Genomic DNA, 114,414 nt, shown 5'->3' with positions numbered 1-114,414 from the left:
CCCGAGCACCTCAAGCCGCGGTTCGCCGAGCACCTGACCCGCGCCACCCGGCGGATGGTCCGCAGCGGGGATGCGCGGCTGACCGAGTTCCGGCTGGAGGGGCAGGTGGTCGCGGCCACCGTGACGCTCTTGTCACCGGGGCTGAGCGGCGGCTATCTGTACGGCGCCGACCCCGGTCTGCGGGTGAAGAAGGTGGACGTGGCCACGATGCTGCTGCGCCACGAAGCACAGCACGCCCAGGCCGAGGGCCGGGGCGTGCTGAGCCTGCTGCGGGGCAACGAGCCGTACAAGCACCACTGGCGTCCCGACACCGTGGTCAACCGGCGCTTCCTGCTGGCCCGGTCCTCGCACCTGGCGCTGCTGCGGCTGCACGAGTCGCAGGTGACCGGGCGCGAGCGGGCGGTCAGCGCCCTCCGGGAGGCGCTGCCCGCCGCGCGCGACTGGCGGAACCGGATCAACGAGTGGCGTGCGGACGGTGCGAAGCTCTGATGGGTCACACCGTGCCGCGGGCCGCGTCGGCCGCCCTAGAAGGGCCAGTAGGTGTCTTCGTTCCAGTCGAACGTGACGCACACCTGCTTGCCGACGAGCTTGGACAGCCAGTCCCCGAGGTCCAGGGGGACGCACCATTCCCGCTGGTTCACGGGCGGCTGCGGCTGAGGCTGCGTCGGCGGCACGGACGGCTCGGGCGGCTCGGTCGGCTCGATCACGGGCGGCACGACCACCGGGGGCGTGACCACGGGAGGTGTGACCGCGGGGGGCGTCGGGGCGACGGGGCTGGGCGCGACCGGGCTCGGGGCCACCGGGCTCGGGACCGGCGGGAGGACCGGCGGCACCGAGACGCCCGGGCTGGGCGCCACCGGACTCGGGACCACCGGGCTCGGCTCGGGCCGGGGTCCGGGACGTACCGAGAGGGCGTCCCGGAACACCTTCGAGGACTGCGGGTTCTGCCCGCACTGCCACACGCCGTGCGGGCAGTAGTCCGTGATCGTGTGGTAGAGCGGCTTGTGCTCGTCGATCCAGGCGAGCATGCGCCGCATGTACTCGGGGTTGTCCCCGTGCCGGAACAGCCCCCACTCCGGGTACGAGATCCGCTTGCCGTGCGCCTTGGCGAAGTCCACGTGGAACCGGAGGCCGTACGGCTGGCTCACCTGCTCGTCGAAGGTCCGGCCGGGCGCCTGGTCGTACGAGTCCATCCCGATGATGTCGACCACGTCGTCGCCGGGGTAGCACGCGCTCCAGCCGATGGCGTCCGTACCGCGGTTCGGCGCGAAGTCGAACCGGAACTTCTGGCCGGGCACCGAGCGCATCGTCGTGACGATCCGCTTCCAGTACACCTTCCAGTTCTCCGGGTCGGGCGCGCACCGGTGGGTGTAGGTGATGCCGTTCATCTCCCAGCCCAGGACGATCACGGTGTCCGGGACGCCCAGGGAGACGAGCCGCTCGGCGAGCTTCTTGAAGTGCCGGTCGTACTGGCCCTGCGCGCCCTCCTTGATCAGCTGGGCCACCCGGTAGTCGGGGACGCCGGCCTCGTTGCGCTCCTGCATGGGCACGTTCAGCACGAACAGCCGGTCGTCCTCTGCCTTGCGCCACTCGGCCCACGCGTCGAGGAAGTCGGCCTTGCCCTCGATGTTCGACCAGAGGTCGCCGGGCAAGTACGTGTGCCCGACGCGCAGTTCGCGGCCCCCGAGCCAGCCGGACAGCTCCCTCATGCGGGCGACGCCGGGAGAGCCGTAGTGCAGATAGGCGCCCATGGCGACGTCCGAAGACCTGGTGGAACCGTCTTCGGGTGCCGCGAGCGCGGCGCCCGTGGCGAGCAGGCCGGCGGTCACTGCGCCGATGCAGGTGCCCGCCAGTCTGCGGCGTGGATTGGACATGGCGTCTCCTGAGCTTCCTGAATCGGTGCGCTTGGCAACGACGTTAGGCCGCAAATCCGACTAATGGCCTGTCCGGTGGTCTCGAGGTAGGCCATTCGCGACTTCGCTCCCCCTCCGCTTGGTCCGACTAGGTGAAAGACACCGTTTCCATGCACGTGTTTGCCACGGATGTGCCCGTCCTTCTGATCAGACTCGACCGGAATCCCTTTCACCACGGAACCCTCGGCGCCGTCAGGTCCCTTGGGCGCGCGGGCGTGGAGGTCCACGCCGTGGTCGAGGACGACGGCGGTCCGGTGGCCCGGTCGAGGTACCTGCGGGCGGCACACCGGGGCCCGGCGGGCGAGCCCACCCCCGAGGCGCTGACGGCCTGTCTCACGGGGATCTCCGAGCGGATCGGGCGGCCCGCCGTGCTCATCGCCATGGACGACCTGAGCGCGATCACCGTGGCCCGGATCGCCCCGCTCCTGACGGGCCGGTACCTGTGCCCGGATCAGGCGCCCGACCTGCCCGTGCTCGTGGCCGACAAGGCGGAACTCGCCGCGCTGTGCGCCCGGTGGGACATCGGGCACCCCGAGACCGTGGTCCCGTCGAGCGGAGCCGAGGCCGCCGGGGCCGCCTGGCGGCTGGGCCTGCCCGTGGTGGCCAAGTGGAGCCGGCCGTGGCTGCTGCCCGCCGGCAGCGGGCTGCGCAGCACCACCCTGATCGGCACGGCCGCCGAGGCGCGGGGGCTCTACGAGCGCAGCGCGGAGGCCGGCAGCAGGCTGCTGCTCCAGCAGTACCTGCCGGGCGGGCCGGACACCGACTGGTTCTTCCACGGCTGCTTCACCGGGCCGGGCCGGCCGCTGCTCGCCGGGTCCGGGCGCAAGGAGCTGTCCTGGCCCGTGCGCACCGGGCTGACCGCGGTGGGCCGCTGGCTGCCCGACCCGGCCGTCGAGCGGGCCGGGCTGCGGCTCGCCGAACGCCTCGCCTACCGCGGCATCCTCGACCTGGACTTCCGCCGCGACCCGCAGGGCACCCTGCGGCTGCTGGACTTCAACCCGCGTCCCGGAGCGCAGTTCCGGCTGTTCACCGACGCCGCCGGGCTGGATCTCGTACGGGCCCTCTACCTGGACCTGACGGGGCAGCAGGTGCCGTCGCCGGACGGCGGGCCGGGAAGGGTCTTCGTCGCCGAGAACTACGCCCTGCTGGCCGCGCTGAGCGCACCGCGGACGGTGGCGCGCCGGGGGCGGGGGCAGGTGGAGCCCGCGTGGTTCTCGCTGCGCGACCCGCTGCCGTTCCTCAGCATGGGCCTCGCCTTCGCGGGCCGGGGCGTCCACAAGGCGACGGCCCGGCTGTGGCGGTCGGTGCGCGGGTTTCCGGCGCAGGGCCGCCGCACGGCGCGGGCCGTCGTCCGCGCGCCCCGGCAGCGGGAGCGGGACCTGATGCCCTCCGCCTCCTCCGCCTCCTCCGCCCCCTCCGACCTCGGCCGGGAGAGCCCCGAGCGCGCCCCGGCCGCCCGGTGACCGCACCGAGCCCGATGCCCGACAGAGAGGGACGCGCATGACGTACATGGACGATCTCGTGGTGATCGGAGCGGGACCGTACGGGCTGTCGATCGGCGCGCACGCCGCCGGGGCCGGACTCTCCGTCAGGGTCCTCGGCCGTCCGATGGCCTCCTGGCGCGACCACATGCCCGAGGGCATGTACCTGAAGTCCGAGCCGTGGTCCTCGAACCTCTCCGACCCGCACGGGCAGCACACCCTCGCCGCGTACTGCGCCACCCGAGGGCTGGCCGCCGAACACGGGCGGCCGCTGCCGATCGGGACGTACGGCGAATACGGCATGTGGTTCGCCCGGCAGGCCGGCCCTGCGGTGGAGGAGCGTACGGTAACCGCGGTGAGCCCGCACGGCAACGGCTTCCGGACCACCACCGCCGAGGGGGACGTCCTGTTGTCCCGTACGGTCGCGCTGGCGGTCGGCGTGATGCCGTTCGTGCACTACCCGCAGGCCCTGCGGGGGCTCCCGCCCGGGCACGTATCGCACAGCAGCGGGCACCGCGACCTCGGCCGCTTCCGGGACCAGGACGTGACCGTGATCGGGGCCGGGCAGGCTGCGCTGGAGACGGCGTCCCTGCTCGCCGAGCTGGGGGCCCGGCCGCAGCTCGTGGCCCGCGCCGGGCGGATCGACTGGAACACCGTCCCGCAGCCCCTGGAGCGGCCGCTGCGGCGCGCCCTGCGCGAGCCGCACTCCGGGCTGGGCACCGGCTGGCGCAGCTGGGTCTGGTCCGAGCTGCCCTGGGCGGTGCGGCGGCTGCCCGCCCGGACCCGGGGGCGGATCGCCGCGACCGCGCTGGGCCCCGCGGGCGCCTGGTGGCTGCGGGAGCGGTTCGAGCGGCAGGTGCCGGTGCTCCTCGGGCACCGGCTGCACCGGGCGTTCCCGGTGGGCTCCCGGACCCGGCTGGGCCTGACCGCGACCGACGGCGAGACGGTCGTCCTCGACACCGCGCACGTCATCGCGGCCACCGGCTTCGTGCCGGACCTGGACCGGCTGGACCTGCTGGACGCCGGGCTGCGGGCCGCGCTGCGCCGGGTCGGGGACAGCCGGTCGCCCGAGCTGTCCGCGGGATTCGAGTCGTCGTACCCGGGCCTGTTCTTCGCAGGGCTGCTGACCGCTCCCTCATTCGGCCCTTCCATGCGATTCGTGCACGGTGCGGGCTTCGCGGCGGGGAGACTGGTGAGAGGAGTCCGTCGGCGTCTCGGTGCCGGCGGGCCGCTGCCGGGCCCTGCCGGCGCCGGCGACGGCACCGGCAGGACGGGGCTCGGCACCGGCTACCCGAAGTCGTCCATGCGGTGAGAGGGGTCGGCGATGAACCCGGAGCGGGCACAGGGCCGGGGGTGGGTGCGCATTCCCGCGAGCCGCGGGGAGCAGCGGCCCGCTTCCGTGCCGTACAGCGAACAGCAGGACCATTCCGCGATCTATCTGTCCCTCGTCAAGCGCTGGCGGGAGGCCGGGCGGACCCTTCCCGGGCATCCTGACGAGGAATGGGAGCGGCTGATCTCCCAGCCGTGCTGGCCCGGCCACTGAGAGAAGACCCTGCCGTCGGATCGGAGGTGTCCCATGAGCGAGGCGGAGCACGGGATCGGGCCGGGTGAACGGCTGGCCCTGAACCGCATGGGCAGTTTCGTCTGGGACCTGGACCGGGGGACGCTGGAGCTGGACGCCGGCGGGATGTCCGTGTTCGACCTGGCGGAGGGCGAGTTCGACGGGACCCCGGAAGGGCTCGGCCTGCGGGTCCCGGAGGACGACGGGCAGCGGCTCGCCGCGTCGGTCGAGGCGGCGCTGCAGGCGGGGGAGGGCTCGTACGGCTCGTACTTCACCGTGCAGCGGCGGGACGGCGAGGAGCAGTGGACGCACACGCAGGGGCGGATCCTGCGGGAGGCGGACGGGACGGCGCACCGCATCGTGGGCATCGTGCGCGACGCGACCGCCGAGCTGGCCCACTCCACGCTGCTGCGGAAGCTGGAGGCGGCGCGGGCCAAGCAGACCACGATCGTGCAGCGGACCACGGAAGCGCTGTCGCGGGCGGTGACCGTCGACGACGTGACGGCCACGCTGACCGGGGCGGGCGCCCTGGAGCGGCTGGGCGCGGACGGGCTCGCGCTGGGGCTGGTCGAGAACGGCACCATCAAGATCATCGCGCTGAGCGGTGAGACGCTGGAGGTCCTCAACGAGCGCAGGTTCACCCGGCTGGACGGCCAGCTGCCGCTGTCCCAGGCGGTCCTGACCCGGCAGGCACGTTTCGCCACCTCGCTCACCGCGCTCGGCGCGGAGTTCCCGCTGATCGGCCCGTACCTGGAGCGGATCCAGTACGACGCGGCCGCGTACCTGCCGCTGATCGCCCAGGCCAAGGCCATCGGCGGACTGGTGCTCTTCTACCGGCGGCGCAGCGAGTTCAGCCCGGAGGAGCGCAACCTCTGCCTGGGCCTCGCGGGCATCGTCGCGCAGTCCCTTCAGCGCGCCCTGCTCTTCGACCAGGAACGGGAGTTCGCGACCGGCCTCCAGGCCGCGATGCTGCCGCGCCGGATCCCCGAGATCACCGGCGGCGAGATCGCCGTGCGCTACCACTCGGCGTGGAGCGGACGGGAGGTGGGCGGAGACTGGTACGACGTCATCTCGCTGCCCCGGGACCGGGTCGGCATCGTCGTCGGCGACGTCCAGGGCCACGACACCCACGCCGCCGCGATCATGGGCCAGCTGCGGATCGCGCTGCGCGCCTACGCCGGCGAGGGCCACCCGCCCTCCACCGTCCTGGCCCGCGCCTCCCGCTTCCTGGCCGAACTGGACACCGAACGCTTCGCCACCTGCACGTACGCCCAAGTGGACCTGGAGACGGGCGGGGTGCGGGCCGTACGCGCCGGGCACCTGGGGCCCCTGATCCGGCACACGGACGGGCGTACCGGCTGGCCCAACCTGCGCGGCGGCCTGCCGCTCGGCCTCGCCTCGGTCTTCGAGCAGGAGGAGTTCCCCGAGACCCGGCTGGACCTGGTCCCCGGCGAGACGCTCGTGCTCTGCACGGACGGGCTGGTCGAGGAGCCGGGCACCGCCATCACGGCGGGCATGGACGCCCTCGCCCACGCGGTCCGCAGCGGCCCGCAGGGCGCCGGAGCGCTCGCCGACCACCTCTCCGACCGGCTCTGGGAGCGCTGGGGCTCCGGTGACGACGTGGCCCTGCTGGTGCTGCGGCGGGCCCCCGACCCGGGCACCCACCGGGCGCCGCGCATCCACCAGTACGTGCACCAGGCCGACCCCGAGGGGCTCTCGGAGGCCCGGTACGCCCTGCGCCAGGCGCTGCGCGACTGGGGGATGCACGCGCTCGCCGACGACGTGGAGCTGGCGGCGGGGGAGCTGCTGGTCAACGCGCTGCTGCACACGGACGGGGGAGCGGTGCTCACCATGGAGGTGCTGCCGGAGCCCGTCCGCCGGATCCGGCTGTGGGTCAAGGACCGCTCCAGCGTCTGGCCGCGGCGCCGGACGCCCGGCGAGGCGGCGACCACGGGGCGCGGGCTGCTGCTGGTGGACGCGCTGGCGGCGCACTGGGGCGTGGAGTCGCGGGGAGACGGCAAGGCCGTCTGGTGCGAGTTCGAGGCGCCCGTCGAGCCGTGAGCGGGTGCCCGGGGGTGACCGGACGGCTACGCCGAGTTGTGGCATCGCGCAGGCGGAGTGACCATCGGCCCATGGAAGAGAGCATGCGATGAGGTGGCTGGGCAAGGGGGCCGTGAAGGGGCTGGTGCTGTTCCTGCTGCTGGTCGCCGGGCTCCCCACGCTGGCCGCCTACACGGCGGGCCGGGCCCTGGGCGGACCCGGCTGCCGGTCGGTGGCCTACCTGTCGGTGGTCAGCGTCGCGCCCGAGTGCCGGTAGCGCGAGGGGACCAGACGGGACTTTGACGACACGACCTAGTGGCGGTCGTCGACGAGCAGGACGGCCTCCTCGCCGCCCGCCAGTGCGAGTGGCATGGGCAGGCCGCCGTCGACCTCCAGGGTCATCAGGCGGGCGTCGACCGCCGCCGGGCCGTCGTGGAAGCCGAGCCGCATCAGGCCGTCGACCGGCCCGCTGCTCGTCCACGCGTGCTCCTGCCCGTCGCACACCGCGTCCGTGCTGCCGAAGCCGAGCCGCTTCCCGTCCTGCTCCAGGCTGCTCGACACGAAGACCCTCCGAGAGGGTGACGGTTCGCTGCACCGGTAGGTCCCGGAAAGGGTGAGAGTTCCGTTCGGGGAGATGTACGCCTCCTCCTGTACGGAAATATCTCCGGTGAAGCCGTCGGCGGCTGCGGACGGGGTGAATGCGGCAGCCGCGGCGAGTGCGGCAAGGGCGAGGGCGGGAATGCGCATGTGATTCTCCGGTGTGTTCGCGATGGGGCGTCGGGGGTGCCGGGTGCGGCAGAGCGGCGGTTGAAACCGTCGAACCGAATTCTGCTGATCGCGCGGGCAGAACTCACTCGCAGTCACTCGTGTCGTTATGCGCATTTGCCCGTGCGGCCGCGTGAGGATGGCCGCACCACGCCCCGAAGGGACCCTCATGCGACCCCCCACGCGCCCCCTCATGCGTCACGCCGCCCCCCTCTCCCTCTCCCTGACCGTGCTGCCGCTGCTGCTGTTCGGCGCCGCCGGCTGCCAGAGCGCCGGCCCGGCGCACGACGACCGGCCCGCAGCCCCCGCACCCGCTCTCGCGTCCGCCGCCCCGCCCCGGGGCGACCGGGCGGCGGGCGCGGTGGACGCCGAGCAGCCCCCCGCCCCCGACGAGAAGCCGGGCAAGGCCGCGCGCCTCGGCGAGCCGGTCAGCCTGCACGGACGCGGGGTGGGCCGGCACCTGCAGGCCGTACTCGACGCGTACGTGGACCCCGCGGTCAGCGCCGACGCGGCCCACAAGCCCGCCGAGGGCAAACGGTGGGTGGGCGCCGCCATGGCGTTCGTCAACGTCGGCGGAGCGTCGTACGGGAAGCTCGGCCGGATGTGGGCCGTCGACGGCGAAGGCCGCCGTCACCCTGCGGTCCAGACCGGTTCGCTGACCACCGGAAAGCCGATCGTCTTCGGAACTCTGGACGTCGGGGAGCGGGTCGAGGGGTGGGTCGTGTTCGAAATTCCGGAGAACGTCCGCATCGTGCATCTCCAGTACCGGGACGGGAACATGCAGGCGAATTCCGGAGAGGGGTACTGGCACATCTAGAACGGTCTAGCCCGACCAGGTGAACGGCCGCGAAAGGCGCCCGGAAAAGAGCACTAGGGTGCGGCGCATGACATCGACTCACACCGAATCCTCCGCGTCGCGCGCCGCCCGGCTGGGCACCCTTTCCGTCCTCGCGTGGATCGGCGACCCCGAAGAGGGCCACGACGTCCCTTACCTGCTCGCGTACACCCTCGGCGACGGCGTGGGCGGGCCCGCAGGAAGCGAGGAGGCCGCCCGCGAGCTGCTCCAGGAGATCGGGCTGCCCATCGGCGACGAGGTGCTCGACGGCACCACGGGCACCGGGCTGCCGATCAGCGTGATCGTCGAGGCCGAGCAGGCGGCGCTGACCATGCCCGGCCTCAGCGCCCAGTGCTCCGCCCCGCCGGAGTGGGTCTCGGCGGCCGGCGAATCCGGGCAGGTGTACTTCCTGTTCGCCACCCGCCCGTGGCCCGAGGCCCAGCCGGGCCGGCCGGTGACCGCCGACATGCTCCAGGCCTTCGCGGGCAACGAGGCCAACCTGACCAGCAGCGCGCACATCGTGCTGCCGGTCACGCGGCTGCGCAAGTGAGGCCGTGACCGGGTGGCGGTGTTACCGGGTGACCGTATTACTGCGTGACCCGGGCCGCCGCGGCCCTGCACGACCGCGCCGTCCAGCGCCCCGTACCACCGGTCGCCGCCGGGCCCCCAGCCTGCCCGGCGGCGACCGGTCACGTGGTGAAGGTGAACTTCAGCGAGCGGACCCGGTTGTCGAAGTTCGAGCCCGCCAGATCGGGCAGGCCTACCGCCCGCAGGTCCCGGGGCCGGGTGAGCAGCTCCCGGAACAGCGCCTTCATCTCCTGCCGGGCCAGGTGCGCGCCCAGGCAGAAGTGCGGACCGCCACCCCCGAACCCGAGGTGGGGGTTGGGGCTCCGGGTGATGTCGAAGGCATCGGGGTCGGGCCCGAAGACCGCCTCGTCGCGGTTGGCGGAGGCGTAGTAGAGCACGACCTTCTCGCCGGGCCGGTACGTGTGCCCGCCGAGGGTGTGCTCGCAGGTCACCGTCCGCCGGAACTGGATGATCGGCGTCGAGTGGCGGATCATCTCGTCGACCGCGCCGTCCGCGTACTTCTCGAAGTCTCCGGCCAGCAGCTCGCGCTGGTCCGGATGGTCGGTGAGCAGGGCCAGCCCGTGGGTGATGGCGTTGCGGGTGGTCTCGACCCCCGCGACCATCAGGAGCGAGAAGAACGCGCCCAGTTGGCGGGCGCCGAGGGCCTGGCCGTCCACGTTGGCGCACACCAGAGCCGAGATGAGGTCGTCGGACGGGTTGCGGCGGCGCTCGCGTCCGATGCCCGCGACCATCCGCTGCATCCGGGCCAGCGCGCGCAGCCCGCGGCCGGGCATCCGCAGCCGGGCGGCGAGACCGCGCTCGACACCGATGTTCTCGGAGGCGTGGTTGACCCGGTCGGCGATCTCGGGGCGGTACCGCTCGGGGATCCCCATCATGTTGCAGATGACCTCCAGCGGCAGCCGGGAGGAGACGGCCGCGACGAACTCGTCCGGGCGCTGCGCCAGCATGTCGTCGACGATCCGGGCGGCCACCGCGTCGATGTCCCGCTCGGCCTCGGCGAGCAGCCGCGGTGTGAATGCGCGCTGCACGATCCGGCGCAGCTGGGCGTGGTCGGCGCCGTCCAGGTTCACCATCGAGTCGCCGAACAGGGCCCGGACCCAGCGGGCGGGCTCGGGGGTGGTCACGCCCGGGGCGCTGGCGAACACCTTGGGGAGGCGGCTGGCCTCCTGTACGTCCGCGTGCCGGACCAGGGCCCAGTGGCCTCGGCCGCGGCCCTCGTTCACGTACACGGGGGAGTCGAGGGCGCGCAGGCGGGCGAACGCGGCCAGCCGGTCGGCGGGGGGCAGCTGCCAGAACGCCGGGTCGGCCAGATCCGCCGTCCCGCCCGCCGCCGGGTCCTGCGCGGGGTCGTGTTCCCGTCCGTCTTGCCCCGGTTCCTGTGCCGGTCCTTGTGCCGGGATCCTCATGGCCGCACCTCTTCCTGTCGCCGGGCGTCATCCTCAGCGCTAGAACGCCGCCGGAAGGGGTGCGGCGGACCCGGGCGGCGAAGGTTCCCGCCATCGAGTGACAGGGCGGCGGTTTGCGGTTGACGTCCGGTGCGCCGCGTGCCGCGTGCCGCGTCCGGGGCGGGGGCGGGTCCTGCGCGGGGCGTCAGTGGACGGTGCCGCCGGAGCGGTGCACCAGCGTGACGCCCACCACGACCGTGAGTGCGGCCACCAGACCCGTCCACAGGACGGCGTACGACCCCGTGAACGTGCACGCCAGGACGGCGACGGCCGAGAGCGGGAGCACCAGCTGCTGCGCGAGGCCGCGCTTGAAGTGCCGCGAGTGGAGCAGCCACACGGTCAGCAGGAAGAGGGCGGCCGGGACGGTGACGGCGGCGTTCGCGGCCGTCGTGGAGATGTGGGCCTTGCCGATCGCCTGCTCGACGGCCACCTCGATGCCCGCCCCGATCGCCGCCGCGGAGCCGAAGACCAGGAAGTGCCCGTAACCCCAGGGGATGGCCTCGCGGTTGGAGCTCAGCCGCTGGTGCACCGGCACGGCGAAGTAGATCCACCAGGCCGAGAAGACCAGCAGCAGCCCGCCGGCCGCGATCGGCAGGAGCAGGTCGAGGGCCTCGTGCTCGTCCAGCGCGGACTGCACGGCGACGGTGGCCGCGGCGATCGTCTCGCCGAGCACGATGATCGTGAACAGCCCGTACCGCTCCGCGATGTGGTGCGCGTGCCACGGCGTCTGGTGCCCGCGTTCCGCGATCACCGGCACCATCAGCTCGGCGACCACCAGGACCAGGAACAGCCAGCGCTTCGCCCCCTCCGGCGCCCAGAGCAGGCCGACCCAGCCCGCCTGGCACACGACGAGCCCGGCGGCGTACGTCAGCGCGCAGCGCCGGGCCGGACCGGGCCCCTCCGCGGCGGCGGCGCGCAGCCACTGCGCCGTCAGGGCCACCCTCATGACGAGGTAGCCGAGGACGGCGACGGTCCAGTCGTTGTCGTTGAAGGCCCGGGGGATGCCCGCGGAGTACACGAGCACACCGGCGATCTGCACGAGGGTCGCCACCCGGTACGGCACGTCGTCCACGTCGTACGCGGAGGCGAACCAGGTGAAGTTCATCCACGCCCACCACACGCCGAAGAAGACGAAGAGGTAGCCCGTGATGCCGCTGCCGGGGTGGGACTCGGCGAGTGCGTGCACCAGCTGTTTGCCGGCCTGTGCCACGGCGACCACGAAGCACAGGTCGAAGAAGAGCTCAAGCGGGGTTGCCGCCCGGTGGCTCTCGGTGCGGCTGCGGGCGGTCATCGGTTGGTACGCCATCCGCCCAGCACAGCACGGGTGCGGCGGGCGGCAGGCGAGACGCGCGGCCGGCGGCGCGCGCGTGCCCCGGGCGGACTCTCCCCAGCCCCGGGCGGACTCTCCCCGACGGCCGGCGGGACCGCCGGTGGTGTGGCCTGCGGGACCTTGGCCCGTCGCCCACGCGACGTTCGCCCCTGACGCGGGCCCGGTCGCGAGGCGGAGTCTGGATAGGCAAGGACCCGTCTCCCCATCTCAACGTGTCAGGACACCTCATGAGTTCCGCCACGCAGGACGCGGTACGACCGCTCACCGACCGACCCGACCCGGCGCAGTACCGGCCCGGCCGCACCGTCACCGACTGGACCCCTGAGGACCCGTCCTTCTGGCGGACCACCGGGAAGAAGGTCGCCACCCGCAACCTGTGGATCGCCGTGCCGGCCCTGCTGGTGGCCTTCGTGGTCTGGCAGGTCTGGAGCATCACGGCGACGAACCTGAAGGACGTCGGCTTCGGCTTCAGCCAGTCACAGCTGTTCTGGCTGACGGCCGTGCCGGGCATCACGGGCGGCACCGCCCGGATCCTCTACACCTTCCTCGGCCCGATGATCGGCCAGCGCCGGTTCACGGCGATCTCGACGGTCGTCCTGGTCGTCCCGCTGCTGTGGCTCGGCTTCGCGGTGCAGGACCCGCAGACCCCGTACGGCGTGATGATCGCGATCGCCGCGCTCTGCGGCATCGGCGGCGCCAACTTCTCCTCCTCGCTGGCGAACATCGGCTTCTTCTACCCGAAGCAGGAGAAGGGCAACGCGACCGGCATCAACGGCGGCCTGGGCAACCTGGGGGTCTCCGTGGTCCAGCTGCTCACCCCGATCCTGATCACGTCGTCCGTGCTCGCGATCGGTGCGGGGCAGAAGAAGGCGAACGGCTCCGAGATCCACCTGCAGAACGCGGCGTTCGTGTGGGTGCCGGTGCTGGTGGTCCTGGCGCTGGTGGCCTGGTTCGGGCAGAACGACCTCAAGGTCGCCTCCACCCCCTTCAGCCAGCAGAAGATCATCTTCAAGCGCAAGCACAACTGGGTGATGACCTGGCTGTACGTGGGGACGTTCGGCTCGTTCATCGGCTTCGCGGCGGCCCTGCCGCTGCTGATCAAGACCACCTTCCCGGCGTACTCCGTGGCGACGTACGCGTGGATGGGCCCGGCGCTGGGCGCGCTGGCGCGCTGGGCGGGCGGCTGGATCGCCGACAAGCTGGGCGGTGCGCGGGTGACGATCCTGTCCTTCGCCGGAATGGCGGGCTCGATCATCGGTGTCATCAACTTCCTTCCGGCGGGCTCCTCTTCCGGGCACTTCTTCGGCTTCTTCTTCTGCTTCCTGTCGGCGTTCTTCTTCTCCGGCATCGGCAACGGCTCGACCTTCCGGCAGATCCCGGTGATCTTCCGGGGTCAGCACCTGAAGGGCCTCACGGAGGGCACCCCGGAGTACGCCGCCGCGCTGAAGCAGGCGGAGATCGAGTCGGGTGCGGTGACGGGGTTCACCGCTGCGATCGCCGCGTACGGCTTCTTCTTCATCCCGGCGATGTTCGCGAACTTCGCGGTGACGAGCGCGATGTGGGGCTTCGTGGCCTTCTACGCCAGCTGTGTGGTCGTGGCCTGGTGGTTCTACGCCCGCAGGGGTGCCGAGGCCCCCAGCTGACCGGTGCTCCTTCCGCCGTCTCCCCGTCCCCGTCCCGGTCCGTTCCCCGGGGCGGGGAACGGGTGCTTTCCGGGGTTTCTTGTGAACACATTCACAAATGCTCCAGGGGCCTAAGGCCTTCTCGAAGTGCCAGGTCGGCGGGGGTGTGGACGACGTGGGCGGGCATGCGTGGGGACCTTCGGGCCTCAGGTGGGGACCAATGCCGCGCCGGATGATCGATCAAAAGGAGTGCAATGGAGACAAGCAATGAGGCAACTCGGAAGGTGCGGGCGATGACTGTCACTCCTGCGGAAGCAACGGTGAACGGCGCGGCCTGGAAGGGCTTCAGGGGCGGACCGTGGCGCGACGCCATCGACGTCCGCGACTTCATCCAGCAGAACTACACGCCGTACGAAGGCGACGACTCCTTCCTCGCGGGCCCGACCGAACGCACCACCGCCGTGTGGAAGGCCATCACGGACAAGTTCCCGGAGGAGCGCGAGAAGGGCGTCCACGACGTCGCGTACGACATCCCGTCGACGATCACCGCCCACGCCCCCGGCTACATCGACCGCGACAAGGACCTGATCGTCGGCCTCCAGACGGACGCCCCGCTCAAGCGCGCGATCATGCCCAACGGCGGCTGGCGGATGGTGGCCGGAGCCCTGGAGACCTACGGCTACCCGGTCTCGGAGGAGCTGGAGAAGGTCTTCACCGACTACCGCAAGACCCACAACGCCGGCGTCTTCGACGCGTACACCCCCGAGATCCGCGCCGCCCGCAAGGCCGGAGTCGTCACGGGCCTGCCGGACGCCTACGGCCGTGGCCGGATCATCGGCGACTACCGCCGCGTCGCCCTCTACGGCGTCGACCGCCTGATCGCCGTCAAGAAGGAGGAGAAGGCCGGGCTCGACGTCCTGCCGGCGGGCCCCCGCCCGCTGGAGGAGACCATCCGGCTGCGCGAGGAGCTCTCCGAGCAGATGCGTGCCCTGGGCGAGCTCAAGGCGATGGCCGCGTCCTACGGCCACGACATCTCCGGTCCGGCCGCCACCGGCCGCGAGGCCGTCCAGTGGCTCTACTTCGCCTACCTCGCGGCCGTGAAGGAGCAGAACGGCGCGGCCATGTCGCTCGGCCGCACCTCCACCTTCCTCGACGTCTACCTCCAGCGCGACATCGAGTCCGGCCTCCTCGCCGAGGAGCAGGCCCAGGAGCTGGTGGACGACTTCATCATCAAGCTGCGCATCGTGCGCTTCCTGCGCACCCCGGAGTACGACGAGCTGTTCTCCGGCGACCCGACCTGGGTCACCGAGTCAATCGGCGGCATGGGCGAGGACGGCCGTCCGCTCGTCACCCGGACCTCCTTCCGCTACCTCCAGACCCTGTACAACCTCGGCCCGGCCCCCGAGCCGAACATGACGGTCTTCTGGTCGCCGCAGCTGCCCCAGGGCTTCAAGGAGTTCTGCGCCCGGGTCTCGATCGACACCTCCTCGGTGCAGTACGAGTCCGACGAGCTGATGCGCCCCCGCTTCGGCGACGACACCGCCATCGCCTGCTGCGTCTCCGCGATGCCGGTCGGCAGGCAGATGCAGTTCTTCGGCGCCCGTGTGAACGTCGCCAAGACCCTCCTCTACGCGATCAACGGCGGCCGGGACGAGAAGTCCGGCGCCCAGGTCGGCCCGGACACCGGCGCCGTCACCTCCGAGGTCCTCGACTACGACGAGGTCCTGGGAAAGTTCGACGAGCAGATGGAGTGGCTCGCGAACGTCTACGTCCACGCGTTGAACGTCATCCACTACATGCACGACAAGTACGCGTACGAGCGCATCGAGATGGCGCTCCACGACCGCGACGTGCGCCGCACGATGGCCTGCGGAATCGCCGGCCTGTCGGTCGCCGCCGACTCCCTCTCCGCCATCAAGCACGCCAGGGTCACCGCCCACCGCGACGAGACCGGCCTCGTCACCGACTACACCGTCGAGGGGGACTACCCGGCCTACGGCAACAACGACGACCGGGTCGACGACATCGCGGTGTGGGTGGTCGAGGAGTTCATGAAGAAGGTGCGCAAGCACCCGACGTACCGGGGCGCCGAGCACACCCAGTCCGTCCTGACCATCACCTCCAACGTCGTCTACGGCAAGAAGACCGGCAACACCCCCGACGGCCGCCGCGCCGGCGAGCCCTTCTCGCCGGGCGCCAACCCGATGAACGGCCGCGACAGCCACGGTTACGTCGCCTCGGCGCTGTCGGTCGCCAAGCTCCCGTACGAGGACGCCGAGGACGGCATCTCGCTGACCAGCACGGTCACCCCCGACGGCCTCGGCCGCACCCCCGAGGAGCGGATCGCGAACCTGGCCGGCGTGCTCGACGGCTACATGGCCGGCGACGGCTTCCACATGAACGTCAACGTCCTCAACCGCGACGTGCTCGAGGACGCGATGGAGCACCCCGAGAACCACCCGCAGCTGACCATCCGGGTCAGTGGCTACGCGGTGAACTTCGTCCGGCTGACCCGCGACCAGCAGCTCGACGTCCTGAACCGCACCTTCCACGGCTCGCTCTGAGAGCCCCCGCAGTCCGCGCGGCCCGCGGCCGGGCCTCGCCCCGGCCACGGGGCCGTGCGACACCAGGCCAGTCCTTCGGAACCCGGAAGCTGGAGCACCTGCCATGACCGTCCTCCTCGGCCCGAACCTCCCCGTCGGCCCCGCGGCCCCGGCGCCCTGCGCGACGTCCGCCCGTCCCGCGACCCCGGCAGCCGCAGCCACCCAGCGCCCGAGCGAGGGCTCGGTGCACTCCTGGGACCTGTCCACCGGAGTCGACGGCCCCGGTACCCGCTTCGTCACCTTCCTCTCCGGCTGCCCGCTGACCTGCCTGTACTGCCACAACCCCGACACCTGGCGGATGCGGGCCGGCAAGCGCACCTCGGCCGACGACGTCATCGCCGAGGCCCGCAAGTACACGCGGTTCATCGCCGCCTCGGGCGGCGGCGCCACCCTCTCCGGCGGCGAGCCGTTGCTCCAGCCGGTCTTCGCGGGCGAACTGCTGCACCGGATGAAGCACGAACTGGGCCTCCACACCGCCCTCGACACCTCCGGCTTCCTCGGCGCCCGCGCCACCGATGCCCTGCTGCGCGACGTGGACCTCGTCCTCCTCGACATCAAGTCCTGGGACCGCGAGACCTACCGCAAGGTCACCGGCCGCCCGCTCCAGCCCACCCTGGACTTCGCCCGGCGCCTGGCCGGCCTCGGGAAGGAAGTGCACCTGCGGTTCGTGCTGGTCCCCGGCCTGACCGACGCCCCGGACAACGTCGACGGCGTGGCCCGCTTCGCCGGCTCCCTCGGCAACGTCTCCCGCGTCGACGTCCTCCCCTTCCACAAGCTGGGCGAGGGCAAGTGGCAGGCCCTCGACATGAACTTCACCCTTCACGGCACACCGTCCCCGACCCCGCAGCAGGTCGCGGAGGCGAAGGCGGTCTTCGCGGCACAGGGCCTGACTGCCGTCTGATCATCCGATCGGAGTACCCGTAAGATCCATATAACGGGCCGAAACGGTACAGGCCACCTAGCGTGGTCCTGTGTCCGAGCCCTCAGAAGCAGTCGCCGCCGCACCGCCTCCGGTGCCGTCCCAGCCGCCGCCGGCCGGCCGCTCCGTCACCGCACGGGCCGCCATGGCCGGCACCGCCGTATCCCTCCTGCTCGTCATCGCCATCGTGCTGGGCAGCCGACTCCTGCGGGACTTCGACTCGGCCCTGCTGCCGTACGCCGTCGCGACGGTCTTCCTCGCCTTCGGAGTCACCTACCGCTATACGGTGTGGGTCTCCGCCCCCGGTGCACGGCGGCTGTTCAAGAAGGGCTTCGGCAGCCTCTTCTCGGCGGCCAACTTCCGCAAGGCACCCACTGCCCTGCCGAAGATGATCGCCACCTACCTGGGCTTCCAGAAGTTCCTCGGCGCCCGCTCGCACGCCCGCTGGGCCGCCCATCAGATGATCTTCTGGGGCTGCATCCTGGCCGCGCTGATCACCTTCCCGCTCACCTGGGGCTGGTTCACCTTCACCTCGGGCAGCGGCTCCGGACCCGGATACGAGATGCGGATCTGGGGCATCAAGGTGCTCGGCTTCGACTCGCTGAACGTCCTCGGCTGGCTGATGTTCCACGGCCTGGACGTCGCCGCCGTCCTGGTCATCCCCGGCGCCTCGTACTTCCTGTGGCGCCGGATGAAGGACCGCGGTGCCATCACGGGCCAGCGGTTCGCCTACGACCTGCTGCCGCTGATCCTGCTGATCGTCATCTCCGTGACGGGACTCCTCCTCACCTTCTCGTCGATCTTCCTGCACGGCGGCGGGTACGAGTTCCTGGCGATCCTGCACATGGTCTCGGTCGTCTTCACCCTCATCTACATCCCCTTCGGGAAGTTCTTCCACATCGTCCAGCGGCCCGCCGCCGTCGGCATGCAGCTGTTCAAGTACACGGCCCGCCAGGACGAACAGGTCTTCGCCTGCAAGCGCTGCGGCGAGCCCGTCGACACCGCGCCGTACGTGGAGAACCTGCGCGGCACCATGCGCGACCTGAAGCTCGACTTCGACGAATGGGCCGAGTACTGCCCCCGCTGCAAGCGCGTGCTGCGCGGCAACGCCTACCTCAGCCACGTCAAGAAGGGCTTCAAGTGACCGCCGCCCTCCAGTCGCCGCCCCCGTCACAGCCCCTCCCCATCGACCCCTCCATCGCCCCGCCCGGGACCCGCAACTTCCGTGATGCGGGCGGGATCCCCGCCGACCAGTGGCACGCCGACCAGAACGGCGAGACGCTCGTCCCCACCCACTGCTGCTTCTGCGGCGTCCAGTGCGGCATGTACCTCCGCGTCGACCGCGGCGGCAAGGTCTTCGGCGTCGAACCCCGCAACCACGACATCAACCGGATGCGGCTGTGCCCCAAGGGCATCAACGCCTACCAGCAGGTCAACCACCCCGACCGGCTCACCAGTCCGCTGCTGCGCCGCTCCCGCGACGAACCCTTCCGCGAGGCCTCCTGGGACGAGGCGCTCGACTTCACTGTCTCCGAGGTCAAACGCATCCAGGAGCAGTACGGGCGTGACGCCTTCGGGATGCTCGGTGGCGCGAGCCTCTTCTCCGAGAAGACGTATCTCGTGGGGAAGTTCGCCCGCGTCGCGCTCAAGACCCGGCACGTGGACTACAACGGCCGGCTGTGCATGGTCAGCGCCGCGGGCGCGAACAAGCTCGCCTTCGGCATCGACCGGGCCGGGAACCCCTTCTCCGACATCCTCCTCAGCGACTGCCTGCTGATCGCCGGGTCGAACGTGGGCGAGTGCTTCCCCGTGATGACCCAGTACCTGTGGGGAGCCCGGGACCGGGGGGCCACCCTGATCGTGGTGGACCCGCGCGAGACCGCCATCGCCCGCACCGCCGACATCCACGTCGCCCTCAAGCCCGGCACCGACGCCGCCTTCTTCAACGCCGTCCTGCACGTGGTGGTCAAGGAGGGCCTGGACGACGAGGCGTACGTCGGCGCCCACACCACCGGCTGGGAGGAGGTCCGCGACAAGGTCGCCGAGTACCCGCCCGAGCGCGCCGCCGGGATCTGCGGGATCCCCGCCGAGCAGATCGTCCAGGTCGCCCGGACCTTCGCCGGCGCCGAGAGGGCGATGGCCTGGCACGCCCGGGGCATCGAGCACCACTCCCAGGGCGTCGAGAACTGCCTCACCGTCATCAACCTGTGCGTCGCCACCGGCAACATCGGCAAGCCCGGCGCCGGATACGGCACCATCACCGGCCAGGGCAACGGCCAGGGCGGCCGTGAACACGGCCAGAAGGCCGACCTCCTCCCCGGCGGCCGCTCGATCACGAACGAGGAGCACCGCCGGCAGATCTGCGAGATCTGGGGCATCGAGGAGTCCGAGCTCCCGCCCGCCGGCACCTCCATGATGGAAATGGTCTGGCAGATGCAGCGCCGCGAGATCCGCGGCCTGATCGGCGTCTGCAACAACCCCTTCGTCTCGCTGCCCAACTACGCAGTGGTCAAAGAGGGGTACGACGCCACGGAGTTCCACGCCCAATTCGACTTCTTCCTTTCCGAAACCGCGGCCAACGCCCACGTGGTCTTCCCCGTCACCACCTGGGCCGAGGACGAAGGCGTGATGGCCAACGCCGAAGCCCGGGTGGTCAAGCACAACAAGGCCCAGGAGCCGCCCTCCGGCGTCCGCACCGACACCTGGGTGCTCTGCGAACTCGCCAAGCGCCTCGGTGCGGGGGACAAGTTCGACTTCCCCGGCTCCCGCGAGGTGTTCGAGGAGCTGCGCATCGCCTCGGCGGGAACCGTCAACGACTACTACGGCATCACCTACGACCGGCTGGAGGAGACCGGCGGCCTCGCCTGGCCCTGCCCCTCCGTCGACCACCCGGGCACCCCCCGGCTGTTCGAGGACGGGAAGACCTACCACCCCGACGGCAAGATCCACCTGCAGGTCGTCGAATGGCATCCGCCGATGGACGCCTACACCGAGGAGTTCCCCCTCTCGCTCACCACCGGGCGCACCGTCGCGCACTTCCTCTCCGGCAACCAGACCCGCCGCCTGGGCGCACTGGTCGAACAGACCCCGCGCCCCTGGGTCGAGGTCCACCCCTCGCACGGCTTCCGCAACGGCGACCCCGTGCGCGTCGTCACCCGCCGCGGCAGCGAGGTGTTCCCCGCCCTGGTCACCGAGGCCATCCGCCCCGACACCGTCTTCATCCCCTACCACTGGCCCGTCCCGACGTCCGCGAACGCCCTGACGATCGATGCCCTCGACCCCCGTTCGAAGATCCCGGAGTACAAGGTCTGCGCCGCCCGGATCGAAGCGGCGGAACGGGTCGACGAGGTACCCCCGCCGCCCACGGCCCCCGGTCGCGAGGCCTACCCGGAGACCCAGGTGTCCCGCACCGACCCCCTGCCGCCCACGTCCTCGCAGGGCCGTGGCACGGCAGAGAGGAGCTGAGCCACCCCATGATGGGAAAAACGATCTTCATCGACCCGGGGCGCTGCATCGGCTGCCAAGCCTGCGTCTCGGCCTGCCGGGAATGCGATTCGCACCGCGGCAAGTCCATGATCCACCTGGACTACACCGAGCCCGGCCGGTCCGTCGCCTCCCTTCCCACCGTCTGCATGCACTGCGCGGACCCGGTCGCCCCGTGCGCCGAGGTCTGCCCCGCCGACGCGATCCTGGTGACCGCCGACGGTGTGGTGCAGCAGGCCGACACCACCCGCTGCATCGGCTGCGCCAACTGCGTCAACGCCTGCCCCTTCGGCGTCCCGAAGATCGACCTCCAGGCGAAGCTCCAGATGAAGTGCAACCTCTGCTACGACCGCACCGCCTACGGCCTGGCCCCGATGTGCGCCACCGTCTGCCCGACGGGGGCGCTGTTCTACGGCACCCTCGAGGAGCTCCAGGCGGAGCGCCCCGGGGTGCAGGTCGCCGACTCCTTCACCTTCGGCGATGTCGTGGTCAACACCGGTGTGGCGATGGTCGTGCCCGCCGACAAGGTGCAGTGGCCGGTGCCGGGCGGCCTCCCGGTGGTCGAAGTCAACGGGGTGGACGTCCGATGAGCGTGACCCAACAGCCCGCACCGGCGCCCGGCGGCGAGACCGGCGGCGACGAGGCACAGCAGCAGCTGCACGACCGCATCAGCGCCGACTCCCTCACCACCCGCCGCGACTACCTGCGGATCGTGGCCACCGTCTCCGGCGGACTCGCCGTCGGAGGCATCGGCGTGGCCTCCGGCATCCTGCACCGGCACGGCGACAGCGAGGAGGCGCCCCCGGCGAAGAAGGTCACCGACCAGCTCATGCCGGGGGAGTCCGTGGCCTTCCGCTTCCCGGGGGACGAGGATCGGGCCGTAGCGGTCCGGCTGCAGGACGGCACCCTCGTCGGCTACTCGGCCGTCTGCACCCACCTGGCCTGCGCCGTGCTCTGGCGCGAGGACCGCGGCAGCGAGGGCGAGCTGTACTGCCCGTGCCACGAGGGCGTGTTCGACGTCCGCACGGGCGAGGTCACCGCAGGCCCGCCGCCCCGCCCGCTCCCCAGGATCTTCCTGACCGAGGAGATCGACGGCAGTGTCTGGGCCGTCGCAACCGCCCGGTCGGGGGAGCCGGCCCAGGAAGCCCTGTGCCGGCAGTTCGGCGAATCCCGCCCCGAGATGGCCGTCAGGCTCGGCTGTCCCGGCGCGGACCGCCCGACCGAGAGCAGGCGGACATGAGCGATCCACAGGTGCCGCCGCGGCCCGACTACCAACCCGGCAGCGCCCAGCCGCGGCTCAACCGTCCGGTCCGGGAGCGCTACCCCCAGATCCGCGCGACGAGCGGCTACGGCGACCCGCGGATCCGGCACACCGGTCCGGGGCCCGGCGCGGGCAGCGAGCAGGAGCCCGAGCGCTCCTCGAAGCTGACCGCCCGGCTCGCCCTCGCGCTCACCGTGGTCGTCGGGCAGCTGTGGGCGCTGACGGTGACCGTCAACGAATGGATGCAGGGCGACACCGGCACTGCCTGGTGGGGAGCAGGATTCCTCGTCCTGTCCTTCCTCGTCGTGCTCGGTCTGTGGAGCCTCGACCCGAAGGACCGATGACCATGGCCATACGCACCAACACCGAGGCCCGGCCACACCGGGCGGACAGCTACCGTCCGGGGTCCACGATCGGCGACTGGCGCCCCGAGGACGACGCGTTCTGGCAGTCCACCGGCCGCAGGGTCGCCCAGCGCAACCTGTGGATCTCGGTTCCGGCGCTGATGCTCGGATTCGTGGTCTGGCAGGTCTGGTCGGTGACCGTGGTCAAGCTGGGCGACGTCGGCTTCGGCTTCTCCAAGTCGCAGCTCTTCTGGCTGACGGCCGTCCCCGGCATCACGGGCGGCACCTTCCGGATCCTGTACACCTTCATCGGCCCGATCTTCGGCGAGCGGAGGTTCACCGCCTTCAGCACGATCGTGCTCGTCGTGCCGATGCTGTGGCTGGGCTTCGCCCTCCAGGACACCGGCACCCCCTACTGGGAGATGGTGCTCATCGCCGCGGTGTGCGGCATCGGCGGCGCCAACTTCGCGTCCTCGATGGCGAACATCGGCTTCTTCTTCCCCAAGCGGGAGAAGGGCAGCGCCAACGGCCTCAACGGCGGCCTGGGGAACCTCGGTGTCAGCGTGGTCCAGCTGCTCGCCCCGCTCGTGGTCACCGCCGCCGTGCTCGGCGCCCCGGCCGGCGGCCCGCAGCACGACGCCAAGGAGAACACCGACATCTGGCTGCAGAACGGCGCCTTCCTCTGGGTGCCGCTGCTGGTGATCACGGCCCTGCTGGCGTGGTTCCTGATGAACGACCTCAAGGTGGCCGCGGCCCCCTTCAGCCAGCAGAAGATCATCTTCACGCGCAAGCACAACTGGCTGATGACCTGGCTCTACGTCGGGACCTTCGGCTCCTTCATCGGGTTCGCCGCCGGCCTGCCCCTGCTGATCAAGGACAACTTCGAGCCCCAGGGCTACCAGGCCACCACCTACGCGTGGATCGGCCCCTTCATCGGCGCGCTGATGCGCTGGGCGGGCGGCTGGCTGTCGGACAAGATCGGCGGTGCCAGGGTCACCCTGCTGTCGTTCGTGGGCATGGCGGCCTCCCTGGTCGTCGTGATCTTCGCGCTCCCCTCGGGATCCGATCAGGGCAGCTTCTGGACCTTCTTCACCGGCTTCCTCGCCGCCTTCTTCTTCTCCGGACTGGGCAACGGCTCGACCTTCCGCCAGATCCCCGTGATCTTCCGGGACCAGCACGCCCGCGCCGCCGAGGGGAAGGGGCCCGAGGCCCAGGCCGCGGCCCTCAAGCAGTCCGAGATGGAGGCCGGCGCGGTCACCGGCTTCTCCTCCGCCATCGCCGCCTACGGCTTCTTCTTCATCCCGGCGATGTTCGCGAACTTCCACGTCACGAGCGCGCTGTGGTGCTTCATCGTCTTCTACGCCACGTGTCTTGCGGTGTGCTGGTGGTTCTACGCCCGCAAGGGCGCCGAGGCACCCAGCTGACCCCGCCCGGCCCCCGCCGTACCCTGGAGGCATGAGCACCGCCCCCACCCCCGGACCGCGCCCGTCGAAGCACGACTCCCGGCCGAAGCCCGCGCTGGACTTCGACGATCCGCTGGACAGGCAGTCCGCGGACGATACGGACCGAGGGTGGGGCGAGCGGCCTCCCGCCGGCAGCGACAGTGCGGCCGACTTGGCGCGCTTCCTCGACGAGAAGCCGCCGCACCACCTCTGAGTCAGCTCGTGGCCGGGCGGTCCTGGGACCCCGCGCCACCGCCCTCGGCGTTGCGCTGCGCCACCAGAGCGTCCCGGATCTCCTTGAGGACCTCCAGCTCGGTGATCTCCATGGTCTCCTGCACGCCCTCCTTGGCCCTCCGGCGGGCTTCCACCTTGGCCAGGTACTTCGCCATCGGCAGCACCATCAGGAAGTACACGACCGCGGCCGTGATCACGAAGCTGAGCGTCGCCGCGAGCACCGAACCCCACATGATGGGAACACCCGAGACGACATCGCCGGAGGCGTTCGTCTCGCACGGGTCCTTCAGGCAGGACGAGTAGTTGTTCAGGTCCTTGGTCCCGATGGCGCCGACCAGCGGGCTGATGATGCCCTTCACGATGGAGTTCACGATGTTCGTGAACGCGGCACCGATGACGACGGCCACCGCCAGGTCGACCACGTTGCCGCGCATCAGGAAGGCCTTGAAGCCCGCCAGGATGCTCTCCTTCTTCTTCTCGCTCACTACTGAGCCTCTCTTCACGTGTGTCACATCGGCAGCAGGACACGGAGCCAACGGTTCCGAAAACTACGGCAGTCCGGGTGAGAGCTGTCCAATCGGCCCCCGCGTTCAGCTGACTTGACCGTGCGCGCGTGCGAATCAACACAGCGTCACCGCCAGTCGGGACACCGCGCCCGCACCCACCAGCGTCCGCGCGGTCTCGCGGGGCACGGACAGTACGACCAGCGCCCCGCCGTCCCCAACGCCCGTGTCCGCCCGCGGCACTTCGGCGACCAGAGCCGCCACCGCCACCACCCGGGTCCGGCCCGCGTCCGTGCCGGCGCCGCCCGCGGCCACCACGTCCACGCGGTCCCCGCGCCGCAGCAGCCGCACCGTCGCCGCGTCCGCGATCCGCACGGGCGCGGACACGAGCCGCACCGCGGCGGCAGGCGGCGCGGCAGCCGGCGGCGGGGGCGGTGGCTCACTGCGCGAGGCCTGTGCCTCGGGCCCTGCTGCCGCCAGGGCGGCCGCAGCCACCGCGAGCCCAGCCGCCGTCACCCGCCGCCTGCGCCGGACCGCCCTGCGCAGCCGGTCCCCGCCCCGCCCCACCCGGAGCGGGGCGAAGTCCGGGACCCCGCGGGGCGGCGGACACGGAGACGAGGGAGGCGGCGTAACCGCAGATGCGGAGGAGGCAGTAGCAGCAGGGGAAGCGGAGGAAGCGGGCGAGCCGGAGGAAGAAGAGGAGGAGAAGGGGGAGGAGGGGAATCGAGGAGTCGTGCCGGACATGCCGACCACCGCCCGTCGTGAAGGGGTTCGGAGTCCGGACCCGTCGCCCGGACACCCCTCACGATCCGCGACCCCCCACGATCCCGCTCGCGCCTGTGGATGACCCCCAGCCTGTGGAAACCACCCTCACCCCCCAGGGCTACGGAAGCTCGATCCCCAGGTCCCAGCCGTCGTGCGCGTGCGTGCACAGGCAGGCGCGCGCCTCCGTCGCCGGCAGCGCCGCCACCGCGTCGAAGAGCACCTCGCGCAGTCGGCCGACGTTCTCGCCGAACACCTTCAGCACCTCGGTGTGCGACACGCCCTCACCGGTCTCCGCGCCCGCGTCCAGGTCCGTGACCAGCGCCATCGAGGTGTAGCAGAGCCCCAGCTCACGGGCGAGCACCGCTTCCGGGTGGCCGGTCATCCCGACCACGGACCAGCCCATCGCCGCGTGCATCCGCGACTCGGCGCGGGTCGAGAACCGCGGACCCTCGACGACCACCATCGTGCCGCCGTCCACCGGCTCCCAGCCGCGCCCGCGCGCCGCCCCCATCGCCGCCGCCCGCCCGACCGGACAGTACGGGTCCGCGAAGGTGGTGTGCACGACGTTCGGAACCGTGCCGTCCGGCAGCGGCTCCCCGTCGAAGAAGGTCTGCGTGCGGTTCTTCGTACGGTCGACCAGCTGGTCCGGCACCAGGAGGGTGCCCGGTCCGTACTCGGCCCGCAGGCCGCCCACCGCGCACGGCCCCAGCACCTGGCGCACGCCGACCGAGCGCAGCGCCCACAGGTTCGCCCGGTAGTTGATCTTGTGCGGCGGGACCTTGTGGCTGCGTCCGTGGCGGGGCAGGAACGCGATCTGGCGCCCGGCGAGCTCACCCAGGAAGAGGGAGTCGCTGGGGGCGCCGTACGGAGTCTCCACCTGGAGCTCCGAGACGTCCTCCAGGAAGGAGTAGAAACCCGAACCGCCGATTACGCCGATCTCTGCGTTCACCATGTGTCCCACCCTAGGTCGTGTCGTCGCACGGACATGCGAAGGGCCCCGCTGCCGGGTGACGGCTGCGGGGCCCTTCGTGAAGCTGTCGGCGCGCTCAGGCGGCCGGAGTGCTGCTCGGCGCCGGGGCGGCCGGAGCGGGGCTCGAAGCAGCCGTCGACGTGGTCGAGGCCGGCTTCGAGGCGGGAGTGCTGCTGGACGACGCGCCACGGCTGTCGTTCCGGTAGAAACCCGAGCCCTTGAAGACGATGCCTACCGCGGAGAACACCTTCTTCAGGCGTCCCTTGCAGTTCGGGCACTCGGTCAGAGCGTCATCGGTGAACTTCTGCACCGCCTCGAGGCCTTCGCCGCACTCGGTGCACTGGTACTGGTAGGTCGGCACGAATTTCCTCCTGGCACTCTCACTCAATGAGTGCTAACGACGCTCCATGGTGACGTATTCCGCCGGATCAGTCCACCGTCACCGGCACGCGGTGACCGATGCCACGCTCGGCCGCCGGCTTCGAGCGGCGCTCGAGCGAGGCCCGGGGGGAGTTCCCGGGAGCCTTCGGCGCACTGCTCCCCGCAGCCTTCGGACCGGTCTTGGCGGCGGTCTTCGCGGCAGTCTTCACGCCGGGCTGCGCAGCATTCTTCGCGACAGCCTCGGGGGCGTCCCCGGCGGCGGCGTGCGCGCCCTGCTCCGCAAGCTCCAGCGCCTCCGCGAGCTCCGGCGACTCCGCCGGCTCCGATGCGTCCGAGGCCTCCGACGAAGAGCCGACGATCCGGCTCGGGGCCTTCGGCGCCAGCCGCGAGCGCAGCGCGAGCACCGTGGCCAGCGCCAGCACGGTGGCCCCCAGCGGCACCAGGAACCCGGCGCTGGAGCCGTGCGCGTCCGTCAGCCGCCCGGCCGTGGTGACGGCGGCGGCCTGCCCGAAGGCGACCGCACCCGTCAGCCAGGTGAAGGCCTCGGTGCGCGACGCGGCCGGAACCAGCCGCTCCACCATCGTGTAGCCCGTGATCAGGGCCGGAGCGATGCACAGACCAACGACCAGGCCCAGGGCGCCCAGCAGCACCGTGGAGTGCACGGCCCACAGGACGGAGGCGGCAGCGGTCAGACCGATGTACCCGAGGATCAGGCGGCGGCGCGGGCCGATCTTCCAGGCGATGGCACCGCAGGCGATGCCCGCGATCATGTTGCCCGCGGCGAAGACGCCGTAGAGCAGGCCGTTCGCGCCGGGGTTGCCGATCTCCTCGGAGAAGGCGGCCAGCGACACCTGCATGCCGCCGAAGACGGCGCCGATGCCCAGGAAGGCCACGATCAGGACGCGCACGCCCGGGACGGACAGCGCGGAGGCGTGTCGCTCACCGGCGGCGGCGGAGCGGCCCACGGGCTTGGGCTGCGTACCGCGCTGCGCGGCGAACAGCAGGCCGCCCAGCAGGGTCAGCGTGGCCTCGGTGATCAGACCGGCCGAGGGGTGGATCTGGGTGCACAGGAAGGTCGCGAGCACCGGGCCCACGACGAAGGTGAACTCGTCCGTCACGGACTCGAAGGCCGCGGCCGTCGGCAGCAGCGCCGCGCGCTCGCCCTCCAGGCGGGCGGCCCAGCGGGCCCGGACCATCGGGCCGACCTGCGGAACCGAGGCGCCGGCGGGCACGGCGGCCAGCGCCAGCGCCCACAGCGGGGCGCCGAGCAGCGCGAGCGCGGTCAGGGCGCTCACGGCGGCGGAGTGCGCGAGGACGACCGGCACCAGGACGGAGCTCTGGCCGAAGCGGTCGGCCAGCTTGCCCATCTGCGGGGCGAACACGGCCATGGAGACGCCGGTGACGGCGGCGACGATGCCGGCGCTGCCGAAGGATCCGGTGGTGTGCTGGACGAGCAGGACGATGCTGATCGTCAGCATGGCGAACGGCTGCCGGGCGGCGAACCCCGGGAGAAGGAAGCTGAGGGCACCGGGCGTGCGCAGCAGTTGCCCGTAGCCCGCTCGGGACTTGTCGGTCGTGACCGCGGATGTCACGGCCTGGCCTTTCTGCCGCCTGGTAGAGCTCCCGTCTGCGGACGGTGCAGGCCTTGTGAGCCGCACCCGTACTACGGAGCCCCGAGAGCTGTCCTCATGCGCCGAACCGAGTGATACCTGGGCCACCCACTGCGGGAGGGGGCCACGGCCGCCGAGCGGTCGCGCCAGCTCTGCGTCAGGCAGAGTTGGTCGATTGGTGTGCCTTCATGGTACAGGGAAAGCCTCGAGGCGCACCTGTGATTACAGCGACAGGCGGTGGCTTCACCTGCGTTTAACGAGTCCTTCGTCTTCCAGGACCTCTGGAGCCCGGATTACCCGCACTCCGGCCGTTGTGCCCTCCTTCACCCGTGCCCAGCCATCCGGCCAGCTTTCCGCCCCGCGCCACGGCCCTCAGCCGCGCCTCGGCGGCGTCCCGCACCGGGTCCGTGGCCACGACGAGCAGCTCGTCCCCGCGCCGCAGCACCGTCGAGGGCAGCGGTACGAAGCTCTGCTCGTCGCGCACGACCAGGGTCACCGAGGCGCCCGGGGGCAGCCGCAGCTCGCTGACCTCGACGCCGTGCATGCGCGAGGCCTCCGGGATGGAGAAGGAGAGCAGGTGGCCGCGCAGCTTCTCCAGGGGCGCCGACTCGATGCCGAGGTCGGTGGGCGCCCGGTCGGTGCCCAGCTCCAGCTTGCGGGCCACCCAGGGCAGGGTCGGCCCCTGGATCAGCGTGTAGACGACCACGAGCACGAAGACGATGTTGAAGACCCGTTCGCTGCCCTCGATGCCGGACACCATCGGGATCGTGGCCAGGATGATCGGTACGGCGCCGCGCAGGCCGGCCCACGACATCAGGGCCTTCTCCCGCCAGGGCACCCGGAACGGCAGCAGGCTGACGAACACCTCCAGCGGCCGGGCGACCGTCGTCAGCACCAGGCCGACCAGCACCGCGGGCCAGAAGTCGTTCACGAGCTCGTGCGGGGTGACCAGCAGGCCGAGGAGGACGAACATCCCGATCTGGGCTATCCAGCCGAGCCCGTCGGCGAAGCCCCTGGTCGCGGGCCAGTGCGGCAGCTTCGCGTTCCCCAGCACCATCGCGGCCAGGTAGACGGCGAGGAAGCCCGAGCCGTGCGCCAGCGCGCCGGCCGCGTACGCGACCACGGCGATGGCCATCACGGCGATCGGGTACAGGCCGGAGGCGGGCAGGGCCACGTGCCGCAGCCCGTACGCGCCCAGCCAGCCGACCGTGAGGCCGACGGCGACGCCGATGGCCAGTTCCAGGGCGATCTTGCCCACCAGGACGTACCACTCGTCGACCGGGCCGACCGTGGCGAAGGCGACGACGAGGATCACGACCGGGGCGTCGTTGAATCCGGACTCCGCCTCGAGGACGCCGGTCACCCGGGACGGCAGCGGGACCTTGCGCAGGACGGAGAAGACCGCCGCCGCGTCCGTCGAGGAGACGACGGCGCCGATGAGCAGGGCCTGCCGCCATTCCAGCCCGACGAGGTAGTGGGCGCCCGCCGCCGTCACGCCGACGCTGATCGCGACGCCGAGCAGCGACAGGGCGATCGCCGCGGGCAGCGCCGGTCTGATCTCTTTCCACTTCGTCCCCAGACCGCCCTCGGCAAGGATCACGACCAGCGCCGCGTAGCCGATGACCTGCGTGAGCTCGGCGTTGTCGAAGACGACGTTGCCGATCCCGTCCTGCCCGATGGCGACCCCGATGCCCAGGTAGATGAGCAGGCTGGGGAGGCCGCTGCGCGAAGAGACGCGCACGGCGGCCACGGCGATGAGCAGGACGAGCGAGCAGATCAGCAGAAGCTCGTTGAGCTGGTGGACGGTCAGCGGGCGGCCCTTTCCCTTGAAGTGGTCTGCAGGATGCCGGATCGTTCCTGCAAGACGGGTCGGGGGAGACTCGAGGGGGAGACCGCCCCGACGGCAAGTACTTTCGTTACCTTACCTAATCTTTGACGATTCCTTGACGTCCTTGTCACATTGTGAAACGCCTGTTCGACGTAGTCCCTGACACCGCGTCCGAATGGGGTGGACGCTGCGCCTATGGTTGCTCCCAGCACTCCAGGACCACCCTGCCCCCTCGAAGGACAGCGATGCCCGCGAACGAATCCGTCCCCTCCGCCAAGAAGAAGGGACGACGCGCCCGTCTGATCGTGCTCATCCTGGTGCTGGCGCTCGTCGCAGGCGTCGGCTACGGGGCATGGTGGAGCGTCGGCAGCGTCCGCGCCTCCTTCCCCCAGACCACGGGCGAGATTCAGCTCGAAGGCCTGTCCGGGCCCGTCGAGGTCAAGCGCGATGCCCACGGCATCCCGCAGATCTACGCGGCGAGCGACCAGGACCTCTTCCGCGCCCAGGGCTTCGTCCAGGCACAGGACCGCTTCTGGGAGATGGACGTCCGCCGCCACATGACCTCCGGCCGGCTGTCGGAGATGTTCGGCAGCGGCCAGGTCGAGACCGACGCCTTCCTGCGCACCCTCGGCTGGCGCCGGATCGCGCAGACCGAGTACGACTCCAAACTCTCCCCGGAGACGAAGAAGTACCTCCAGGCCTACGCCGACGGTGTCAACGCGTACCTGAAGGGCAAGACCGGCAAGGACCTCTCGGTCGAGCACGCCGCCCTCAAGCTGAGCAGCGACTACCGGCCCGAGCCGTGGAGCCCCGTCGACTCCGTGGCCTGGCTCAAGGCCATGGCCTGGGACCTGCGCGGCAACATGCAGGACGAGATCGACCGCTCGCTGATGACCAGCCGCCTGACCAAGGCGCAGATCGACGAGCTCTACCCGCCGTACCCCTTCGACCGGAACCGCCCGATCGTCGAGGGCGGCTCCGTGGACTCCTCCGGGAAGTACGTGCCCCAGGGCGCCGAGGGTTCGGAAGGCTCCTCCGGCGACGGATCGGGTTCCTCCAGCGGCATCAGCGCCCAGGGCGGCACCGGAAGCGTCCTCAAGACGCAGCTGAGCGCCCTCTCCAAGACCCTCGACGAGATCCCGGCCCTGCTCGGCCCGAACGGCAGCGGCATCGGCTCGAACTCGTGGGTGGTCTCCGGCAAGTACACCACCACCGGCAAGCCGCTGCTCGCCAACGACCCGCACTTGTCCCCCCAGCTGCCGTCGGTCTGGTACCAGATGGGCCTGCACTGCCGCAGCGTCTCGGCCCAGTGCCAGTACGACGTCTCCGGCTTCAGCTTCGCGGGCACGCCCGGCGTGATCATCGGCCACAACCAGGACATCGCCTGGGGCATGACCAACAACGGCGCCGACGTCACCGACCTCTTCCTGGAGCAGGTGACCCCCGAGGGCTACCGCTACGACGGCAAGGTCCTCCCCTTCACCACCCGTGAAGAGGTCATCAAGGTCGCCGGCGGCGAGAGCAAGACGATCACCGTGCGGACCACCAACAACGGCCCGCTCGTCTCCGACCGCAGCGACGAGCTCGGCACCGTCGGCACCCGCGCCCCCGTCAGCGCGGCCGCTCCCGACCGCGGAGCCGGCTACGCCGTCGCGCTGCGCTGGACCGCCCTGGACCCGGGCAAGTCCATGGACGCCGTCTTCAGGCTCAACCGCGCGAAGGACTTCGACGGCTTCCGGGCCGCGGCCCGCGACTTCGAGGTCCCCTCGCAGAACCTGATCTACGCCGACAGCAAGGGCCCCCACGGCAACATCGGCTACCAGATGCCCGGCAAGATCCCGCTGCGCGGCACGGGCGACGGCCGGATGCCCGCCCCCGGCTGGGATTCGAAGTACGCCTGGAAGGGCGCGAAGAACGGCTCGGCCAAGGGGTGGATCCCGCAGGACGAGCTGCCCTGGGACTTCAACCCCGAGCGCGGGTTCATCGTCACCGCCAACCAGGCCGCGGTCCAGAGCGGCGAGGGCAAGTACCCGCACACGCTGACCACCGACTGGGGCTACGGCGCCCGCAGCCAGCGGATCAACGACCTCATCGAGGCGAAGATCAAGGACAGCGGCAAGATCTCGACCGACGACATGCGCACCATGCAGACGGACAACAGCAGCGAGATCGCCACGCTGCTCGCCCCCGTCCTGTCGAAGATCCGGATCTCGGACCCCGACGTCCGCGAGGCGCAGAAGCTCCTGGAGGGCTGGAACTACACCCAGGAGCCCGACTCCGCGGCCGCCGCGTACTTCAACGCCGTCTGGCGCAATATCCTCCGGCTCGCCTTCGGCAACAAGATGCCCAAGGAACTGCGCGTCGAGGGCAGCTGCCTCTACGTCCGCGCCGCGGGCAGCAGCGGCCCGGCCGACGACCTGGCCGAGCTGGTCCGGGAGTGCGGCGAGCGCGATGCCGACTCGGCGCAGCCCGACGGCGGCGACCGCTGGTTCGAGGTGGTCCGGCGCCTGATGAAGGACGAGAAGTCCCGCTGGTGGCAGACGCCGCAGACCCGTCTGGACAAGGCGACCAAGACCCGCGACGAGCTGTTCGCGCGGGCCATGAAGGACGCCCGCTGGGAGCTGACCGCCAAGCTCGGCAAGGACACCGGCACCTGGACCTGGGGCCGCCTGCACCAGCTGACCCTCAAGAACCAGACGATCGGCACCGAGGGCCCCGGCTTCCTGCAGTGGCTGCTCAACCGCGGTCCGTGGAACCTGGGCGGCGGCGAGGCCACGGTCAACGCCACCGGCTGGAACGCCGCCAGCGGCTACGAGGTCACCTGGGTCCCGTCGATGCGCATGGTCGTGAACCTGAACGACCTCGACAAGTCCCGGTGGATCAACCTGACCGGCGCCTCCGGCCACGCGTACAACTCGCACTACACGGACCAGACGGACCTGTGGGCCAAGGGCGAGCTGCTCGACTGGGCGTTCAGCAAGGCGGCCGTCGACAAGGCGACCCGCGAGACGCTGACCCTCAAGCCGTAGCGGCGGGGAAGCGGACGACCCCCGCCGGGGTCACCACCGCCTGAACGGGGTGGTCGTGCGGTTCCTCCGGGACCCGCGCGACCACCTCGGTCTCGTACAGGAGCACCACGAGCGCCGGGTGCGCGCCCGCCCGCTCCAGCCGGGCCAGCACCCGGTCGTACGAGCCGCCGCCGCGGCCGAGCCGCATCCCGCGTCCGTCGACGGCGAGGCCGGGCAGGAGCACGGTGTCGGCGGCGGTCACGGCCTCCGGGCCGAGCCGCGGCCCGGAGGGCTCCAGCAGCTGCATCTTCCCCGCGTGCGCGACGGGGGCGAGGCCGTCCGGTCCGTCGTACGCGGCCCAGTCGAGGTCGTTGTCGGGCAGCAGGACGGGCAGCAGCACCCGGGTGCCGCGCTCGCGCAGGGCGTCGAGCAGGGCGTGCGTGCCGGGTTCGGTTCCGACCGAGACGTAAGCTGCGACGGTTCGCGCGGCGGAGAGCTCGGGCAGGTCGAGGGCCCGGCGGGCGAGGGCCCGGGCGGCCGCCTCGGTCGCGGCGCCGGTCAAGGCGCGGCGGGCGGCGAGCAGTTCGCGCCTTAGGTCCGTTTTGGCGGAACGGTTCTTTACCACAGCGAACTCACAAACCCTTCTAAATCAGCTTCTATTTACCGGAATCTAACCTTCGTTGCATACTCAGCGGCTATCGTGCCGCCATGACTTTGTCGCACCCAGTGATCACCAAGGCTGTCATCCCGGCGGCCGGACTCGGTACCCGGTTCCTGCCGGCGACCAAGGCCACCCCCAAGGAAATGCTGCCTGTCGTCGACAAGCCGGCGATCCAGTACGTCGTGGAGGAGGCCGTCTCGGCCGGGCTGACCGATGTCCTGATGATCACAGGACGTAACAAGCGGCCGCTCGAGGACCACTTCGACCGCAACTACGAACTGGAGTCGGCGCTCGCCGCCAAGGGCGACGACGACCGCCTGAAGCGGGTCCAGGAGTCCAGCGACCTGGCGACCATGCACTACGTCCGCCAGGGCGACCCGCGCGGCCTCGGCCACGCCGTGCTCTGCGCCGCCCCGCACGTCGGCCGCGAGCCCTTCGCGGTCCTCCTCGGCGACGACCTGATCGACCCCCGCGACCCGCTGCTGTCGCGCATGGTGGAGATCCAGGCGGAGACCGGCGGCAGCGTCGTAGCCCTCATGGAGGTCGATCCGGCGCAGGTCCACCTCTACGGCTGCGCGGCCGTGGAGAAGACCGACGAGGACGACCTCGTACGCGTCACCGGACTCGTGGAGAAGCCGGATCCGGCGGAGGCCCCCAGCAATTACGCGGTCATCGGACGCTATGTCCTCAACCCCGCCGTGTTCGACATACTGCGGGAGACCGAGCCGGGCCGCGGTGGGGAGATCCAGCTCACCGACGCCCTGCAGAAGCTTGCCGAGGACGAGAGCGTCGGCGGCCCGGTGCACGGGGTGGTCTTCACGGGCCGCCGCTATGACACCGGCGACCGGGGCGACTACCTGCGGGCCATTGTCAGACTCGCGTGCGAGCGTGAAGACCTTGGCCCCGAGTTCCGGACCTGGCTCCGCAGTTACGTCACCGAGGAGATGTAGCACTTTGAGCACCACCGCACCGCAGGACACCGGCCGCCAGCGCCTCTGGTCGGTGGACGAGCACCTGGCCGACATCCTCGCCGCGGTCCGCCCGCTGGAGCCGATCGAGCTGCAGTTGCTCGACGCCCAGGGCTGTGTCCTGGTCGAGGACGTCACGGTGCCCGTCGCCCTGCCGCCCTTCGACAACAGCTCGATGGACGGGTACGCCGTCCGGGTGGCCGACGTCCAGGGGGCGAGCGAGGAGTTCCCCGCGGTGCTCACGGTGATCGGGGACGTCGCGGCGGGCAGCGGGGACCTGCCCACCGTGGGACCCGGACAGGCCGCCCGCATCATGACCGGCGCCCCGCTGCCCCCGGGCGCGGAGGCCGTCGTCCCCGTCGAGTGGACCGACGGCGGCACCGGCGCGGGAGCCGCCGCCGGGATGACCCCCGCCAGCGCCGCCCCGGAGGGCGCCGGGGGCGACGTGCGGGTGCACCGGGCCGCCGAGGCCCGCGCCCACGTCCGCGCGCGCGGCAGCGACGTCCAGGCCGGCGACCTCGCGCTCAGCGCGGGCACGGTCCTGGGCCCGCCGCAGATCGCGCTCCTCGCGGCCATCGGCCGCGGCACCGTCCGGGTGCGCCCGCGCCCCCGGGTGGTCGTGCTGTCCACCGGCAGCGAACTGGTCCAGCCCGGCGAGGCGCTGACCGAGGGCCGGATCTACGACTCCAACAGCTTCGCCCTCGCCGCCGCCGCGCGGGACGCGGGCGCCATCGCCTACCGCGTCGGCGCCGTGGCCGACGACGCCGAGACCCTGCGCGCCACCATCGAGGACCAGCTCATCCGCGCCGACCTGCTGGTCACGACCGGCGGCGTCAGCGTCGGGGCGTACGACGTCGTCAAGGAGGCCCTGTCCTCCGTCGGCGACGAGGACGAGCCCGGCGCCGGCATCGACTTCCGCAAGCTCGCCATGCAGCCGGGCAAGCCGCAGGGCTTCGGCTCGATCGGCCCCGACCACACCCCCCTGCTGGCCCTCCCGGGCAACCCCGTCTCCTCGTACGTCTCCTTCGAGCTGTTCGTGCGGCCCGCGATCCGGGCGCTGATGGGTCTGCCGGAGCTGCACCGGCCCGTGGTGCGCGCGGTGCTGGAGTCCGGCAAGGCGCTCACCTCCCCGCCGGCCCGCCGGCAGTTCCTGCGCGGCAAGTACGACGCCGAGCAGGGCACGGTCGCCACGGTGGGCGGCTCCGGCTCCCACCTGATCGCGGCACTGGCCCACGCCGACTCCCTGATCGTCGTACCGGAGGACGTCACTTCGGTGGAGCCGGGCACGGAGCTGGAAGTGGTCCTGCTCGGCTGAACCCCTGTGGGTGCGGGTAGCGTGTTGGCCCACACAGGCCTCGCACGAACGTCTGCGGGCCCGGACCGGGAGCGGCACAACCACATGAGTACCCCAGGTGCGCAGAACAGGCTGACCCACATCGACGAGGCCGGCGCGGCCCGGATGGTCGACGTGTCCGAGAAGAACATCACCACCCGTACGGCCCGGGCGAGCGGGCGCGTACTGGTCTCGCCCCGGGTCGTCGAACTGCTGCGCGGCAAGGGAGTCCCCAAGGGCGACGCCCTCGCCACCGCCCGCATCGCCGGGATCATGGGAGCCAAGAAGACCCCCGACCTGATCCCGCTGTGCCACCCGCTCGCCGTCTCGGGCGTGAAGCTCGACCTGTCGGTCGCCGACGACGCCGTCGAGATCCTCGCGACCGTCAAGACCGCCGACCGCACGGGCGTCGAGATGGAGGCGCTGACCGCCGTCGCGGTCGCCGGACTCACCGTGATCGACATGGTGAAGGCCGTCGACAAGGGTGCGGTCATCACGGACGTGCGCGTGGAGGAGAAGACGGGCGGCAAGTCGGGCGACTGGAGCCGCGCGTGAACGCGCCGCGCGGCGGCGAGGCCCACAGCCACAGCCACGGCCCCGCAGCGGCGGGTGCCCCCGGCCCCTCCGGCTCGTCGCTGCCCGCAGCCGGCGGGGCGTGGGAGACCCGGCCGCCCGCAGGCCCCGCGAAGCCGGCGCTGCGCGGCCTCGTCGTGACCGCCTCCAACCGCGCGTCCGCCGGTGTGTACGCCGACAAGGGCGGCCCCCTGCTGGCCGCGGGCCTGACCGCACTCGGCTTCGCGGTGGACGGCCCTCGGGTCGTACCGGACGGCGACCCGGTCGAGCAGGCACTGCGGGACGGAGTGGCGGCCGGGTACGACGTCATCCTCACCACCGGCGGTACGGGCATCTCGCCCACCGACCGGACCCCGGACGCCACCTCCCGCGTGCTCGACTACGAGATCCCCGGGATCCCGCAGGCGATCCGCGCCGAAGGACTGGCGAAGGTACCGACCGCGGCGCTCTCCCGGGGGCTCGCCGGGGTCGCGGGCCGCACCCTGATCGTCAACCTGCCCGGCTCGCCCGGCGGCGTCAGGGACGGGCTCGCGGTCCTCGACCGCCTCCTCCTGCACGCCGTGGACCAGATCCGCGGCGGAGACCATCCGCGACCTTCCGGGAGCCCGAGCTGAACCGTCCCTCCTGGCCGGTGGTGCTGGCGGACGGCCCGGTCGTCCTCCGCCCGATAAAGCTGCGCGACCAGTCGGCCTGGCGCGAGGTGAACCGGCGCAACCGCGAATGGCTGCGGCCGTGGGAGGCGACCATCCCGCCGCCCGCGCCGTGGGGGCCCGTCGTCCAGCGGCCCACGTACCGCCAGATGGTCCGCCATCTGCGCGCCGAGGCCAACGCGGGCCGCATGCTGCCGTTCGTCATCGAGTACGAGGGCCGGCTCGTCGGGCAGCTCACGGTAGCCGGGATCACCTGGGGCTCGATGTGCGCCGGCCACGTCGGCTACTGGGTCGACCGGGAGGTGGCCGGACGCGGTGTCATGCCGACGGCGGTCGCGCTCGCCGTGGACCACTGCTTCCGGACCGTGGGGCTGCACCGGATCGAGGTGTGCATTCGCCCCGAGAACGGACCGAGCCGGCGGGTCGTGGAGAAACTCGGATTCCGCGAGGAAGGGCTGCGGCCGCGTTATCTCCACATCGACGGAGCATGGCGGGACCATCTGGTGTTCGCACTGACGGCCGAAGAGGTGCCGGAGGGGCTGCTGCGCCGATGGCACCGGGCGAGGCCCGGCAGCACGCAGAAATGAAAAGCTTGTTCGAATTCCCAGCGATTAGCCCATAAGCTGATCCGAAGAATCACAAAAAAAGTCCGTGATATCAGCCAGATCGTGCGACACACCGGCCCAATTGGCCGATGCCGTCGCCCGTACCCCTCTACGGTGTGAGATGTGAGCAGCAGCGGCCTCATCTACGCAGTCATCGTCGGGGCCTGGGCCGCCTACTTGGTGCCCATGTGGCTCCGGAGGCAGGACGAGCTGAACGAAGCCCGTCCGACGGAACGCTTCTCCACCGCCATCCGGCTGCTTTCCGGCCGGGCGGGCATGGAGCGCCGTTACGCCAAGGAATTGCGTGAGCGCGGTGCAGAGGCAGCGCCCATGGTGACCCCGGTGGACCCGGACGCCGCGACGGAAGCGATCAGCTCCGTCGACGTCGACGTCCGGGCCACAGCCGTGCCCCCGACCCGGACGGAGCCCAGACCGTCGCAGGCCGCAGCGGCCGCAGCCGCCGCGGCTGCCGGTGCGGCTGCCGCGGAACGCGCACGGCGCCAGCGCCTCCAGGTGCTCGCCCGACGCCGGCGCACCACCGGTTTGCTCTTCCTGGTCTTCACGCTCGGCGCGGTCGTCGCCGCGGTCGGCGGCCTGCGGTTCCTGTGGGCGCCCGGCGTGCCGGCCGTGCTGCTGAGCGCGTACATCGTCCACCTCCGCGTCCAGGAGAAGCGGCGCTTCGCCTTCACGATGGACCGACGGCGCGCCGAGGCCGCCGCCCGGCAACTGCGCGAGAACCGCCCGCGCCGACGCGAGGCCGAGTCCGCCACGGACACCGGATCGGAGCCCGAACCCGCCCCGGTCGTCTCCCCGCAGGAGGCCGGCCGTCGTGCGCTGGTCGAGCAGACCGACCACGCCGAGTGGGTGGACCAGCAGCGCGAGCGCGAGCGCGGTCCTGCGCGCGGCGACAGCTGGGAGCCGGTGCCGGTCCCTCTGCCGACGTACGTGACCGCCCCCGTGGCCCCGCGCGCCTCCGGCCCGGCCGAGTCCTGGAGCGCGGCGCGCTCCAGTGCGGCCGAGCCGACGGACCCGCGCCTGCGGGCCCGGACGCAGGAGGCCGGGCAGAAGCCGGAGGCGGCGGTGCCCGCTCCGTCCCCGGCTCCGGGGGAGCGCCAGCAGCGCCCTGCGGACCGCCGCCGGCCGCGCGAGCGCGGCCGCACTCCGCTGTTCGACCAGTACGAGTCGGACGACCGCCCGCGGGCCGCGAACGAGTGAGGCATGACCTGCGGGGATCGGATTTTTGGATCCGCCGATGGGGATGCTAATGTTTCACACGTCGCAAGGGCCTGTGGCGCAGTCTGGTAGCGCACCTCGTTCGCATCGAGGGGGTCTGGGGTTCAAATCCCCACAGGTCCACAGACATAGAGGTCCCGCCCGGTCACTGACCGGGCGGGACCTCTGCTTTTGCCCGTGGGCTCAGCGGAAGCGGGCGGTCAGCTCCTCGACGAACGCCGTGAGGTGGGGCGGGAGCGGGCCGCGGCGGGTGGCGACGAACCAGGTGCGGGTGAGGTGTTCGGCGCCGATCGGCACCAGCGCCAGGTCGTGCGAGGAAACGTACGGAGCGGCCACCCAGTTGGGGAGCACGGTCACGCCCTGGCCGCCGGCCACCATCTCGATCAGCAGGTCGGTGATCAGCGGCATGGTGCTGATCCGGGCCGGGCGGGCGCCGTGGGGCAGCGGGAGCGGGATCGAGGGGATCCGGTTCTGGTCGTAGACCTCGTAGAGCACCAGGTGGGCGTCGGTGAAGTCGGCCGCGGTGACGTGGGGGAGCGCGGCCCACGGGTGGCCGGCCGGGACCACGATCACCATCTCGTCGTCGAAGAGCGGCGTCAGGCTCACCCGGTCCATCTCCACGTCCGGCTTGGTCACCAGGGCCACGTCCAGCCGGTCGGCCAGCAGGGCGGGCACCGGGGCGTCGTCGGGGACCGATTCGATGCGGACCTCGGCCTCGGGGTGGCGGCGGCGGAAGGCGCGGATCACCGGGGGCAGCCACTGGAAGGTCGTGCTGCACTCGGCCGTGAACCGCACGCGGCGTTCGCCGCCGTCCCGCATCTCGCGCAGGTCGCGCGTGGCGGATTCCAGTTCGCCCAGGACCTGACGGGCCGCCACCAGCATCCGCCGGCCGGCGGCGTTCGGCACCAGGCGGCGGCCGCGGCGGTCGAAGAGCTGCATGCCGAGGCGGTCTTCGAGGCGGGTGAGCCGCTGGCTCAGGGCGGGCTGGCTCACGAAGAGGTGCTCGGCGGCGGCCGTGAGGGTGCCCGCGTCCGCGGTGGCGGAGAGGAGTTCGAGGTCGCGCAGGTCCACATCCAGTGTCATAACCCTGGATTATGGCAGGCTTCGATCTTCGTCGTGGTGTTATGAGCGGCGGGCTCCTAGGTTCGTGATGTCGGCACGGCGCCGGCGGGCGGGCCGTCTGGACGGCACGTCAGCGGCCTTCGCATCCACAGGAGTTCTCCATGTCTCATCCCATCACCGTCGTCGTCACCGGATCGTCGAGCGGCATCGGCCTGGACGTCGCCCGAGCGTTCCTGGCGCAGGGCGCCAACGTGGTCGTCAACGGGCGGGACGCCGACCGGCTCGCCAAGGCCGCCGCCGGGCTCGGGCACCCCGAGCGGGTCGCCCAGGTCGCCGGGGGCATCGGCAGCGCCGCTACCGGCGCAGCCCTGGTCCGGGCAGCGGTCGAGCGGTTCGGCGGGGTCGACGTCCTGGTCAACAACGCCGGGACCTTCGCCTCCAAGCCGTTCACCGAGGTCACCGAGGAGGAGCTCGACGGTTTCCTGGACGGCAACCTGAAGGGCACCTACCTCACCACGCAGGCCGTGGTCCGGCAGCTGCGGGCGCAGGGCCGCGGCGGCAGCATCGTCAACATCGGCACGGTCCTGGTCGACCACGGCCTCGGCGGCTTCCCGGCGTCCGCGCCCGTCGCGAGCAAGGGCGGCGTGCACGCCCTCACCACCAGCCTCGCCGCCGAACTCGCGGCCGACGGGATCCGGGTCAACCTGGTCGCGCCCGGCATCGTCCGCAGCCCCCTGCACGACGGCTCCGACGTCGACTCCCTCGGCGGGCTCGCGCTGCTGGACCGGGTCGGCGAGGTCTCCGAGATCGCCGAGGCGGTGGTGTACCTCGCGGGGGCGGAGTTCGTCACCGGCCACTCCCTGCGCGTGGACGGCGGTCACGTCACCGGGCGCTCGCTGTGACCGGGGAGCCGACCGCAGGGGACGCGGTCCGCCGGGTGCTGGCGGACTACTTCGAGGGGCTGTACCGCGGGGACACCGGGCTGCTGGCCCGGGTCTTCCACCCCGAGGCCGTGTACGCCACGGCCACCGAGGGGCCCCTGCTGCGGCTGAGCATGGCGGAGTACTTCCCCGTGGTCGACCGCAGGGAGCCGCCGGCGGCCCGGCGGGAGGCCCGCCGGGACCGGATCGTCTCGGTGGAGTTCGCGGGGCCCGTGACCGCGCTGGCCCGGGTGGAATGCGCGATGGGGCCCCGCCACTACACCGATTTCCTGACATTGCTGCTGGTGGAGGAGCGTTGGCAGATCATCGCCAAGGTCTTCCACTTCGAGACGGAGGACTGAGCTGTGCCGTACGTGAACGTGAAGATCACGCGGGAGGGCGCCACGCCCGGGCAGAAGGCGGCGGTCATCGCCGGGATCACCGACGTGCTGGTGAAGGTGCTCGACAAGAGCCCCGCCACCACGTTCGTGGTCATCGACGAGGTCGCCCTCGAGGACTGGGGCATCGGCGGTCTGCCGGCGGAGGAGTTCCGCCGGCAGGGCTAGCCGGTCGGCTGTGGGCTCAGCAGGTGCGGCCGACGTACCAGGCGCCGTCGATCTTGCTCGCCGAACCCAGCCAGGTGTCGCCGGGGCCCACGCAGCGCTCGTAGTTGGGCCCCCACACCTCCACCTCGATGACGACGCGGGTGTTGGTCGCGCAGTGGTTGTACCAGGCGTCGGAGTGCGTCTCGTAGAACCCGCAGGGGTTGGCGGCGGCGGGCGTCGCCGTGACGGTGCCGAGGCCGAACAGCAGGGCGGTGGCGCCGAGGGCGGCGGAAAGGGAACGCATCGGTCGCGTGGATCGCATGGGGACACTCCTCGTGTAAAGCGCAACGTATGTAGCGGGTGTAGCGGGTGTAGCGGGTGTAGCCGGTGTGACGGGTCGCGCACGAAGAGTGTTTCGATCATGACGGTGCGTAGTCACGCCGTGTCGCTCGTACGAGCGAATCAGTTCACCGGATCCGGTGGGATCGGGTTTGGACCGAGAATGCAGCATGACGATCAACGAGCAGGTGGATGCGGTGACGGCGCTGGCGTGGTCGGCGCTCGGGGGCGCGGAGGAGTTCGCGGCGCGGGCCCGGTACCGGGGCGGCAGCGCGCTGGGCGGCGGGCGGCTGCCGGTGCGGGAACTGGCCCGGGCCACGGTCGGGGCGTGCTCGCTGGCGGCAGCGGAACTGTCCGCCGCGCGTACGGGGTCGGCGGGCTTGCCGGAGCGGCTCACGGTGGACGAAGGGGCGGTCTCGACCGCCTTCGTGAGCGAGCGTCACCTGCGGGTCGACGGGCGCGCGCCGGTGAGCTTCGCCCCGCTGTCCGGCTTCTGGCGCACGGGTGACGGCGGATGGCTGCGCACGCACGCGAACTATCCGCACCACCGGGCCGCGCTGGCCGCGGCGCTGGGGCTGGGTCCGGGGCAGGAGACCCCCGAGGAGCTGCGGAAGATCCTGGCGGACCGGTCGGCGCAGGACGTCCAGGAGCAGGTGTACGCGGCGGGCGGGCTGGCCGTCGCGGTGGCGGACGGGCTCGGGGCGCCGCTGCCGCTGGTGGAGGCGCAGGACGGAGAGGTGCGGGGCCGGGTGCTCGGCCCGGACGCGCCGGCCGGGCTGCCGGCCTCGGGGGTACGGGTGCTGGACCTGACCCGGGTCATCGCGGGGCCGGTCGCGACCCGGACGCTGGGGCTGCTCGGCGCGGACGTGCTGCGCGTGGACGCGCCGGGGCTGCCGGAGGCGGACGACGCGCAGGCGGACACGGGCTTCGGCAAGCGGTCGGCGCAGCTGGACCTGGCGCGGCCGGGGGACCGGGCGGTGTTCGAATCCCTGCTGGCGGAGGCGGACGTGGTGGTCTCCGGGTACCGGCCGGGGGCGCTGGACCGCTTCGGACTGTCGGCGCAGGAGCTGATGGCGCGCCGGCCGGGGCTGGTGGTGGCGCAGCTGTGTGCGTGGGGCTGGACCGGGCCGTGGGCGGGGCGGCGCGGCTTCGACTCGCTGGTGCAGGCGGGCTACGGGATCGCCGCGCTGGAGGCGGGCCCGGACGGGCGTCCGGGGGTGCTGCCGGCGCAGGCGCTGGACCACGGGACGGGCTATCTGATCGCGGCGGGCGTGCTGAGGGCTCTCGCGGAGGGGGGTGGGCGGGCGCTGCGGTACTCGCTGGCCGGTACGGCTTCGTGGCTGGTCCGCGACGTGGCTGCGGTCCCCGTGGCCGAGTCCGCGGGCGCGTACGACGCGGAGGACTGGCTGCTGGAGGGGGACTCGGCGTACGGGCGGCTGCGGTACGCGAAGTCGCCGCTGGCGGGTGTGGCGGGGGACTGGGTACGGAGGCCGTCGCGCTGGGGTACGGACCAGGCGGCCTGGCTGTAGCCGGCCGGGCGGGCTGCGCCCGCGCTCCGCGCGGGCTGGTTCACCCACCCGCACCACCCGTGCGGGTGGGTGGGTGGGGCTGAGGGCTTCCCGTGGGTGGTGGCCCGCCGTCGGCGGCTGCCGGGCCGGCTGCCGGGCGCGGCCCGGTGGGCTTGCCGTCGGTGGCGGCTGCTCCCGGGCAGGGTTACGGCTTCAGGGGTTTGGACATGCAGCGGCTGGAGTCGTAGGTGCGGTAGAGGCCGAACTTTTCGCAGTAGTCGTAGCCGCTCGACAGGTAGAGGGATATCGCCTCCGGCTGCTGGTCGCCCGTCTCCAGGGCCATGCGGGTACGGCCCGCCGCAAGGGCGTCCGCTTCCAGTTCGGCCAGGATGCGGCGGGCCAGGCCCAGGCCCCGGGCCTCCGGGATCACGTACATCCGCTTGATCTCGGCGTCCCCGTCCGAGTAGCCCTCGTCGTTCGCGTCCTGGCGGCGCCAGGCCCCGCTGGCCACCGGGGCGCCCGTGGCGTCGTACGCAAGGAGGTAGAGGCCGTTCGGCGGGGTGAACATCGCCGGGTCGAGCGGGGTCGCGTCGCCTTCGCCTTCGTAGCGCTCGCGGTATTCGAGCTGGACCTGGTCGTTGAGCTTGACCGCGTCCGGGTGGTCGTAGGAGGCGGCGCGGAGGTGGATCCCGTTCGGCATGTGAACATCGTACGGAAGCGTGAAACGGCGGAGGTATGGTGCCGGGATGCTCACTGTGACCTCCGTGAATGTGAATGGGATCCGCGCCGCGGCGAAGAAGGGCTTCGTGCCGTGGCTGGCCGGGACCGGGGCCGACGTGGTGTGCCTCCAGGAGGTCCGGGCCGAGGAAGCGCAGATCCCGGTCGAGGTCGGGCAGCCCGAGGGCTGGCACACCGTCTTCGCCCCCGCGGCGGCCAAGGGCCGCGCCGGCGTCGCGCTCTACACGCGGCGGGCGCCCGAGCGCACGCAGGTCGGCTTCGGCAGTGAGGAATTCGACGCGAGCGGCCGCTACCTGGAAGTCGACCTCCCGGGCGTGACCGTCGCGAGCCTGTACCTGCCCTCCGGCGAGGCCGGCACCGAGAAGCAGGACGAGAAGTACCGCTTCATGGCGGAGTTCCTGCCCTACCTCGCCGGGCTCCGGAGCCGCGCGGCCGCGGACGGCCGCGAGGTGCTGGTCTGCGGGGACTGGAACATCTGCCACCGCGAGGCCGACCTGAAGAACTGGAAGACCAACCGCAAGAACGCCGGCTTCCTGCCGGAGGAGCGCGCCTGGCTCGGGCAGGTCTATGCCGCCGACGGTGACGGGGCCGGTTACGTCGACGTCGTGCGCTCGCTGGAGCCCGAGGCCGAGGGCCCGTACTCCTGGTGGTCCTACCGCGGCCGCGCCTTCGACAACGACGCCGGCTGGCGCATCGACCTGCACGTGGCCACCCCCGGGCTGGCCGCGCGGGCGGTGAAGGCCGTCGTCGAGCGGGCCGCGACGCACCCCGAGCGCTGGTCCGACCACGCGCCCGTGACGGTCACCTACGGGCCCTGACCGCGCAGCCTGCGGTCCATCGCCATCGACAGCTCGGCCTCGACCACGCTCTTGGCCAGCGGCCGCAGCCGGTCCATCGCCCCGGGCAGGTCGTCCGGGCCGCCCGGCAGGTGGGCGGCGATCAGCTCTCCGAACAGCTCCGCCATCGCGTCCGCGTGCTCGCGCACGCGGCGGCCCGCCTCCAGCACCGCGGCGAGCGGGACGCCCTCGCGGACCAGCGCGGAGGAGACGTCCAGCAGTCGGCGGCTGATGTGGACGATCTCGTCGCCGTCGACGGCGAGGTAGCCGAGTTCCAGCGAGGCGGCCAGGTTCTCCGGGGTGACCTCGCCCTCGAAGTAGTCGGCGAGCGCCTCGGGCGTCAGCCGCACCGGCGTCTCCTCGGACCAGTCCAGGCCGCCGTCCGGGAGCCCGAGCAGTTCGCCGAGCTGGCCGACGTCCCGGCCGCTCTCGAAGGCCGCCGTCAGCTCGGCGATCCCGCCGAGGGTGTGGCCGCGCTCCAGCAGCGCGGCGATCGTGCGCAGGCGGGCCAGGTGGTGGTCGTCGTACCAGGCGATGCGGCCCTCGCGGCGCGGCGGCGGGAGAAGCTTGCGCTCGCGATAGAAGCGCACGGTGCGCACCGGGATGCCGGCCGCCTCGGCGAGCTCCTCCATCCGGTACTCGCGTACCGTGCCCTTCTCGGGCTCTGCAGGCTGTTTGTCGTCCACCACGGGCGCAGCCTATGGGGTGAGGTGCGTACCGTCGGTAACTTTCCGCGCGTGGCCCCTACCCATGAGTACTGCGCTGCTCTACCCTCCCAACCATGCCAGTGATTGCTGGCAGAGTCGTGGACTCGGGACAGGGACTGCGGGAGGACGGCGGCATGGCCGAGCGTGAGGGCGAGCGCGTACGCGAGCACGTACGGGTGGCGGTGATCGGATCCGGGTTCGGCGGCCTGGGCGCCGCGGTCAGGCTCCGCCGTGAGGGGATCACCGACTTCGTCGTGCTGGAACGGGCCGATGCGGTCGGCGGCACCTGGCGCGACAACGACTACCCGGGGTGCGCCTGCGACGTACCCTCCCACCTCTACTCCTTCTCCTTCGCCCCGAACCCCGAGTGGCCGCGCACCTTCTCCGGCCAGCGGCACATCCGGGCCTACCTGGAGCAGGTCGCGGACACCTTCGGACTGCGGCGGCACATCCGGCTGAACTCCGAGGTCAGCGTGATGCGCTGGAACGCCGAGGAGCTGTACTGGGAGATCGGGACCTCGTCCGGCGACCTCGTCGCCGACGTGGTCGTCTCCGCGACCGGCCCGCTGTCCGACCCGAAGACGCCCGAGATCCCCGGACTCGCCGACTTCCCCGGCAAGGTCTTCCACTCGGCCCGCTGGGACCACGACTACGACCTGCGCGGCAAGCGCGTCGCGATGATCGGCACCGGCGCCTCGGCCATCCAGATCGTGCCCGCCATCGCCTCCGAGGTCGGGCGGCTGACGCTCTTCCAGCGCACGCCCCCGTGGGTGCTGCCGCGCACCGACCGGGCCATCAGCGGTGTCGAGCGCTGGCTGCACCGGCAGCTGCCCTTCACCCGCGCCGCCCGCCGCGGGCTGCTCTGGGGGATCCGCGAGCTCCAGGTCAGCGCCTTCACCAAGCGGCCGAACCAGCTCGGCCTGGTCGAGTCCCTGGCCAAGGCCAACATGGCGCGCTCGATCAAGGACCCGCAGCTGCGGGCCAAGCTGACGCCCTCCTACCGGATCGGCTGCAAGCGGATCCTGCTGTCGAGCGAGTACTACCCGGCGCTGGCCCGCCCCAACGTCGACCTGGTGGCCTCCGGGCTCGCCGAGATCCGCGGGAACACCCTGGTGGCCTCCGACGGTACGGAGACCGACGTCGACGCGATCGTCTTCGGCACCGGCTTCCACGTGACGGACATGCCGATCGCCGACCGGGTGGTGGGCGCCGAGGGCAAGACCCTCGCCGACACCTGGAAGGACGGCATGCAGTCGCTGCGCGGCGCGACGGCCGCGGGATTCCCCAACTGGATGACGATCATCGGCCCGAACACCGGGCTGGGGAACAGCTCGATGATCCTGATGATCGAGTCCCAGCTGAACTACATGGCCGACTACCTGCGCCAGCTCGGCCTGCTGGGCGGGCGGGCGGCGCTCGCGGCCCGGCCCTCGGCGGTGCACGCCTGGAACCGGCGGGTGCAGGACCGGATGACGCGGACCGTGTGGAACGCCGGCGGCTGCACCAGCTGGTACCTCGACTCCGGCGGCCGCAACACCACGGTGTGGCCGGGCACGACGGGGGAGTTCCGGCGCGAGACGCGGGCCGTCGACCTGACCGAGTACGAGGTCGTCCGCCACCGGGACCGGGTGCCGGCCGGGGCCGTCGTCTCCGCCCCGGCAGCCCCTGCCCCGGCGGCCTCCGCCGCCCCCGCCGAGGAGGGCGCCGCATGAGCCGTCCCACGCATGTCACCGACGGCCCTTACGCCCCGCCCGCCGCCCGCCGTGAGCTGGTCGCGGTGTCCGCCGACGGCTCCCGCCTGCACGTCGAGGTGCACGGCCCCGAAGAGGCGCCCGCGATCGTCCTGGCCCACGGCTGGACCTGCTCGACCGCCTTCTGGGCGGCGCAGGTGCGCGCGCTGTCCGCCGGCCACCGCGTCATCGCGTACGACCAGCGCGGCCACGGCCGCAGCCCGGCCGCCGACCGGTACGACACCACCGCGCTCGCCGACGACCTCGTCGCCGTGCTGAAGGCCGCCCTCGCCCCCGGCGAACGGGCCGTCGTCGCCGGACACTCCATGGGCGGCATGACGGTCATGGCGGCCGCCGAGCGCCCCGAGTTCACCGAGCACGCCGCCGCGGTCCTGCTGTGCAGCACCGGCAGCGCACGGCTCGTCGCGGAGGCGCTCGTACTGCCGCTGCGCCCCGGCCGGGCGCGCACCCGGCTGACCCGCGCGGTCCTCGGCGCACGGGCTCCGCTGGGACCGGTCACACCGGTGGCCCGCGCCGTGCTCAAGTACGCGACCATGGGCCCCGGTTCGGCCCCCGAGCGGGTCGAGGCCTGCGCCCGGATCGTGCACGCCTGCCCCACCGGGGTGCGCCACGCCTGGTCCCGGGTGCTGGCCGAGCTCGACCTGGACCGGGGCGTGCGCGCCCTGCGCGTGCCGACCGCCGTCATCGGCGGCACCGCCGACCGGCTCACCCCGCCCGTGCACGCACGGGGCCTGGCCGGGGCACTGCCGCACTGCGTGGGGCTCACCGAGCTCACCGGCGTGGGCCACATGACCCCGGTCGAGGCCCCCGAGGCTGTCACCGGGCGGATCGCCGAGCTCGTCCGCACGTACGTTTCCGCTGCGCCCGCAGCCGTTCCCGCCCAGGAGGAGACACCGTGAGCGCACGCACCAGTCTGGAAGGCCAGGTCGCCGTCGTCACCGGGGCCGCGCGCGGCGTCGGCGAGCTGCTGGCCCGCAAGCTCTCCGCGCGCGGCGCGAAGATCGCCCTGGTGGGTCTGGAGCCGGAGGCCCTCAAGGAGGTCTCGGAGCGCCTGCACACCGACAGCGACCACTGGTTCGCGGACGTCACCGACCACGAGGCGATGGCGCGCGTGGCCGAGGAGGTCAAGCAGCGCTTCGGCAAGGTGGACATCGTCGTGGCCAACGCCGGCGTCGCGTCCGGCGGCCCCTTCGTGGACTCCGACCCCGTGGCCTGGCGCCGGGTCATCGAGGTCAACCTGATCGGCGGCGCCGTCACCGCGCGGGCCTTCCTGCCGGTCCTGATGGAGAGCCGCGGGTACTTCCTGCAGATCGCCTCGCTCGCCGCGATCACCCCGGCGCCCATGATGACGGCGTACTGCGCCTCCAAGTCCGGCGTCGAGGCCTTCGCGCACAGCCTGCGCGCCGAGGTCGGCTACAAGGGCGTGAAGGTCGGCGTCGGCTACCTGTCCTGGACGGACACCGACATGGTGCGCGGGGCCGACCAGGACGAGGTCATGCGGGAGTTGCGGCAGCGGCTGCCCTGGCCGTCGAACCGCACGTACCCGCTGGGCCCGGCCGTGGACCGGATCGTCGCCGGCATCGAGCGGCGCCAGGCGCACGTGTACGCGCAGTGGTGGCTGCGCGGCATGCAGGGCGTCCGCGGCTACCTGCCCGCGGTCATCGGGGGGGTCGGACAGCGCGAGATGAAGCGGTTCGAGCCCCGGCTGGGCGGGGTTTCCAAGGGGCTCGTGGGAGCCGGCGGGGCCGCGGACGAGCGGGCGCGCACACAGAGTAACTGATCGAAATGCGTTGTATGTCCTTGCGTGAAAGTCTGGTCGAGGCCCACCCACCGACACCTCCCCAGGAGTGAACAGCATGGGCATCAAGGACCAGTTCCAGGACAAGGCCGCCGAGCTCGCGGACCGGGCGCGCAACGCCGCGCAGGGCGCGAAGGACGAGGCGTCCGAGCGGAGCGCGAAGGCACCCGCCCCGGCCAAGAAGCAGGCGGAGAAGGCGCGCGAGGAGTTCGACGACACGTGGGACGCGTAGTCCCCGCCCGCTGACCGCCCGACTGCCACCGGGCGCCCGCACACAGCGCCGAGGGGCGCGGTCCGCACCGGACCGCGCCCCTCCTGCCGTGCCTGCCGTGGCTGCTGTGCCTGCCGTGCTCGCCGCTCCCGGCTACTCGCGCGGCGGGAGCTGCGGGCGGCGCCGGTCCGGTACGTCGGTGTGGCCGGGAGGCACCGCCGCCGGGCTCCGCTCCAGCATCTCCACCGCCAGGAAGACGGCGTCGTCGAGCTGGGCGTGGCGGCCCTCGGCCCAGTCGAGCGGGGTCCGCAGCACCGCGACGTCCGGCTCGACCCCGTGGTTCTCCACGGACCAGCCGTACTCGGAGAACCAGGCGGCGTTCATGGGAACGGTGATGACCGTGCCGTCGCCCAGGGTGTGGCGGCCGGTCATGCCGACCACCCCGCCCCAGGTGCGCTGGCCGACCACCGGGCCGAGCCCGAGGAGCTTGAAGGCCGCCGTGATCATGTCGCCGTCGGACGAGGTCGCCTCGTCGGCGAGGGCCACGACCGGGCCGCGCGGCGCATTGGAGGCGTACGACACCGCCTGGGCGTTGCGCGTCAGGTCCCAGCCCAGGATCCGCCGGCTCAGCTTCTCCACGACCAGCTCGCTGATGTGCCCGCCGGCGTTGCCGCGGACGTCGACGATGAGCGCGGGCCGGGACATCTCCATCCGCAGGTCGCGGTTGAACTGGGCCCAGCCGGAGCCGCCCATGTCGGGGATGTGGAGGTAGCCGCACTTGCCGCCGCTGACCTCGCGGACCACGGCGCGCCGCTTGGCGACCCAGTCCTGGTAGCGCAGCGGGCGCTCGTCGATGAGCGGCACGACCGCGACGCGCCGCGCGCGGCCCTCCGAGCCGTTGGCCGGGGCCGGGCGGAAGGTCAGCTCGACGGTGGTGCCGCCGGCCGCCGCCAGCAGCGGGTACGGGCCGGCGACCGGGTCCACCGGGCGGCCGTCGACGTGGGTGAGGACCGCGCCCTCGCGGATGCCGGTGCCGGCCAGCGGGGAGCGGGCCTTGGAGTCGGAGGAGTCGCCGGGCAGGATCCGCTTGACCATCCACCGGCCGTCGCGGGGGACGAGGTTGGCGCCGAGCAGGCCCATCGCCCGCTGGTAGTGCGGCGGGCCTTCGTTGCGGCGGGCGGGTGCGACGTACGCGTGCGAGGTGCCGAGCTCGCCGAGCACCTCGCGCAGCAGGTCGGCGAACTCGTCGGGGGAGGCGACGCGTTCGACCAGCGGGCGGTACTGGCTCAGCACGCCGTCCCAGTCGATCCCGCACATCTTGGGGTCCCAGAAGTACGCGCGGATGATCCGCCCGGCTTCCTCGTAGGCCTGGCGCCACTCGGCGGGCGGGTCCACCTCGTGCAGGATCCGGCGCATGTCCAGGTAGACGGTCGAGTCCCCGTCGCCGGACTCGGTCGCGGGCACGGCGCGCAGGTCGCCGTCGTCGTTGACCACGAGCCGGGTGCCGTCGCCGCTGACGGCGAACCAGTCCAGCCCGGAGGCCAGTTCGGTCTTGCGGGCCTTGGTGATGTCGAAGTACTCCAGGGTGGGCTTGCCCGAGGTGTCGGCCGGGTTGGCGAAGGTCTCGCCGAGCGCGCCCGAGATGGGCCAGCGCAGCCAGACGAGCCCGCCGCCGCTGACGGGGTGGAGCGCCGAGTACTTGGAGGCGGCTACGGGGAAGGGCGTGACGCGGTTCTCCAGCCCTTCGAGTTCGACCGTCACCGTGCCGTCGCCGGAGTCGCTCTCGGCGGGGTCGAGTCCGCCGGCGGCGGGCCTGCCGTCGGGGGAGAGGGCGAAGGGCGACGGGGTGGCCGAGGAGAGGGGGACGAGGTACGGGCGGCAGCCCAGCGGGAAGGACAGGTCGCCGGTGTGCACGTCGTAGACCGGGTCGAAGCCGCGCCAGGAGAGGAAGGCCAGGTAGCGGCCGTCCCGGGTGAAGACCGGATTCTCGTCCTCGAAACGGCCGTTGGTGACGTCGACGACGCTGCGGGCGCCGGGGCCCGAGATCCGGGCCATCTTGATCTGGCGCAGCGAGCGGCCGATACCGGGGTGCGACCAGGTGAGCCAGGCCCCGTCGGGGGAGAAGGCGAGGTCGGTGACGGGTCCGTTGATGGACCGGATCAGTTCGGTGACCTCGCCGTCCCCGGAGCCTTCGGTCCCGGGCTCGGCATCGGCCGCGGGCTCGGCCCCGGGTCCCGGCTCCGTCCCGGCTCCGTCCTCCGCGTCGGGTTCCTCGTCCTCCGTCGCGTCGATGAGCAGCAGGCGGCCGTCGTCGGAGGCGATGGCGAGCCGCTCGCCGTCGGGGTCGGACACCAGCTCCAGGACGCGGCCCAGGCGGCCGGAGGCGATCCGCCGGGGTTCGCGGTCGCCGCTGGCCCGGGGCAGGTAGGCGATCTCGACGGCGTCCTCGCCGTCGGCGTCGGTCACGTACGCGACCTTGCCGCCGCTGCCCAGCATCTCGGGGAGCCGGACCCGGACCCCGGGGGTGTCGGCGATGGTCCGGGCGGGTCCGTCGCGGTGGGTGAGCCAGTACAGGCTGCCGCGTACGGTGACGGCGCTGGCCCGCCCGGTGGCGTCCACGCTGAGCCCGTCGACGTGGCTGGCGGCGGGCACGGAGTACGGGCGGCGGCCCGCGCGCGGACCGCCGAGCCGCACCGCCAGCTTGCGCGGCACCGCGTCCGGCGCGAGCGAGTCGACGAGCCAGATGTCGCCGGCGCACTGGTAGACGACCCGGGAGCCGTCGCTGGAGGCGTGGCGGGCGTAGAAGGCGTCGTGGTCGGTGTGCCGCCGCAGGCCGGTGCCGTCGGGCAGGCACGAGTACAGGTTGCCGATGCCCTCGTGGTCGGAGAGGAAGGCGATCCTGCCGTCCACGAACATCGGGGAGTCCAGGTGGCCTTCGAGGTGCGGCAGGAGCCGTACGCCGTGCAGCCACAGCCGTCCGGTCGCGCCGCCGCGGTAGCGCTTCCAGGCCGCGGGCTCGTGCGGGGGCTTGCCGGTGAGGAGCAGGGTGCGGCGCTCGCCCCCCGGCTCCTCGTGGACGGAGATGTCGGAGACCGGGCCCCAGGGCAGCCGGCCGCCCGGGCTGCCGTCGGTGGGCAGGCTGTAGGCCCAGGAGTAGTAGGAGAAGGGCTGGCCGTGCGAGGAGACGGCCAGGATGTCGCTGTGGCCGTCCTCTCCGGGCGGGGTCCAGCCGCAGACGCGGGTGTCGGTCGAGCCCCAGTAGCTCAGCCGCCGTGCGGGGCCGCCGTCGACCGGTGCGAGGTGGATCTCGGGATCGAGGCTGCGCCAGGTGGTGAAGGCGATGTGGCTGCCGTCGGGGGAGAAGCGGGGATGGCCGACCCGGGTGCGGTCGACGGTGATCCGCCAGGCCCGGCCGGGGGGTTCGCCCTCCGCGACCAGGGGAGCGACCCACAGGTCGTCTTCGGCGGCGAAGCACAGCAGGTCGTCGTGCAGGTGCGGGAACCGGAGGTACGCGACGTCGTGACTCACCCCCCAATGCTTTCCGCGGTAGGGGGGCCCGGCAACTCGTACAGGTGATCCACCTCACGCCGCCGCATCTGGCTAAGTCGAAACGAAACGGTTTCGTTTCGCTGGGGTCCGGGGTATCGTCATAGCGGTACGAAACAGTTTCGTTCGAAAGGCGGTCCCGGACATGGCCGAAGCGGTCACGCCCCGGCGCAGCCGGATCACCCCCGAGCGGGAGGCCGAGCTGCACGAGGCGGTCCTCGACCTCCTGCGGGAGGTCGGCTACGAGGCACTGACCATGGACGCCGTCGCGGCCCGCACGAAGTCCAGCAAGGCGACGCTCTACCGCCAGTGGGGGAGCAAGCCGGAGCTGGTCGCCAAAGCGCTGCGCTGTACCCAGCCGGTGTCCCTGCGGGACATCGACACGGGCAGCCTGCGCGGGGACTTCGCGGTGATGGTGGAGCACTCCGACGACGACCAGATGGCGAAGGACACCGCACTGATGCGGGGCCTGACCCACGCGGTCCACGAGAGCCCGGAACTCCACAAGGCGCTGAGGGAGCTGCTCGTCGACCCGGAGATCACCGGGCTGCAACTGCTCCTCCAGCGAGCCGTGGACCGGGGCGAGATCGCCCCGGACTGTCCGGCCCTGGACTTCGTACCGCACATGCTCATCGGGGCGTTCATCGCGCTCCCGCTGATCGAGGACAGACCGGTGGACCGGGCTTTCCTCGGCGACTTCATCGACTCCGTGGTCTTCCCCGCCCTCGGTCTCTAGTCCCGCCCACTCCCCAGCAGGACCACCTGACAGGCGCCGCTCTCGTCGTCGGGCGGCTTCCGCACGCCCCGATCCATCCCACGACCTGAACGGGAGTACCACCCCGTGGCTACCTTCCTTTACCGACTCGGCAGAGGTGCCTTCCGGCGCCGCCGTTTCGTCGCCCTCGCCTGGGTGGCGCTGCTGCTGCTCGCCGGTTTCGGCGCGGCATCCGCGGCCACCCCGACCTCGAGCTCCTTCTCGATACCCGGCACGGAGGCCCAGAAGGCCTTCGACCTGCTCGAACAGCGCTTCCCCGGCCAGCGGGCCGACGGCGCGACCGCCCGTGTCGTCTTCAAGGCCCCCGACGGCCAGAAGATCACCGACCCCGGTGTGAAGTCCGAGGTCGAGAAGACCGTCGCCGACCTGCGCAAGGGCTCCGACCAGGTCGCGGGAGTCGTCGACCCGTACGAGGGCAAGGCGACCAGCGAGGACGGTACGACGGCCTACGCCTCGGTCTCGTACAAGGTCAGCGGGATGGAGCTGTCGGAGGAGACCCGCGAGGCCCTCAAGGACTCCGGCAAGGAGGCCCAGAAGGCCGGCCTGACCGTGGAGATCGGCGGTGACGCGCTGATGGCCGCGCCGGAGACCGGCTCCGGCGAGATCATCGGTGTGATCGTCGCGGCGATCGTCCTCGTCATCACCTTCGGATCGCTGATCGCGGCCGGACTCCCGCTGCTGACCGCGCTGATCGGCGTCGGCATCGGCGTCTCGTCCATCGCCGCCCTGGCGAACGTCCTCGACCTCGGCACCACCACCTCGACCCTCGCGATGATGATCGGCCTCGCGGTCGGCATCGACTACGCGCTCTTCATCGTGTCCCGCTACCGGGCCGAGCTGGCCGAGGGCCGCGAGCGCGAGGAGGCCGCGGGCCGGGCCGCCGGAACCGCCGGCTCGGCCGTGGTGTTCGCCGGACTGACCGTGGTCATCGCCCTGGTCGGCCTGGCCGTCGTCAACATCCCGATGCTCACCAAGATGGGCTTCGCGGCGGCCGCGACCGTGGTCATCGCGGTCCTGGTCGCCCTGACCCTGGTGCCGGCCATGCTCGGCTTCGCGGGCAAGAAGGTCCTGCCGGCGGGTACGAAGTCCAGGCTCTTCGGCAAGGGCCGCCCGGCCGGCGCCGAGCAGAAGCCGAACGGCGGCACCCGCTGGGCCCGCTTCGTGCTGCGCCGCCCGGTCCTCGTGCTGCTCGCCGGTGTGATCGGCCTCGGCGCCATCGCGATTCCCGCCACCAAGCTGGAGATGGGCCTGCCCGACGACGGCGCGCAGCCGGTGTCCACCACCCAGCGCAAGGCGTACGACATGCTGTCGGACGGCTTCGGACCGGGCTTCAACGGCCCGCTGCTGCTGGTCGTCGACGGCAAGGACGCCAGGGACGGTAAGGGCGCCGCCGAGGTGGCCGACCGCGTCGCCGACGAGGTCAAGAAGCTCGACGGCGTCGTCGCCGTGGTGCCCGGCCAGCCCAACAAGGCCGGCGACACCACCACGATCACCGTGATCCCGAAGGACCGGCCCTCCTCGGAGGCCACCGAGAACCTGGTCCACGAGATCCGTGACACGGGCGCCGAGGTCAAGAAGGACACCGGCGCGGAGGTCCTGGTCTCCGGCCAGACCGCGATGAACGTCGACTTCTCGCAGAAGATGAACGACGCGCTGCTGCCCTACCTGGCGCTCGTCGTCGGCCTCGCCTTCCTGCTGCTGATGCTCGTCTTCCGTTCGATCCTGGTCCCGCTCAAGGCGGCGCTCGGCTTCCTGCTCTCGGTGGTGGCCGCGCTCGGCGCAGTGGTCGCCGTGTTCCAGTGGGGCTGGCTGGGCGAGCTCTTCGGGGTGGAGCAGACCGGCCCGATCATGAGCATGATGCCGATCTTCATGGTGGGCGTGGTCTTCGGTCTGGCCATGGACTACGAGGTCTTCCTCGTCACCCGCATGCGCGAGGCCTACGTCCACGGCGAGCGGCCGGGGCAGGCCATCGTGACCGGCTTCCAGCACGGCGCCCGGGTGGTCACGGCCGCCGCGGTGATCATGATCGCGGTCTTCGCGGGCTTCATCGGCTCCAGCGAGCAGATGGTCAAGATGATCGGCTTCGGCCTCGCGGTCGCGGTGTTCTTCGACGCCTTCGTGGTCCGCATGGCGATCGTGCCCGCCGTGCTCGCCCTGCTCGGCCACAAGGCCTGGTGGCTGCCGGCCTGGCTGCAGAAGGTCCTGCCGAACGTCGACGTGGAGGGCGAGGGGCTGCGCAAGCACCTCGAGACCGGCCGCGACCAGGACCCGGAAGCGGAGCGCGAGCTGGTCAACGCCTGACCGCACCCGCGCAGTACCCGAAGGCCCGGCCGCCCCTCACAGGTGCGGCCGGGCCTTCGGCCTATCGGGTGACGGGCGCCCGCCGGGCCGCCGCCGCACCGGTCGCCGCCGTACCGGTCGCCGCGTACGTACGGCGCAGGAAGCGGCGCAGTGCGGAGCTGTCGAACTGGATGACGGCGACTCCGTCGGGAGAGTGAAGCTCCACGACGGTCTGGACCCGGCCGCAGGGCCAGACCCGGACGTCACCGCTGCCGGTCGGCGACTGGAGGCCGGTCTCCAGCAGGGTCCGGGGGAACGCCCATTCGTTGTCGGTGCCCTCGGGGGTGAGCCCGGACGGGAAGACGATCCGTACGGCCAGCGGCTCGGCGGCGGCGAAACGGAGCGCGACCGGGATCGCGCGGTAGAGGGGATCGTCGGTGACCACACGGGCCCGGACACGCTCTTCGATCGACGCAGCAGTCACGGCCCGCTCCTCACCTTCACCGTATTTACTACCCAATGTCGCATATTCGGGGAGATTCGCCCGGGGCCTTTTCGTGACGTGGACGCTCTTGCCAATGGTTTGCAGGTGAGCACTATTCTTGAGCGGTTAAAGATTTTGTCAGGAACCGCAGGAAGCGGAGCTGCCCCATGCATGTGCCCGACGGATTCATCAACGCCCCCGTCTCCGTCGCCGCCGGAGTGGTGGCGGCCGGTGCCGTGGCCGTCAGCCTCCGCGGCGCCCGGCGCGAACTCGGCGGCCCGGACGGAGAGCGCCTCGCGCCCCTCGCCGGCCTCGTCGCCGCGTTCATCTTCGCCGTCCAGATGCTCAACTTCCCGGTCGCGGCGGGCACGAGCGGACACCTGCTCGGCGGCGCGCTGGCCGCGATACTCGTCGGCCCGTACACGGGCGTGCTCTGCGTCTCCGTCGTCCTGCTCATGCAGGGCATCCTCTTCGCCGACGGAGGCCTGACCGCCCTCGGCGTGAACATCACGATCATGGGCGTCGTCACCGTCCTCGTGGCGTACGGCGTCTCCCGTGGCCTGCTGGCGGTGCTCCCCGGCACCCGGCGCTCGGTGACCGTCGCCGCCTTCGCGGGCGCACTGCTCTCCGTACCGGCCTCGGCCGCCGCGTTCACCGCCCTCTTCGCCATCGGGGGGACCACGGACGTGCCGGTGGGCAAGGTGCTCGCCGCCATGGTCGGCGTCCACACCCTGATCGGTCTCGGCGAGGCCGCGATCACCGCGGCCACGGTCGGCGCCGTCATCGCCGTCCGCCCCGACCTGGTGCACGGAGCCCGCGGGCTGACCACGAGGCTCAAGCTGCGCGTGAACGGTGAACTCGTCGACGTACCCGCCGCACCCGACGCACCCGCGGCCCCGGCCCGTCCCCGCTCCTCCCGCAACGTCTGGGCCGCCGGTCTGGTGACCTCACTGGTCCTCGCCGGATTCGTCTCCTTCTACGCCTCCGCCAACCCCGACGGCCTGGAGAAGGTCGCCGCCGACAAGGGCTTCGACGCGAAGGTCGAGGAGCACGCGGCGGCCGACTCCCCCCTCGCCGACTACGGCGTCAAGGACGTCACGAACGCCCGCCTGTCCGGCGGCCTCGCCGGCGTGATCGGCGTCGGCGCGACCGTCGCCGTCGGCACCGGCGTCTTCTGGGTGGTGCGCCGCCGCCGTACCGACACCCCGGACTCCGCTCCGGCCCTCGCGGGCGAAGCCGGCTGACATGGGCGCAGGCCACGCACACCGCCTCTACCGGCACGGGCACTCGCCCGTCCACGGGCTGCCGCCGCACTGCAAGCTCGCCGCGGTCTTCTGCTTCGTGGTCGTGGTCGTGTCCACGCCGCGGGAGGCGGTGTGGGCCTTCGGCCTCTACGCGCTGCTGCTCGCGGCCGTGGCCGCCGTCGCCCGGATCCCCGCGGGCCTCCTGCTGCGGAGGCTGCTGATCGAGGTGCCGTTCGTGGCCTTCGCCGTCCTGATGCCGTTCGTGGCCGAGGGCGAGCGGGTGGAGGTACTGGGCATGTCGCTCAGCGTCTCCGGGCTCTGGGGCGCCTGGAACGTCCTCGCCAAGGGAACCCTCGGCGTGGCCGCCTCCGTCCTGCTGGCCTCGACCACCGAGCTGCGGGCCCTGCTGCTGGGACTCCAGCGGCTGGGGCTGCCGCCGCTCCTCGTCCAGATCGCCTCGTTCATGATCCGCTACGGCGACGTGGTCACGGACGAGCTGCGCCGGATGTCGGTGGCCCGCCGCTCCCGCGGCTTCGAGGCGCGCGGGATCCGGCACTGGGGCGTCCTGGCCAAGACCGCAGGCGCCTTGTTCATCCGGTCGTACGAACGCGGCGAGCGCGTGCACCTGGCCATGGTGAGCCGCGGCTACACCGGCACCATGCCGGTGATCGACGAGGTCACGGCCTCGCGTGCCCAGTGGGCGTACGCCTGTGCACTGCCCGCGGCGGCCCTCGCCGTCTGCCTGATGGGATGGACCCTGTGAGCCCTGCCCTTTCCGCCGAGTCCCCTGCCCCCGCCGCGCCCTCGCTGGAGGTCTCCGGCCTGGCGTACGCCTACCCGGACGGCCACCAGGCGCTGTTCGGCGTGGACCTGACGGTCGCGCGGGGCGAACGGGTCGCCCTGCTCGGCCCCAACGGCGCGGGCAAGACCACCCTCGTCCTGCACCTCAACGGCATCCTCGGCGGCGGCGTCGGGACCGTGACGGTGGCCGGGCTGCCCGTCGAGAAGCGGAACTTCGCCGAGATCCGCCGCCGGGTCGGCATCGTCTTCCAGGACCCGGACGACCAGCTCTTCATGCCGACCGTGCGCGAGGACGTGGCCTTCGGCCCCGCCGCGGCCGGGCTGCGGGGCGCCGAGCTGGAGCAGCGCGTACGGGCCGCGCTCGACCGGGTGGGCATGACCGCGTTCGCCGACCGGCCCCCGCACCACCTGTCCTTCGGGCAGCGGCGGCGGGTGGCGGTGGCGACGGTGCTCGCGATGGAGCCCGAGATCCTCGTCCTGGACGAGCCGTCCTCCAACCTCGACCCGGCCTCGCGGCGCGAACTGGCCGACATCCTGCGCTCGCTGGACGTCACCGTGCTGATGGTCACCCACGATCTGCCGTACGCGCTGGAGCTGTGCCCCCGCTCGGTGGTGCTGAGCGAGGGGGTCATCGCGGCCGACGGGCCGACCCGGGACCTGCTGTGCGACGAGGACCTGATGCGGGCCCACCGGCTGGAACTGCCCTTCGGCTTCGACCCCCGCACGGTCCCGGCCCGCTGAGCCGCCGGGACTTCGACGACACCCGCTAGAGCACCGAGTGCAGGGCCCGGACCAGGGCCTGGGCCCGCGGGTCGGCGGTGACGCTCTTGGCCAGCGCGTTGGTGACGTAGCCGAACGAGACCCCGGCCTCCGGGTCCGCGAAGCCCAGCGAACCGCCGCGGCCCGGGTGCCCGAACGACCCCGGGGAGAGCAGCGGCGAAGCCGCGCCGTGCAGCATGTAGCCGAGGCCGAAGCGGGTGTTCACGACCAGGACCCGGTCCGGGCCCGCGGACTCCTCGGCCCGCGCCAGCCCGGTCGTCGCCGGGTCGAAGAGCCGCGCGGCGCCGTCGACGTCCCCGATCGCCGCCGCGTAGAAGCGGGCCAGTGCATCGGCCGTGGCGATGCCCGCCGACGCCGGGAGTTCGGCCGCCCGGTAGCCGGGGTCGTTCTCGTCCGGGAGCGGGTCGATGGCCGCGAACGCCCGGCGGGTCAGCGAGCCGGGGTCGGCGTAGGCCGCGGAGACGTTCCGGCGGGGGCGGGTCTTCAGCGCGCCCGCCGCGTCGGCGGGCGGTTCGACGGCCCCGACCCGGCCCACCCGGTGCGCCTGCTCGTCCGGCAGGCCGACCCAGAGGTCCAGGCCCAGCGGCGCGGATATCTCCTCGGCCAGCCAGCGGCCGAGGGAGCGGCCCGTGACCCGCAGGACCAGCTCTCCGAGCAGCCAGCTGTACGTCTGTGCGTGGTAGCCGTGCGCGGTGCCGGGCTCCCAGAACGCCTGCTGCTCCGCGACCGCCCGCGGACCGCTCACACCGTCCGCGGCCTGCGCCGGCGTCAGTCCGGTGTCGAGCGCCGGCACGCCCGCGCGGTGCGAGAGCAGGTGGCGGACGAGGGCCTTCTCCTTGCCGCCCGCCTTGAACTCCGGCCAGTACGCGGCCACGGGCGCGTCCAGGTCGAGCAGCCCGCGCTGGTGCAGCAGCAGCGGTACGGCCGCCGCCACGCCCTTGGTGGCCGAGCGGACGACCTGCGCCGTGTCCCGGGTCCACGGCTGCGTCCCGTCGGCGTCGCGCGTACCGCCCCACAGGTCCACGACCTTGCGGCCGTCGCGGTAGACGGCCACGGCCGCCCCCCGGTCCCCGCGCGCTTCGAAGTTGCGTACGAACGCGTCCCTGACGGGCTCGAACCCCGCCGCCACCGTGCCCTGGACGTCCACGTCCGTGCTCCCTGGAAGTGCTGCGGCACCCCGGTGGTGCCGCCCACCATGGTGCAACGCGGACGGCGGGGCGGAACTTCCGGGGCCGGGCCGGGGCCGGGCCGGGGCCGGCCCGGCCCCGGATCAGGCGCCGACGTCCCCGTGATCAGGCGCGGACGTCGGTGACCCGGGCGCCCGCCCGGGCGATCAGCTCGGCCGGCGCCATCGCGAACACCGTGTGCGGGGTCCCCGCGGCCGCCCAGACCTCCGCGTGGGCCAGCAGCCCCCGGTCGGCGAGGACGGTGGTGCGGACCCGGTGGCCGAAGGGCGGTACGCCGCCGATGGCGTAGCCGGTGGTCTCGCGGACCAGGGCGGCGTCCGCGCGGGTCACCGCCCGTGCGCCCAGCTCGCGGCGGACCGCGTCGACGTCGACGCGGGAGGCGCCGTCCATGAGGACCAGGACGGGCGCACCGTCTGCCGCGAAGACGAGGGACTTGACGATCTGGCCCAGCTCGCAGCCGATGGCCGCGGCCGCATCGGCGGCGGTCCGCGTCCCCTCGGGGAAGCCGCGGACCTCGACGTCCAGCCCCAGCGCGCCGAGGGCCTCGGCGAAGCGCGGATGCGCGGTGATGGTCATGCCCGCACGCTACCCGCAGCCACCCGCGTGAACAGCCCCCGGGCGAGCGCGTCTCACCCCCGGGGCCCGGCACGCCCTACCCCGCGCGGAGGACCGCTGCCACGACGGGACCCGCCGCGTCGCCGCCGTGGCCGCCGCGTTCGACCATGGCCGCCGCCGCGACGTCGTCGCTGAAGCCGGTGAACCAGCTGTCCGGGCTGCCGGCGCCGTCGACCTCCGCCGAACCCGTCTTCGCGCCCTTGTCGCCGCCGACCCGGGCCATCGCCCCCGCGCCGGTCCCGCTCGTCGCGGTCAGGCGGAGCATGTCCCGCAGCCGGCGGGCCACCGACGGCTTCATCGTGCGGGCCGCGGTCGCCAGCTGCCGGCCGTCCAGCGAGCGCGGGACGAGCACCGGCTGGCGGAACACCCCGCTCTTCGCCGTGGCCATGATCGAGGCGACGTTCAGCGGGTTCATGGTGATCCGGCCCTGGCCGATGTAGGCGGCGGCCGCCTCCGCCCCGGTCGCCTCCGGCACCTGGCCGTCCTGCGAGACCACGCCCGTCTTCCAGTCCAGCCCGATGCCGAAGACCTCACGGGCCTCCTCGGACAGCGCCCCGTCGTCGTCCACGGCGTCGATCCGCTTGATGAAGGCCGTGTTGCAGGACTGCGCGAACGCCGTCGCGAAGTTGGCCCCCGGCAGCGCACGGCGGTTCAGGTTGTGGAAGGGCCGGCCGCCCCACTCGGCCTCCTCGGTGCACTGCGCCGGGGCGCCCGGCGAGGCCGCGCCCCGGTCCAGGAGCATCGCGGCCGTCACGATCTTCATCGTGGAGCCGGGTGCCCGGCGTCCTTCCATGGCGGCGTTGAAGCCGTCGGTCCGGTTGTTGGCGACGGCCAGGATCTCTCCCGTGCTCGGCTTGACCGCGACCACCGAGGACTCCGGATGGCGGGCCACCGCCCGCTCGGCGGCCGCCTGCACCCGGGCGTCCAGCGCCGTCCGGATGCGCGCCGGCTCACCCTTGTCGAGGGTCAGCAGGGTCCGCTTCGGGCCGTCCGCGGCGGCCGGTTCGATCCACAGCTCCACGCCCGGCTTGCCGCCCGACTGCGCGCCGTACGTCTCGCGCAGCCGGTCCAGGACCGTCCGCAGCGACGGGTACCGGTCCGCGGACAGCGGCTTGCCGCGGCGGTCCACCGCCTCGACGGCCGGGTTGGGCGGGCCCCCGGCCCGCAGCCGCTCGCCCCGCGCCAGCTGCGGGTGCAGCACGGCCGGCTGCCAGTCGACCAGCGGGGCCCGCGTCGTCACCCCGCGCACGACCGTCAGCTGCGAGGCGTACGCGAGCGGCTTGGTCACGCCTTCGTACGTCACCTTCGCCCGCACCGTGAACGGCACGGTCGCGCCCCGCACAGTGCCCGGGGTGATCACGGCGCCGGTGATGTACGCCTGGGTCCGGTACCCGGCGACCGCGTCCCGGGCCTCGGTGGGGTTGTTCGTGAGCCCTGCCGCCGTCCCGGCGTCACCGGCGGCCCAGGCGGCCAGGAAGTCCTTCGCCGTCCGGGAGACCTCCTCACCGGTCGGCGGCCCGCTGCGCTCCTTCGCCACCGCGGCCGCGGCCCCCTCGCCGCCCGAGAGGTCCTCCTCCAGCAGGCTGTACATGCCGTACCCCGCCCCGCCGACCATCGCCAGGAACACCCCGGCGACGATCGCGGCCTTAGCGGCCCCGTTCATCGGTCCCCTCCCCAGGAGTCACCGCGAGTTTTTCAATCCGTTCAAAGACTCGCGCTGGTTGCACTCTATGCGGGCGGGCGCGCACCGGCGTGAGTATGCGTACTCAGCCCCTCCCGTCAGACCCAGGTGTCGAGCCACATGCGGTTGCGCCACGACTCCATCGGCAGGGACTGGCCGGTGTAGATCGGATAGAAGTAGATGAAGTTCCAGACGATCAGCAGGACCAGCACGCCCGCGCCGATCGCCCCCGCCGCGCGCCGCCGCTCCGAGGAGCCCGCCGGTCCGAGCAGGGCTCCGACCAGCATCGCCACCGCGAGGCAGAGGTACGGGACGAAGACCACGGCGTAGAAGTAGAAGATCGTCCGCTCCTGGTAGTTGAACCAGGGCAGGTACCCGGCGGCCAGCGCGCACACGATCGCGCCCGCCCGCCAGTCCCGGCGGAAGACCCAGCGCCACAGCACGTACAGCAGCGCGAAGCAGGCCGTCCACCACAGCAGCGGGGTGCCCAGGGCCAGCACCTCGCGGGCGCACTTGGCCGTCTCGGTGGCCGGGCAGCCGTCGGTGCCCGGTGCCGGCGACTCGTAGAAGTAGGAGACCGGGCGGCCCAGGACCAGCCAGCTCCACGGGTTCGACTCGTAGGTGTGGCCTGAGGTCAGGCCGACGTGGAACTTGTACACCTCGGTCTCGTAGTGCCACAGGCTGGTCAGCCAGTCCGGCAGCCACGACACCCCGCCCTGCTTGGCGGACCAGTCGCGGAAGTAGCCGCCCTTGCCGTTGTCGGGGCTCAGGATCCAGCCCGTCCAGGAGGCCACGTACACGCCGATCGCCACCGGCACCGTGGAGACGAACGCCGGCAGCGCGTCCCGCCGGAGCATCGCGGCGTACGGGGCGCCCGCGCCCGCCACCCGGCGCGCCGACGCGTCCCACAGGACCGTCATCAGCCCGAAGAACGCCAGCACCACCAGGCCGTTCCACTTGGTGCCGAAGGCCAGGCCGAGGCAGACCCCGGCCACCAGGCGCCAGGGCCGCCACCCCAGCCGCAGGGTCTGCGCGATGTGCGCGTCCGGGTGGGCGACGCCCTCCGCGTCCACCGGCAGCGCCGCCGCCAGCCGCGCCCGGGCCCGGTCGCGGTCGACCAGCAGCGCACCGAAGGCCGCCAGTACGAAGAACATGAGCACCAGGTCGAGCAGCGCGGTCCGGCTCATCACGAAGTGCAGGCCGTCCACCGCGAGCAGCACGCCCGCCAGGCAGCCCAGGAACGTCGAGCGGAACAGCCGTCGGCCGATCCGGCACAGCATCAGCACGGACAGGGTCCCGAGCAGCGCGGTCATGAACCGCCAGCCGAAGGGGTCGAAGCCGAACATCCACTCGCCGAGCCCGATGACCCACTTGCCGACCGGCGGGTGCACGACGTAGCCGGGGTCCAGCGGCAGGCTGACCCCGTCCGGGTTCGCGATGATCGACTTGTCGATGTCCTTGGGCCAGCTGGCCTCGTAGCCCTGCCGGACCGTCGCCCAGGCGTCCTTGGCGTAGTAGGTCTCGTCGAATATCACCGCCTTCGGGCTGCCCAGGCCGACGAACCGCAGCACTCCGGCGACCAGCGCGACCAGCAGCGGACCCGCCCAGGCCAGGACCCGCAGCAACCTCTCGGCCGTGGCCGCGGGCACGCCCAGCGCCTTCCACAGGTTCCCGGAAGGCCGGGCGTACGGCGGTACGAGCCGCCGGCGCACGTCCGCGCGCCCCGCCTCGGACGGGATGTAGCCGAAACGGCGCAGTCGGCTCGGCCAGGAGGCCGGCTCGTCGCCGCCCGGGGTGCCGGGCGGCGCCCCCGCGGGGCCGGTGTGGGGAGTCGCGGTACTGGTCACCGGGTCATCGTAGGGAACGCATCTGTGCGAGACAGGTGATCGGGGCTGCGAGGATGGTGAGGTGATTGAACAGCAGCCTTCCGCTCCCGGCTCCGGATCCGGTGCCGGTGTCCTCGTCCTCGCCGGCACGCCCATCGGGGAGATCTCCGACGCGCCGCCCCGCCTGGCCGCCGAGCTGGAGACCGCCGACATCGTCGCCGCGGAGGACACCCGCCGGCTGCGGGGCCTGACGCGCGCGCTCGGCATCCACACCACGGGCCGGGTCGTCTCCTACTTCGAGGGCAACGAATCCGCGCGGACCCCCGAGCTGGTCGAGGCGCTGGCGGGCGGTGCCCGCGTCCTGCTGGTCACCGACGCGGGCATGCCCTCGGTCTCGGACCCCGGCTACCGCCTCGTCGCGGCGGCCGTGGAGCAGGACATCAAGGTCACGGCCGTGCCCGGCCCGTCCGCCGTGCTGACCGCGCTCGCGCTGTCGGGGCTGCCGGTGGACCGCTTCTGCTTCGAGGGCTTCCTGCCGCGCAAGGCGGGGGAGCGCCTGGGACGGCTGCGCGAGGTCGCGGACGAGCGGCGGACGCTCGTCTACTTCGAGGCCCCGCACCGGCTGGACGACACCCTCGCGGCGATGGCCGAGGTCTTCGGCGCCGACCGGCGTGCCGCGGTCTGCCGCGAGCTGACCAAGACGTACGAGGAGGTCAAGCGCGGCGGGCTCGGCGAGCTCGCGGCCTGGGCGGCCGAGGGCGTGCGCGGCGAGATCACGGTCGTGGTCGAGGGTGCGCCGGAGGCCGGACCCGCGGAGCTGGACGCGGAGGAGCTGGTCCGCCGGGTGCGGGTGCGCGAGGAGGCCGGCGAGCGCCGCAAGGAGGCCATCGCGGCCGTGGCGGCGGAGGCGGGCCTACCCAAGCGCGAGGTGTTCGACGCCGTGGTGGCGGCAAAGAATGCGGAACACAAGATGCCGTAACCGGGTAAAGGGCTAGTCTGAAAGGCAAAGATTAGGTCGCGCACCGGGTGCTTTGGGCGTGAACAGTCATGAACGGCCCAAAGGCGGTCCAATACTCGACAGGGCCTGATGCGCTCCCGCCGGAACAGGCGTCCACTGGCAGTTGTCACCAGCGGACCAGAGGAGCTGGCATGAGTGAGATCGCAGACACCCCGGTCCCCGCACCGGCCGCCCCGCGCACCGGCGTGAGCACCGTACGCGAGGCGTACTCCTTCGCCTGCATGAAGTGCGGGTACGGCTGGGAGCAGGCGTACGAGATCGAGCACCACACCGACGGCAAGGGCGAGCCGTTCATCATGTACACGGCGAACGGCGAGCGGGTCCCGTCCCCGCTGTCCAACCCGACCTGCCTGAACTGCGGCGGCCACGTGGTGCGGATCATGCGGGAGGGCCAGGTCTCCTCGGTACTGGGCGTCGTGGACCAGCTCTTCCACCACCGGATCGCCCCGGGCATCGCCGGACCCGTCCCGTCCACGGGCGACGACCGCGAACACGACCGCGCGCACCGGCACCACCGGCACTCCGCCGTGTCGAGCCACGACGCGCCCGGACCGGTGGCGGTGACCGCCGCCGACCGCGGCGAGGGCCCCGGGCTCATGGCCCGCCTGCGCGACCTCTTCCGTACCGGCCGATCCTCATAAGATCGGCCGTATGAGCTCTTCGAAGGACACCCCGCCGCCGCTGCCCGAGCCGCTCCGGGTGGCGGTGGCCGACTCCCACACCCACCTGGACATGCAGGACGGCACGGTCGAGGAGGCCCTCCGGAAGGCCGCCTCCGTCGGCGTGACCACCGTCGTCCAGGTGGGCTGTGACGTGAAGGGCTCCCTGTGGGCCGCCGAGACGGCCGCCCAGTACGACAACGTCCACGCGGCCGTGGCCCTGCACCCCAACGAAGCCCCACGGATCGTGCTCGGCGACCCCGACGGCTGGTCCCGCCAGGGCGCCCGCACCCCCGGAGGCGACAGCGCGCTCGACGAGGCCCTCGCCGAGATCGAACGCCTCGCCGCCCTCCCGCACGTCAAGGCCGTCGGCGAGACCGGCCTCGACTACTTCCGCACCGGCCCCGAGGGCATGGCCGCGCAGGAGCGTTCCTTCCGCGCGCACATCGAGATCGCCAAGCGGCAGGGCAAGGCGCTCGTCATCCACGACCGCGAGGCCCACGCCGACGTCCTGCGCGTCCTGCGCGAAGAGGGCGCCCCGGAACGGACCGTGTTCCACTGCTACTCCGGCGACGCCGACATGGCCCGCGAGTGCGCGGCCGCGGGCTACTACCTGTCCTTCGCCGGGACCGTCACCTTCAAGAACGCGCAGGGGCTGCGCGACGCCCTCGCCGTGACCCCGCTCGACCGGGTCCTCGTCGAGACGGACGCGCCGTTCCTCACCCCGGCGCCGTACCGCGGACGGCCCAACGCCCCGTATCTCATTCCGATCACGGTCCGCGCCATGGCCGCGGCGCGCGGCATCGACGAGGACACCCTCGCGACCGCCCTCGCCGCGAACACCGCCCGCGCCTTCGGGTACTGACGGCTCCCCGCCGCGCCACGGGCACCGCGCACGCCCGCCCCCACAGCCCGGCCCGTCGCACTACTGTCCGTAGTCGCGCCGCTTTGTCGCGTGACGATCGCTCCGCTAGTCTCCCCTGCCCGAACCACCAGGGAGCGAGTCGTGAGCGATACGCAGGGCAGTCACCGGGCGACCGGACGCCGCCGGGCGGTTCCGGCGGCCACCACGGCCGTTCCCGTGCCGGGCCAGGGCGGCCCCCCGTACGAAGACGACGCCGGCGCACCCGGCACCGGCCGCCGCCGGGCCGTACCCGCGCCGGCCCCTCCCCCCTACGAAGGAGACGCCGGCCCGCCCCCCGGCCGGGCCGGCCGCCGCCGCCGCAGCCGCCGCGCCGCCGGCCCCGACAGCTGGCGCCGCCTCGTCCCGCAGGCCCTCGTCGTCGCCTTCCTCGCCGGCGGCACCTCCGCCTTCGTCGCCAGCGACAAGGCCGTCCGCCTCACCGTCGACGGCGTCCCCCGCACCCTGCACACCTTCGCCGACGACGTCGACGAGCTGCTCGCCGCCGAAGGCCTCGGCGTCGGCAGCCACGACCTGGTCGCCCCCGGCCACACCGCCCGCCTGGAGGACGGCGACGAGATCGTCCTCCGCTACGGCCGCCCCCTGCTGCTCACCCTCGACGGCCGGCGCCGCCAGGTGTGGACCACCGCCCGCACCGTCGACGGCGCACTGCGCCAGCTCGGCGTGCGCGCCGAAGGCGCCTACCTCTCCACCTCCCGCTCCGCGCCCATCTCCCGCCGCGGCCTGACGCTGAGCGTGCGCACCGAACGCACCGTCACCTTCATGGCGGACGGCCGCGAGCGGACCATCCGCACCAACTCCGCCACCATCCGCGAGGCCCTGGAACAGGCCGGCATCACCCTCCAGGGCCAGGACACCACCTCCGTACCGCCCGAGACGTTCCCCCGCGACGGCCAGACCGTCACCGTCCTGCGGATCACCGGCACCCGCGAGGTCCGCGAGGAGCAGATCCCGTACGCCGAGGAACGGATCAAGGACGCTTCGCTCTTCGCCGGCACCGAGGTCGTCGAGCGGGCCGGCCGGCCCGGCGCACGCCGCGTCACCTACGCCCTGCGGACCGTCAACGGCGTCCGCCAGAAGCCCCGCCGGATCACCGAGGAGGTCGTCCGCGAGCCCGTCACCCAGGTCGTCAAGGTCGGCACCCGGGCGCTGCCGACCTCCGTGTCGGGCGCCGACGGCCTCGACTGGGGTGCGCTGGCCGCCTGCGAGTCCGGCGGCCGCCCCGGCGCGGTCGACCCGTCGGGCACCTACGGCGGCCTGTACCAGTTCGACGTCAGCACCTGGCGCAGCCTCGGCGGCAGCGGCAGGGCCCAGGACGCGAGCGCCGGCGAGCAGACGTACCGGGCCAAGAAGCTCTACGTACAGCGGGGGGCGAGTCCGTGGCCGCACTGCGGCCGTAGGCTTTACCGGTGAGCACCACTGAGCCTGACGCGACGCCCGACACGACGCCCGACACGACGCCCGCCACCCCGGAAGCCCCCGACGCGCTCCTGGGACCTGCCGACATCCGCGAACTCGCGGCCGTCCTCGGCGTACGCCCGACGAAGCAGAAGGGGCAGAACTTCGTCATCGACGCCAACACGGTGCGCCGCATCGTGCGCACGGCCGGCGTGCGTCCCGAGGACGTGGTGGTCGAGGTCGGCCCCGGGCTCGGCTCGCTGACACTGGCACTGCTCGAGGCCGGCGACTGGGTCACCGCCGTCGAGATCGACGACGTCCTGGCCGCCGCACTGCCCGCGACGATCGCCGCCCGCATGCCCCACCGCAAGGACCGCTTCGCGCTCGTCCACTCGGACGCCATGGTGGTTCAGGAGCTGCCCGGCCCGGCGCCCACCGCGCTCGTCGCCAACCTGCCGTACAACGTCGCCGTCCCCGTGCTGCTCCACATGCTCGACCGCTTCCCGACCATCGAGCGGACCCTCGTCATGGTCCAGGCCGAGGTCGCCGACCGGCTCGCCGCCCGCCCCGGCAACAAGGTCTACGGCGTCCCCTCCGTCAAGGCCAACTGGTACGCCGACGTCAAGCGCGCCGGAGCCATCGGCCGCAACGTCTTCTGGCCCGCGCCCAACGTCGACTCCGGACTCGTCTCGCTCGTCCGCCGCACCGAGCCGGTGGCCACCACCGCCAGCAAGGCCGAGGTCTTCGCCGTCGTCGACGCCGCCTTCGCCCAGCGCCGCAAGACGCTGCGCGCGGCCCTGGCCGGCTGGGCCGGCTCGGCACCCGCCGCCGAGGCCGCCCTCGTCGCCGCCGGGATCTCCCCGCAGGCCCGCGGCGAGGCCCTCACCGTCGAGGAGTTCGCCCGGATCGCGGAGAACAAGCCCGAGCAGGAGAGGGCCGCACTGTGAGCGTCACCGTCCGCGTACCGGCGAAGGTCAACGTCCAGCTCGCCGTCGGAGCCGCCCGCCCCGACGGCTTCCACGACCTCGCCAACGTCTTCCTCGCCGTCTCGCTGTACGACGAGGTGACCGCCACCCCGGCCGACTCCCTGCGGATCACCTGCTCCGGACCGGACGCCGCACAGGTCCCGCTGGACCGCACCAACCTCGCCGCCCGGGCCGCCGAACTCCTCGGCGCCCGCTACGGCATCGAGCCGGACGTCCACCTCCACATCGACAAGGACATCCCCGTCGCCGGCGGCATGGCCGGCGGCAGCGCGGACGGCGCCGCGGCCCTGCTCGCCTGCGATGCGCTCTGGGGCACCCGGGCGAGCCGGGAAGAGCTCCTGGAGATCTGCGCCGAACTGGGCAGCGACGTCCCCTTCAGCCTGGTCGGCGGCGCCGCCCTCGGCACCGGCCGCGGCGAGTTCCTGACCCCGCTGCCCGCCGGCACCTTCCACTGGGTGTTCGCCGTCGCCGACGGCGGCCTGTCCACCCCGGCCGTCTTCCGCGAGTTCGACCGCCTCACCGCCGACCGGGACGTGCCCGCCCCCAAGGCCTCCGAGGCCCTCCTCGCCGCCCTCGCCTCCGGCGACCCGGACGCGCTCGCCGCGACCCTGGCCAACGACCTCCAGCCCGCCGCGCTCTCGCTGCGCCCGCAGCTGGCGCACACCCTGGCCGCGGGCCGGGACGCCGGCGCCCTCGCCGGCCTCGTCTCGGGCTCCGGCCCCACCACGGCTTTCCTGGTCCGCGACGAGGAGTCCGCGGCCAAGGTCACCGCCGCCCTCGAAGCCTCCGCCACCTGCCGCACGGCCCGCCCGGCCACCTCCCCGGCCCCGGGAGCCCGCGTGGTCGCCGACTGAGCGGTCGGGCACTGCCCGGAGGGTTAGGCTGAGGGGCTGATCGAAACCCCCAACCTGGAGCGCGTCTGATGGCCGTCAATCTGGTCAATGTCGAGGCAGTCAGCAAGGTGTACGGCACCCGTACCCTGCTCGACGGCATCTCCCTCGGCGTGTCCGAGGGGGACCGGATCGGCGTCGTCGGCCGGAACGGAGACGGGAAGACCACCCTCATCCGGATGCTCGCGAAGCTGGAAGAGCCCGACACCGGGCGCGTCACCCACAGCGGCGGCACCCGCATGGGGGTCCTCACCCAGCACGACTCCCTCGACCCGTCCGCCACCATCCGGCACGAGATCATCGGCGACATGGCCGACCACGAGTGGGCCGGCAACGCCAAGATCCGCGACGTGCTCACCGGCCTGTTCGGCGGACTCGACCTCCCCGGCTTCGGGCAGGGCCTCGACACCGTCATCGGCCCGCTCTCCGGCGGCGAGCGCCGCCGCATCGCGCTCGCCAAGCTGCTCATCGCCGAGCAGGACCTCCTCGTCCTCGACGAGCCCACCAACCACCTCGACGTCGAAGGCATCGCCTGGCTGGCGGCGCACCTCCAGGAGCGCCGCTCCGCCCTCGTCTGCGTCACCCACGACCGCTGGTTCCTCGACCAGGTCTGCACCCGGATGTGGGACGTCCAGCGCGGTGACGTGCACGAGTACGAAGGCGGCTACAGCGACTACGTCTTCGCCCGCGCCGAGCGCGACCGCATCGCCGCCACCGAGGAGTCCAAGCGGCAGAACCTGATGCGCAAGGAGCTGGCCTGGCTGCGCCGCGGTGCCCCCGCCCGGACCTCCAAGCCGCGCTACCGCATCGAGGCGGCCAACGAACTCATCGCCGACGTGCCGCCGCCGCGCGACCGCTCCGAGCTGATGCGCTTCGCCAACGCCCGCCTCGGCAAGACGGTCTTCGAGCTCGAGGACGTCTCCGTCCAGGCCGGGCCGAAGTCCCTCCTCAAGCACCTCACCTGGCACCTCGGCCCCGGCGACCGCATCGGCCTCGTCGGCGTCAACGGCGCCGGCAAGACCTCCCTGCTGCGCGCCCTCGCCGAGGCCGCGCGCACGCAGGGCGACACCCAGCCCGCCGCGGGCAAGATCACGGTCGGCAAGACCGTCAAGCTCGCCTACCTCTCCCAGGAGGTCGGCGAACTCGACCCCTCCCTGCGGGTCCTGGAAGCCGTCCAGCGCGTCCGCGACCGGGTCGACCTCGGCAAGGGCCGAGAGATGACCGCCGGTCAGCTCTGCGAGCAGTTCGGCTTCACCAAGGAGAAGCAGTGGACGCCCGTCGGCGACCTCTCCGGCGGTGAGCGCCGCCGCCTGCAGATCCTGCGCCTGCTGATGGACGAGCCGAACGTCCTCTTCCTCGACGAGCCCACCAACGACCTCGACATCGAGACCCTCACCCAGCTGGAGGACCTCCTCGACGGCTGGCCCGGCTCGCTCATCGTCATCAGCCACGACCGCTTCTTCATCGAGCGCACCACCGACACCGTGATGGCGCTGCTCGGCGACCAGACCCTGCGGATGCTGCCGCGCGGCCTGGACGAGTACCTGGAGCGCCGTCGGCGGATGATCGAGGCCGCGGCTCCCGCGCCCGCTCCCTCCGCCCCCGCCAAGGAGAAGCCGGCGGGCGACTCCCGGGCTGCGAAGAAGGAACTCCAGAAGATCGAGCGTCAGCTCAACAAGCTCTCCGACCGCGAGTCCCAGCTGCACGCGCAGATCGCCGACAACGCCACCGACTACGACAAGGTGGCCAAGCTCGACGCCGATCTGAGGGAACTGCTCTCCGAGCGGGACGAGTTGGAGATGCGCTGGCTGGAGCTCGCCGAAGACGCATAGGAATCCACCCCTCCGGCCGTCAACTGGCCGGATAACGGCGGTGTCACGGGCCGGTCCTCCCTTGGGAACAGGGGCTGGACCGGCCCGTCCGCATGTGGCCGGTGGTGATAGAAAGAACGTCCCCACCATCCCCGCGCACCCGAACCAGAAGGTACGAGCTGATGACTCAGCCGCCGCACGAGCCGTCGAACCAGCCTCCCGTACCTCCCGGTTACGGACACCTGCCCGGCCCGCCGCAGCCCGGGTACGGTCAGCCGCCGCAGGGCCCGAACCCGTACGCCCAGCCGGCTCCGCAGGCGCAGCAGCCGCCGCAGCCGCACCCCGGCGCCAACCCGTACGCGCAGCAGCCCCACCCGCAGCAGCAGTACGCCCAGCCGCAGCCCCAGCCGGGCTACGCCTACCCGCCCCCGCCGCCCGGCCACCTGCCGGGCCCGCCCGTCCACGGCGGCGGCCCGAAGAAGAAGACCCTCGCGATCGTCGCGGCCGCCGTGGCGGGCGCCCTGGTCCTCGGTACCGCAGGCTGGTTCCTCCTCGGTGAGGACGACCCGAAGGAGCCGCTCGCCAAGCCGGCCGCGACCGGCGACGCCAAGCCCTCGGGATCGCCTTCCGTCGACACCGGCGACGGCAGCGGTGACGGCGGCGAGGCCGAACAGGACCTCAACGCGGGCCGCAAGCCCGGCGAGGACCGGGTCCTGTTCCTCAAGGTGAACGACATCGACATCCCGGGCAACGGCGCCGACGCCCCCGGCATGTGGGTCGTCGGCGACACCGTCGCCAAGGCCGCCTACAAGTCCGTCACCGGCTACGCCGGCGCCGACGGCAAGAAGAAGTGGACCGTCGCCCTCGGCGGCGAGATCTGCGGCTCCGCCCGCCAGGTCACCGCCGACGGCAAGACCGTCGTCGCCTTCAAGAACGGCACGAGCAAGACCGCCGACTGCAACCAGCTCAGGCAGATCGACCTCAAGACGGGCACCGTGGGCTGGACGAAGGAGGTCCCCCAGGAGGGCCTCTTCGACATCATGTCCACCCTCAACCTCGCCATCAGCGGGGACACGCTCGCCGTCAGCCGCATCGGACCCTCCAGCGCCTTCAAGGTCAGCGACGGCACCAAGCTCTTCGCCCGCACCGAAGGCCCCTGCCTCGCCGACGAGTACGCGGGCGGCGCCAAGCTGGTCGCCGTCACCACCTGCGCGCAGGGCATGGAGAAGCGCCACGAGCAGGTCGAGGGCATCGACCCGAAGACCGGCAAGGTGCAGTGGGCGTACAAGCTCCCCGCCACCTTCAAGGTCAACAAGATCTACTCGGTCGACCCGGTGATCATCGACACGGCCAGCAAGGACAAGGACAAGCGCGCCATCGTCGTCCTGAACGCCGACGGCACCAAGCGCAGCCACCTCTCCGGCGAGGGGAAGTTCTCCGCCAGCTGCTGGTTCAACATCTTCGGCCGGGACCTCCAGGGCTGCGTCGGCGCCGTCGTCATCGGCGACACCTTCCACCTGATGACCTACGGCAAGGACAACGAGATCGTCGCCTTCGACCTTGGCACCGGCAAGGCGGGCAAGCGCGTCAAGGCCCCCGCGGGCCGCATGATCATCCCGCTGCACGCCGAGGGCGGACGGCTCTACGCGTACGTCGAGCCGTCGAACGACAAGGGCGGCGAAGTCGTGTCGGTGGCGCCCGGGTCCACCACCCCCAGGACCGAGCTGCGCCACCCGACCGGGGCCAAGGACATCGAAGACTCCTTCTACAGCCCCCAGATCGCCTACGCGGACGGCCGTTTCTACATCTCCGCCACCCGCCTGCTGGGCAAGGACGGCGCCAAGGAAAAGCTCCTGCTGGCCTTCGGCAAGTGAGCCCCGCAACCCGAGAGGCAGAACCCATCCGATGAGCACTCCGCCGCCCCCACCGCCGAACCAGCCCCCGCAGGGCGGTTTCGGTGCGCCGCAGGAGCCCCCGCCCGGCGGTTTCGGCGCCCCGCCGCCCATGCCGCCGCAGCCGTCGCCCCAGGGATACGGCCACCCGCCGCAGCAGCCCGGGTACGGCTACCCGCAGGAGCAGCCGCCCGGCTACGGCTACCCGCAGCAGCCGCAGCCCGGCTACGGCTTCCCGCAGCCGCCCACCCAGCCGATGTACGGGCCGGGCGCTCCCGCCCCCCGCCCGCCGGCCGGCGGCGGCAACGACCGGCGCAACCAGCTGCTGATCATCGTGGCCGCGGTCGTCGCGATCGCGCTGATCGTGGTGGGCGGATTCTGGTACGCCGCCCAGCCCGCCGACGAGCCGGGCCAGAAGAAGCCCGTGGCCCAGGGCACCGACGAGCCCTCCGGCGGGTCGGACAAGCCCGCGGCCGCCGCGTCCGAGAAGCCCCCGGCCGACACCGGCTCCCGGCTGCTGGTCGCCGCGCCGCACCCCAAGATCGAGAACATGGTCAACGTCGGCGGCTCCTGGCTCACCGAATCCCTCTACGTCAAGACCGACGTGCTCAAGATCGTCGGCTACGACCTCGCCACGATGAAGCCGAAGTGGACGCTCCCGCTCCCCGGTCAGGTCTGCGCCACCACGCAGCACGTCAGCGGCGAGAAGACCGCGATCGTCTTCGAACCCGCCAAGCGCGTGGGCAAGTACAACCGCCAGCCCTGCAGCGAGGTGGCGGTGCTCGACCTCGCCACCGGAAAGCTGCTGTGGCAGAGCTTCGCCAAGGGCACGAGCAGCGGCGACCAGAAGGTCGACTTCAAGGAGATCACCCTCAGCGGCGACACCGTCGCCGCGGGCGGTCTCGGCGGCGGCGCCGCCTGGCGGCTCGCCGACGGCAAGAGCCTGTGGATCCCGAAGATCGACGCCGACTCCTGCTACGACCTCGGCTACGGCGGCGGCGCGGGCCTCGCGGTCATCCGCAAGTGCGGTGACTACGGCTCCCAGTACCTGCAGGCCCAGGCCCTCGACCCGGTCACCGGCGCGCCCGTCGCCACGTACAGGCTGCCGCCCGGCATCTCCTGGGCCAGCATCGTCTCCGCCAAGCCGCTGGTCGTCACCACCGACCTCAACAACCGCGGCAGCATCAGCGACATCTTCTCCATCGACGAGAAGACCGGCGCACTGAAGACCCGCATCGGCCTCGCCAAGGGGCTGTACGCCCCCAACTGCCGCTCAGGCACCGGCGTCGAGGTGTGCGAGAAGGTCGTCGTCGGCAACGGCCGCATCTACCTGCCGTCAGCCGAGCACGACGGCAGCGCCAAGTACGAGCGCACCAACGAAATCGTGTCGTTCGACCTGACGACCGGCAAGCAGACGGCCGACCGTGCGGACGCGGGCAGCCGCAGCACGATCTTCCCGCTGCGCATGGACGGGCCGAACATCATCGCCTACGCCTGGCCGCCGTACAACGCGGGCGGCCGGATCGTCAGCATCGACCCGAAGACGATGAAGCAGACGGTCCTCATGCAGAACCCGTCCGACGTCGCCGCCCGGGCCAAGGAGACCAGCTTCTCCTCGAACTTCGCGGAGATCCGGTACCGCAAGGGCTACCTCTTCAGTTCGGAGACGCTGATCGACAAGCCGTACAACGCGGAGGACGCCAAGCGGGACTACCTGTACGTCGGCTTCCACGCGAAGTGACGGACGGTCCCTGACGGCAGCCGACGGACCGCAGAACCACAGGTGGGTGTCTCCCGGACAAGGGAGGCACCCACCTTTCGGCCTTCCGGGGGCTTCTCGCCGGTATCCGGCCCACGGCGTCGAACAAGCGTGTAGCTTGCCGGGGCAGACGGGGTCGGGAGGTCGGCGTTGGGGGCCGGATGGGCGTACGGGTCATGGTGGTCGACGAGCACCGGCTGCTGGCGGAGGCACTCGCCTCGGCCCTGAAGCTGCGCGGGCACCGCGTCCTCGCCGCAGCCGCACCGGCGGCGGGGGCCGCCGAGCTGGTGATCAGCCGCGCCCCCGAGGTGTGCCTCCTGGGCACCGCGACACCCGCCGAGCCGGGGGTCTTCGAACCCATCGTGCGGATCAAGCGCGAGCGGCCGCAGATCGCCGTCGTGGTCCTCGGCCCGGTGCCGAGCCCCCGCGGGATCGCCGCTGCCTTCGCCGCCGGCGCCTCCGGGTACGTACGCCACGACGAGCGCATCGAGGGCGTCGAACGCGCCCTGGCCAAGGCCCGGGCGGGCGAGGCCGCCGTCGCGCCGCAACTGCTCCAGAGCGCCTTCGCCGAACTGCTCAACCCGGCCGCACAGCCCGACGACGAAGGCAGCCGGCTGCTCCAGCTGCTCACCCCGCGCGAGGTGGAGGTGCTGGTCCGGGTCGCCGAGGGCGAGGACACCCGGCTGATCGCCGCCGGCATGAGCATCGCCCCGAGCACAGCGCGCACACATGTCCAGCGGGTACTGATGAAGCTGGGCGTCGGCTCCCGGCTGGAGGCCGCCGCCCTGGCTGCCCGTACCGGCTTGCTGGACCGCGCGAGCATCCCGGCCCAGCCGGGTCCCCGGGAGTAGCCGGGCCGCCGGCGGCCCGCACGGACGGCCGCTCCGGCACCGGGGTCAACACCGGCGTCAACACCGGCGTCAACGCGGAGCGTCCTCGCGCCGCCCCGAGTTCTTCACCGGCACGCGGGGTTGCGGCAAGGTGTCGTTCCCCGGAGGCTCCGCATCCGGTATGAGCGTGTGTCATCAGCGAAACATTCTGAGAGGCAAGCGAGTGAACAAGTACCTGGTCACCGGCGGAGCCGGATACGTCGGCAGTGTCGTGGCGGCCCACCTCCTGGAGGCGGGCCACGAGGTCACCGTCCTCGACGACCTCTCCACGGGCTTCTCCGCGGGCGTCCCCGCCGGCGCCCGCCTGATCGACGGCCGGATCCAGGACGCGAGCCGCCACCTGGACCCCTCCTACGACGCCGTCCTGCACTTCGCCGCCTCCTCCCAGGTCGGCGAGTCCGTCGCCGACCCGGGCAAGTACTGGGCGAACAACGTCGGCGGCACCCTGGAGCTGCTCACGGCCATGCGCGGGGCCGGAGTGCGCAAGCTGGTGTTCTCCTCCACCGCCGCCACCTACGGCGAGCCCACCGAGGGCCGCCTCACCGAGTCCTCGGTGACCGCCCCCACCAACCCGTACGGCGCCTCCAAGCTGGCCGTCGACCACATGATCGCGGGGGAGTGCGCGGCACACGGACTCGCCGCCGTCTCGCTGCGGTACTTCAACGTCGCCGGCGCGTACCGGGAGTTCGGCGAGCGGCACGACCCCGAGACCCACCTGATCCCGCTGGTCCTCCAGGTGGCGCTGGGGCAGCGCGCGTCCATCTCGGTGTTCGGGGACGACTACCCGACCCCCGACGGGACCTGCGTGCGCGACTACATCCACGTCGCCGACCTCGCCGAGGCCCATCTCTCCGCCCTCGGCGCCGCCGCCCCCGGCGAGCACCTCGTGTGCAATCTCGGCAACGGCAACGGCTTCTCCGTCCGCGAGGTCATCGAGACGGTCCGCAAGGTCACCGGCCGCGAGATCCCCGAAGTGGCCGCACCCCGCCGGGCCGGCGACCCGGCCGTCCTCGTCGCCGCCGCCGACACCGCCCGGGAGCGGCTCGGCTGGACGCCGACCCGCTCGGACCTGGCCGGAATCGTCGCGGACGCGTGGGAGTTCGCCCTCCGCCGGGAGGCGCAGACCCGGGACGGGGCCTAGCCTCACCGCCCGGTCCGCCGTCGCACCGCGCCCGGGGAGGGCAGAGTTTCGGCCACCCCGGGCGACTGCGGAAGCCGCTGGAGCCTGTACATACCGTGCGGTACGCGGGAGTTGACGAGGTGCACCCGGGAAATCCGCTGGGAGAACTTCTGAGATTCGGCCAACTGCCGCCAGCCGTGCCCCTTACGCTGATGCTCGACACCGGTGGGGGCCGGTGTTGATTCAGGGGTCGAGACAGTCGGGTACGACGTCCGGACCGGGGTAGCAGTCCAGTTGCGGCGGCGGCCGTGGCTCCTGCTGATCCATCTCCGATCCGGGCGCCGTGCCCGCGCCGGTCCGTTCCCCGACCCTTGGGGGTGTCTGTGGTCCGTATCCGGGTTCTCGTGGTCGACGACCACCGCATTTTTGCCGAATCGCTCGCCGCGGCGCTCGCCGCCGAGCCTGATGTGGACGTGTCCGCTGCAGGCAGCGGGCCCGCTGCACTGCGCTGCCTGGAGCGCGGCGCCGCGGAAGGGCGCAGGTTCGACGTCCTGCTCGTCGACGCCGACCTCGGTGCCGCCGTCGGCACCGTGCGCGTGCCCGAGCAGCCCGTCGGCACCGCCCTCGCTCCGGCGGACGGCATCGCCCTGGTCGCCGGCATCCGGGCGGGCCAGCCCGCGGTGCGGACCGTCGTCCTGGCCGAGCGCGACGACGCCCGCCGGGCCGCGCTGGCCCTCCAGGCGGGCGCCTCCGGCTGGGTGGCCAAGGACTGCTCGCTGTCCCGGCTGCTCGCGGTGATCCGCGGAGTGCTCCGGGAGGAGACGCACCTGCCGCCGGCCCTGCTGACGGGCGTGCTGCGGGAGCTGACCGCGGCGCGCAAGAACCGCACGGACAGCGAGCGGCTGGTCGAGTCCCTCACCCCGCGCGAGCACGAGGTCCTGCGCTGCATGGTGGCCGGGCTGAACCGCAAGGACGTGGCGGCGCGGCTGTTCCTGTCGCCGCACACGGTCCGCACGCACATGCAGAACGTCCTGGGCAAGCTCGGAGTGCACTCCACCCTGGCGGCCGTCGCCCTCGCGCGGCGGGCGGGCGTGCGGCCCGTGGACCTACCCGGGGATGTTGTCGAACGGAGCGGTCAACTGGCGTAGCAGCCCCGCCAGCTCCATGCGCTGGGTGCGCGGGAGCTGGGCGAGGATCGCCCGCTCCTGGGCCAGCAGTCCCGCCAGCGCCTGGTCGGCGCGGTCGCGGCCCTCGGGGGTCAGCCGGACGAGCACCCCGCGGCGGTCGGTGGGGTCGGGAAGCCGCTCGACCAGGCCCTTCTTGGCCAGCCGGTCGATGCGGTTGGTCATCGTGCCCGAGGTGACGAGGGTCTGCGTGAGGAGCTGGCCGGGGGAGAGCTGGTACGGGGCGCCGGCGCGGCGCAGCGACGTGAGGACGTCGAACTCCCAGGGCTCCAGGCTGTGCTCGGCGAAGGCGAGCCGGCGGGCCCGGTCGAGGTGGCGGGCCAGCCTGCTGACCCGGCTGAGCACTTCGAGCGGTTCCACGTCGAGGTCAGGGCGCTCCCGCCGCCATGCCGCGACCAGTCGGTCGACCTCGTCCTCCATGCGGATCAGTGTAAGGGGTCTGTCGACATGAAGTCTCTTGACGTCAAGATATGTATGTGCTGATCTTGCAGTATGGACGTGCCATCGACCCCCGTGTGGGACCCGCGGCAGTACCTCCGCCACGCAGGCCACCGCACCCGCCCCTTCCTCGACCTGCTGGCCCGCATCCCCGACCCCCCGGCCCGGCCCGGCGGCCCCCGGATCGCGGACCTGGGCTGCGGCGCCGGGAACGTCACCGCCCTCCTCGCCGACCGCTGGCCCACGGCCCGGACCACCGGATTCGACCTGTCCGACACGATGCTCGGCCGGGCCCGCGAGGAGTTCGCCGGCCCCACCCCGGGCGGCGGCAGCCTCGACTTCCGCCACGCCGACCTCGCCGAGTGGATCCCCGACGAGCCGTATGACGTGATCGTCTCCAACGCCGCCCTCCAGTGGCTCCCCGGGCACACCGGCGCCTTCCCGGCGTGGCTCCGCGCCCTCCCGCCCGGCGGCACCTTCGCCTTCCAGGTCCCCGGCAACGCCGGCGCACCCAGCCACCGCCTGCTCGCCGCCCAGTGCGAGGGCCCGCGCTGGCGCGACCGCCTCGGCGGCCTCGGCACCCGCTCCGGCAACGTCCCGGACCCCGCCGACTACCTGAACCTGCTGACCGGGCCGGACTGCACGGCCGACGTCTGGGAGACCACGTACCTGCAACTGCTGCCGGGCCCCGACCCGGTCCTCGACTGGGTGAAGGGCACGGCCCTGCTGCCGGTCCTGACCGCCCTGGCCGACGACCCGGAAGCCACCGGAGCCTTCCTCGCGGAGTACCGCGACGCCCTGCGCCGCGCCTACCCGCCGGGCCCGCACGGCACCGTCTTCCCCTTCCGCCGCATCTTCGCCGTCGCCGTCAAGGAGTCCTGACGCCCGGCACGAAGGCGCCCCGCCACCGGGGAGTCCGGGGCGGGGCGCCGTGTTCGCGTACGTCCGGAAGGAAGGTCAGTGCAGCGAGACGTACGTGTTCCAGCCCGGGCCGATCAGGGTGCGGGAGGACAGCGTCTTCATCCCGCCCAGGCCGGTCGAGGCGTAGCGGTAGGCGTTGCCGCCGCCGTCCACCGCGACGAGGTCGGCCCGGCCGTCACCCGTCATGTCGCCCGCGGATGCCAGCTTGCCGTACGCGCCCCAGCCGGTGCCGATCTTCACGCGGGACGCGAACGGCGCCGAGGCCGCGCCGGTGCCCGGGTAGACGTACAGCGTCCCGGAGCCGGTGCGGGCCAGCAGGTCCGCGCGCCCGTCACCGGTGTAGTCGCCGGCGCCGAACAGGGCGTTGTACTCGCCCCAGCCCGCGCCGACCCTGATGCGGGGGGCGAAGCCCGTGCTGCCGTTGCTGAGGTACAGGTACAGGCCGCCGGAGGCGTCGCGGGCGACCAGGTCGCCGTAGCCGTCGCCGTTCAAGTCGCCGGGGCCGGCGAGGGTGTTGTAGATCTGCCAGCCACGGCCGATGAACTGGCCACCGCGCCACAGCTCGCCGTTGTAGCGCCACAGGAAGCTGGCGTAGCCCTGCGTGCCGAGCGAGCTCGGGAAGTGGACGCTCACCGGGCCGGACCAGGCGCCCGTGTCGCTGACCTGCTTGCGCTTGCCGAACTTGCCGTTGGCGGCGGCCGCGTACTCGAACAGGGTGCCGCCACCGGTGCGGCCGAGGATCTGGTACTTGCCGTGCGCGGCGATGCCGCCCTGCCCGGCGAACAGCCCCGTCCACTCCCAGTTCACGCCGGACCTCTGGCGCGGCGCGAAGGTGCCGTTGCCGTTGCTGGCGTAGTACCACGTCAGGCCGGCCAGGTCGCGGGCGAGGAGGTCGACGTCGCCGTCGCCGTTGCGGTCCCCGGCGGGGAAGACCTGGTTGTACAGGTTCCAGCCGTGGCCCACCTTGACCCGCGGGTGCAGCGGGGCGCCGGCCTTGCCGGTGCCCTCGTAGAAGTACAGGTCGCCGGCCGGGGTGCGGCCCAGGACGTCGCCGATGCCGTCGCCGTCGAGGTCCCCGGCGCCGATGAGCTGGTCGTAGACCCCCCAGCCGGAGCCGACCTTGACCGGCGCCCGGAACGGGCTGGTGTGCGTGGTGCCGGTGGCCTCGTAGAGGTACAGCTCGCCGTTGTGCTTGCGGGCCAGCAGGTCGGGCCGACCGTCACCGGTCAGGTCGCCGGGCGCGGCGAGCTTGTTGTAGACGTTCCAGCCGATGCCGCTCCAGCTGGAGTATCCGCTCGTGGTGGCGCCGACGTCCGTGTGGAGGAAGAGCCTGCCCGTCGTGCTCAGCGTGAGCAGGTCGGGGCGGGTGCTGGCGTCGAGGTCGCCGACCGGGATGACGTCCTTGAACGTCTCCTGGGCGCCGGCCCGGACGATCTCGTACTTCACGTCGGCCGCGACACGGGTCTTGAGGTAGTACGTGTTGCCGATCTGCCGGTAGAGCAGGTCCTCCAGACCGTCGCCGTTCACGTCGAACCGGGGAACGGCGACGGCGCCCGCGGCGTGGCCGCTCCGCTCCACGGGAAGCGACTCCACGGGCGCCGGCACGCGCAGTTCGGAGCGCTGCAGCTCCGGCTTCCGGGGCGGCGTGGGTCCGCCGTCGGCCGAGGCGGGGCCGGACAGGATCAGGCCGGCGGTCAGTGCAATGGCGGTGCAGGCCGCGACGCGGCCCAGGCGCTTGTGGCGCGAGGCGTTCAAGGTCCCCCCTGGGACGAAGTGCTGCGCCGGGGTGACACGGGTCTGCAGGCTCAGGCGCGCGCAAGGGCTCGCGGAGCGGCGTCCATCCCCCCGGACGTGTGTTCGCAGCGTACCCCTGCGGCGGGCGGTGAATGAAGTGCTTAACCGTCAGTTGCCGCTGTTTCCCGACCACACCGCGAGGTGGACCGCCGGACGCAGCGGTGCCCCGCTCCGGGAGGGGAGCGGGGCACCGGTGTGCGCGGGGGACTAGTACTGGTTCGGGTAGATCTGGTAACCCGTGCCGATCTTGGCGCGGGCGGTCAGCTTGCCGGAGCCGTACGAGTTGTAGCGCCACAGGTTGCCGGACGAGTCCGTCCCGACCAGGTCGGCACGGCCGTCGCCGGTCAGGTCACCCGTGACCACCAGCTGGCGGTAGATGCCGTAACCGGTGCCGATCTTGATGCGGGACTTGAACGGGGTCTTGGCGCTGCCCGTACCCGGGTACAGGTACAGGCTGCCGTTGCCCGCGCGGGCCACGATGTCCGCGCGGCCGTCACCGGTCAGGTCGCCCGCACCGGTCAGCTTGTTGTAGCCGCCCCAGCCCGCACCCAGCCTGGTGCGCGAGGACACCTTCGTGCCGTAGCCCTTGTACAGGTACAGGACGCCGGACTTGTCGCGGGCGAGCAGGTCGCCCTTGCCGTCGCCGTTGAGGTCACCGGGGCCGAAGACGTGGTTGTAGGCGTTCCAGCCGGAGCCGATGTCCTTGCCCTCGATGTACAGGTGGTTGTTCCACAGCTCGAGGATGTCGCCGTCGTTGTCGTTGTCGAGCGACGAGACGTACGTGAGCGTGGCGCCCTTCCAGCCGCCGGTCTTGCTGAGCTGCTTGCGCGCGCCCAGCGTGCCGTTGTTCTTGGAGTAGTACCACCACAGCGTGCCGACCGCGTCCCGCGTCAACAGGTCGTTGCGGCCGATGTCCGGCGTGCCGCCCTGTGCGGCGAACAGCCGGGCGATCTGGTAGCCGGCACCCGACGAGTGCCGGGAGGTGAACCCGCCCCGGCCGTCGGCCAGGTACGTGTACGCCGTGCCGCCCGTGGTCCGCGCCAGCAGGTCGCCCTTGCCGTCGCCGTTCAGGTCGTCCACACCGGCGATCTGGTTGTAGACCTGCCAGCCGGTGCCCGTCTTCAGCCGCGCCTTGAAGGGCGCGCCCGCCTTGCCGGTGCCCGGGTACGTGTACAGCGTGCCGGAGACGGTGCGGACCACCACGTCGGCGTGCTTGTCGCCGTTCACGTCGCCGGCGCCGACCAGCTGGTCGAAGCCGCCCCAGCCCGCGCCGACCTTCACGCGGCCCTTGAACAGCGCGCCCGACGCGGTCCCGCTGCTCGGGTACAGGTACAGCACACCGCCGTACGTACGGGCCAGCAGGTCGGCCTTGCCGTCGCCGGTCAGGTCGCCGGGCGAGAAGACCTTGTTGTAGATCTGCCAGCCGCGCGCCGACCAGTTCGCCGAGGAGTTGGTGCCGCGGGAGCTCTTGCCGGTGAACAGCGCGAGCGTGCCGTCCGCGGTCAGCGTCAGCAGGTCGCTGTACGCGTTCCCGCGCACGTTGCCGACCGGGATGACGTCCTTGTACGCGAAGTCCTCGCGCACGCCCGTGCCGACGTAGTACTCGAAGTCCTTGTCGCTGGCGCCCGGCTGGACGTAGTAGCGGCCGTTGATCGCGCGGTAGAGCACGTCCGGGAACCCGTCGCGCTCCGCGTCGAAGCGCGGGGCGAGACGGCCCGCGGCGGTGGCGGCGAACGATCCGCGCCGGACCGGCTTCGCCAGGTCCAGGTCGGGCCGGTCCGTCTGCGGAGCGACCCGCTCGACCTTGCCGTGCGGCTGGTCGGATCCGGCGGCCGAGGCCGGGGCCGACAGCAGGGTGCCGGCGGCCAGGGCGATGGTGGTGCAGGCCGCGATGCGGCCCAGGTGTTTGCGTGACACAAGGTCCCCCTGAAAGACATAAAGGTGCCCCGCCCCGTGTCCGGGGCGGGGCACCTTCGAAAATTAGTACAGGTTGGGGTAGATCTGGTAACCCGTGCCGATCTTTGACCGGGTGTTCAGCTTGCCGTTGCCGTACGAGGTGTAGCGCCACAGGTTGCCGGAGGAGTCGGTCGCGACCAGGTCGGTCCGGCCGTCACCGGTCATGTCGCCGACCGCCACCAGGTTCTTGTAGATCCCGTAGCCGGTGCCGATCTTGACGCGGGACTTGAAGGGCGCCGAGGCCACCCCGGTGCCCGGGTACAGGTACAGGTCGCCGTTGGTCGCACGGGCGATCAGGTCCCCGCGGCCGTCGCCGGTGAGGTCGCCGGCGCCGACGAGCTTGTTGAAGCCGCCCCAGCCCGCCCCGACCTTGACGCGGCTCGCGAAGCCGGTCGCGGCGCCGTTGCCCTGGTACAGGTACAGGACGCCGGAACCGTCGCGGGCCAGCAGGTCGCCCTTGCCGTCACCGCTGAGGTCGCCGGGGCCGGTCAGGGCGTTGTAGATCTGCCAGCCGGAGGTGAGCGCGGTGCCGTTCACGTACAGCCGGCCGCTGGCGATCTCGACCAGGTCCGAGCCGTTGTTGTGGCCGAGCGCGGAAGCGAAGGTGATCTTCGCGCCCTTCCAGCCGCCCAGGTCGCTGATCTGCTGGCGCTTGCTCAGCGTGCCGTTGTTCTTGGAGTAGTACCACCACAGGGTGCCGGCCGAGTCCCGGGCCAGCAGGTCCGCACGCCCGAAGTCCGGGTTGCCGCCCTGTGCCGCGAACTGCGTGACGGCGTTGAAGCCCGTGCTGGACGCGATCCGGGCCTTGAAGCCGCCCGTGCCGTTGGCCTGGTAGATGTACAGCTGGCCGGCGGTGGTGCGGGCCACCAGGTCGCCCTTGCCGTCGCCGTCGAGGTCGTCGGCGCCCACGAGCTGGTTGTAGATCTGGTAGCCGGTGCCGACCTTCGCGGCGGGCTTGAACGGCACGGAGATGCCGCCGGTGCCCAGGTAGGTGAGCAGGTTGCCGGAGCCGTCGCGCGCCACGACGTCGGCGATCTGGTCGCCGTTCACGTCGCCCGCGCCCACCAGCTGGTCGTAGGCCTGCCAGCCCGCGCCGACCTTCACGCGCGCCTTGAACGGCGAGGTCATGCTGCCGTTGCTCGGGTACAGGTACAGCACGCCCGCGTGCGTACGGGCCAGCAGGTCGGCCTTGCCGTCGCTGGTCAGGTCGCCGGGCGAGAAGACCTTGTTGTAGATCTGCCAGCCGCGGCCGTACCAGTTGGGCGAGTACGACGTGCCCGCCGAGCCGTAGCCCTCGAACAGCGACAGCGTGCCGTCCGTGCTCAGCGTCAGCACGTCGGAGTAGCTCTGCGGGTCCGAGGAGACGTTCCCGACCGGGATGACGTCCTTGTAGTCCATGGTGGAGCTCTGGCCTACGTCGAGCTTGACGTCCGCGCCGCCGGCAGCGGAGCCCGCGTAGTAGTTGCCGTCGATCGCACGGTAGAGCTGGTCGGCCTTGCCGTCGGCGTCGAAGTCGTACCGCGGCGCGGCAGCCTCTCCGGTGGCCGCGAACGCGCCGCGCCGGGCGCCCTCGTGGAGCTCCAGGTCGGGCTTGGCGGTGAGCTTCGGGGCGACGCGTTCGACCGTGCCGTGCGGCTGTTCGCCGGCCGCGGCGGCCGGGGTGGCGGCCAGGAGCATGCCGGCGGAGACGGCCAGGGCGGTGCAGGCCGCGAGGCGGCCGACGCGCTGGTGGCGCGAGATGTTCAAGGTCCCCCCAGGGACGGTAGTCGTGAAGGTGTCAGTAGAGGTCCGGGTAGATCCGGTACCCGGACCCGATTTTGGCGCGGGCGGTCAGCCGTCCGGCGCCGTACGAGGTGTAGCGCCACAGGCTGCCGGAGGCGTCCGTGGCGACCAGGTCGCCGCGCCCGTCGCCGTTCAGGTCGCCGGTGGCCTGGAGCTGCTTGTAGATGCCGTAGCCGGTGCCGATCCTGACACGGGCCTTGAAGGGAGCCGACGCCGCCCCGGTGCCCGGGTACAGGTACAGCTCGCCGCCGCGGGTACGGGCGATCAGGTCGGCCCTGCCGTCGCCGGTGAGGTCCCCGGAGCCGGTGAGCCGGTCGTACGCCCCCCAGCCGCCGCCGACCTTGACGCGGGGCGCAAAGCCGCCCGCGCCGTTGCCCTTGTACAGGTAGAGGGTGCCGGAGCCGTCCCGGGCCAGCAGGTCGCCCTTGCCGTCCACGGTCAGGTCGCCGGGGCCGACCAGGGTGTTGTAGCCGCCCCAGCCCGCACCGATCTCGATGCCGTTGACGTACAGCTTGCCGCCGGACACCCACATGGGCTGGGTCGAGTTGGTGTCGGTGAGCGACGTCGCGACGGCGAGCTTCCAGCCCTTGACCGTGCCCTCGTCGGTGATCTGCTCGCGCTTGGCCAGCGTGCCGTCGTTCCTGGAGTGGTACCAGAACAGCGTGCCGGCGCTGTCGCGCGCGAAGAGTTCGTTGCGGCCGAAGTCCGGGTTTCCGCCCTGGCCCGCGATCTGGGTGGCCACCTGGGCGCCGGTGCCGCCGGCGACGCGCTGCGAGAAGCCGCCGCGCGTGCCGTGCGCGAAGTACATGTACGTGGCGCCGCCGGGCGTACGGGCCATCAGGTCGCCCTTGCCGTCGCCGTTCACGTCGTCCACGCCGACGATCTGGTTGTAGACCTGCCAGCCGCCGCCGGTCTTGACCGCGGGCTCGAACGGCGCGGAGGCGCTGCCGGTGCCGAGGTACGCGAACAGGTTGCCGGAGCCGTCGCGGGCCACGACGTCGGCGGTCTTGTCGCCGTTGACGTCGCCCGTGCCGACCAGCTGGTCGTAGGCCTGCCAACCGCCGCCGACCTTCACGCGCGCCTTGAACGGCGAGGTCATGCTGCCGGTGCCCCGGTGCAGGTACAGCACGCCGTCGTGGGTGCGGGCCAGCACGTCGGCCCAGCCGTCGCCGGTGAGGTCGCCGGGCGAGAAGATCTTGTTGTAGACCTGCCAGCCGCGGCCGGACCAGGTGGCGGCCGGCGCGCTGCCCACGACGTCCTCGCCCGGGAAGAGGGACAGCGTGCCGCTGCTCCTGAGCGTCAGGACCTCGGTGGCCGCGTCGGCGTCGATCCGGCCGACCGGGATGACGTCCTTGTAGTCGTGGTACCGGTCGGGCTCGCCGACGGAGTAGAACCCTCCCTCGGCGCCGTTGCCGGGAGCGACGAAGTAGTCGCCGCTGACCGCCCGGTAGAGCAGGTCGCGGATCCCGTCGCCGTCGGCGTCGAACCGCGCGACGGAGGCCGGTGCCGCCGCCAGGCCGCTCCGTACGGCCGGGCCCGCGGGCAGACCGAAGTCGGGCATCCGGTCGGGCAGCCCGGGGGCGCCGTGCTCGATTCGCGGGTCCGGGTGCCCGGCGGCCGGGGCGGCGGTGGCCGGGGTGGCGGCCAGCAGCATGCCCGCGGTGAGCGCGAGCGCGGTGCAGGCGGCGGTGCGGCCGAGGGCGCGACGAGAGCGCGACGAGTGCAAGTTGTCCCCAGACAGGAAGCTGCGGGAGATCCCCCGACCCCCCTGCATGACCGGAGGCTAACCCGCCGCTTCCGGAGAAAAGAAGTAGTACCTCGTACAACCTTTCGGCTGGTGCGGCGTCCGGCGGATCCGCCCGCACCGGTCGCGGTGTACCGGTGCAGGTCACCGACGGCGGTGCGGACTACCAGACGTCGCGGTAGACCTGCCAGCCGCTGCCGGCCCTCGTACGGGCCGACAGCTGCCCGGTGCCCCGCGCGTCGTACCGGTACAGCACCCCGCGCGCGTCCACGCCCACCAGGTCGGCGCGCCCGTCGCCCGTCAGGTCGCCGGCCACGGCCAGCTGCCGGTAGACCTGGAAGCCGTGGCCGAGCCGCACGCGCGGCCCGAACGGCGCCCCGGCACGGCCCGTCCCCGCGTACAGGTACAGCTCGCCGCCGGCCTTACGGGCGACCAGGTCGGGACGCCCGTCGCCGGTGAGGTCGCCCGAGCCCAGGAGCCGGTCGTAGCCCGCCCAGCCCGCACCGACCCTGATGCGCGGGCGGAGCGCCGTACCGCCGTTGCCGCGGTACAGGAACAGCACGCCCGCCCGGTCGCGGGCGAGCAGGTCGCCCTTGCCGTCGCCGGTCAGGTCGCCGGGCCCCGCCAGCCCGTCGTAGACCTGCCACCCCGCGCCCAGCGAGACGCCGTTGGCGTAGAGGCGGCCGTCGGCGACCTCCAGCAGGCCGGCCCGGTAGCCGTCGGTGAACGCCGACGCCACCGTCAGCTTCGCCGTGCCGAAGCCGCTGCCGACGTTCACCCGGGAGCCGTGCCGCCCGTCGCCCCGGGAGGCGTACGCGAACAGCCGGCCGGCGGCGTCGCGCGCCCACAGCGACCGCGAGGTCGTGTCCGGGTTGCCGCCCTGCCCGCCGAACTGTGCCACCCCGGCGAAGCCGCCGGCCAGGCGCTCCCGGCGCCCCAGGCCGCCCCGGCCGTCCGCGGAGTACCGGTACAGCGTGCCGTCCGCCGCCCGGGCCACGACGTCCGCGGAGCCGTCACCGGTCATGTCGTCGACGCCGACGAGCTGGTTGTAGACCCCGAAGCCGCGGCCCGACCGCACCCGCGGCCCGAGCGGTACGGCCGCGTCCCGCGAACCGGCGTGGACGTACACGTCGCCCGACGGAGTGCGGCCCAGGACGTCGCCGAGCCCGTCGCCGTTCACGTCCCCGGCGCCGAAGACCTGGTCGTAGCCCTGCCAGCCCGCCCCGACCCGCACCGGGCCCGAGAACGGCTTCCGGTCCCGGCCCGTGCTCCGGTACTGCCACAGCACGCCCCCGGGCGTGCGGGCCAGCAGCTCGGTGCGCCCGTCGCCGTTCAGGTCGCCGACGGCGACGACCTTGTTGTACGCGCTCCAGCCGGGGCCGCTCCAGACGGGCGCCCCCGCCCCGCCCGCCCACCGGCCCCGGTGCAGCGCGAGCCGCCCCTCCCCGGTCAGGGTCAGGAAGTCCGTACCGCCGCCGCCCGCCGCGCGGGAGAGCCGGCCCGCCGCGATCACGTCCTTGTAGTCCGCGTCCCCCTCGCCCAGGTCGTACTCCCGCAGCAGACCGCCGCTCGTCATCACCGTGGGCGCACCGCCGGAGTAGCGGTAGAGCAGATCCGCCACCCCGTCGCCGTCCACGTCCAGCCGCGGCTTCGGCGCCTGCCGCACGGCGGCCCGCACCCCGCCGCCGGGGAACACCGGTTCCGGACGGCCCTGCCGCGGCGCGCCCTGAGCGGCCCGCGCATCCCGAACCGCCTGTCCGGCTCCGGTCCGCGGGCGCGCCCCCGGATCCGCAGCCGCCGGCGCGGCGGGCAGCACTCCGGCGGACAGGGCGACGAGAGCGGCGCAGAGCGCAAGGCGCCCGGAGCGGCCCGGCCGGCCGGAACAACGGGGCCGGCCGCTCGACACGGAGAACAAGAAAGGTCCCTCCCCAGGGAAACGCCGGTGTCAGCTCTGACACCGCGACGGATCCTACGGAGGGACCGGACCGCACAGAAGCGGTCCACCAGGTCAGTTCTTGCGGTGGCCGATCAGCCGCGGCTTCGCCTCCAGCCCGTCCAGCCCGTGCCAGGCCAGATTCACCAGATGAGCCGCCACCTCGGCCTTCTTCGGACGGCGCGTCTCCAGCCACCACTGGCCCGTCAGCGCCACCATGCCCACCAGCGCCTGCGCATACAGCGGCGCCAGCTTCGGATCGAACCCCCGGGCCTTGAACTCCAGCCCCAGAATGTCCTCCACCTGCGTGGCGATGTCACTGATCAGCGAGGCGAACGTGCCCGTCGACTGAGCCACCGGCGAATCCCGCACCAGGATCCGGAAACCGTCCGTATAGCTCTCGATGTAGTCGAGCAGCGCGAACGCCGCCTGCTCCAGCAGCTCCCGCGGATGCCCCGCCGTCAGCGCCCCGGTCACGCCCTCCAGCAGCTGCCGCATCTCGCGGTCCACCACGACCGCGTACAGGCCTTCCTTGCCGCCGAAGTGCTCGTACACCACCGGCTTGGACACCCCGGCCTTCGCCGCGATCTCCTCCACCGACGTGCCCTCGAAACCCTTCTCCGCGAACAGGGTGCGACCGATGTCGAGCAGTTGTTGGCGCCGCTCAGCGCCCGTCATCCGGACCCGGCGGCCACGCCGGGGCTTGTCGTTGCTGGGGTTGCTGCCGTCGATCGCCACGTCACCCATCATGCCGCGTTCGCGGCATTCTCCTTGCGCCGGGCATCCACCCGCGACGCCGACGGCCACCGCACGTCGGACGCCCAGCCCGCCAGCTCGAACCACCGGATCAGCCGCGCACTCGAATCGACCTGACCGCGCAGCACGCCGTGCCGCGCCGACGTCGGGTCCGCATGGTGCAGGTTGTGCCACGACTCGCCGCAGGACAGCACCGCCAGCCACCACACGTTGCCCGAACGGTCACGCGACTTGAAGGGACGCTTCCCCACCGCGTGACAGATCGAATTGATCGACCACGTCACGTGGTGCAGCAGCGCCACCCGCACCAGAGAACCCCAGAAGAACGCCGTGAACGCACCCCACCACGACATCGTCACCAGACCGCCCACCAGCGGCGGGATCGCCAGCGACAGGATCGTCCAGAACACGAAGTCACGCGAGATCCGCCGGATCGCCGGATCCTTGATCAGATCCGGCGCGTACTTCTGCTGATTCGTCTGCTCCTCGTCGAACAGCCAGCCGATGTGCGCCCACCACAGGCCCTTCAGCAGCGCCGGAACCGACTCGCCGAACCGCCACGGCGAATGCGGGTCACCCTCCGCATCCGAGAACTTGTGGTGCTTGCGGTGATCCGCAACCCACCGCACCAGCGGACCCTCCACAGCCATCGACCCCGCGATCGCCAGCGCGATCCGCAACGGCCGCTTCGCCTTGAACGACCCGTGCGTGAAGTACCGGTGGAAACCGATCGTGATCCCGTGACACGCCAGGAAGTACATGAACACCATCAGCCCGAGATCCAGCCAGCTCACCCCCCAGCCCCAGGCCAGCGGAACCGCCGCGAGCACCGCCACGAACGGCACCGTGATGAACAGGAGCAGCGCGATCTGTTCCACGGACCGCTTGCTCTCCCCGCCACGCGTGGCGGACTCAGGCGCCGGACCGGCGTCCTCCGGAAGGTCTTCGAGCACGTCGGGGCTGATGGTCATGGGGCGTCCCCTGAGGGTGAGAAGTCGGCAGCTGCCGTGGCTACGGGTGCGTAACCTACGGCAACGTAAGTATCCCAGCGCAGGGCCATCCGGCAAGGGGGACTCGACGACCACTCGACGACCGCCGTCCCACCACCCAAGACATGGCCCGGACCAGCGCCGACGCCACCTATCCTTGGTCCCGTCGGACAGCGCGGTCCGCACGGGCAGCCCGGGAGCTGCGCACACAGCGGCGGCCACCCCGCCGCACGCACCCCGGAAAGCCCACCTCCCAGTAGCGCTCGAACACTGCAAGGAGCCGCACCTGTGAGCAGTGCTGACCAGACCCCCGCCACCCAGGGCACCGCAGCCCCGGCCGACACCGCGAACGCAGAGCTGCGCGCGGACATCCGCCGCCTCGGGGACCTCCTCGGCGAAACCCTCGTACGCCAGGAAGGCCGGGAACTCCTCGACCTCGTCGAACGAGTCCGTGCCCTCACCCGCACCGACGGCGAAGCGGCCGCGGAACTCCTCGGCGACACCGACCTGGAGACCGCCGCCAAGCTCGTCCGCGCCTTCTCCACCTACTTCCACCTCGCCAACGTCACCGAACAGGTGCACCGAGGCCGGGAACTGCGCGCCCACCGCGCCGCAGAAGGCGGCCTCCTCGCCCGCACCGCCGACATGCTCAAGGACGCCGACCCCGAGCACCTGCGCGAGACCGTCAAGAACCTCAACGTCCGCCCGGTCTTCACCGCCCACCCCACCGAGGCAGCCCGCCGCAGCGTCCTCACCAAGCTGCGCCGCATCGCCGCCCTCCTCGAAGAGCCCGTCGCGGGCGGCGGCGACCGCCGCCGCCACGACCTGCGGCTCGCCGAGAACATCGACCTGATCTGGCAGACCGACGAACTCCGCGTCGTCCGGCCCGAGCCCGCCGACGAGGCCCGCAACGCCATCTACTACCTCGACGAACTCCACGCCGGCGCCGTCGGCGACGTCCTCGAGGACCTCGCCGCGGAACTCCAGCGCGTCGGCGTAGAGCTGCCCCCCGGCACCCGCCCCCTCACCTTCGGCACCTGGATCGGCGGCGACCGCGACGGCAACCCCAACGTCACCCCCGACGTCACCCGCGACGTCCTGATCCTCCAGCACGAGCACGGCATCACCGACGCCCTCGAACTGGTCGACTTCCTCCGCGGACTCCTCTCCAACTCCATCCGCTACGCGGGCGCCACCGAGGAACTCCTCACCTCCCTCCAGGCCGACCTGGAACGCCTCCCCGAGATCAGCCCCCGCTACAAGCGCCTCAACGCCGAAGAGCCCTACCGCCTCAAGGCCACCTGCATCCGGCAGAAGCTCGTCAACACCCGCGAGCGCCTCGCCAAGGGCACCCCCCACGAGGAAGGCCGCGACTACCTCGGCACCGCCGAGCTCCTCACCGACCTCACCCTCATCCAGACCTCCCTGCGCGAGCACCGCGGCGGCCTCTTCGCCGACGGCCGCATGGACCGCACCATCCGCACCCTCGCCGCCTTCGGCCTCCAGCTCGCCACCATGGACGTCCGCGAACACGCCGACGCCCACCACCACGCACTCGGCCAGCTCTTCGACCGCCTCGGCGAGGAATCCTGGCGCTACGCCGACATGCCCCGCGAATACCGGCAGAAGCTCCTCGCCAAGGAACTCCGCTCCCGCCGCCCCCTCGCACCCACCCCCGCACCCCTCGACGCCGCCGGCCAGAAGACCCTCGGCGTCTTCGGCACCGTCAAGGAAGCCTTCGAGAAGTTCGGCCCCGAAGTCATCGAGTCCTACATCATCTCGATGTGCCAGGGCGCCGACGACGTCTTCGCCGCCGCCCTCCTCGCCCGCGAAGCCGGCCTCATCGACCTCCACGCGGGCTGGGCCAAGATCGGCATCGTCCCCCTCCTGGAGACCACCGACGAGCTGCGCGCCGCCGACGTCATCCTCGACGAAATGCTCGCCGACCCCTCCTACCGGCGCCTCGTCTCCCTCCGCGGCGACGTCCAGGAGGTCATGCTCGGCTACTCCGACTCCTCCAAGTTCGGCGGCATCACCACCAGCCAGTGGGAGATCCACCGCGCCCAGCGCCGCCTGCGCGACGTCGCCCACCGCTACGGCGTACGCCTGCGCCTCTTCCACGGCCGCGGCGGCACCGTCGGCCGCGGCGGCGGCCCCTCCCACGACGCGATCCTCGCCCAGCCCTGGGGAACCCTCGAAGGCGAGATCAAGGTCACCGAGCAGGGCGAAGTCATCTCCGACAAGTACCTCGTCCCGTCCCTGGCCCGCGAAAACCTCGAACTGACCGTCGCCGCCACCCTGCAGGCCTCCGCCCTGCACACCGCGCCGCGCCAGTCCGTCGAGGCCCTCGCCCGCTGGGACTCCGCGATGGACATCGTCTCCGACGCCGCCCACTCCGCGTACCGCCGCCTCGTCGAGGACCCCGACCTGCCCGCGTACTTCTTCGCGGCCACCCCCGTCGACCAGCTCGCCGACCTCCACCTCGGCTCCCGGCCCTCCCGCCGCCCCGACTCCGGAGCCGGCCTCGACGGCCTGCGCGCCATCCCCTGGGTCTTCGGCTGGACCCAGTCCCGCCAGATCGTCCCCGGCTGGTTCGGCGTCGGCTCCGGCCTCAAGGCCGTGCGCGAAGCCGGCCACGAGGACGCCCTCACCGAAATGGGCGAGCGCTGGCACTTCTTCCGCAACTTCCTCTCCAACGTCGAAATGACGCTGGCCAAGACCGACCTGCGGATCGCCCGCCACTACGTCGACACCCTCGTTCCCGACGAGCTCAAGCACGTCTTCGCCACCATCGAAGCCGAACACGAGCTCACCGTCCGCGAAGTCCTGCGCATCACCGGCGGCGAGAAGCTCCTCGACTCACAGCCCGTCCTCCAGCAGACCTTCGCCGTCCGCGACGCCTACCTGGACCCCATCTCCTACCTCCAGGTCTCCCTGCTGGCCCGCCAGCGGGCCGCAGCAGCCCAGGGCGAAGACCCCGACCCGCTGCTCGCCCGCGCCCTGCTCCTCACCGTCAACGGCGTCGCCGCCGGCCTGCGCAACACCGGCTGACCCGCCCGTACACGGAAAGAGGGCCCCCGCACCGTGCCGGTGCGGGGGCCCTCTTTCCGTGCCTCCCCAGGCCTCAGGAGTTGTACGTCGACTGGGCGCGCTCCAGCCCGTCCAGGACCAGGCACTCCACCGCATCCGCCGACCGGTCCACGAACCAGTCCAGCTCCTTGCGCTCCGTCGACGAGAAGTCCTTCAGCACGAAGTCCGCCACCTGCATCCGGCCCGGCGGACGCCCGATCCCGCACCGCACCCGGTGGTAATCCGCACCCATCGACTTCGTCATCGACTTCAGGCCGTTGTGCCCGTTGTCCCCGCCGCCCAGCTTCAGCCGCAGCGTCGCGTAGTCGATGTCCAGCTCGTCGTGCACCGCGACGATGCGGTCCGTGGGCACCTTGTAGAAGTCCCGCAGCGCCGTCACCGGGCCGCCGGACAGGTTCATGTACGACATGGGCTTGGCCAGCACCACCCGGCGGTTCCCCGGACCCGGCGGACCGATCCGGCCCTCCACCACCTGGGCACGCGCCTTGTGCGCCTTGAACTTGCCGCGGATCCGGTCCGCCAGCAGGTCCACCACCATGAAACCGATGTTGTGGCGGTTGCCCGCGTACTCCGGTCCCGGATTCCCCAGCCCCACGATCAGCCAGGGCGCCGCGTCGTCCGACATGTCAGGCTCCTTAACAGGAACGACCGCCGTCCCGCTCCAGTGGAGCCGGACGGCGGTCGGTCAGCAACAAGAAGGGGAGGCTCAGGCCTCTTCGCCCTCGGCAGCCTCGGCGGCCGGCTCCTCGGCCTGCGGCGCCACGACCTGCAGAACCGGGGTCTCGGCGTCGACGGCCAGGGTGGTGCCCTTCGGCAGGACCAGGTCCTTGGCGTGGATGGCGGCACCGGCCTCGAGGCCCGCGATGGAGACGGTGACGGCCTCCGGGATGTGGGTGGCCTCGGCCTCGACCGTGATGGTCGTCAGCAGGGTCTCCAGCATGTTCGGGCCCGCGGCCAGCTCACCCTCGGTGTGAACCGGAACCTCGACCGTGACCTTCTCGCCCTTCTTGACGATCAGGAAGTCGACGTGCGTGATGACCGGCTTCAGGGGGTGACGCTGAACGGCCTTCGGGATGACCAGCTCGGTGCCGTCGCCCGCGATGTCCAGGGAGATCAGGACGTTCGGGGTCTTCAGCGCCATCATCAGACCGTGGGCCTCGACGTTGACGTGCTTCGGGTCCTGGCCGTGGCCGTAGATGACCGCGGGGGTCTGGGCGGCGCGACGGGCCTGACGGGCAGAGCCCTTGCCGAAGGTGGTGCGGGTCTCGGCGGAAAGCTTGACCTCGGACATGCTCACTCCTCGTGGGGTGACGGAAACGGACAGGGTCACCCGGCCACAGAACGGCCTGCTACGAAGAGCGCGTCGATAACGGACGGCCACAAAAAGACGTGGCCTCCCTCGCCGAGCAACTTCATGAGTTTACCCGGCCGGGAGGCCACAGCCCAAAACGATCTACACAGCAGCCGCTACGACTACTGCTGCTCCTCGAACAGCGAGGTCACCGAACCGTCCTCGAACACCTCGCGCACCGCACGAGCGATCATCGGCGCGATCGACAGCACCGTGATCTTGTCCAGCTCCAGGTCCGACGGATCCGGCAGCGTGTTCGTGAACACGAACTCGCTCACCTTCGAATTCTTCAGACGGTCCGCAGCCGGCCCCGACAGGATGCCGTGCGTCGCCGTCACGATCACGTCCTCGGCACCGTGCGCGAACAGCGCCTCGGCGGCGGCGCAGATCGTGCCACCCGTGTCGATCATGTCGTCGACCAGGACGCACACCCGGCCCCGGACCTCACCGACGACCTCGTGGACCGTCACCTGGTTGGCGACGTCCTTGTCACGGCGCTTGTGCACGATCGCCAGCGGCGCGTCCAGACGGTCACACCAGCGGTCCGCCACCCGCACACGGCCGGCGTCCGGAGACACCACCGTCAGCTTCGTACGGTCCACCTTGGCGCCCACGTAGTCCGCCAGCACGTTCAGTGCCGACAGGTGGTCCACCGGACCGTCGAAGAAGCCCTGGATCTGGTCCGTGTGCAGGTCCACCGTCAGGATCCGGTCCGCACCCGCCGTCTTCAGCAGGTCCGCCACCAGACGCGCCGAGATCGGCTCGCGGCCCTTGTGCTTCTTGTCCTGACGCGCGTACCCGTACGACGGGATGATCACCGTGATGGAGCGGGCCGACGCGCGCTTCAGCGCGTCGATCATGATGAGCTGCTCCATGATCCACTTGTTGATGGGAGCCGTGTGGCTCTGCATCAGGAAGCAGTCCGCGCCACGCGCCGACTCCTGGAAGCGGACGTAGATCTCACCGTTGGCGAAGTCGAAAGCCTTGGTCGGCACGAGACCGACACCCAGCTGGTGCGCGACCTCCTCGGCCAGCTCGGGGTGGGCGCGGCCGGAGAAGAGCATCAGCTTCTTCTCGCCGGTCGTCTTGATCCCGGTCACAGCACTGTCTCCTCAGACGTGTTGAAAGCTGCTCGCCCCCGTGCGCGTCCGTCCCGAGCACGGTGAGCCAGCCGAATTGCGTGCACCTATCACGGTACGCCGTCGACGGCGTACCCGTTTCCGGTCAGCCCTCGTCGGCAGCAGGCGCAGCCGCCGACTGAGCCGCCTGCGCGGCAGCACTTCCCGGACGCTTGCGGGCCACCCAGCCCTCGATATTCCGCTGCTGGCCACGGGCCACGGCCAGTGCACCCGCCGGCACGTCCTTCGTGATCACCGAGCCGGCCGCCGTGTACGCCCCGTCCCCGATGGTGACAGGCGCCACAAACATGTTGTCCGACCCTGTACGGCAGTGCGAGCCGACCGTCGTGTGGTGCTTGTGCTCGCCGTCGTAGTTCACGAACACGCTCGCCGCACCGATGTTGGTGTACTCGCCGATCGTCGCGTCGCCCACGTACGACAGGTGCGGCACCTTCGAGCCCTCACCCACCGTCGCGTTCTTCATCTCGACGTACGCACCGGCCTTCGACTTCGCACCCAGGTCCGTACCCGGCCGCAGATACGCGAACGGCCCCACGTTCGCCGCCGCACCGATCACCGCCCGGTCCGCCACCGTGTTGTCCACCCGCGCACCCGCACCCACGCGCGTGTCCTTCAGCCGCGTGTTCGGACCGACCTCGGCCCGCTCCGCGACATGGGTCGCACCCAGCAGCTGCGTACCCGGGTGCACCAGCGCGTCCTGCCCGAACGTCACCGTCACGTCCACGAACGTCGACGCCGGATCCACCACCGTCACGCCCGCGAGCATCGCCCGCTCCAGCAGCCGCGCATTCAGCAGCGCACGGGCCTCCGCCAGCTGCACCCGGTTGTTGATCCCCAGGATCTCCCGGTGGTCCCCGCCCACCGAAGCGCCCACCCGGTGCCCGGCCTCCCGCAGGATCCCCAGCACGTCGGTCAGGTACTCCTCGCCCTGGCTGTTGTCCGTACGGACCTTGCCCAGCGCATCGGCCAGCAGCGCACCGTCGAACGCGAACACCCCGGAGTTGATCTCACGGATCGCCCGCTGCGCGTCGGTGGCGTCCTTGTGCTCCACGATCGCCGTCACGGCGCCGCTCGCCTGGTCCCGCACGATGCGGCCGTACCCGGTGGAGTCCGGAACCTCGGCGGTGAGCACGGTGACGGCATTGCCGTCGGCGTCGTGCGTCGCGACCAGCTGCCGCAGGGTCTCGCCGGTCAGCAGCGGAGTGTCGCCGCAGACCACCACGACGGTCCCCTCGACGGTGCCGCCGAGCTCCTCGAGGGCCATGCGGACGGCGTGCCCGGTGCCGTTCTGCTCGTACTGGACGGCGGTACGGACCTCGGCGTCGACCTCGGCGAGGTGCGCCTGCACCTGCTCGCGGGCGTGCCCCACGACGACGACGAGGTGCTGCGGGTCCAGCTCGCGGGAGGCGGCTACGACGTGTCCGACGAGCGACCGCCCGCAGATCTCGTGCAGGACCTTGGGAGTGGCCGACTTCATGCGGGTGCCCTCACCCGCTGCGAGTACGACGACGGCTGCCGGGCGGTTGGCGCTCACGGGTGTGCCCTTCGGCTTCGGGGGTGGACCCGTGCAGGATACCGGGGCCTTTAGCGCCGTTAACGAGCGCGGGTCCCGACCGTGGAGGTCGGGACCCGCGTCGTACGTGCTCCCCTGCCAGGACTTGAACCCGGACTTAAGGTACCAAAAACCTCAGTGCTGCCGATTACACCACAGGGGATAGCAAAACCGACTGAATCGGGCATTCGCCTCTGTTGATCGAGTCGACGGCACCTACTATGCCGCACCAGGCCCCTTCGATGCGACGGTACAACTCGCAGCTCGCCGAAACGCGGACGATCGGGCAGCCGCGGTAGTCGGCGCCGGCGACGTCGGCGGATTCGTGAATGGATGCCCGGAACTGGATGCGCTCGGCATCGACGTCGAGCAGGTCGAGCCGTGCCGGGTGGACCTGGGTGACTCCCGGGTCGCTGTTGATGAACGCGACGCCCTCGTCCCGCCGGCAGGGCTTGCCCTTGCTTCCCTCCGCCCAGTAGGGGGGCGACGCCCGGGCAGGGTGACGGCCTGGGTGCGGAGGGCTTCGGAGTCGGCGTACTTGCTCACGAGGTGGGGGTCGTCCGGAATGCGGGATTCAGGTCTTGTTCGGTGGACGGTTCGGTCGGACGTGCGGATACCGCTGGTTTGCATGAATTCCGGTCGCGTTCGGGCTGGGGGGCGCCCGTAGGGTGGCGGTATGACCAGTACGGGGGATCGGCAGGGCGGGGTCATGCGGGACGGGCCTCTGTGGTGGGAGCGGCGGCGGAGTGCCGTGCTCGATGTGTCGCTCGGCGCGGTGTCCGCGATCGAGTGTGCGTTCGAAGGGGTGGCGTTCGCGGGGGAGGCGCGGCTGCCGGTGGCCCTGGGGGTGGTGTTCGGGCTGCTGGTGGGGGCGTCGCTGGTGCTGCGGCGCCGGTGGCCGGTGGCGGTGGTGCTGCTCGGGATCGCGGTGACGCCGGCGGCGATGGGGTTCCTGCTGTCGGTGGTGGCGCTGTACACGCTGGCGGCGTCGGAGGTGCCGCGGCGGATCACCGCGGTGCTGACGTCGATGTCGCTGGTGGGGACGTTCGTGGTGACGTACGTGCGCACGCAGGGGGACGTGGAGGCGGACCGCGCGTACGTGGTGGTCCTGAGCGTGTTCATGGCCGTGGCGCTGACCGCGCCGCCGGTGCTGCTGGGGCTGTACATCGGGGCGCGGCGGCGTCTGATGGAGAGCCTTCAGGAGCGGGCGGATTCGCTGGAGCGGGAGTTGTCGCTGCTGGCGGACCGGGCGGAGGAGCGGGCCGAGTGGGCGCGGCAGGAGGAGCGGACGCGGATCGCGCGGGAGATGCACGACGTGGTGGCGCACCGGGTGAGTCTGATGGTGGTGCATGCGGCGGCGCTGGAGGCGGTGGCGGCGCGGGATCCGGCGAAGGCGGTGCGCAATGCGGCGTTGGTGGGGGACATGGGCCGGCAGGCGCTGACCGAGTTGCGGGAGATGCTCGGGGTGTTGCGGGCGAGTGAGGTGAAGCAGCCGGTGCCGCAGGTGGTGGCGCTGGTGGGTGGTGGTGTGGCGGAGGACGGGCCGGCGCTGGCGGAGATCGAGGCGTTGGTGGGTCAGTCGCGGGCGGCGGGGATGGTGGTGGAGCTGGTGGTTCAGGGGGAGTCGCGGGCGTATCCGCCGGAGGTGGAGCAGACGGCGTTCCGGGTGGTGCAGGAGGCGCTGACGAATTGCCACAAGCATGCGCCGGGGGCGGAGGTCGTGGTGCGGCTGGGGCATCGCGAGGGGGAGGTGGCGATGCAGGTGGAGAACGGGCCGTCGGACGGGCAGGCGGCGGGTGCGGGGCTGCCGAGCGGGGGGAACGGCCTGGTGGGGATGCGGGAGCGGGTGCTGGGTCTGGGCGGGGTGTTCGTGTCGGGGCCGACGGATGCCGGGGGGTTCCGGGTGTCGGCGGTGTTGCCTGACCGTGCCGGGGCGGAGGCCTAGACGGGGGGTGCGGTGGTGAGGCGGGTCGGCTGGAGGCCGGTGAGGAGGGTGGTGAGGGCTTCGTCGATGCCTGCGCCGAGGTACCAGTCGCCGGTGTGGTCGATGGAGTAGACGCGGCCGGTGGCGTCGATGGCGAGGTGGGCGTGGCCGTCGGCTTCGATGCCGAGGGGGCAGACGGCGGTGTCGAGGGCGCGCCCGAGGTCGGCGAAGGTGCGGGCGAGGTGGAGGCCGGTGAGGGGGTCGAGCCGGAGGGGGGTGGGGGCGGTCTGGCGTCCGGGTCCGGCGGGGTGGACGGTGAGTCCGCCGAATTCGGCCCAGGCTTCGACGGCGGCGGGGAAGACGGTGTGGCGGTGTCCGGCGGGGGTGGTGTGGTCGCGGAGGGCGTCGGCCCAGTACTCGGCCTGCTTGATGTCCCAGCGGCCGGGTTGCCAGCCGGCGGTGCGCAGGGCGGTGTCCACGGAGACGGGGAAGCGGGTCGCCGAGGAGCGGTCGTACGAGGCGGAGGCGGAGGCGGCCATCGGGCGGGTCAGCCCTTCGTGTTGTCGTCGGGTGCGGTGAGGTCGACGGGGCGGACCCCGAAGTGGGCGAGGAGGGCGTCGCAGGATCGGCAGGGGGGTGCGTAGGTGCCGTGCTGGGGGTCGCCGTCTTCGCGGATGCGGCGTGCGGTGAGTTTGGCGTGGCGCAGGGAGCGGCGGGCCTCGCCGTGGGTGAGGGGCTTGCGGGAGGCGCGTTTGCTGCGGCCGGCTTCGGCGATGGTGAGGTGGCGGGAGAGCAGGATCGCTTCGGGACATCGGCCGGTGAAGCGTTCGCGCTGTCCGGTGGTGAGGGTGTCGAGGAAGTCCTGGACGAGCGGGTGCAGGGTGGGTGGGTGGTCGCCCTTGCCCGCGGTGCTGGTGAGGGTTTCGCCGCGGACGGAGAGGGCGGCGGCGACGGTGGGGAGGATGCCGTCCCGGCGGAAGCGGAGTACGGGTGCGCCGGTGCCGTCGGTGGCGCTCCAGCGCAGGCGTGGGTCGCCCGTGGTGTCGGCTTCGTGGGTGTTGCGTGTTGCCGTGTTGTGCATGGTGGTGCTTTCCCCTCCCGTGGCCCCCGCGGTGTTCCCGCCGTCGCGCACGCCCCCGTGCTGTTGGGACAGCCTGCCAAATGTGTCCGGGGGTGCGGAAGCGGGGTCGAATATTCGTATCAATTCGGATGTTCCCGGCCGCGGGGGAGGGGGTGGTGCACGGGGAGGCCGGTGCTCTTGCCGTACCGCTTAGGCTGTGCGGAACCAGCCAGATCCAGCAGGGGGCTACCGCCATGACGACAGGTCGGCTCGGGCAGCAGGCCGTGCCACCCAACGCCGCGTACTCCGGTCAGGTCGTGCAGTTTCCCGATCCGGTTCGCGCTGCCCGGCATCCGCGGGGTGTGCGGATCGACGGGAACGGCCATCCCGACTTCTCTCCGTATGTACGTGCCGCGGTGGAGATCGCCGAGCCTCCGGAGGGGTTCGGGGTCGACGAGCTGCGGCTGACGGACTACGTGTCCGCGAATGCGGCGATGCACGCCGCGGGGCACGAGCTGTGGGACACGGTTCCGGTGGTGGGGACGCCGCACGGGTGGACGTGGCACCATGCGGCCGGGTCGCGGCGGCTGGAGCTGGTGCCGGTCGAGGTGAAGGCGCTGCTGCGGCATCATGCCGGGCTGGTGACGACGCCGGTGGATCACGGCAAGCGGGGTACGCGGCCTTTGCAGGAGCGTCGTCCGGCGCATTTCGGGTTGCCGAAGAGCGTGGTCTCGGTGTCGGAGCAGCAGGTGCAGGGTGTCGAGGAGGATCTCGGCTACCGGCTGCCGGAGGCGTACCGGTCCTTCCTGAAGGTGGCGGGCGGCTGCGCGCCGGTGGGTGTGGCGCTGGACGCGGAGCTGGGGCTGCTGGTGGACCAGCCGTTCTTCACGGTCCGCGACCAGGCTGCGGTGAACGATCTGGTGTACGTCAACAAGTGTCTGCGGGATCACCTGACGAAGGACTACCTGTCCGTGGCTTTCGTGCAGGGCGGTCTGCTCGCGGTGAAGGTGCGCGGGGAGAACGTCGGTTCGGTGTGGTTCTGCCCGTACGACGATGCGCGGGATCAGGACGGCTGGACGGTGCAGGAGCGCGTGGAGCGGCTGCTGTTGCCGTGTGGTGCGGATTTCGACGGCTTCCTGGAGCGGCTGGCGGGCAGTCCGCCGGAGCTGGAGACGGTGGCCGGGCTGATGGTGGACGGCGGCTTCGCGCACGTCGTCCCGGTGGAGGGGTAGTTCCCGATGGTGACGTTCGCGCAGGCTCAGGAGCGCGCCGAGGAGTGGATCAACGGGGACGTGCCCGCGTACCAGCACCGTGAGGTGCGGGTGCGGGAGTTCGGGCTCGGTTTCGTGGTGTGGGCGGAGGACCGTCCGGCGGGTCCGGTGTCGGGTGGCGGCCGGCAGCGGCTGGTGATCGCGCGGGACAGTGGTGAGGTCACGCTGTGGCCGGGGTTGCCGGTGGGTGAGGTGATCCGCCGGTACGAGGAGGAGTACGGGGCCGAGCCGGTGGCGGGCGGGGATTCGTCCGTGCCGCCGCAGCGGATCGATTCCGAGCAGACGTCGTTCATGCTGAGTCCGCCGGAGTGGTTGCAGGAGGCGGCGGACCGGGCGGGTGTTCCGGGCGGCGGGCCGGCCGCGTCGGCTTCCGAACCCGCGTCGGCTTCCGAGTCCGTGCCTGCGCCCGTTCCCGTTGCGGATGCTGCGGCGGAGTACGAGCCGACGGCGTCGGACGGGGTGCCCGCGGGACAGACCCCGTGGGCCGGTACGGACACCAACACCGGGGCGGGGGCCGACGAGGGGTCGGTGCCGCTGCCGGCGACGGTGTTCGCGCCGCCGCTGTCGGGTGTGGACGTGGAGGAGGGACCGGCTTCGGGGGTGGCCCCGGAGGCGAAGACGACGCTGATGGCGGGCGGCAGCCAGCTGCCGCGGACGGTCGTGAATCCTGCGCTGGCGGGCGGGCTGCGGCCCGTGGACATCGCGGACGAGGAGACGAGCCGGGCGCCGGTGGGTCCGGGTGCGGGCGCCGGCGGTGACGAGGTGCACCACGCGGCCACGATGCTGGCGGGTCCGCCGGTGACGGGTGGTCCGGGCCGGCCTCCCGGTCCGCCCGCGCCGCCCGCTCCTCCGGGTCCGCCTGCTCCTCCCGGTCCGCCGGGTGCTCCGGGTGCGGGTGCCGTTCCGCCGCCGCCCGCTCCTCCGGGTCCTCCGGGTCCGCCCGCGCCTCCCGGTCCGCCCGGTGCTCCGGGTTCCGACGAGGTGCACCACGCGGCCACGATGCTGGCGGGTCCGCCGGTGACCGGTGGACCGGGCGGCCGTCCGCCTGCGCCTCCCGGTCCGCCCGGGGCGCCGGGCGGGGACGCGCACCATGCCGCGACCGTGCTGGCGGGTCCCCCCGTGCCGACGCCTCCGGGTCCGCCCGGTGCCCCCGGCGGGGACGTGCACCACGCTGCGACCATGCTGGCCGGGCCTCCCGTGACCGGCGGTCCGGGGCCCGGTGCGGTACCGGCGCCGCCCGGTCCGCCCGGAGCACCTCCGCAGCCGCAGGCGCCGCAGGCGTCCGGCGCGCCCACGGTCGGGCCCGGCTACCAGGCCGTGCTCCGCTACCGCGCGCCCGACGGCTCCGAGCAGCAGCTCATCCGACGCTCGGCGCCCGGCACCCCGCACCCGGAGTGGCAGATCCTGCACGAGCTGCGCGCCATGAACGTGCCGCCGCAGCAGGTGTTGGAGCTGCACACCGAGCTGGAGTCGTGCGAGCTGCCCGGCGGGTACTGCGCCCGGATGATCCGGGAGACCTGGCCGCAGGTGCGGATCACGAGCGTCGCGCCGTACGGCACGGACCACGCGGGCCGTCAGCAGGGCATGCGGCATCTGCTCACCCACCAGGGTGAGCTGCACCAGGTCGCGGACGGTCCGGCGCGTCCGGCTCCGGTGCGGGCTCCGCTGCCGCAGGTGCCGCTGCAGCCGGCCGTGCCGATGGAGGCCATCGGGCAGGAGCTCGCGGGCGCCTTCGGTCCGCAGGGCGTGTTCCGCTACGACCACCGGGCGGTGTCCCGGCAGGGTGTGCCGGAGGTCGTGGCGCACACCCTCGTGGTGGCGGGTCTGCCCGTGGACTTCGGTCCGTTCTTCTGGGCGCAGGCGGTTCCGGGGCAGCCGGTGCCTACGCTGGCGGAGCTGGCGGCGCAGCGCGGGGTGCAGGCGGCCTCGGACGCGGCGTCGTACCTGGTCGTCGGCAGTGACTTCGGCAAGGCGCTGTGCGTGCAGTACGGCACGGCGCACATCGTGGCGGTGCCGGTCGAGGGGGGTCCCGGCGGTGCGCCGGTGCCGCCGCAGTTCGTGAACTCGAGCCTGCCGCAGTTCGCGCGGTCGCTGGCGATGCTGGGTCACATGTGGCGGCTTCGGATGCATCTGACGCCGGAGCAGGCGGGCCGGTGGACGGTCGATTTCCAGGCGAATCTGGCCGGGTTCGACCCGGCGGCGCTGGCGTCGCCGGAGAACTGGTGGTCGGTGCTGCTGGAGCAGATGTGGGACGGCCTGCTGTAGGCCGACCGGGTGAGTGAAGCGGCCGGTGCGGGGACCGAAAAGGTCCCTGCACCGGCCGTTTCGCGTGTCCGGATTCCGGCTTCTGACAGCAAATGGCGCATCCTTGAGCGGAAGCTGTGGTTCGCGTCGGGTCGCGTTGTCCGCATTGTCTGCGTTATCTGCGTTGTCTGCGAAAGGGGCTCCCCAGAATGAGTGCAGCCGTGTCACCTCAGGGTTTCGCGACGGTTCGCGGTCGTGGTTACCGGACCGGGCAGGTGGACCGCCGGATCGCCGCCCTGTCGGCGAGCCGGGACGAGGCCTGGGAGCGGGCGGCGCGGCTGACGGTCCTGGCGAAGCGGATGGAGGCGGACGCGGAGCGCCTGCGGTCGGTCGTGGCGCAGCTCGCGCCGCAGTCGTACGACCTGCTCAGCGAGCGGGCGCGGCGGATCCTGGCGCTGGCGTCGGAGGAGGCCGAGGAGTTGGGGTTCGCGGCGCGCGGGGACGCGGCGGCGACCCTGTCGGCGGCGGAGGCGCACGCGGAGCGGGTGGCGGACCTGGCGCGGGCGGACGCGGAGGCGGTGCGGGAGCAGACCGAGGTGCGGGCGCGGCAGGCGCTGCTGCGGGCGCAGCGGGAGGCCGACGACACGCGTACGGCGGCCCGGCAGGATGCGGGGGACTGGCGGTCGGAGGCGCTGGGGGCGCTGAAGGAGACGCGGCGGCGTTCGGACGCGCTGCTGGCGGAGCAGGAGCGCGAGCACGCGGAGCGCTGGGAGGCGGCGGAGCGGGAGTACGCGGCGCGGGCGGCCGAGCAGGATGCGCACCATGCCGAGCTGGAGGTGTACGCGCAGGGGCTGCTGACGGAGGCGAAGCGGGAGTACGGGGCGGCCGAGGAGTCGGCGCGGCACGGCCAGGAGGACGCGGAGGCGCGGGGTGCGGAGCTGATCGCGCAGGCGCGGGTGCGGGAGGAGAGGATCGCCCGGGAGACGGAGCGGGTGCTGAGGGAGCACGCGGAGGCGCAGGAGGAGATGCGGGCGCACATGAGTCATGTGCGGTCGAGCCTGGCGGCTCTGACGGGGCGTGCGGCGCCGGCGGAGGGCTGAGCGCCCCGTCTCGCGCCGTCCGTCACCGGGTCTTGTGGAGGAAGCCGGCGACGAGGGGTGCCATGTCGGGGAGGTGTTCCTCCAGGGCGAAGTGGCCCGTGGGGAAGAGGTGCAGGTCCGCGTCGGGGAGGTCGCGCAGGTAGGCGTGGGCGCCGGGCGGGGTGAAGAAGGGGTCGCCCTCGCCCCACAGGATCAGAGCCGGCGGCCTGTGCGTGCGCAGCCAGGCCTGCCAGGCGGGGTAGCGGTCGACGTTGGAGCGGTAGTCGAGGGCGAGGTCGACCTGGGCGTCCTTGCGGCCGGGCAGGTCGAGGAAGTGCTGGTCGAGGACGAGGCTGTCGGGGGACACGAGCGCGGTGTCGGTGGTCCCGGTCTCGTACTGGAAGCGGGTGCCGTCGGGGGTGAGCAGCCCGAGGATGGTGTCGACGTGGCCGGGGACCTCGCGGCGCAGGGCGATGAACTCCCGCGCGGCGTCGGAGAGTCCGTCGTCGTAGGCGTTGGCGTTCTGCACGATGAGGCCGGCGATCCGCTCGGGGCGCCGTTCGGCGAGGCGGAAGCCGACGGGTCCGCCGAAGTCGAAGACGTACAGCGCGTAGCGGGTGAGGCCAAGGGCTTCGGTGAACCCTTCGGTGACGTCGGCGAGGCGGTCGAAGCTGTAGGTGAACCCCCGGGGGGCCTGGGTGTGGCCGAAGCCGGGGTAGTCGGGGGCGATGAGCCGGAACTCGCCGCCGAGGGCGTCCATGAGCCGGCGGAACTGGTGGGAGGCGGAGGGGAAGCCGTGCAGCAGGAGCAGGACGGGGGCGTCGGTGGGGCCGGTCTCGCGGTAGAAGACGCGGACGATGTCGCCGTCGACGGGGACGTCGACGTGACGGTGGGTGACGCGGGGAACGAACATCACATGCCTCCTGGTTGCTGTTAGGCATTAGCCTCCAGGATGATCTCCTAATGAGTCAAGTGCTCGATGTAGCATTAGTCGCATGGAGACGTCCTTCCCGCTGCTCGGCGAGCCCCTCGCCCTGGATCTCGTCAACACCCGCCCGCAGGGTGTGGATCTGATCGCGACCCCGCAGGGCCTGGCGGCCTGGCTGGCGGGGCAGGCCGGTCGCCTGCCGGCGCCGGCGGCGGTGGGTGCGGCCGAGGTGGCCGCCGTCCATGCCGTACGGGAGGCCGCCGCGGCGGCGATCGGGGCGGCCCGGCAGGGCGGGGAGCCGCCCGCGGCGGCCCTGTCGGTGCTGAACGGAGCGCTGGCGGGCGCGCCGGCCCGGCGGGAGCTGCGGTGGAGCGCCGAAGGGCCGCAGGCGGCGGAGGTGCGCGAGGGGTCGCAGGACCGGCGGCTGGCCGCGGCGCTGGCGGAGTCGGTCGCCGACCTGCTGCTCGATCCGCGGCTGGGGCAGGTCCGCGCTTGCGAGGGCCACGACTGCGTGCTGCTCTTCCTCCCGGCGCATCCCAGGCGCCGCTGGTGCGTGGCCTCGGTGTGCGGGAACCGGGCCCGCGTGGCCCGCTACTACGCCCGCCACAAAGACCAGTAGGGCCCGCCACAAGGACGAACGGGGATCGTCAGGGGCTCAGTGGGGCGTGCCGTTCACGTCCGTGACGCCCTGGTCCGCCGGGCCCTGGTCCGCGGCGGCTGGCTGGGCGGGTACGGCCGGGGCGGCGGGGGCGGCGGGGGCGGCCCGGTAGGTGTACGGGTCGCTGCGCAGGCCCTTCGCCGTCGCGACGACGACCGTGAACGGCGCCCGGTCGGTGTCGGGCCGGTCCACGGCCAGCACGCCGTGGTCGAGGGTGTGCGGCTGCTGCCTGCCGTCGACGAAGACGGTCACCGGGCCGTACGCGGGGTCGGGCTCGAAGCCGCCGCCCTCGATGACCGCCTTGCCGTGCTCGCGGCCGACCCGCGTGATCACCGGATGCGGTGGCGTGGCGGCCTTGTTCAGCAGGTACGCGGCGGCCGGGGCGCCGGTCAGGGCCCAGATCTCCTCCGGCAGGCGCGGCAGGCCCGCTCCCGGGTCGCGGAGGAAGAACAGCACGACGTACGCCATCGTCACCACGCTGAAGGCGACGTACTGGAGGTCGACGAGGTCCGTGCGGCCGCCGTCGTTCGCGATGAGCTCGCCGACCGGCAGCCGGTGCCGCGCGGCCCCGTGCCCGCCCGCAGTGCCCGTACCGCCCGGCCCGACTGCTGCCGCCGGCGCCCCGGGCTTGCCGGGCTTGACGAGGGTGCCGCTGCGCAGGCGGGCGCCGACGACCCCCTTGGCCCCGATGAGGGCGACGTACGGGCCGCCGAGCAGCGGGAGGTAGATCGTCGTCAGGGTGGACAGCGGGCCGTCCTTCCCGCGGAACCAGCCGATGCCGCCGCCCGCGGTCAGCCCGTACACCAGCAGGTACAGCAGCATCCAGACGAGGACCGCCGTCCAGACCAGCGCCAGGGCCTTGGAGGTGGACAGCCGCCCGTCGCGGCCGGTGATGGCCGACGGGTCGCGGCGCAGCCACGCGTACCCCACCGCAGCCGTCAGCAGCAGAGATCCGAGCGCAATCAGTGCAGGCATGTCCGTCCCCCCGTCGTCCCCTGTGCCAGTGGTATCGCGCAGTCAGGGGACATGACAAGGCCGGGTCCCCCGCCCCGCGGGCCACGGCCCCGGCGACGGCGCGCCGTTACCCGCGGTGCTCCGGCAGCACGGGGAAGCGGCGCGGTGCCAGGAACAGCAGCACCAGCAGGGCGGCGAGGGCGGCGGCCGCGGCGCCGAGGTAGACGTGGTCCACCGCCTCCGTGACCGCGGCGCGCAGGTAGTCGGCGGCCTTGGCGCTCAGGGACTCCGGGTGCTCCAGGGCCCGGGCGACCCCGTCGAGGTGGCCGGGCAGGCCCGGCACCGGCGCGTCGGCCAGCCGCGCGGCGATGGTGGCGTTGGCCACGGCGCCGAACACGGCCGCCCCCACGCTCTGGCCGACCTGTCGGCAGAACAGCACGGACGCGGTGGTGGTGCCCCGCTCGGCCCAGCCCACGGTCGACTGCACCCCGACGATCAGCGGCAACTGGCAGAGCCCGAGGGCCGCGCCGAGCGCCAGCATCAGCAGGGTGGGCTGCCACGGCTGCGCGGGGTGCGGGAGCAGCGGGAAGGACGCCAGGCACAGCAGGGCCAGGGAGACGCCGAGGATCGCGGTGTTGCGGAATCCGATGCGCCGGTAGACGTGCTGGCTCAGGGCCGCCGAGATCGGCCAGCTCAGGGTCATGGCGCCCATCACGAACCCGGCGGCCACCGGTTCGAGGCCGAGCGCCGACTGCGCGTACGTCGGCAGGAAGACCATCGGGGCGACCATCAGCAGCCCGAGCGCTCCCAGGGCCAGGTTCACGGCGGCGATGGTGCGCCGGCGCCACACCCAGCCCGGCAGGATCGGTTCTGCGGCGCGCCGCTCGACGTACACCACGAGCGCCGCGAGGAGGGCGGTGGCACCGAAGAGGCCCAGGGACGGCAGGGACAGCCAGGGCCACGCCACTCCGCCCTGCACCAGCGCGAACAGCAGCAGCCCGCCGCACGCGAACACGCTCAGCGCGCCCTGCCAGTCGACGGGCCCGCGCGGCCCGCGCTCGCGGACCGGCTCGCGCAGGTGGCGGGCCGTCAGCCACATGGCGAGCGCCCCGACCGGCAGGTTCACCAGGAAGATCCAGCGCCAGTCGGCGTACGTGGCGAGCAGTCCGCCCAGCGCCGGGCCCGCGATCGAGGACACGGCCCACACGGTCGACATCCGCGCCTGTATCCGGGGGCGTTCCCTGAGCGGGTACAGGTCGGCGGCCAGGGTCTGCACGGTGCCCTGGAGGGCGCCGCCGCCCAGCCCCTGGACGATCCGGAAGGCGATCAGGGCGGCCATGCTCCAGGCCGCGGCGCACAGCAGGGAGCCGACGAGGAAGAGCGCCGAGCCGAAGAGGAGCACGGGCTTGCGGCCGAAGGTGTCGGAGAGCTTCCCGTACACGGGCAGGGTGACGGTGACGGCGAGCAGGTAGCCGGAGAAGAGCCAGGAGAAGACGGAGAAGCCTCCGACGTCGCCGACGATCTGGGGGACGGCGGTGGCGACGACGGTGCCGTCGAGGGCCACCAGCGCCATGCCGAGCATCAGCGCGGCGACGACCGGGCGGCCGGGACCGCGGGCGGCGGGCCCGCCGCCCGCGGGGCGGTCACCGCCACCGGGTCCGCCGTCCGTACGGGCATCCGCACCCCGGCCGCGTGTGAACGGACCGCTCTCCCCTGTGGCCACCGAGATCCTTTCACTGTGCACGTAGTTGCCCGGAACACCTTCTCACCGCGGCCCGGACAGCGGTATCCCCCGGGGCCCCTCGTCCGAAGGGCGGACATCCCCTAGGGGGGACTCCGCATTTGGGCCCAGGGGCGGCTCGTCCCGGCGGAGGACGAGACGGGCGGCGCGGCGTCCTTAACTGGTTCCTACGGGGACACGGGGGGCCGATCCTCCGGGGGTGGGGCTAACCCCCGGAGGGATACGCCGCCGGGCACCAGGGTGCCCGGCACCCTCCCCGGCACAGACTTTCCGCAGACGGAAACGCGCAGACGCACCGAAGCACCGCCGCACCGCGGACACACCGCAGCACCGACGCTTCGCAGAGAACCGCAGACGAGCGCAGACGAACGCAGACGAACGCAGACGAACGCAGACGAACGAGGAGAAGAACCGTGACAACGGCTGTGACCATTCCCCGGCACGGGGGTACGGGCGGGCGGACGGCCGTCGCGGCGCGAGCGCGCCAGGTCGTCAAGGCGTACGGCTCCGGCGAGACCCGGGTCGTCGCGCTCGACCACGTGGACGTGGACATCGTCCGCGGCCAGTTCACCGCGATCATGGGCCCGTCGGGGTCCGGCAAGTCCACCCTGATGCACTGCCTCGCAGGGCTGGACACGGTCACCAGCGGTCAGATCCACCTCGACGAAACCGAGATCACCGGGCTGAAGGACAAGAAGCTCACCCAGCTGCGCCGCGACCGGATCGGCTTCATCTTCCAGGCGTTCAACCTCCTGCCGACGCTGAACGCCCTGGAGAACATCACGCTGCCGATGGACATCGCGGGCCGCAAGCCCGACGCCCAGTGGCTGAACCAGGTCGTGGAGACCGTCGGCCTGGCGGGACGCCTCAAGCACCGCCCCACCGAGCTTTCCGGCGGCCAGCAGCAGCGCGTCGCGGTGGCTCGCGCGCTCGCCGCCCGCCCCGAGATCATCTTCGGGGACGAGCCCACCGGAAACCTCGACTCCCGGGCCGGCGCCGAAGTCCTCGGCTTCCTGCGCCGCTCGGTCGACGAGCTGGGCCAGACCATCGTGATGGTCACGCACGACCCGGTCGCCGCCTCCTACGCCGACCGCGTGCTCTATCTCGCCGACGGCCGGATCGTCGACGAGATGTTCAACCCGACCGCCGACCAGGTGCTCGACCGGATGAAGGACTTCGACGCGCGCGGGCGGACGTCATGACCGTCCTCAAGACATCGATGCGCAACTTCCTCGCGCACAAGGGCCGCATGGCGCTCTCCGCCGTCGCCGTCCTGCTGTCCGTGGCCTTCGTCTGCGGCACCCTCGTGTTCACGGACACGATGAACACCACCTTCGACAAGCTCTTCGCCGTCACCTCCGCCGACGTCACCGTCAGCCCCAAGGCCGCGGAGGACGGCGACGAGAACCCGCAGCGCGGCAAGCCGGAGTCGCTGCCCGGCTCGCTCGTCGAGCAGGTCGGCAAGGCCGACGGCGTCCAGTCCGCCGAGGGCGTCGTCGTGTCGATGTCCGTCACGGTCGTCAACGCGAAGAACAAGAACATGGGCTCCACCACCGGCGCCCCGACCATCGCCGGCAACTGGACCCGCAACGAGCTCAAGTCGATGGAGATCACCTCCGGCCACGCCCCGCGCGGCCCCACCGAGGTCATGGTCGACGCCGACACCGCCGACAAGCACCACCTGAAGCTCGGCGACGAGCTGCGCACCGTCGCCATCACCGGCGACATCCGCGCGCGCATCTCCGGCATCGCCTCCTTCAAGGTGACCAACCCCGGCGCGGCCGTCGTCTACTTCGACACCGCGACCGCCCAGCGGGCCCTGCTCGGCGCCCCCGGCAGCTTCACCAACGTCAACGTCGTCGCGGAGAACGGCGTCAGCGACGAGCAGCTCAAGAAGAACCTCGCGGCCGAACTCGGCGGCACCTACAAGCTCCAGACGTCCAAGGAAGCCGCGGACGCCAACCGCAAGGACGTCGGCTCCTTCCTCGACGTCATGAAGTACGTGATGCTCGGCTTCGCCGGCATCGCCTTCCTCGTCGGCATCTTCCTCATCTTCAACACCTTCTCCATGCTGGTCGCCCAGCGGACCCGCGAGATCGGCCTGATGCGCGCCATCGGCGCCGGCCGCGAGCAGGTCAACCGCTCCGTCCTCGTCGAGGCACTGCTCCTCGGCGTCGTCGGCTCGGTCCTCGGTGTCGGCGCGGGAGTCGGCCTGGCCATCGGCCTCATGGAGCTCATGGGCAACCTGGGCATGAACCTCTCCACCGACGACCTCACCATCCTGTGGACCACCCCGGTCATCGGCATGTTCCTCGGCGTCGTCGTCACCGTCGTCGCCGCCTACATCCCGGCCCGCCGGGCCGGCAAGGTCTCCCCGATGGCCGCGCTGCGCGACTCCGGCAGCCCGATGGACCGCAAGGCCGGTACCGTACGCGCCGTCCTGGGCCTGGTGCTCACCGGCGTCGGCGGCGGTGCGCTGTACCTGGCCGGGACCGCGGACAAGGCGTCCACCGGCTCCCTCTGGCTCGGCCTCGGCGTGGTCCTGACCCTCATCGGATTCATCGTGATCGGCCCGCTGCTCGCGGGCGCCGTGGTCAAGGTCCTCTCCGGTGTGGTGCTGCGCCCCTTCGGCTCCGTCGGACGCCTCGCCGAGCGCAACGCCCTGCGCAACCCGCGCCGTACGGGCGCCACCGGCGCCGCGCTGATGATCGGCCTCGCACTGGTCGCCTGCCTGTCGGTGGTCGGCTCCTCGATGGTCGCCTCGGCCACCGAAGAGCTCGACCGGTCGGTCGGCGCGGACTTCATCGTCTCGTCGCAGACGGGCCAGCCCGTCATGCCGCAGGCCGAGCAGGCCGCCCGGAAGGTCGCCGGCCTCGCCCACGTGACCACCTACCGCGGCGTCGACGCCAAGGTCACCGCCCCCGACGGCAGCACCGTCAAGGAGGAGCTGAGCGTCACCGACCCGACGTACGTCGAGGACGTCCGCCGGGAGATGGTCGCGGGCAAGCTGTCGGACGCGTACGCCAAGGGCACCATCGGCATCGGCTCCCTCTACGCCGACGAGCACAAGGTCAAGCTCGGGGACCGGCTCACGGTCGCCTTCACCGGCGGCAAGACCGCGACGCTGAAGGTCGCCGCGATCGCCTCCGACGAAGGCAACCTCGACAAGGGCGTCATGTACGTCGGCCCCGCGACCACCGCTCAGTACGTGCCGGAGGACCGCCTGTCGCGGCCGTTCATGCTGCTGGCCAAGGCGCAGGACGGCAAGGCCGAGGCCGCGTACGCCGAGCTGAAGGACGCGCTCGCCGCCTACCCGCAGTACCGGGTGCTCGACCAGGCCGACTACAAGCAGGACCTCAAGGACCAGGTCGGCAGCCTGCTGAACATGGTCTACGGCCTGCTGGCCCTCGCGATCGTCGTCGCGGTGCTGGGCGTGGTGAACACCCTGGCCCTGTCGGTGGTCGAGCGGACCCGCGAGATCGGCCTGATGCGCGCCATCGGCCTCTCCCGCCGCCAGCTGCGCCGCATGATCCGCCTGGAGTCGGTGGTCATCGCCCTCTTCGGTGCCCTGCTCGGCCTCGGCCTGGGCATGGGCTGGGGTGCGACCGCGCAGAAGCTCCTGGCGCTGGAGGGCCTGAACGTCCTGGAGATCCCCTGGCCGACCATCCTCACGGTGTTCGTGGGCTCGGCCTTCGTGGGTCTGTTCGCCGCCCTGGTCCCGGCCTTCCGGGCGGGCCGGATGAACGTACTGAACGCGATCGCGACCGACTAGCCGACGGGGCCGGACCGGGGACTGCGGTCCGGGTCCGGTCCGGTCCGGGTCGTCCCGGTCCGGGTCGTCCCGGTCCGGGTCGTCCCGGTCCGGGTTCGGGGGAGAGCAGGGGGCGGGGGGGGGGGGGGGGGGGGGGGGGGGGGGGGGCCCCCTCCTCTTTTGGAAAGAAAACCAGCGTGGGATCTCAATCAGGGAGGAGAACGAAGTGAGGGAGATCTACA

Annotated in this window: 97 protein-coding genes, 2 tRNA genes and 1 pseudogene (1 of these 100 running past the window's edge); 61 read left to right on the top strand and 39 right to left on the bottom strand. The window is 72.2% G+C overall.

Translation table 11 applies throughout. From position 1 onward, the window contains the following. A protein-coding gene (locus ACZ7H1_RS14450) for a GNAT family N-acetyltransferase (RefSeq protein WP_470786615.1) crosses the window boundary here: on the top strand, positions 1-489 show its 3' end. Its footprint begins 684 nt before the window's first position; the window shows 489 of its 1,173 coding nt (coding positions 685-1,173); its start codon lies off the left edge, out of view; its stop codon occupies positions 487-489. 35 nt (positions 490-524) lie between these two features. Here the strand turns inward: ACZ7H1_RS14450 and ACZ7H1_RS14445 are convergent, their stop codons facing one another. Further along, positions 525-1,874: a glycoside hydrolase family 26 protein gene (locus tag ACZ7H1_RS14445; RefSeq protein WP_470786613.1), complete on the bottom strand. Its 1,350-nt coding sequence runs from the start codon at positions 1,872-1,874 to the stop codon at positions 525-527. Positions 1,875-2,128: 254 nt separating this feature from the next. Here ACZ7H1_RS14445 and ACZ7H1_RS14440 point away from each other — a divergent pair, with 254 nt between their 5' ends. The 5 genes from ACZ7H1_RS14440 (at position 2,129) to ACZ7H1_RS14420 (ending at position 7,272) form a co-directional block, all read left to right on the top strand. After that, on the top strand, positions 2,129-3,376 hold the full coding sequence (locus ACZ7H1_RS14440; protein ID WP_470786611.1) for a carboxylate--amine ligase: 1,248 nt from the start codon (positions 2,129-2,131) through the stop codon (positions 3,374-3,376). A 46-nt stretch (positions 3,377-3,422) separates the two neighbouring features. Further along, positions 3,423-4,706: an NAD(P)-binding domain-containing protein gene (locus ACZ7H1_RS14435; RefSeq protein WP_470786653.1), complete on the top strand. Its 1,284-nt coding sequence runs from the start codon at positions 3,423-3,425 to the stop codon at positions 4,704-4,706. Between the two features lie 12 nt (positions 4,707-4,718). Beyond that, entirely contained in the window at positions 4,719-4,937 is a 219-nt protein-coding gene (locus tag ACZ7H1_RS14430; RefSeq protein WP_470786609.1) for a hypothetical protein, read from the top strand. Between the two features lie 33 nt (positions 4,938-4,970). After that, on the top strand, positions 4,971-7,016 hold the full coding sequence (locus ACZ7H1_RS14425) for a SpoIIE family protein phosphatase (RefSeq protein ID WP_470786607.1): 2,046 nt from the start codon (positions 4,971-4,973) through the stop codon (positions 7,014-7,016). 88 nt (positions 7,017-7,104) lie between these two features. Continuing rightward, positions 7,105-7,272 carry a hypothetical protein gene (locus ACZ7H1_RS14420; protein WP_470786606.1) on the top strand — a complete coding sequence of 56 codons (168 nt, stop codon included), beginning with the start codon at positions 7,105-7,107 and terminating at the stop codon, positions 7,270-7,272. A gap of 35 nt (positions 7,273-7,307) precedes the next feature. Here the strand turns inward: ACZ7H1_RS14420 and ACZ7H1_RS14415 are convergent, their stop codons facing one another. Beyond that, positions 7,308-7,742 (bottom strand): DUF6299 family protein, encoded by a 435-nt coding sequence (locus tag ACZ7H1_RS14415; protein WP_470786604.1) that lies wholly within the window; start codon positions 7,740-7,742, stop codon positions 7,308-7,310. Positions 7,743-7,953: 211 nt separating this feature from the next. Between ACZ7H1_RS14415 and ACZ7H1_RS14410 the strand changes: the two genes are divergently transcribed. Together ACZ7H1_RS14410 and ACZ7H1_RS14405 are read left to right on the top strand one after the other, a co-directional pair. Beyond that, on the top strand, positions 7,954-8,577 hold the full coding sequence (locus ACZ7H1_RS14410; RefSeq protein WP_470786602.1) for a DUF4352 domain-containing protein: 624 nt from the start codon (positions 7,954-7,956) through the stop codon (positions 8,575-8,577). A gap of 67 nt (positions 8,578-8,644) precedes the next feature. Beyond that, positions 8,645-9,145, top strand: a complete 501-nt coding sequence (locus ACZ7H1_RS14405; protein WP_470786600.1) for a DUF5949 family protein — start codon at positions 8,645-8,647, stop codon at positions 9,143-9,145. 139 nt (positions 9,146-9,284) lie between these two features. On the opposite strand, the gene ACZ7H1_RS14400 is transcribed toward ACZ7H1_RS14405, so the two are convergent. Both ACZ7H1_RS14400 and ACZ7H1_RS14395 read right to left on the bottom strand, forming a co-directional pair. Continuing rightward, positions 9,285-10,589 carry a cytochrome P450 gene (locus tag ACZ7H1_RS14400; RefSeq protein WP_470786598.1) on the bottom strand — a complete coding sequence of 435 codons (1,305 nt, stop codon included), beginning with the start codon at positions 10,587-10,589 and terminating at the stop codon, positions 9,285-9,287. Positions 10,590-10,773: 184 nt separating this feature from the next. Next, positions 10,774-11,934: a low temperature requirement protein A gene (locus ACZ7H1_RS14395; protein ID WP_470786596.1), complete on the bottom strand. Its 1,161-nt coding sequence runs from the start codon at positions 11,932-11,934 to the stop codon at positions 10,774-10,776. 251 nt (positions 11,935-12,185) lie between these two features. Between ACZ7H1_RS14395 and ACZ7H1_RS14390 the strand changes: the two genes are divergently transcribed. The 10 genes from ACZ7H1_RS14390 (at position 12,186) to ACZ7H1_RS14345 (ending at position 23,846) form a co-directional block, all read left to right on the top strand. Further along, complete coding sequence (locus ACZ7H1_RS14390; RefSeq protein WP_470786595.1) at positions 12,186-13,601, top strand: MFS transporter; 1,416 nt, start codon at positions 12,186-12,188, stop codon at positions 13,599-13,601. A 272-nt stretch (positions 13,602-13,873) separates the two neighbouring features. Beyond that, positions 13,874-16,144 carry a formate C-acetyltransferase gene (pflB, locus tag ACZ7H1_RS14385; RefSeq protein ID WP_470786594.1) on the top strand — a complete coding sequence of 757 codons (2,271 nt, stop codon included), beginning with the start codon at positions 13,874-13,876 and terminating at the stop codon, positions 16,142-16,144. Between the two features lie 103 nt (positions 16,145-16,247). After that, positions 16,248-17,084, top strand: coding sequence for a pyruvate formate-lyase-activating protein (gene pflA, locus ACZ7H1_RS14380; RefSeq protein ID WP_470786593.1), 837 nt, complete (start codon positions 16,248-16,250; stop codon positions 17,082-17,084). Between the two features lie 70 nt (positions 17,085-17,154). Then, positions 17,155-18,246 (top strand): MFS transporter, encoded by a 1,092-nt coding sequence (locus ACZ7H1_RS14375; protein ID WP_470786592.1) that lies wholly within the window; start codon positions 17,155-17,157, stop codon positions 18,244-18,246. Then, on the top strand, positions 18,243-20,567 hold the full coding sequence (locus ACZ7H1_RS14370) for a molybdopterin oxidoreductase family protein (protein ID WP_470786591.1): 2,325 nt from the start codon (positions 18,243-18,245) through the stop codon (positions 20,565-20,567). The genes ACZ7H1_RS14375 and ACZ7H1_RS14370 overlap by 4 nt, the downstream gene beginning before the upstream one ends. Before the next feature lie 8 nt (positions 20,568-20,575). Then, positions 20,576-21,175: a 4Fe-4S dicluster domain-containing protein gene (locus tag ACZ7H1_RS14365; protein ID WP_470786590.1), complete on the top strand. Its 600-nt coding sequence runs from the start codon at positions 20,576-20,578 to the stop codon at positions 21,173-21,175. Beyond that, a complete protein-coding gene (locus ACZ7H1_RS14360) occupies positions 21,172-21,825 on the top strand; it encodes a Rieske (2Fe-2S) protein (protein ID WP_470786589.1) in 654 nt (217 codons plus the stop codon). Before ACZ7H1_RS14365 ends, ACZ7H1_RS14360 begins: the two co-directional genes overlap by 4 nt. Then, a complete protein-coding gene (locus tag ACZ7H1_RS14355) occupies positions 21,822-22,190 on the top strand; it encodes a DUF6755 family protein (protein WP_470786588.1) in 369 nt (122 codons plus the stop codon). Before ACZ7H1_RS14360 ends, ACZ7H1_RS14355 begins: the two co-directional genes overlap by 4 nt. Positions 22,191-22,192: 2 nt before the next feature. Further along, a complete protein-coding gene (locus ACZ7H1_RS14350; RefSeq protein WP_470786587.1) occupies positions 22,193-23,614 on the top strand; it encodes a NarK family nitrate/nitrite MFS transporter in 1,422 nt (473 codons plus the stop codon). A gap of 31 nt (positions 23,615-23,645) precedes the next feature. Beyond that, entirely contained in the window at positions 23,646-23,846 is a 201-nt protein-coding gene (locus tag ACZ7H1_RS14345; protein WP_470786586.1) for a hypothetical protein, read from the top strand. Position 23,847: 1 nt separating this feature from the next. Here ACZ7H1_RS14345 and mscL read toward each other — a convergent pair whose 3' ends face one another. The 6 genes and pseudogenes from mscL to ACZ7H1_RS14315 all read right to left on the bottom strand — a co-directional run bounded on the left by mscL (position 23,848) and on the right by ACZ7H1_RS14315 (position 29,905). Then, positions 23,848-24,351, bottom strand: a complete 504-nt coding sequence (mscL, locus tag ACZ7H1_RS14340; RefSeq protein WP_470786583.1) for a large conductance mechanosensitive channel protein MscL — start codon at positions 24,349-24,351, stop codon at positions 23,848-23,850. Between the two features lie 135 nt (positions 24,352-24,486). Further along, on the bottom strand, positions 24,487-24,756 hold the full coding sequence (locus tag ACZ7H1_RS14335; protein WP_470786581.1) for a hypothetical protein: 270 nt from the start codon (positions 24,754-24,756) through the stop codon (positions 24,487-24,489). Positions 24,757-25,252: 496 nt separating this feature from the next. Then, a complete protein-coding gene (locus tag ACZ7H1_RS14330) occupies positions 25,253-26,086 on the bottom strand; it encodes an S-methyl-5'-thioadenosine phosphorylase (RefSeq protein WP_470786580.1) in 834 nt (277 codons plus the stop codon). 94 nt (positions 26,087-26,180) lie between these two features. Continuing rightward, positions 26,181-26,465: an FmdB family zinc ribbon protein gene (locus ACZ7H1_RS14325; protein WP_470786578.1), complete on the bottom strand. Its 285-nt coding sequence runs from the start codon at positions 26,463-26,465 to the stop codon at positions 26,181-26,183. Between the two features lie 373 nt (positions 26,466-26,838). Further along, positions 26,839-28,077, bottom strand: a pseudogene (locus tag ACZ7H1_RS14320) (MFS transporter); the annotation flags it as partial. Between the two features lie 271 nt (positions 28,078-28,348). Further along, entirely contained in the window at positions 28,349-29,905 is a 1,557-nt protein-coding gene (locus tag ACZ7H1_RS14315; RefSeq protein WP_470786651.1) for a potassium/proton antiporter, read from the bottom strand. Between the two features lie 263 nt (positions 29,906-30,168). Here ACZ7H1_RS14315 and ACZ7H1_RS14310 point away from each other — a divergent pair, with 263 nt between their 5' ends. After that, on the top strand, positions 30,169-32,952 hold the full coding sequence (locus tag ACZ7H1_RS14310; RefSeq protein ID WP_470786577.1) for a penicillin acylase family protein: 2,784 nt from the start codon (positions 30,169-30,171) through the stop codon (positions 32,950-32,952). Here the strand turns inward: ACZ7H1_RS14310 and ACZ7H1_RS14305 are convergent. Beyond that, positions 32,942-33,556, bottom strand: coding sequence for a 5-formyltetrahydrofolate cyclo-ligase (locus tag ACZ7H1_RS14305; protein WP_470786575.1), 615 nt, complete (start codon positions 33,554-33,556; stop codon positions 32,942-32,944). The two genes, ACZ7H1_RS14310 and ACZ7H1_RS14305, sit on opposite strands and share 11 nt — an antisense overlap. Positions 33,557-33,639: 83 nt before the next feature. Here ACZ7H1_RS14305 and galU point away from each other — a divergent pair, with 83 nt between their 5' ends. The 7 genes from galU (at position 33,640) to ACZ7H1_RS14270 (ending at position 39,077) form a co-directional block, all read left to right on the top strand. After that, complete coding sequence (galU, locus tag ACZ7H1_RS14300; RefSeq protein ID WP_470786574.1) at positions 33,640-34,542, top strand: UTP--glucose-1-phosphate uridylyltransferase GalU; 903 nt, start codon at positions 33,640-33,642, stop codon at positions 34,540-34,542. Between the two features lie 4 nt (positions 34,543-34,546). Then, positions 34,547-35,875 carry a molybdotransferase-like divisome protein Glp gene (glp, locus tag ACZ7H1_RS14295; protein ID WP_470786573.1) on the top strand — a complete coding sequence of 443 codons (1,329 nt, stop codon included), beginning with the start codon at positions 34,547-34,549 and terminating at the stop codon, positions 35,873-35,875. Positions 35,876-35,959: 84 nt separating this feature from the next. After that, positions 35,960-36,448: a cyclic pyranopterin monophosphate synthase MoaC gene (gene moaC, locus ACZ7H1_RS14290; protein ID WP_470786572.1), complete on the top strand. Its 489-nt coding sequence runs from the start codon at positions 35,960-35,962 to the stop codon at positions 36,446-36,448. A gap of 140 nt (positions 36,449-36,588) precedes the next feature. Beyond that, positions 36,589-37,080 (top strand): MogA/MoaB family molybdenum cofactor biosynthesis protein, encoded by a 492-nt coding sequence (locus ACZ7H1_RS14285; RefSeq protein ID WP_470786650.1) that lies wholly within the window; start codon positions 36,589-36,591, stop codon positions 37,078-37,080. A 17-nt stretch (positions 37,081-37,097) separates the two neighbouring features. Next, positions 37,098-37,703, top strand: a complete 606-nt coding sequence (locus tag ACZ7H1_RS14280) for a GNAT family N-acetyltransferase (RefSeq protein WP_470786571.1) — start codon at positions 37,098-37,100, stop codon at positions 37,701-37,703. Positions 37,704-37,844: 141 nt separating this feature from the next. Further along, a complete protein-coding gene (gene sepX, locus ACZ7H1_RS14275) occupies positions 37,845-38,936 on the top strand; it encodes a divisome protein SepX/GlpR (RefSeq protein ID WP_470786570.1) in 1,092 nt (363 codons plus the stop codon). A gap of 67 nt (positions 38,937-39,003) precedes the next feature. Continuing rightward, positions 39,004-39,077: transfer RNA gene (locus ACZ7H1_RS14270), tRNA-Ala, on the top strand. Between the two features lie 60 nt (positions 39,078-39,137). Here the strand turns inward: ACZ7H1_RS14270 and ACZ7H1_RS14265 are convergent. Continuing rightward, on the bottom strand, positions 39,138-40,037 hold the full coding sequence (locus ACZ7H1_RS14265; protein ID WP_470786569.1) for a LysR family transcriptional regulator: 900 nt from the start codon (positions 40,035-40,037) through the stop codon (positions 39,138-39,140). Positions 40,038-40,177: 140 nt separating this feature from the next. On the opposite strand from ACZ7H1_RS14265, the gene ACZ7H1_RS14260 reads away from it, so the two are divergent. Genes ACZ7H1_RS14260 through ACZ7H1_RS14250 form a run of 3 tightly spaced genes read left to right on the top strand, consistent with a single transcriptional unit; the run spans position 40,178 to position 41,502 of the window. Then, entirely contained in the window at positions 40,178-40,918 is a 741-nt protein-coding gene (locus ACZ7H1_RS14260) for an SDR family NAD(P)-dependent oxidoreductase (protein ID WP_470786568.1), read from the top strand. Beyond that, complete coding sequence (locus tag ACZ7H1_RS14255) at positions 40,915-41,298, top strand: nuclear transport factor 2 family protein (protein WP_470786567.1); 384 nt, start codon at positions 40,915-40,917, stop codon at positions 41,296-41,298. Before ACZ7H1_RS14260 ends, ACZ7H1_RS14255 begins: the two co-directional genes overlap by 4 nt. A 3-nt stretch (positions 41,299-41,301) precedes the next feature. Then, positions 41,302-41,502 (top strand): tautomerase family protein, encoded by a 201-nt coding sequence (locus tag ACZ7H1_RS14250; RefSeq protein ID WP_470786566.1) that lies wholly within the window; start codon positions 41,302-41,304, stop codon positions 41,500-41,502. A 16-nt stretch (positions 41,503-41,518) separates the two neighbouring features. Here the strand turns inward: ACZ7H1_RS14250 and ACZ7H1_RS14245 are convergent, their stop codons facing one another. Beyond that, entirely contained in the window at positions 41,519-41,803 is a 285-nt protein-coding gene (locus tag ACZ7H1_RS14245; protein WP_470786565.1) for a DUF6355 family natural product biosynthesis protein, read from the bottom strand. 187 nt (positions 41,804-41,990) lie between these two features. On the opposite strand from ACZ7H1_RS14245, the gene ACZ7H1_RS14240 reads away from it, so the two are divergent. Beyond that, positions 41,991-43,349: a CoA transferase gene (locus ACZ7H1_RS14240; protein WP_470786563.1), complete on the top strand. Its 1,359-nt coding sequence runs from the start codon at positions 41,991-41,993 to the stop codon at positions 43,347-43,349. Positions 43,350-43,533: 184 nt separating this feature from the next. Here the strand turns inward: ACZ7H1_RS14240 and ACZ7H1_RS14235 are convergent, their stop codons facing one another. After that, complete coding sequence (locus ACZ7H1_RS14235) at positions 43,534-44,028, bottom strand: GNAT family N-acetyltransferase (protein WP_470786562.1); 495 nt, start codon at positions 44,026-44,028, stop codon at positions 43,534-43,536. A 46-nt stretch (positions 44,029-44,074) separates the two neighbouring features. Between ACZ7H1_RS14235 and ACZ7H1_RS14230 the strand changes: the two genes are divergently transcribed. Further along, positions 44,075-44,884 (top strand): exodeoxyribonuclease III, encoded by an 810-nt coding sequence (locus ACZ7H1_RS14230; RefSeq protein ID WP_470786560.1) that lies wholly within the window; start codon positions 44,075-44,077, stop codon positions 44,882-44,884. Here the strand turns inward: ACZ7H1_RS14230 and ACZ7H1_RS14225 are convergent. Continuing rightward, positions 44,872-45,534, bottom strand: coding sequence for a MerR family transcriptional regulator (locus ACZ7H1_RS14225; protein ID WP_470786648.1), 663 nt, complete (start codon positions 45,532-45,534; stop codon positions 44,872-44,874). The genes ACZ7H1_RS14230 and ACZ7H1_RS14225 overlap by 13 nt on opposite strands. Positions 45,535-45,743: 209 nt before the next feature. Here ACZ7H1_RS14225 and ACZ7H1_RS14220 point away from each other — a divergent pair, with 209 nt between their 5' ends. The 4 genes from ACZ7H1_RS14220 to ACZ7H1_RS14205 all read left to right on the top strand — a co-directional run bounded on the left by ACZ7H1_RS14220 (position 45,744) and on the right by ACZ7H1_RS14205 (position 49,390). Continuing rightward, positions 45,744-47,321 (top strand): flavin-containing monooxygenase, encoded by a 1,578-nt coding sequence (locus tag ACZ7H1_RS14220; protein WP_470786646.1) that lies wholly within the window; start codon positions 45,744-45,746, stop codon positions 47,319-47,321. Then, entirely contained in the window at positions 47,318-48,259 is a 942-nt protein-coding gene (locus ACZ7H1_RS14215; protein WP_470786559.1) for an alpha/beta fold hydrolase, read from the top strand. Before ACZ7H1_RS14220 ends, ACZ7H1_RS14215 begins: the two co-directional genes overlap by 4 nt. Then, entirely contained in the window at positions 48,256-49,140 is an 885-nt protein-coding gene (locus ACZ7H1_RS14210) for an SDR family oxidoreductase (protein ID WP_470786557.1), read from the top strand. Before ACZ7H1_RS14215 ends, ACZ7H1_RS14210 begins: the two co-directional genes overlap by 4 nt. Before the next feature lie 76 nt (positions 49,141-49,216). Continuing rightward, the gene (locus tag ACZ7H1_RS14205) at positions 49,217-49,390 is read left to right on the top strand and encodes a hypothetical protein (RefSeq protein WP_470786556.1); all 174 of its coding nucleotides are present in this window, start codon (positions 49,217-49,219) and stop codon (positions 49,388-49,390) included. Positions 49,391-49,522: 132 nt separating this feature from the next. On the opposite strand, the gene ACZ7H1_RS14200 is transcribed toward ACZ7H1_RS14205, so the two are convergent. Then, a complete protein-coding gene (locus ACZ7H1_RS14200) occupies positions 49,523-52,897 on the bottom strand; it encodes a S41 family peptidase (RefSeq protein ID WP_470786555.1) in 3,375 nt (1,124 codons plus the stop codon). 163 nt (positions 52,898-53,060) lie between these two features. Between ACZ7H1_RS14200 and ACZ7H1_RS14195 the strand changes: the two genes are divergently transcribed. Together ACZ7H1_RS14195 and ACZ7H1_RS14190 are read left to right on the top strand one after the other, a co-directional pair. Beyond that, entirely contained in the window at positions 53,061-53,651 is a 591-nt protein-coding gene (locus ACZ7H1_RS14195; protein ID WP_470786553.1) for a TetR/AcrR family transcriptional regulator, read from the top strand. A 105-nt stretch (positions 53,652-53,756) separates the two neighbouring features. Beyond that, complete coding sequence (locus ACZ7H1_RS14190) at positions 53,757-55,991, top strand: MMPL family transporter (protein WP_470786552.1); 2,235 nt, start codon at positions 53,757-53,759, stop codon at positions 55,989-55,991. A gap of 61 nt (positions 55,992-56,052) precedes the next feature. Here ACZ7H1_RS14190 and ACZ7H1_RS14185 read toward each other — a convergent pair whose 3' ends face one another. Beyond that, on the bottom strand, positions 56,053-56,454 hold the full coding sequence (locus ACZ7H1_RS14185; RefSeq protein ID WP_470786550.1) for an SsgA family sporulation/cell division regulator: 402 nt from the start codon (positions 56,452-56,454) through the stop codon (positions 56,053-56,055). A gap of 167 nt (positions 56,455-56,621) precedes the next feature. Here ACZ7H1_RS14185 and ACZ7H1_RS14180 point away from each other — a divergent pair, with 167 nt between their 5' ends. From ACZ7H1_RS14180 to ACZ7H1_RS14170, 3 genes are read left to right on the top strand one after another with little or no spacing between them, the layout of a single operon-like run. Then, positions 56,622-57,698 carry an energy-coupling factor ABC transporter permease gene (locus ACZ7H1_RS14180; protein WP_470786549.1) on the top strand — a complete coding sequence of 359 codons (1,077 nt, stop codon included), beginning with the start codon at positions 56,622-56,624 and terminating at the stop codon, positions 57,696-57,698. A 1-nt stretch (position 57,699) separates the two neighbouring features. Continuing rightward, positions 57,700-58,461 carry a cobalt ECF transporter T component CbiQ gene (gene cbiQ / locus ACZ7H1_RS14175; RefSeq protein WP_470786547.1) on the top strand — a complete coding sequence of 254 codons (762 nt, stop codon included), beginning with the start codon at positions 57,700-57,702 and terminating at the stop codon, positions 58,459-58,461. Then, entirely contained in the window at positions 58,449-59,240 is a 792-nt protein-coding gene (locus tag ACZ7H1_RS14170; RefSeq protein ID WP_470786545.1) for an energy-coupling factor ABC transporter ATP-binding protein, read from the top strand. Before cbiQ ends, ACZ7H1_RS14170 begins: the two co-directional genes overlap by 13 nt. 25 nt (positions 59,241-59,265) lie before the next feature. On the opposite strand, the gene ACZ7H1_RS14165 is transcribed toward ACZ7H1_RS14170, so the two are convergent. From ACZ7H1_RS14165 to ACZ7H1_RS14150, 4 genes are all read right to left on the bottom strand, one after another. Beyond that, a complete protein-coding gene (locus ACZ7H1_RS14165; protein ID WP_470786543.1) occupies positions 59,266-60,426 on the bottom strand; it encodes a serine hydrolase domain-containing protein in 1,161 nt (386 codons plus the stop codon). A gap of 145 nt (positions 60,427-60,571) precedes the next feature. Then, entirely contained in the window at positions 60,572-61,042 is a 471-nt protein-coding gene (locus ACZ7H1_RS14160) for a YbaK/EbsC family protein (RefSeq protein WP_470786541.1), read from the bottom strand. A 76-nt stretch (positions 61,043-61,118) separates the two neighbouring features. Beyond that, on the bottom strand, positions 61,119-62,744 hold the full coding sequence (locus tag ACZ7H1_RS14155; RefSeq protein ID WP_470786540.1) for a penicillin-binding transpeptidase domain-containing protein: 1,626 nt from the start codon (positions 62,742-62,744) through the stop codon (positions 61,119-61,121). A 116-nt stretch (positions 62,745-62,860) separates the two neighbouring features. Beyond that, positions 62,861-64,609, bottom strand: coding sequence for a dolichyl-phosphate-mannose--protein mannosyltransferase (locus ACZ7H1_RS14150; RefSeq protein WP_470786538.1), 1,749 nt, complete (start codon positions 64,607-64,609; stop codon positions 62,861-62,863). Between the two features lie 61 nt (positions 64,610-64,670). On the opposite strand from ACZ7H1_RS14150, the gene rsmI reads away from it, so the two are divergent. The 12 genes from rsmI (at position 64,671) to ACZ7H1_RS14090 (ending at position 79,081) form a co-directional block, all read left to right on the top strand. Further along, positions 64,671-65,567 carry a 16S rRNA (cytidine(1402)-2'-O)-methyltransferase gene (gene rsmI / locus ACZ7H1_RS14145; protein WP_470786536.1) on the top strand — a complete coding sequence of 299 codons (897 nt, stop codon included), beginning with the start codon at positions 64,671-64,673 and terminating at the stop codon, positions 65,565-65,567. A gap of 170 nt (positions 65,568-65,737) precedes the next feature. After that, entirely contained in the window at positions 65,738-66,247 is a 510-nt protein-coding gene (locus tag ACZ7H1_RS14140; protein ID WP_470786534.1) for a hypothetical protein, read from the top strand. 10 nt (positions 66,248-66,257) lie between these two features. After that, on the top strand, positions 66,258-67,130 hold the full coding sequence (locus ACZ7H1_RS14135) for a TatD family hydrolase (RefSeq protein ID WP_470786532.1): 873 nt from the start codon (positions 66,258-66,260) through the stop codon (positions 67,128-67,130). Positions 67,131-67,271: 141 nt separating this feature from the next. Then, complete coding sequence (locus ACZ7H1_RS14130) at positions 67,272-68,600, top strand: ubiquitin-like domain-containing protein (protein ID WP_470786530.1); 1,329 nt, start codon at positions 67,272-67,274, stop codon at positions 68,598-68,600. 77 nt (positions 68,601-68,677) lie between these two features. After that, positions 68,678-69,532, top strand: coding sequence for a 16S rRNA (adenine(1518)-N(6)/adenine(1519)-N(6))-dimethyltransferase RsmA (rsmA, locus tag ACZ7H1_RS14125; protein ID WP_470786645.1), 855 nt, complete (start codon positions 68,678-68,680; stop codon positions 69,530-69,532). After that, positions 69,529-70,425 (top strand): 4-(cytidine 5'-diphospho)-2-C-methyl-D-erythritol kinase, encoded by an 897-nt coding sequence (locus ACZ7H1_RS14120; RefSeq protein WP_470786528.1) that lies wholly within the window; start codon positions 69,529-69,531, stop codon positions 70,423-70,425. The genes rsmA and ACZ7H1_RS14120 overlap by 4 nt, the downstream gene beginning before the upstream one ends. 68 nt (positions 70,426-70,493) lie before the next feature. Further along, a complete protein-coding gene (locus ACZ7H1_RS14115) occupies positions 70,494-72,293 on the top strand; it encodes an ABC-F family ATP-binding cassette domain-containing protein (protein ID WP_470786527.1) in 1,800 nt (599 codons plus the stop codon). Positions 72,294-72,454: 161 nt separating this feature from the next. After that, positions 72,455-74,146, top strand: a complete 1,692-nt coding sequence (locus tag ACZ7H1_RS14110) for an outer membrane protein assembly factor BamB family protein (protein WP_470786525.1) — start codon at positions 72,455-72,457, stop codon at positions 74,144-74,146. Between the two features lie 31 nt (positions 74,147-74,177). Further along, a complete protein-coding gene (locus ACZ7H1_RS14105; RefSeq protein WP_470786523.1) occupies positions 74,178-75,905 on the top strand; it encodes an outer membrane protein assembly factor BamB family protein in 1,728 nt (575 codons plus the stop codon). 179 nt (positions 75,906-76,084) lie between these two features. Beyond that, positions 76,085-76,774 carry a response regulator transcription factor gene (locus ACZ7H1_RS14100; RefSeq protein ID WP_470786522.1) on the top strand — a complete coding sequence of 230 codons (690 nt, stop codon included), beginning with the start codon at positions 76,085-76,087 and terminating at the stop codon, positions 76,772-76,774. 160 nt (positions 76,775-76,934) lie between these two features. Then, positions 76,935-77,954 carry a UDP-glucose 4-epimerase GalE gene (gene galE, locus ACZ7H1_RS14095; protein ID WP_470786520.1) on the top strand — a complete coding sequence of 340 codons (1,020 nt, stop codon included), beginning with the start codon at positions 76,935-76,937 and terminating at the stop codon, positions 77,952-77,954. 362 nt (positions 77,955-78,316) lie between these two features. Beyond that, complete coding sequence (locus tag ACZ7H1_RS14090; protein ID WP_470786643.1) at positions 78,317-79,081, top strand: response regulator transcription factor; 765 nt, start codon at positions 78,317-78,319, stop codon at positions 79,079-79,081. Here the strand turns inward: ACZ7H1_RS14090 and ACZ7H1_RS14085 are convergent. Next, complete coding sequence (locus ACZ7H1_RS14085) at positions 79,040-79,537, bottom strand: MarR family winged helix-turn-helix transcriptional regulator (protein ID WP_470786518.1); 498 nt, start codon at positions 79,535-79,537, stop codon at positions 79,040-79,042. The genes ACZ7H1_RS14090 and ACZ7H1_RS14085 overlap by 42 nt on opposite strands. 78 nt (positions 79,538-79,615) lie before the next feature. Here ACZ7H1_RS14085 and ACZ7H1_RS14080 point away from each other — a divergent pair, with 78 nt between their 5' ends. Then, complete coding sequence (locus ACZ7H1_RS14080; protein WP_470786516.1) at positions 79,616-80,437, top strand: trans-aconitate 2-methyltransferase; 822 nt, start codon at positions 79,616-79,618, stop codon at positions 80,435-80,437. Positions 80,438-80,512: 75 nt separating this feature from the next. On the opposite strand, the gene ACZ7H1_RS14075 is transcribed toward ACZ7H1_RS14080, so the two are convergent. The 7 genes from ACZ7H1_RS14075 to ACZ7H1_RS14045 form a co-directional block, all read right to left on the bottom strand. Beyond that, a complete protein-coding gene (locus tag ACZ7H1_RS14075; RefSeq protein WP_470786514.1) occupies positions 80,513-82,231 on the bottom strand; it encodes an FG-GAP repeat domain-containing protein in 1,719 nt (572 codons plus the stop codon). Positions 82,232-82,477: 246 nt separating this feature from the next. Continuing rightward, a complete protein-coding gene (locus ACZ7H1_RS14070) occupies positions 82,478-84,187 on the bottom strand; it encodes an FG-GAP repeat domain-containing protein (RefSeq protein WP_470786512.1) in 1,710 nt (569 codons plus the stop codon). Positions 84,188-84,250: 63 nt separating this feature from the next. Then, on the bottom strand, positions 84,251-85,972 hold the full coding sequence (locus tag ACZ7H1_RS14065; RefSeq protein ID WP_470786510.1) for an FG-GAP repeat domain-containing protein: 1,722 nt from the start codon (positions 85,970-85,972) through the stop codon (positions 84,251-84,253). A 31-nt stretch (positions 85,973-86,003) separates the two neighbouring features. Next, on the bottom strand, positions 86,004-87,782 hold the full coding sequence (locus tag ACZ7H1_RS14060; protein WP_470786509.1) for an FG-GAP repeat domain-containing protein: 1,779 nt from the start codon (positions 87,780-87,782) through the stop codon (positions 86,004-86,006). A gap of 133 nt (positions 87,783-87,915) precedes the next feature. Beyond that, positions 87,916-89,418 carry an FG-GAP repeat domain-containing protein gene (locus ACZ7H1_RS14055; RefSeq protein WP_470786507.1) on the bottom strand — a complete coding sequence of 501 codons (1,503 nt, stop codon included), beginning with the start codon at positions 89,416-89,418 and terminating at the stop codon, positions 87,916-87,918. A gap of 342 nt (positions 89,419-89,760) precedes the next feature. Next, the gene (locus ACZ7H1_RS14050; protein ID WP_470786505.1) at positions 89,761-90,435 is read right to left on the bottom strand and encodes a TetR family transcriptional regulator; all 675 of its coding nucleotides are present in this window, start codon (positions 90,433-90,435) and stop codon (positions 89,761-89,763) included. Then, a complete protein-coding gene (locus tag ACZ7H1_RS14045; RefSeq protein ID WP_470786503.1) occupies positions 90,432-91,412 on the bottom strand; it encodes an acyl-CoA desaturase in 981 nt (326 codons plus the stop codon). Before ACZ7H1_RS14045 ends, ACZ7H1_RS14050 begins: the two co-directional genes overlap by 4 nt. Before the next feature lie 306 nt (positions 91,413-91,718). On the opposite strand from ACZ7H1_RS14045, the gene ppc reads away from it, so the two are divergent. Further along, positions 91,719-94,481 (top strand): phosphoenolpyruvate carboxylase, encoded by a 2,763-nt coding sequence (gene ppc / locus ACZ7H1_RS14040; RefSeq protein WP_470786501.1) that lies wholly within the window; start codon positions 91,719-91,721, stop codon positions 94,479-94,481. A gap of 73 nt (positions 94,482-94,554) precedes the next feature. Here ppc and pth read toward each other — a convergent pair whose 3' ends face one another. The 5 genes from pth to ACZ7H1_RS14015 form a co-directional block, all read right to left on the bottom strand. Next, positions 94,555-95,145 (bottom strand): aminoacyl-tRNA hydrolase, encoded by a 591-nt coding sequence (gene pth / locus ACZ7H1_RS14035; RefSeq protein WP_470786499.1) that lies wholly within the window; start codon positions 95,143-95,145, stop codon positions 94,555-94,557. 81 nt (positions 95,146-95,226) lie between these two features. Further along, positions 95,227-95,811, bottom strand: a complete 585-nt coding sequence (locus ACZ7H1_RS14030) for a 50S ribosomal protein L25/general stress protein Ctc (protein ID WP_470786497.1) — start codon at positions 95,809-95,811, stop codon at positions 95,227-95,229. A 182-nt stretch (positions 95,812-95,993) separates the two neighbouring features. Then, positions 95,994-96,971 carry a ribose-phosphate diphosphokinase gene (locus tag ACZ7H1_RS14025; protein WP_470786495.1) on the bottom strand — a complete coding sequence of 326 codons (978 nt, stop codon included), beginning with the start codon at positions 96,969-96,971 and terminating at the stop codon, positions 95,994-95,996. Positions 96,972-97,095: 124 nt separating this feature from the next. Next, a complete protein-coding gene (gene glmU / locus ACZ7H1_RS14020) occupies positions 97,096-98,544 on the bottom strand; it encodes a bifunctional UDP-N-acetylglucosamine diphosphorylase/glucosamine-1-phosphate N-acetyltransferase GlmU (protein WP_470786493.1) in 1,449 nt (482 codons plus the stop codon). A 109-nt stretch (positions 98,545-98,653) separates the two neighbouring features. Next, positions 98,654-98,725: transfer RNA gene (locus ACZ7H1_RS14015), tRNA-Gln, on the bottom strand. A 513-nt stretch (positions 98,726-99,238) separates the two neighbouring features. Between ACZ7H1_RS14015 and ACZ7H1_RS14010 the strand changes: the two genes are divergently transcribed. Then, complete coding sequence (locus ACZ7H1_RS14010; protein ID WP_470786491.1) at positions 99,239-100,507, top strand: sensor histidine kinase; 1,269 nt, start codon at positions 99,239-99,241, stop codon at positions 100,505-100,507. On the opposite strand, the gene ACZ7H1_RS14005 is transcribed toward ACZ7H1_RS14010, so the two are convergent. Both ACZ7H1_RS14005 and ACZ7H1_RS14000 read right to left on the bottom strand, forming a co-directional pair. After that, complete coding sequence (locus tag ACZ7H1_RS14005) at positions 100,504-101,025, bottom strand: SUKH-3 domain-containing protein (RefSeq protein WP_470786489.1); 522 nt, start codon at positions 101,023-101,025, stop codon at positions 100,504-100,506. The two genes, ACZ7H1_RS14010 and ACZ7H1_RS14005, sit on opposite strands and share 4 nt — an antisense overlap. Before the next feature lie 8 nt (positions 101,026-101,033). Further along, a complete protein-coding gene (locus ACZ7H1_RS14000; RefSeq protein WP_470786487.1) occupies positions 101,034-101,567 on the bottom strand; it encodes a YwqJ-related putative deaminase in 534 nt (177 codons plus the stop codon). Positions 101,568-101,800: 233 nt separating this feature from the next. Here ACZ7H1_RS14000 and ACZ7H1_RS13995 point away from each other — a divergent pair, with 233 nt between their 5' ends. From ACZ7H1_RS13995 to ACZ7H1_RS13985, 3 genes are all read left to right on the top strand, one after another. Next, positions 101,801-102,778, top strand: coding sequence for an SMI1/KNR4 family protein (locus tag ACZ7H1_RS13995; protein WP_470786485.1), 978 nt, complete (start codon positions 101,801-101,803; stop codon positions 102,776-102,778). A 6-nt stretch (positions 102,779-102,784) separates the two neighbouring features. After that, on the top strand, positions 102,785-105,082 hold the full coding sequence (locus ACZ7H1_RS13990) for an SUKH-4 family immunity protein (protein ID WP_470786483.1): 2,298 nt from the start codon (positions 102,785-102,787) through the stop codon (positions 105,080-105,082). 200 nt (positions 105,083-105,282) lie between these two features. Next, positions 105,283-106,161 carry a cellulose-binding protein gene (locus ACZ7H1_RS13985; protein WP_470786482.1) on the top strand — a complete coding sequence of 293 codons (879 nt, stop codon included), beginning with the start codon at positions 105,283-105,285 and terminating at the stop codon, positions 106,159-106,161. 22 nt (positions 106,162-106,183) lie between these two features. Here the strand turns inward: ACZ7H1_RS13985 and ACZ7H1_RS13980 are convergent, their stop codons facing one another. Beyond that, complete coding sequence (locus tag ACZ7H1_RS13980; protein ID WP_470786480.1) at positions 106,184-107,053, bottom strand: alpha/beta fold hydrolase; 870 nt, start codon at positions 107,051-107,053, stop codon at positions 106,184-106,186. 82 nt (positions 107,054-107,135) lie between these two features. On the opposite strand from ACZ7H1_RS13980, the gene ACZ7H1_RS13975 reads away from it, so the two are divergent. Continuing rightward, positions 107,136-107,687 (top strand): CGNR zinc finger domain-containing protein, encoded by a 552-nt coding sequence (locus ACZ7H1_RS13975; RefSeq protein ID WP_470786478.1) that lies wholly within the window; start codon positions 107,136-107,138, stop codon positions 107,685-107,687. 36 nt (positions 107,688-107,723) lie between these two features. Here the strand turns inward: ACZ7H1_RS13975 and ACZ7H1_RS13970 are convergent, their stop codons facing one another. Beyond that, a complete protein-coding gene (locus tag ACZ7H1_RS13970) occupies positions 107,724-108,701 on the bottom strand; it encodes a hypothetical protein (protein WP_470786476.1) in 978 nt (325 codons plus the stop codon). A 106-nt stretch (positions 108,702-108,807) separates the two neighbouring features. Continuing rightward, the gene (locus tag ACZ7H1_RS13965; protein ID WP_470786474.1) at positions 108,808-110,403 is read right to left on the bottom strand and encodes an MFS transporter; all 1,596 of its coding nucleotides are present in this window, start codon (positions 110,401-110,403) and stop codon (positions 108,808-108,810) included. A gap of 431 nt (positions 110,404-110,834) precedes the next feature. Between ACZ7H1_RS13965 and ACZ7H1_RS13960 the strand changes: the two genes are divergently transcribed. After that, positions 110,835-111,623 carry an ABC transporter ATP-binding protein gene (locus tag ACZ7H1_RS13960; protein WP_470786473.1) on the top strand — a complete coding sequence of 263 codons (789 nt, stop codon included), beginning with the start codon at positions 110,835-110,837 and terminating at the stop codon, positions 111,621-111,623. Continuing rightward, positions 111,620-114,193, top strand: a complete 2,574-nt coding sequence (locus ACZ7H1_RS13955; RefSeq protein WP_470786471.1) for an ABC transporter permease — start codon at positions 111,620-111,622, stop codon at positions 114,191-114,193. Before ACZ7H1_RS13960 ends, ACZ7H1_RS13955 begins: the two co-directional genes overlap by 4 nt. Positions 114,194-114,414 lie beyond the last annotated feature (221 nt).

Source organism: Streptomyces sp. NPDC037401 (genome assembly GCF_055602345.1).
The sequence above is the reverse complement of the archived record's forward strand: the minus strand, read 5'-3'. Positions and strand labels throughout refer to the sequence as shown.

Excerpts from the sequence above, each read along its gene's own strand:
- ACZ7H1_RS14140 (WP_470786534.1), top strand. The coding sequence starts at position 65,738 with ATGAGTGAGATCGCAGACACCCCGGTCCCCGCACCGGCCGCCCCGCGC.
- ACZ7H1_RS14215 (WP_470786559.1), top strand. The coding sequence starts at position 47,318 with ATGAGCCGTCCCACGCATGTCACCGACGGCCCTTACGCCCCGCCCGCC.
- ACZ7H1_RS14000 (WP_470786487.1), bottom strand. The coding sequence starts at position 101,567 with ATGCACAACACGGCAACACGCAACACCCACGAAGCCGACACCACGGGC.
- ACZ7H1_RS14050 (WP_470786505.1), bottom strand. The coding sequence starts at position 90,435 with ATGATGGGTGACGTGGCGATCGACGGCAGCAACCCCAGCAACGACAAG.
- ACZ7H1_RS14430 (WP_470786609.1), top strand. The coding sequence starts at position 4,719 with ATGAACCCGGAGCGGGCACAGGGCCGGGGGTGGGTGCGCATTCCCGCG.
- moaC (WP_470786572.1), top strand. The coding sequence starts at position 35,960 with ATGAGTACCCCAGGTGCGCAGAACAGGCTGACCCACATCGACGAGGCC.
- ACZ7H1_RS14100 (WP_470786522.1), top strand. The coding sequence starts at position 76,085 with ATGGGCGTACGGGTCATGGTGGTCGACGAGCACCGGCTGCTGGCGGAG.
- ACZ7H1_RS14160 (WP_470786541.1), bottom strand. The coding sequence starts at position 61,042 with ATGACCATCACCGCGCATCCGCGCTTCGCCGAGGCCCTCGGCGCGCTG.
- ACZ7H1_RS14390 (WP_470786595.1), top strand. The coding sequence starts at position 12,186 with ATGAGTTCCGCCACGCAGGACGCGGTACGACCGCTCACCGACCGACCC.
- ACZ7H1_RS14115 (WP_470786527.1), top strand. The coding sequence starts at position 70,494 with ATGGCCGTCAATCTGGTCAATGTCGAGGCAGTCAGCAAGGTGTACGGC.
- pflB (WP_470786594.1), top strand. The coding sequence starts at position 13,874 with ATGACTGTCACTCCTGCGGAAGCAACGGTGAACGGCGCGGCCTGGAAG.
- ACZ7H1_RS14235 (WP_470786562.1), bottom strand. The coding sequence starts at position 44,028 with ATGCCGAACGGGATCCACCTCCGCGCCGCCTCCTACGACCACCCGGAC.
- ACZ7H1_RS14060 (WP_470786509.1), bottom strand. The coding sequence starts at position 87,782 with ATGCAGGGGGGTCGGGGGATCTCCCGCAGCTTCCTGTCTGGGGACAAC.
- ACZ7H1_RS14435 (WP_470786653.1), top strand. The coding sequence starts at position 3,423 with ATGGACGATCTCGTGGTGATCGGAGCGGGACCGTACGGGCTGTCGATC.
- ACZ7H1_RS14195 (WP_470786553.1), top strand. The coding sequence starts at position 53,061 with ATGGCCGAAGCGGTCACGCCCCGGCGCAGCCGGATCACCCCCGAGCGG.
- ACZ7H1_RS14170 (WP_470786545.1), top strand. The coding sequence starts at position 58,449 with ATGGACCCTGTGAGCCCTGCCCTTTCCGCCGAGTCCCCTGCCCCCGCC.
- ACZ7H1_RS13980 (WP_470786480.1), bottom strand. The coding sequence starts at position 107,053 with ATGTTCGTTCCCCGCGTCACCCACCGTCACGTCGACGTCCCCGTCGAC.
- pflA (WP_470786593.1), top strand. The coding sequence starts at position 16,248 with ATGACCGTCCTCCTCGGCCCGAACCTCCCCGTCGGCCCCGCGGCCCCG.
- ACZ7H1_RS13975 (WP_470786478.1), top strand. The coding sequence starts at position 107,136 with ATGGAGACGTCCTTCCCGCTGCTCGGCGAGCCCCTCGCCCTGGATCTC.
- ACZ7H1_RS14110 (WP_470786525.1), top strand. The coding sequence starts at position 72,455 with ATGACTCAGCCGCCGCACGAGCCGTCGAACCAGCCTCCCGTACCTCCC.
- ACZ7H1_RS13955 (WP_470786471.1), top strand. The coding sequence starts at position 111,620 with ATGACCGTCCTCAAGACATCGATGCGCAACTTCCTCGCGCACAAGGGC.
- ACZ7H1_RS14010 (WP_470786491.1), top strand. The coding sequence starts at position 99,239 with ATGACCAGTACGGGGGATCGGCAGGGCGGGGTCATGCGGGACGGGCCT.
- galE (WP_470786520.1), top strand. The coding sequence starts at position 76,935 with ATGAGCGTGTGTCATCAGCGAAACATTCTGAGAGGCAAGCGAGTGAAC.
- ACZ7H1_RS14085 (WP_470786518.1), bottom strand. The coding sequence starts at position 79,537 with ATGGAGGACGAGGTCGACCGACTGGTCGCGGCATGGCGGCGGGAGCGC.
- ACZ7H1_RS14180 (WP_470786549.1), top strand. The coding sequence starts at position 56,622 with ATGCATGTGCCCGACGGATTCATCAACGCCCCCGTCTCCGTCGCCGCC.
- ACZ7H1_RS13990 (WP_470786483.1), top strand. The coding sequence starts at position 102,785 with ATGGTGACGTTCGCGCAGGCTCAGGAGCGCGCCGAGGAGTGGATCAAC.
- ACZ7H1_RS14225 (WP_470786648.1), bottom strand. The coding sequence starts at position 45,534 with ATGGAGGAGCTCGCCGAGGCGGCCGGCATCCCGGTGCGCACCGTGCGC.
- ACZ7H1_RS14355 (WP_470786588.1), top strand. The coding sequence starts at position 21,822 with ATGAGCGATCCACAGGTGCCGCCGCGGCCCGACTACCAACCCGGCAGC.
- ACZ7H1_RS14005 (WP_470786489.1), bottom strand. The coding sequence starts at position 101,025 with ATGGCCGCCTCCGCCTCCGCCTCGTACGACCGCTCCTCGGCGACCCGC.
- cbiQ (WP_470786547.1), top strand. The coding sequence starts at position 57,700 with ATGGGCGCAGGCCACGCACACCGCCTCTACCGGCACGGGCACTCGCCC.
- ACZ7H1_RS13995 (WP_470786485.1), top strand. The coding sequence starts at position 101,801 with ATGACGACAGGTCGGCTCGGGCAGCAGGCCGTGCCACCCAACGCCGCG.
- ACZ7H1_RS14240 (WP_470786563.1), top strand. The coding sequence starts at position 41,991 with ATGACGATCAACGAGCAGGTGGATGCGGTGACGGCGCTGGCGTGGTCG.
- ACZ7H1_RS14445 (WP_470786613.1), bottom strand. The coding sequence starts at position 1,874 with ATGTCCAATCCACGCCGCAGACTGGCGGGCACCTGCATCGGCGCAGTG.
- ACZ7H1_RS14230 (WP_470786560.1), top strand. The coding sequence starts at position 44,075 with ATGCTCACTGTGACCTCCGTGAATGTGAATGGGATCCGCGCCGCGGCG.
- ACZ7H1_RS14365 (WP_470786590.1), top strand. The coding sequence starts at position 20,576 with ATGATGGGAAAAACGATCTTCATCGACCCGGGGCGCTGCATCGGCTGC.
- ACZ7H1_RS14425 (WP_470786607.1), top strand. The coding sequence starts at position 4,971 with ATGAGCGAGGCGGAGCACGGGATCGGGCCGGGTGAACGGCTGGCCCTG.
- ACZ7H1_RS14265 (WP_470786569.1), bottom strand. The coding sequence starts at position 40,037 with ATGACACTGGATGTGGACCTGCGCGACCTCGAACTCCTCTCCGCCACC.
- ACZ7H1_RS14420 (WP_470786606.1), top strand. The coding sequence starts at position 7,105 with ATGAGGTGGCTGGGCAAGGGGGCCGTGAAGGGGCTGGTGCTGTTCCTG.
- ACZ7H1_RS14045 (WP_470786503.1), bottom strand. The coding sequence starts at position 91,412 with ATGACCATCAGCCCCGACGTGCTCGAAGACCTTCCGGAGGACGCCGGT.
- ACZ7H1_RS14105 (WP_470786523.1), top strand. The coding sequence starts at position 74,178 with ATGAGCACTCCGCCGCCCCCACCGCCGAACCAGCCCCCGCAGGGCGGT.
- ACZ7H1_RS14400 (WP_470786598.1), bottom strand. The coding sequence starts at position 10,589 with ATGAGGATCCCGGCACAAGGACCGGCACAGGAACCGGGGCAAGACGGA.
- ACZ7H1_RS14415 (WP_470786604.1), bottom strand. The coding sequence starts at position 7,742 with ATGCGCATTCCCGCCCTCGCCCTTGCCGCACTCGCCGCGGCTGCCGCA.
- ACZ7H1_RS13970 (WP_470786476.1), bottom strand. The coding sequence starts at position 108,701 with ATGCCTGCACTGATTGCGCTCGGATCTCTGCTGCTGACGGCTGCGGTG.
- ACZ7H1_RS14245 (WP_470786565.1), bottom strand. The coding sequence starts at position 41,803 with ATGCGATCCACGCGACCGATGCGTTCCCTTTCCGCCGCCCTCGGCGCC.
- ACZ7H1_RS14345 (WP_470786586.1), top strand. The coding sequence starts at position 23,646 with ATGAGCACCGCCCCCACCCCCGGACCGCGCCCGTCGAAGCACGACTCC.
- ACZ7H1_RS14350 (WP_470786587.1), top strand. The coding sequence starts at position 22,193 with ATGGCCATACGCACCAACACCGAGGCCCGGCCACACCGGGCGGACAGC.
- ACZ7H1_RS14330 (WP_470786580.1), bottom strand. The coding sequence starts at position 26,086 with ATGGTGAACGCAGAGATCGGCGTAATCGGCGGTTCGGGTTTCTACTCC.
- ACZ7H1_RS14360 (WP_470786589.1), top strand. The coding sequence starts at position 21,172 with ATGAGCGTGACCCAACAGCCCGCACCGGCGCCCGGCGGCGAGACCGGC.
- ACZ7H1_RS14260 (WP_470786568.1), top strand. The coding sequence starts at position 40,178 with ATGTCTCATCCCATCACCGTCGTCGTCACCGGATCGTCGAGCGGCATC.
- ACZ7H1_RS14030 (WP_470786497.1), bottom strand. The coding sequence starts at position 95,811 with ATGTCCGAGGTCAAGCTTTCCGCCGAGACCCGCACCACCTTCGGCAAG.
- pth (WP_470786499.1), bottom strand. The coding sequence starts at position 95,145 with ATGTCGGACGACGCGGCGCCCTGGCTGATCGTGGGGCTGGGGAATCCG.
- ACZ7H1_RS14205 (WP_470786556.1), top strand. The coding sequence starts at position 49,217 with ATGGGCATCAAGGACCAGTTCCAGGACAAGGCCGCCGAGCTCGCGGAC.
- ACZ7H1_RS14310 (WP_470786577.1), top strand. The coding sequence starts at position 30,169 with ATGCCCGCGAACGAATCCGTCCCCTCCGCCAAGAAGAAGGGACGACGC.
- ACZ7H1_RS14405 (WP_470786600.1), top strand. The coding sequence starts at position 8,645 with ATGACATCGACTCACACCGAATCCTCCGCGTCGCGCGCCGCCCGGCTG.
- ACZ7H1_RS14155 (WP_470786540.1), bottom strand. The coding sequence starts at position 62,744 with ATGAACGGGGCCGCTAAGGCCGCGATCGTCGCCGGGGTGTTCCTGGCG.
- ACZ7H1_RS14410 (WP_470786602.1), top strand. The coding sequence starts at position 7,954 with ATGCGTCACGCCGCCCCCCTCTCCCTCTCCCTGACCGTGCTGCCGCTG.
- ACZ7H1_RS14135 (WP_470786532.1), top strand. The coding sequence starts at position 66,258 with ATGAGCTCTTCGAAGGACACCCCGCCGCCGCTGCCCGAGCCGCTCCGG.
- galU (WP_470786574.1), top strand. The coding sequence starts at position 33,640 with ATGACTTTGTCGCACCCAGTGATCACCAAGGCTGTCATCCCGGCGGCC.
- ACZ7H1_RS14395 (WP_470786596.1), bottom strand. The coding sequence starts at position 11,934 with ATGGCGTACCAACCGATGACCGCCCGCAGCCGCACCGAGAGCCACCGG.
- ACZ7H1_RS14220 (WP_470786646.1), top strand. The coding sequence starts at position 45,744 with ATGGCCGAGCGTGAGGGCGAGCGCGTACGCGAGCACGTACGGGTGGCG.